The organism is Streptomyces sp. NPDC005402, assembly GCF_040606575.1.
Lineage (GTDB): Bacteria > Actinomycetota > Actinomycetes > Streptomycetales > Streptomycetaceae > Streptomyces.
The window spans coordinates 112,542-212,797 of the sequence record NZ_JBEXFB010000018.1 but is presented as its reverse complement, the minus strand read 5'-3'; the positions used below and the strand labels follow the sequence as shown (position 1 = coordinate 212,797).

The 100,256-nt window shown below is 70.6% G+C and carries 97 protein-coding genes, 1 rRNA gene and 6 pseudogenes; 53 read left to right on the top strand and 51 right to left on the bottom strand.

Annotated features, from left to right (window positions below; all coding sequences use genetic code 11):
- A 5S ribosomal RNA gene (gene rrf / locus ABZT02_RS31335) occupies positions 1-92 on the top strand; the annotation flags it as partial.
- 88 nt (positions 93-180) lie between these two features.
- On the opposite strand, the pseudogene ABZT02_RS31330 reads toward rrf, so the two are convergent.
- Positions 181-525, bottom strand: a pseudogene (locus tag ABZT02_RS31330) (response regulator transcription factor); the annotation flags it as partial.
- Between the two features lie 129 nt (positions 526-654).
- Between ABZT02_RS31330 and ABZT02_RS31325 the strand changes: the two are divergent.
- Positions 655-1,200 (top strand): GNAT family N-acetyltransferase, encoded by a 546-nt coding sequence (locus ABZT02_RS31325; RefSeq protein ID WP_356023400.1) that lies wholly within the window; start codon positions 655-657, stop codon positions 1,198-1,200.
- A 43-nt stretch (positions 1,201-1,243) separates the two neighbouring features.
- Positions 1,244-2,097, top strand: a pseudogene (locus ABZT02_RS31320) (GNAT family N-acetyltransferase).
- Between the two features lie 18 nt (positions 2,098-2,115).
- On the opposite strand, the gene ABZT02_RS31315 reads toward ABZT02_RS31320, so the two are convergent.
- The 8 genes from ABZT02_RS31315 to ABZT02_RS31280 form a co-directional block, all read right to left on the bottom strand.
- Complete coding sequence (locus ABZT02_RS31315; protein ID WP_356023422.1) at positions 2,116-3,717, bottom strand: type IV secretory system conjugative DNA transfer family protein; 1,602 nt, start codon at positions 3,715-3,717, stop codon at positions 2,116-2,118.
- Positions 3,718-3,732: 15 nt separating this feature from the next.
- Positions 3,733-5,142: an ATP-binding protein gene (locus tag ABZT02_RS31310; RefSeq protein ID WP_356023398.1), complete on the bottom strand. Its 1,410-nt coding sequence runs from the start codon at positions 5,140-5,142 to the stop codon at positions 3,733-3,735.
- Positions 5,143-5,152: 10 nt separating this feature from the next.
- On the bottom strand, positions 5,153-6,712 hold the full coding sequence (locus tag ABZT02_RS31305; RefSeq protein WP_356023396.1) for an SCO6880 family protein: 1,560 nt from the start codon (positions 6,710-6,712) through the stop codon (positions 5,153-5,155).
- Complete coding sequence (locus tag ABZT02_RS31300; protein WP_356023394.1) at positions 6,709-8,043, bottom strand: hypothetical protein; 1,335 nt, start codon at positions 8,041-8,043, stop codon at positions 6,709-6,711. Before ABZT02_RS31300 ends, ABZT02_RS31305 begins: the two co-directional genes overlap by 4 nt.
- Entirely contained in the window at positions 8,033-8,866 is an 834-nt protein-coding gene (locus ABZT02_RS31295; RefSeq protein ID WP_356023392.1) for a hypothetical protein, read from the bottom strand. The genes ABZT02_RS31300 and ABZT02_RS31295 overlap by 11 nt, the downstream gene beginning before the upstream one ends.
- Before the next feature lie 244 nt (positions 8,867-9,110).
- Positions 9,111-9,419: a hypothetical protein gene (locus ABZT02_RS31290; protein WP_007383036.1), complete on the bottom strand. Its 309-nt coding sequence runs from the start codon at positions 9,417-9,419 to the stop codon at positions 9,111-9,113.
- 496 nt (positions 9,420-9,915) lie between these two features.
- The gene (locus ABZT02_RS31285) at positions 9,916-11,259 is read right to left on the bottom strand and encodes a S53 family peptidase (RefSeq protein WP_356023390.1); all 1,344 of its coding nucleotides are present in this window, start codon (positions 11,257-11,259) and stop codon (positions 9,916-9,918) included.
- Between the two features lie 269 nt (positions 11,260-11,528).
- Positions 11,529-12,146, bottom strand: coding sequence for a TetR/AcrR family transcriptional regulator (locus ABZT02_RS31280; RefSeq protein ID WP_356023388.1), 618 nt, complete (start codon positions 12,144-12,146; stop codon positions 11,529-11,531).
- A gap of 71 nt (positions 12,147-12,217) precedes the next feature.
- Between ABZT02_RS31280 and ABZT02_RS31275 the strand changes: the two genes are divergently transcribed.
- Positions 12,218-13,132, top strand: coding sequence for an oxidoreductase (locus ABZT02_RS31275; protein ID WP_356023386.1), 915 nt, complete (start codon positions 12,218-12,220; stop codon positions 13,130-13,132).
- Between the two features lie 42 nt (positions 13,133-13,174).
- Here ABZT02_RS31275 and ABZT02_RS31270 read toward each other — a convergent pair whose 3' ends face one another.
- Entirely contained in the window at positions 13,175-14,053 is an 879-nt protein-coding gene (locus ABZT02_RS31270) for an alpha/beta hydrolase (RefSeq protein WP_356023384.1), read from the bottom strand.
- Positions 14,054-14,168: 115 nt separating this feature from the next.
- Between ABZT02_RS31270 and ABZT02_RS31265 the strand changes: the two genes are divergently transcribed.
- The 3 genes from ABZT02_RS31265 (at position 14,169) to ABZT02_RS31255 (ending at position 16,858) form a co-directional block, all read left to right on the top strand.
- Complete coding sequence (locus tag ABZT02_RS31265; protein WP_356023382.1) at positions 14,169-14,894, top strand: trypsin-like peptidase domain-containing protein; 726 nt, start codon at positions 14,169-14,171, stop codon at positions 14,892-14,894.
- A gap of 88 nt (positions 14,895-14,982) precedes the next feature.
- The gene (locus tag ABZT02_RS31260; protein ID WP_356023379.1) at positions 14,983-15,990 is read left to right on the top strand and encodes a bifunctional lytic transglycosylase/C40 family peptidase; all 1,008 of its coding nucleotides are present in this window, start codon (positions 14,983-14,985) and stop codon (positions 15,988-15,990) included.
- Positions 15,991-16,159: 169 nt separating this feature from the next.
- A complete protein-coding gene (locus ABZT02_RS31255; protein WP_356023377.1) occupies positions 16,160-16,858 on the top strand; it encodes a phosphatase PAP2 family protein in 699 nt (232 codons plus the stop codon).
- A 10-nt stretch (positions 16,859-16,868) separates the two neighbouring features.
- Here ABZT02_RS31255 and ABZT02_RS31250 read toward each other — a convergent pair whose 3' ends face one another.
- On the bottom strand, positions 16,869-18,410 hold the full coding sequence (locus ABZT02_RS31250; protein ID WP_356023374.1) for an FAD-binding oxidoreductase: 1,542 nt from the start codon (positions 18,408-18,410) through the stop codon (positions 16,869-16,871).
- A 297-nt stretch (positions 18,411-18,707) separates the two neighbouring features.
- On the opposite strand from ABZT02_RS31250, the gene pstS reads away from it, so the two are divergent.
- The 4 genes from pstS to pstB all read left to right on the top strand — a co-directional run bounded on the left by pstS (position 18,708) and on the right by pstB (position 22,851).
- Positions 18,708-19,832: a phosphate ABC transporter substrate-binding protein PstS gene (pstS, locus tag ABZT02_RS31245; RefSeq protein WP_356023371.1), complete on the top strand. Its 1,125-nt coding sequence runs from the start codon at positions 18,708-18,710 to the stop codon at positions 19,830-19,832.
- Between the two features lie 118 nt (positions 19,833-19,950).
- Entirely contained in the window at positions 19,951-20,955 is a 1,005-nt protein-coding gene (gene pstC / locus ABZT02_RS31240) for a phosphate ABC transporter permease subunit PstC (RefSeq protein ID WP_356023369.1), read from the top strand.
- Positions 20,952-22,010 carry a phosphate ABC transporter permease PstA gene (gene pstA, locus ABZT02_RS31235; protein WP_356023366.1) on the top strand — a complete coding sequence of 353 codons (1,059 nt, stop codon included), beginning with the start codon at positions 20,952-20,954 and terminating at the stop codon, positions 22,008-22,010. Before pstC ends, pstA begins: the two co-directional genes overlap by 4 nt.
- Positions 22,011-22,074: 64 nt before the next feature.
- Positions 22,075-22,851, top strand: coding sequence for a phosphate ABC transporter ATP-binding protein PstB (gene pstB / locus ABZT02_RS31230; RefSeq protein ID WP_007383025.1), 777 nt, complete (start codon positions 22,075-22,077; stop codon positions 22,849-22,851).
- Positions 22,852-22,958: 107 nt separating this feature from the next.
- Here the strand turns inward: pstB and ABZT02_RS31225 are convergent, their stop codons facing one another.
- Both ABZT02_RS31225 and ABZT02_RS31220 read right to left on the bottom strand, forming a co-directional pair.
- Positions 22,959-23,957, bottom strand: a complete 999-nt coding sequence (locus ABZT02_RS31225) for an inorganic phosphate transporter (RefSeq protein WP_356023363.1) — start codon at positions 23,955-23,957, stop codon at positions 22,959-22,961.
- Positions 23,958-23,965: 8 nt separating this feature from the next.
- Complete coding sequence (locus ABZT02_RS31220) at positions 23,966-24,586, bottom strand: DUF47 family protein (RefSeq protein WP_030043659.1); 621 nt, start codon at positions 24,584-24,586, stop codon at positions 23,966-23,968.
- Positions 24,587-24,796: 210 nt separating this feature from the next.
- Between ABZT02_RS31220 and ABZT02_RS31215 the strand changes: the two genes are divergently transcribed.
- Positions 24,797-25,159, top strand: a complete 363-nt coding sequence (locus ABZT02_RS31215; RefSeq protein WP_031050083.1) for a metal-sensitive transcriptional regulator — start codon at positions 24,797-24,799, stop codon at positions 25,157-25,159.
- Positions 25,160-25,195: 36 nt separating this feature from the next.
- On the opposite strand, the gene ABZT02_RS31210 is transcribed toward ABZT02_RS31215, so the two are convergent.
- From ABZT02_RS31210 to ABZT02_RS31190, 5 genes are all read right to left on the bottom strand, one after another.
- Positions 25,196-25,372, bottom strand: a complete 177-nt coding sequence (locus ABZT02_RS31210) for a hypothetical protein (RefSeq protein ID WP_174269170.1) — start codon at positions 25,370-25,372, stop codon at positions 25,196-25,198.
- Positions 25,373-25,470: 98 nt separating this feature from the next.
- Positions 25,471-26,307 carry a hypothetical protein gene (locus ABZT02_RS31205; RefSeq protein WP_356023359.1) on the bottom strand — a complete coding sequence of 279 codons (837 nt, stop codon included), beginning with the start codon at positions 26,305-26,307 and terminating at the stop codon, positions 25,471-25,473.
- Between the two features lie 293 nt (positions 26,308-26,600).
- On the bottom strand, positions 26,601-27,035 hold the full coding sequence (locus ABZT02_RS31200; protein ID WP_356023357.1) for an NUDIX hydrolase: 435 nt from the start codon (positions 27,033-27,035) through the stop codon (positions 26,601-26,603).
- A complete protein-coding gene (locus tag ABZT02_RS31195) occupies positions 27,032-28,111 on the bottom strand; it encodes a CHAD domain-containing protein (protein WP_356023354.1) in 1,080 nt (359 codons plus the stop codon). The genes ABZT02_RS31200 and ABZT02_RS31195 overlap by 4 nt, the downstream gene beginning before the upstream one ends.
- The gene (locus ABZT02_RS31190) at positions 28,092-30,326 is read right to left on the bottom strand and encodes an RNA degradosome polyphosphate kinase (protein WP_356023352.1); all 2,235 of its coding nucleotides are present in this window, start codon (positions 30,324-30,326) and stop codon (positions 28,092-28,094) included. The genes ABZT02_RS31195 and ABZT02_RS31190 overlap by 20 nt, the downstream gene beginning before the upstream one ends.
- A gap of 446 nt (positions 30,327-30,772) precedes the next feature.
- Here ABZT02_RS31190 and ABZT02_RS31185 point away from each other — a divergent pair, with 446 nt between their 5' ends.
- Entirely contained in the window at positions 30,773-31,111 is a 339-nt protein-coding gene (locus tag ABZT02_RS31185; RefSeq protein WP_356023349.1) for a hypothetical protein, read from the top strand.
- Positions 31,112-31,176: 65 nt separating this feature from the next.
- Here the strand turns inward: ABZT02_RS31185 and ABZT02_RS31180 are convergent, their stop codons facing one another.
- The 4 genes from ABZT02_RS31180 to ABZT02_RS31165 are packed head-to-tail and all read right to left on the bottom strand — an operon-like array spanning position 31,177 to position 34,206.
- The gene (locus ABZT02_RS31180; RefSeq protein ID WP_356023347.1) at positions 31,177-31,935 is read right to left on the bottom strand and encodes a hypothetical protein; all 759 of its coding nucleotides are present in this window, start codon (positions 31,933-31,935) and stop codon (positions 31,177-31,179) included.
- Positions 31,932-32,894, bottom strand: a complete 963-nt coding sequence (locus tag ABZT02_RS31175; RefSeq protein ID WP_356023345.1) for a hypothetical protein — start codon at positions 32,892-32,894, stop codon at positions 31,932-31,934. The genes ABZT02_RS31180 and ABZT02_RS31175 overlap by 4 nt, the downstream gene beginning before the upstream one ends.
- Entirely contained in the window at positions 32,891-33,817 is a 927-nt protein-coding gene (locus ABZT02_RS31170; protein ID WP_356023342.1) for an ABC transporter ATP-binding protein, read from the bottom strand. The genes ABZT02_RS31175 and ABZT02_RS31170 overlap by 4 nt, the downstream gene beginning before the upstream one ends.
- Positions 33,814-34,206: a GntR family transcriptional regulator gene (locus ABZT02_RS31165; protein WP_356023340.1), complete on the bottom strand. Its 393-nt coding sequence runs from the start codon at positions 34,204-34,206 to the stop codon at positions 33,814-33,816. The genes ABZT02_RS31170 and ABZT02_RS31165 overlap by 4 nt, the downstream gene beginning before the upstream one ends.
- A 122-nt stretch (positions 34,207-34,328) precedes the next feature.
- Between ABZT02_RS31165 and ABZT02_RS31160 the strand changes: the two genes are divergently transcribed.
- From ABZT02_RS31160 to ABZT02_RS31110, 11 genes and pseudogenes are all read left to right on the top strand, one after another.
- Complete coding sequence (locus ABZT02_RS31160) at positions 34,329-34,871, top strand: RNA polymerase sigma factor (protein WP_356023338.1); 543 nt, start codon at positions 34,329-34,331, stop codon at positions 34,869-34,871.
- A 151-nt stretch (positions 34,872-35,022) separates the two neighbouring features.
- On the top strand, positions 35,023-35,850 hold the full coding sequence (locus ABZT02_RS31155) for a zf-HC2 domain-containing protein (RefSeq protein WP_356023335.1): 828 nt from the start codon (positions 35,023-35,025) through the stop codon (positions 35,848-35,850).
- A gap of 124 nt (positions 35,851-35,974) precedes the next feature.
- Positions 35,975-36,838 (top strand): ABC transporter ATP-binding protein, encoded by an 864-nt coding sequence (locus tag ABZT02_RS31150; protein WP_356023333.1) that lies wholly within the window; start codon positions 35,975-35,977, stop codon positions 36,836-36,838.
- On the top strand, positions 36,835-38,379 hold the full coding sequence (locus ABZT02_RS31145) for an ABC transporter permease (protein ID WP_356023331.1): 1,545 nt from the start codon (positions 36,835-36,837) through the stop codon (positions 38,377-38,379). Before ABZT02_RS31150 ends, ABZT02_RS31145 begins: the two co-directional genes overlap by 4 nt.
- On the top strand, positions 38,366-39,076 hold the full coding sequence (locus ABZT02_RS31140; protein WP_356023329.1) for an ABC transporter: 711 nt from the start codon (positions 38,366-38,368) through the stop codon (positions 39,074-39,076). The genes ABZT02_RS31145 and ABZT02_RS31140 overlap by 14 nt, the downstream gene beginning before the upstream one ends.
- Positions 39,077-39,309: 233 nt before the next feature.
- Positions 39,310-39,792: a hypothetical protein gene (locus tag ABZT02_RS31135; RefSeq protein WP_356023326.1), complete on the top strand. Its 483-nt coding sequence runs from the start codon at positions 39,310-39,312 to the stop codon at positions 39,790-39,792.
- On the top strand, positions 39,789-40,397 hold the full coding sequence (locus ABZT02_RS31130; RefSeq protein WP_356023324.1) for a hypothetical protein: 609 nt from the start codon (positions 39,789-39,791) through the stop codon (positions 40,395-40,397). Before ABZT02_RS31135 ends, ABZT02_RS31130 begins: the two co-directional genes overlap by 4 nt.
- Complete coding sequence (locus tag ABZT02_RS31125) at positions 40,397-42,166, top strand: putative T7SS-secreted protein (protein ID WP_356023321.1); 1,770 nt, start codon at positions 40,397-40,399, stop codon at positions 42,164-42,166. Before ABZT02_RS31130 ends, ABZT02_RS31125 begins: the two co-directional genes overlap by 1 nt.
- Complete coding sequence (locus tag ABZT02_RS31120; RefSeq protein ID WP_356023319.1) at positions 42,163-42,576, top strand: hypothetical protein; 414 nt, start codon at positions 42,163-42,165, stop codon at positions 42,574-42,576. The genes ABZT02_RS31125 and ABZT02_RS31120 overlap by 4 nt, the downstream gene beginning before the upstream one ends.
- Positions 42,558-43,094: pseudogene (locus ABZT02_RS31115) on the top strand (type VII secretion system-associated protein); the annotation flags it as partial. The gene ABZT02_RS31120 and the pseudogene ABZT02_RS31115, both read left to right, overlap by 19 nt.
- A 111-nt stretch (positions 43,095-43,205) precedes the next feature.
- Positions 43,206-44,042 (top strand): annotated as a pseudogene (locus tag ABZT02_RS31110) (bacterial transcriptional activator domain-containing protein); the annotation flags it as partial.
- A 12-nt stretch (positions 44,043-44,054) separates the two neighbouring features.
- On the opposite strand, the gene mshD reads toward ABZT02_RS31110, so the two are convergent.
- The gene (mshD, locus tag ABZT02_RS31105) at positions 44,055-44,981 is read right to left on the bottom strand and encodes a mycothiol synthase (protein WP_356023317.1); all 927 of its coding nucleotides are present in this window, start codon (positions 44,979-44,981) and stop codon (positions 44,055-44,057) included.
- Positions 44,982-45,137: 156 nt separating this feature from the next.
- Between mshD and ABZT02_RS31100 the strand changes: the two genes are divergently transcribed.
- Together ABZT02_RS31100 and ABZT02_RS31095 are read left to right on the top strand one after the other, a co-directional pair.
- On the top strand, positions 45,138-46,952 hold the full coding sequence (locus tag ABZT02_RS31100; protein ID WP_356023314.1) for a bifunctional metallophosphatase/5'-nucleotidase: 1,815 nt from the start codon (positions 45,138-45,140) through the stop codon (positions 46,950-46,952).
- Positions 46,953-47,026: 74 nt separating this feature from the next.
- Positions 47,027-47,959, top strand: a pseudogene (locus tag ABZT02_RS31095) (DUF2993 domain-containing protein); the annotation flags it as partial.
- 145 nt (positions 47,960-48,104) lie between these two features.
- Here ABZT02_RS31095 and ABZT02_RS31090 read toward each other — a convergent pair.
- Together ABZT02_RS31090 and ABZT02_RS31085 are read right to left on the bottom strand one after the other, a co-directional pair.
- On the bottom strand, positions 48,105-49,868 hold the full coding sequence (locus ABZT02_RS31090; protein ID WP_356023312.1) for an immunity 49 family protein: 1,764 nt from the start codon (positions 49,866-49,868) through the stop codon (positions 48,105-48,107).
- 76 nt (positions 49,869-49,944) lie between these two features.
- Complete coding sequence (locus tag ABZT02_RS31085; protein WP_356023310.1) at positions 49,945-51,990, bottom strand: pectinesterase family protein; 2,046 nt, start codon at positions 51,988-51,990, stop codon at positions 49,945-49,947.
- A 214-nt stretch (positions 51,991-52,204) separates the two neighbouring features.
- On the opposite strand from ABZT02_RS31085, the pseudogene ABZT02_RS31080 reads away from it, so the two are divergent.
- Positions 52,205-53,836, top strand: a pseudogene (locus tag ABZT02_RS31080) (IS200/IS605 family accessory protein TnpB-related protein).
- Between the two features lie 61 nt (positions 53,837-53,897).
- On the opposite strand, the gene ABZT02_RS31075 reads toward ABZT02_RS31080, so the two are convergent.
- The 7 genes from ABZT02_RS31075 to ABZT02_RS31045 form a co-directional block, all read right to left on the bottom strand.
- On the bottom strand, positions 53,898-54,755 hold the full coding sequence (locus ABZT02_RS31075; RefSeq protein WP_356023307.1) for a hypothetical protein: 858 nt from the start codon (positions 54,753-54,755) through the stop codon (positions 53,898-53,900).
- Between the two features lie 133 nt (positions 54,756-54,888).
- The gene (locus ABZT02_RS31070; RefSeq protein WP_356023305.1) at positions 54,889-56,334 is read right to left on the bottom strand and encodes a HAMP domain-containing sensor histidine kinase; all 1,446 of its coding nucleotides are present in this window, start codon (positions 56,332-56,334) and stop codon (positions 54,889-54,891) included.
- The gene (locus ABZT02_RS31065) at positions 56,331-57,068 is read right to left on the bottom strand and encodes a response regulator transcription factor (RefSeq protein ID WP_280858552.1); all 738 of its coding nucleotides are present in this window, start codon (positions 57,066-57,068) and stop codon (positions 56,331-56,333) included. Before ABZT02_RS31065 ends, ABZT02_RS31070 begins: the two co-directional genes overlap by 4 nt.
- A gap of 108 nt (positions 57,069-57,176) precedes the next feature.
- Positions 57,177-57,362 carry a hypothetical protein gene (locus tag ABZT02_RS31060; RefSeq protein WP_356023301.1) on the bottom strand — a complete coding sequence of 62 codons (186 nt, stop codon included), beginning with the start codon at positions 57,360-57,362 and terminating at the stop codon, positions 57,177-57,179.
- Positions 57,363-57,391: 29 nt separating this feature from the next.
- On the bottom strand, positions 57,392-58,612 hold the full coding sequence (locus ABZT02_RS31055; protein WP_356023299.1) for a trypsin-like peptidase domain-containing protein: 1,221 nt from the start codon (positions 58,610-58,612) through the stop codon (positions 57,392-57,394).
- Between the two features lie 130 nt (positions 58,613-58,742).
- Positions 58,743-59,765 (bottom strand): LacI family DNA-binding transcriptional regulator, encoded by a 1,023-nt coding sequence (locus tag ABZT02_RS31050; protein WP_355744477.1) that lies wholly within the window; start codon positions 59,763-59,765, stop codon positions 58,743-58,745.
- Between the two features lie 119 nt (positions 59,766-59,884).
- Positions 59,885-60,652, bottom strand: coding sequence for a response regulator transcription factor (locus tag ABZT02_RS31045; RefSeq protein ID WP_356023296.1), 768 nt, complete (start codon positions 60,650-60,652; stop codon positions 59,885-59,887).
- Between the two features lie 118 nt (positions 60,653-60,770).
- On the opposite strand from ABZT02_RS31045, the gene ABZT02_RS31040 reads away from it, so the two are divergent.
- Genes ABZT02_RS31040 through ABZT02_RS31030 form a run of 3 tightly spaced genes read left to right on the top strand, consistent with a single transcriptional unit; the run spans position 60,771 to position 63,075 of the window.
- Entirely contained in the window at positions 60,771-61,631 is an 861-nt protein-coding gene (locus ABZT02_RS31040; RefSeq protein WP_356023294.1) for an alpha/beta fold hydrolase, read from the top strand.
- Between the two features lie 38 nt (positions 61,632-61,669).
- The gene (locus tag ABZT02_RS31035; protein ID WP_007382997.1) at positions 61,670-61,924 is read left to right on the top strand and encodes a MoaD/ThiS family protein; all 255 of its coding nucleotides are present in this window, start codon (positions 61,670-61,672) and stop codon (positions 61,922-61,924) included.
- Positions 61,925-61,926: 2 nt separating this feature from the next.
- Positions 61,927-63,075, top strand: coding sequence for a hypothetical protein (locus tag ABZT02_RS31030; protein WP_356023291.1), 1,149 nt, complete (start codon positions 61,927-61,929; stop codon positions 63,073-63,075).
- Here the strand turns inward: ABZT02_RS31030 and ABZT02_RS31025 are convergent.
- The 6 genes from ABZT02_RS31025 to ABZT02_RS31000 all read right to left on the bottom strand — a co-directional run bounded on the left by ABZT02_RS31025 (position 63,072) and on the right by ABZT02_RS31000 (position 66,626).
- Positions 63,072-63,476 (bottom strand): VOC family protein, encoded by a 405-nt coding sequence (locus tag ABZT02_RS31025; protein WP_356023289.1) that lies wholly within the window; start codon positions 63,474-63,476, stop codon positions 63,072-63,074. The genes ABZT02_RS31030 and ABZT02_RS31025 overlap by 4 nt on opposite strands.
- A gap of 10 nt (positions 63,477-63,486) precedes the next feature.
- Positions 63,487-63,747, bottom strand: coding sequence for a DUF3099 domain-containing protein (locus ABZT02_RS31020; RefSeq protein ID WP_356023286.1), 261 nt, complete (start codon positions 63,745-63,747; stop codon positions 63,487-63,489).
- Positions 63,748-63,824: 77 nt separating this feature from the next.
- Positions 63,825-64,112, bottom strand: coding sequence for a DUF1416 domain-containing protein (locus tag ABZT02_RS31015; protein ID WP_020122955.1), 288 nt, complete (start codon positions 64,110-64,112; stop codon positions 63,825-63,827).
- Between the two features lie 58 nt (positions 64,113-64,170).
- Complete coding sequence (locus tag ABZT02_RS31010) at positions 64,171-65,010, bottom strand: sulfurtransferase (protein ID WP_356023284.1); 840 nt, start codon at positions 65,008-65,010, stop codon at positions 64,171-64,173.
- Between the two features lie 391 nt (positions 65,011-65,401).
- Positions 65,402-66,130, bottom strand: a complete 729-nt coding sequence (locus tag ABZT02_RS31005; RefSeq protein WP_356023282.1) for a DUF2993 domain-containing protein — start codon at positions 66,128-66,130, stop codon at positions 65,402-65,404.
- A 133-nt stretch (positions 66,131-66,263) separates the two neighbouring features.
- Positions 66,264-66,626 (bottom strand): DsrE family protein, encoded by a 363-nt coding sequence (locus ABZT02_RS31000; RefSeq protein WP_355744455.1) that lies wholly within the window; start codon positions 66,624-66,626, stop codon positions 66,264-66,266.
- 202 nt (positions 66,627-66,828) lie between these two features.
- On the opposite strand from ABZT02_RS31000, the gene ABZT02_RS30995 reads away from it, so the two are divergent.
- From ABZT02_RS30995 to ABZT02_RS30970, 6 genes are all read left to right on the top strand, one after another.
- Positions 66,829-67,506 carry a hypothetical protein gene (locus tag ABZT02_RS30995; protein WP_356023281.1) on the top strand — a complete coding sequence of 226 codons (678 nt, stop codon included), beginning with the start codon at positions 66,829-66,831 and terminating at the stop codon, positions 67,504-67,506.
- A gap of 35 nt (positions 67,507-67,541) precedes the next feature.
- Positions 67,542-68,351, top strand: coding sequence for a hypothetical protein (locus tag ABZT02_RS30990; RefSeq protein WP_356023279.1), 810 nt, complete (start codon positions 67,542-67,544; stop codon positions 68,349-68,351).
- Entirely contained in the window at positions 68,348-69,187 is an 840-nt protein-coding gene (locus tag ABZT02_RS30985; RefSeq protein ID WP_356023277.1) for a hypothetical protein, read from the top strand. The genes ABZT02_RS30990 and ABZT02_RS30985 overlap by 4 nt, the downstream gene beginning before the upstream one ends.
- 224 nt (positions 69,188-69,411) lie before the next feature.
- On the top strand, positions 69,412-69,987 hold the full coding sequence (locus tag ABZT02_RS30980) for an FABP family protein (RefSeq protein WP_007382989.1): 576 nt from the start codon (positions 69,412-69,414) through the stop codon (positions 69,985-69,987).
- A gap of 50 nt (positions 69,988-70,037) precedes the next feature.
- Positions 70,038-70,475, top strand: a complete 438-nt coding sequence (locus tag ABZT02_RS30975) for a transcriptional repressor (RefSeq protein WP_355744436.1) — start codon at positions 70,038-70,040, stop codon at positions 70,473-70,475.
- A 10-nt stretch (positions 70,476-70,485) separates the two neighbouring features.
- Positions 70,486-71,451, top strand: a complete 966-nt coding sequence (locus ABZT02_RS30970; protein WP_356023275.1) for a folate-binding protein — start codon at positions 70,486-70,488, stop codon at positions 71,449-71,451.
- 2 nt (positions 71,452-71,453) lie between these two features.
- Here the strand turns inward: ABZT02_RS30970 and dtd are convergent, their stop codons facing one another.
- A complete protein-coding gene (gene dtd, locus ABZT02_RS30965) occupies positions 71,454-71,879 on the bottom strand; it encodes a D-aminoacyl-tRNA deacylase (protein ID WP_069765012.1) in 426 nt (141 codons plus the stop codon).
- 169 nt (positions 71,880-72,048) lie between these two features.
- Between dtd and ABZT02_RS30960 the strand changes: the two genes are divergently transcribed.
- Together ABZT02_RS30960 and ABZT02_RS30955 are read left to right on the top strand one after the other, a co-directional pair.
- Positions 72,049-72,672, top strand: coding sequence for an aerial mycelium formation protein (locus ABZT02_RS30960; RefSeq protein ID WP_356023272.1), 624 nt, complete (start codon positions 72,049-72,051; stop codon positions 72,670-72,672).
- A 71-nt stretch (positions 72,673-72,743) separates the two neighbouring features.
- On the top strand, positions 72,744-74,003 hold the full coding sequence (locus ABZT02_RS30955; RefSeq protein WP_356023270.1) for a GNAT family N-acetyltransferase: 1,260 nt from the start codon (positions 72,744-72,746) through the stop codon (positions 74,001-74,003).
- Between the two features lie 227 nt (positions 74,004-74,230).
- Here the strand turns inward: ABZT02_RS30955 and ABZT02_RS30950 are convergent, their stop codons facing one another.
- The gene (locus ABZT02_RS30950) at positions 74,231-74,416 is read right to left on the bottom strand and encodes a hypothetical protein (RefSeq protein ID WP_356023267.1); all 186 of its coding nucleotides are present in this window, start codon (positions 74,414-74,416) and stop codon (positions 74,231-74,233) included.
- A gap of 184 nt (positions 74,417-74,600) precedes the next feature.
- Here ABZT02_RS30950 and ABZT02_RS30945 point away from each other — a divergent pair, with 184 nt between their 5' ends.
- Entirely contained in the window at positions 74,601-75,518 is a 918-nt protein-coding gene (locus ABZT02_RS30945; RefSeq protein WP_356023265.1) for a GntR family transcriptional regulator, read from the top strand.
- A gap of 35 nt (positions 75,519-75,553) precedes the next feature.
- Here the strand turns inward: ABZT02_RS30945 and ABZT02_RS30940 are convergent, their stop codons facing one another.
- Positions 75,554-75,742, bottom strand: a complete 189-nt coding sequence (locus tag ABZT02_RS30940; protein ID WP_053851924.1) for a hypothetical protein — start codon at positions 75,740-75,742, stop codon at positions 75,554-75,556.
- A gap of 168 nt (positions 75,743-75,910) precedes the next feature.
- Between ABZT02_RS30940 and ABZT02_RS30935 the strand changes: the two genes are divergently transcribed.
- From ABZT02_RS30935 to ABZT02_RS30915, 5 genes are all read left to right on the top strand, one after another.
- Positions 75,911-76,789, top strand: a complete 879-nt coding sequence (locus tag ABZT02_RS30935) for a winged helix-turn-helix domain-containing protein (RefSeq protein WP_356023262.1) — start codon at positions 75,911-75,913, stop codon at positions 76,787-76,789.
- A gap of 29 nt (positions 76,790-76,818) precedes the next feature.
- A complete protein-coding gene (locus tag ABZT02_RS30930; RefSeq protein WP_356023260.1) occupies positions 76,819-77,526 on the top strand; it encodes an HAD family hydrolase in 708 nt (235 codons plus the stop codon).
- Between the two features lie 352 nt (positions 77,527-77,878).
- On the top strand, positions 77,879-79,735 hold the full coding sequence (locus ABZT02_RS30925) for an aminoglycoside phosphotransferase family protein (RefSeq protein ID WP_356023258.1): 1,857 nt from the start codon (positions 77,879-77,881) through the stop codon (positions 79,733-79,735).
- Between the two features lie 30 nt (positions 79,736-79,765).
- Positions 79,766-80,380: a TetR family transcriptional regulator gene (locus tag ABZT02_RS30920; RefSeq protein WP_356023256.1), complete on the top strand. Its 615-nt coding sequence runs from the start codon at positions 79,766-79,768 to the stop codon at positions 80,378-80,380.
- Positions 80,381-80,431: 51 nt separating this feature from the next.
- On the top strand, positions 80,432-82,474 hold the full coding sequence (locus ABZT02_RS30915) for an AAA family ATPase (RefSeq protein ID WP_356023254.1): 2,043 nt from the start codon (positions 80,432-80,434) through the stop codon (positions 82,472-82,474).
- 27 nt (positions 82,475-82,501) lie between these two features.
- On the opposite strand, the gene ABZT02_RS30910 is transcribed toward ABZT02_RS30915, so the two are convergent.
- On the bottom strand, positions 82,502-83,344 hold the full coding sequence (locus ABZT02_RS30910; protein WP_356023252.1) for a nitroreductase/quinone reductase family protein: 843 nt from the start codon (positions 83,342-83,344) through the stop codon (positions 82,502-82,504).
- 225 nt (positions 83,345-83,569) lie between these two features.
- Here ABZT02_RS30910 and ABZT02_RS30905 point away from each other — a divergent pair, with 225 nt between their 5' ends.
- Positions 83,570-84,061, top strand: coding sequence for an HAD domain-containing protein (locus ABZT02_RS30905; protein ID WP_356023420.1), 492 nt, complete (start codon positions 83,570-83,572; stop codon positions 84,059-84,061).
- A gap of 51 nt (positions 84,062-84,112) precedes the next feature.
- Positions 84,113-84,838 (top strand): class I SAM-dependent methyltransferase, encoded by a 726-nt coding sequence (locus tag ABZT02_RS30900; RefSeq protein WP_356023250.1) that lies wholly within the window; start codon positions 84,113-84,115, stop codon positions 84,836-84,838.
- A gap of 274 nt (positions 84,839-85,112) precedes the next feature.
- Here the strand turns inward: ABZT02_RS30900 and ABZT02_RS30895 are convergent, their stop codons facing one another.
- Positions 85,113-85,853 carry a VOC family protein gene (locus ABZT02_RS30895; protein ID WP_356023247.1) on the bottom strand — a complete coding sequence of 247 codons (741 nt, stop codon included), beginning with the start codon at positions 85,851-85,853 and terminating at the stop codon, positions 85,113-85,115.
- A 91-nt stretch (positions 85,854-85,944) separates the two neighbouring features.
- Positions 85,945-86,430, bottom strand: coding sequence for a hypothetical protein (locus ABZT02_RS30890; RefSeq protein ID WP_356023245.1), 486 nt, complete (start codon positions 86,428-86,430; stop codon positions 85,945-85,947).
- A gap of 294 nt (positions 86,431-86,724) precedes the next feature.
- On the opposite strand from ABZT02_RS30890, the gene ABZT02_RS30885 reads away from it, so the two are divergent.
- From ABZT02_RS30885 to ABZT02_RS30875, 3 genes are all read left to right on the top strand, one after another.
- A complete protein-coding gene (locus ABZT02_RS30885) occupies positions 86,725-87,327 on the top strand; it encodes a helix-turn-helix transcriptional regulator (RefSeq protein WP_356023242.1) in 603 nt (200 codons plus the stop codon).
- Positions 87,328-87,419: 92 nt separating this feature from the next.
- Complete coding sequence (locus tag ABZT02_RS30880) at positions 87,420-88,106, top strand: hypothetical protein (protein WP_356023240.1); 687 nt, start codon at positions 87,420-87,422, stop codon at positions 88,104-88,106.
- A 144-nt stretch (positions 88,107-88,250) separates the two neighbouring features.
- Positions 88,251-88,589 carry a DUF2516 family protein gene (locus ABZT02_RS30875; RefSeq protein WP_082319565.1) on the top strand — a complete coding sequence of 113 codons (339 nt, stop codon included), beginning with the start codon at positions 88,251-88,253 and terminating at the stop codon, positions 88,587-88,589.
- A gap of 240 nt (positions 88,590-88,829) precedes the next feature.
- Here ABZT02_RS30875 and ABZT02_RS30870 read toward each other — a convergent pair whose 3' ends face one another.
- From ABZT02_RS30870 to ABZT02_RS30860, 3 genes are all read right to left on the bottom strand, one after another.
- Positions 88,830-90,128, bottom strand: coding sequence for a SpoIIE family protein phosphatase (locus tag ABZT02_RS30870; protein WP_356023238.1), 1,299 nt, complete (start codon positions 90,126-90,128; stop codon positions 88,830-88,832).
- A gap of 275 nt (positions 90,129-90,403) precedes the next feature.
- Positions 90,404-91,477 carry an NlpC/P60 family protein gene (locus ABZT02_RS30865; protein WP_356023236.1) on the bottom strand — a complete coding sequence of 358 codons (1,074 nt, stop codon included), beginning with the start codon at positions 91,475-91,477 and terminating at the stop codon, positions 90,404-90,406.
- Between the two features lie 915 nt (positions 91,478-92,392).
- Entirely contained in the window at positions 92,393-93,223 is an 831-nt protein-coding gene (locus ABZT02_RS30860) for a class I SAM-dependent methyltransferase (protein ID WP_356023232.1), read from the bottom strand.
- Positions 93,224-93,527: 304 nt separating this feature from the next.
- On the opposite strand from ABZT02_RS30860, the gene mshA reads away from it, so the two are divergent.
- Positions 93,528-94,865, top strand: coding sequence for a D-inositol-3-phosphate glycosyltransferase (gene mshA / locus ABZT02_RS30855; protein ID WP_356023229.1), 1,338 nt, complete (start codon positions 93,528-93,530; stop codon positions 94,863-94,865).
- The gene (locus ABZT02_RS30850; protein ID WP_356023227.1) at positions 94,858-95,358 is read left to right on the top strand and encodes a YbjN domain-containing protein; all 501 of its coding nucleotides are present in this window, start codon (positions 94,858-94,860) and stop codon (positions 95,356-95,358) included. Before mshA ends, ABZT02_RS30850 begins: the two co-directional genes overlap by 8 nt.
- Before the next feature lie 15 nt (positions 95,359-95,373).
- On the opposite strand, the gene ABZT02_RS30845 is transcribed toward ABZT02_RS30850, so the two are convergent.
- On the bottom strand, positions 95,374-95,886 hold the full coding sequence (locus ABZT02_RS30845) for a hypothetical protein (protein WP_356023225.1): 513 nt from the start codon (positions 95,884-95,886) through the stop codon (positions 95,374-95,376).
- Between the two features lie 10 nt (positions 95,887-95,896).
- Positions 95,897-96,733: an AraC family transcriptional regulator gene (locus ABZT02_RS30840; RefSeq protein ID WP_356023223.1), complete on the bottom strand. Its 837-nt coding sequence runs from the start codon at positions 96,731-96,733 to the stop codon at positions 95,897-95,899.
- A gap of 49 nt (positions 96,734-96,782) precedes the next feature.
- On the opposite strand from ABZT02_RS30840, the gene ABZT02_RS30835 reads away from it, so the two are divergent.
- Entirely contained in the window at positions 96,783-97,208 is a 426-nt protein-coding gene (locus ABZT02_RS30835; protein WP_356023220.1) for a DUF2000 domain-containing protein, read from the top strand.
- A 179-nt stretch (positions 97,209-97,387) separates the two neighbouring features.
- On the opposite strand, the gene ABZT02_RS30830 is transcribed toward ABZT02_RS30835, so the two are convergent.
- On the bottom strand, positions 97,388-98,674 hold the full coding sequence (locus ABZT02_RS30830) for an MFS transporter (RefSeq protein WP_356023217.1): 1,287 nt from the start codon (positions 98,672-98,674) through the stop codon (positions 97,388-97,390).
- Between the two features lie 152 nt (positions 98,675-98,826).
- Here ABZT02_RS30830 and ABZT02_RS30825 point away from each other — a divergent pair, with 152 nt between their 5' ends.
- Positions 98,827-99,588, top strand: a complete 762-nt coding sequence (locus ABZT02_RS30825) for a phosphoglyceromutase (RefSeq protein WP_356023215.1) — start codon at positions 98,827-98,829, stop codon at positions 99,586-99,588.
- Positions 99,589-99,674: 86 nt separating this feature from the next.
- Here the strand turns inward: ABZT02_RS30825 and ABZT02_RS30820 are convergent, their stop codons facing one another.
- Complete coding sequence (locus tag ABZT02_RS30820; RefSeq protein ID WP_356023213.1) at positions 99,675-99,842, bottom strand: hypothetical protein; 168 nt, start codon at positions 99,840-99,842, stop codon at positions 99,675-99,677.
- Positions 99,843-100,256: the final 414 nt, after the last annotated feature.

Genomic DNA, 100,256 nt, shown 5'->3' with positions numbered 1-100,256 from the left:
CGCCCGGTTACATTCCGAACCCGGAAGCTAAGCCTTACAGCGCCGATGGTACTGCAGGGGGGACCCTGTGGGAGAGTAGGACACCGCCGAACAATTTTTGAGAAAACCCCGTGCCTTTCGGCACGGGGTTTTCTGCGTTCTACGCTATTTCACCAGCTTTGTTTCGTACGCCAGGATCACCAGGCGGCGGGTCAGGCCGGGGGCCACCACCGCGTCGCCGGTCGCCACCGCGCGGATGCCGGACAGGAGGTCCTCCGGCTGGGCGTCCTTGACCAGGAAGCCGGAGGCTCCGGCACGGAGGCCGGCGTAGGCGTACTCGTAGAGGTCGAAGGTGGTGAGGATGAGCACGCGGGTGCGGTCGCCGGTGGCGACGATGCGGCGGGTGGCCTCGATGCCGTCCAGCCCGGGCATGCGGACGTCCATCAACACCACGTCGGGGTGCAGCTCGGCCGTCATGCGGACCGCCTCGGCGCCGTTCGTGGCTTCGCCGAGGACCGTCAGGTCGTCCTGGCTCTCCAGCAGCATGCGGAAGCCGAGGCGCTGGAGGGGCTGGTCGTCGGCGATCGATGCTCGTGCGGGCGGGGGTGGCGGGCGTCGGACCGCGGGCAGTATTCCAGGTGAGGCGGGTAGTACTCGGGTACTACTGTGGCCCGCATGAGCTACGTGATCCGGTCCGTACGCGCCCACGAGTGGCCCGCCGCGAAGGAGTTGCGGCTTGCGGCCCTGCAGGATCCGGTCGCGCCTCTCGCCTTCCTGGAGACCTACGAGGAGGCCGTCGAACGTCCCGACTCGTACTGGCGGGAGCGGACGGCCAAGGGTGCCGAGGGAGCCGACGGGGCTCAGACGATCATCGCCGAGGCGCCGGACGGGCGGTGGGTCGGGACGGTGACCGTGCTGCTGGAAGAGCCCGGGACCACGGACTGGGCCGGATTTTCGGTCGAGCGGAAGCAGGGGCATCTCGTCGGGGTGTTCGTACGGCCCGAGGAGCGCGGGAGCGGGCTCACCGATGTGCTGTTCGACGCCGCTGTGGAGTGGGCGTGGGCGCACGGCGCCGAGCGGGTGCGGCTGATCGTGCACGAGGACAACGGGCGGGCGCAGCGGTTCTATCGCAAGGTGGGCTTCGAGCCCACGGGTGTGCTCGTGCCGCTGGCGGCGACTCCTGGGGAGACCGAGCTGGAGTTCGCGTTGGAGCGCGCCTGACTCGCGTGATGTTTTCCTGTGCCGCCGTCAGGGATCATGAGGCATGCGTCCGGACGACTGGCACCTCACCGAAGACATCGACGACTTTCTCGCCCGCGCCGGGGAGTTCCTGCGCTCGCGTCCCGTCCCGCACATCATGCAGCTGACCTGGACGGCGAGGCTTCGCGCTCGCGGGGCGGCCGCGTACGACGCCGAAGGCGCTGTCTTCGGTCTGCTGGAGCGGGCGGGCGAGGTCCACGCGGCCTTCTACCGGCTGTCGCCCCACCGCGGGCTGGGCCTGACTCCGCTGACCGCCGAGCAGGCCGACGCCCTCGCCGCCCGTCTGGTCGCGCTGGGTCACTCCGTTCCGTCCGTCAGCGCGGACGACACGACCGCGGCCGTTTTCGCCGAGGCGTGGCAGCGGCACACAGGGGCGACGCCGCGCGGGTCCGGCTCTGTCTGCACCGCCTCGGCACGCTCGTGCCGCCGGAGCCATTCCCGGCGGGCCGGGGGCGGTCTGTGGGGGAGCGGGACCATGAGCAACTCATGGAGTTCTGCCGTGGGTTCGCCGCGGACGTGGGGGAAGCGGTCACCATCGACGCCGACTCCTGGGCCGGCACCCGTTTCTCCGGCAAGAGCTACCTGTTCTGGGAGTCCCCGGACGGCACGCCGGTCTCCATGGCGGGGGCGAACCCGATGGTCGCCGGCCTGGTCCAGGTGGACCCGGTGTACACACCGGCCCACCTGCGTGGTCGTGGCTACGCGGGCGCCGTGACGGTCGAGGTGAGCCGGGCCGCGCTGGCGGCGAGCGCCGGGGATGTCGTGCTGTTCACGGACGCGGCCAACCCCACCAGCAACGCGCTCTATCGGCGGCTCGGGTATGTGCCGGTCGTCGACTGGGTCGTGTACGACTTCTGAGCTCTTGGTTTCTGATCTCTACGCCGGGAGGTCTGCGTCCGGCCAGCGGGTGCGGGCCTGTTCGCGGGAACGGAGCAGGGCCAGGGTCGGTAGCCCACGGTCCGCTCCGGCGGCCAGCAGCTCGGGGAGCTGGGGAAGCGGGGCCACGGCGGCGACGTCGTCCAGGACGAGCGTGAGTGGTGGGTCGAGGCGACCGGAGGATGACCGTTCGGCCATGCGCCGGCCACGCTCGACCACGCTTGAGGTGAGGGCCGTCAGGAGGGGCATCGCGCCCGGATCGGTCCTGGGGTCCTCGATGGATTCACCCACCACATAAAGCGTGCCCCCTTCGTCGACGAAGGAATCCAAGGCGAGGGCATCATTTCGGTTGGGAGTGCATGCCTCGCGGATGTTGACCGTGAAGAGGGCGGAGAGGGCTCGACTGGTCAATTCCTGGGCGATGTCGCGGCGTTCGGGGTGCGCGGTGAGGGCCGCTTCGAGTTCGCCCGCGGAGCCGGGAGCTGCCTTCGGGTTGGTGCGGAGGGTTTTCACGGCGTCCTGGACCTGTGTGCCCTGGCACCAGCGGTGGACGTGGCGGATGGTGCGGGCGTCTATGGCCGCCGCGTGGAGGTAGCTGCGCAGGAGCGTTTCGGCCACGTCGGCCACGGCCCGGTCGATCTTCGCGGTGGGGCGGATCGGGGCGAGGAGGGCCTGCGCTCTCGCCTTGGCCGTTTCCTTGGTCGCGCAGCCTGTGATCGGGGACCAGTGGAGGCGGGCCGGGGTGTCGCAGAGATGGGTGGGGTCGTAGACGTGGACCGGGCCCAGTTTGGCTCTGGAGTCCTTGGTGTCCTGCCAGACGGCCGGGTTCGAGGTGACGACGAGGGCGGGGCCTTCCGCGTCCCTGATGGCCTGGGTGGCGGTGGGGTGGCGGGCTTCTCGCGGGGCGTAGAGGACCGCGCCTTCGGCGGGAGGTGTTTCCCACCCGCCCATCCGTACACCGGTCGTTGTCGGGTGCGGGTGGCCCTCGCGGGGCGGACTCGCCGTCGGCGTCGGCGTCGGCGGCTGCGGCTGGGTGGGGGTGGCGGCCGGTGGCTGCGCCGGGTACTGCTGTTCCATCGTGGGCTGTGCCGGGCTCGGGACGGGCGCTGTGGCCGGTTCCGGCGCCGGTCTCGGTGCCGGAACCTCGTGGGCTGGTACCTCGTGGACCGGTACCTCCTGGGCCGGTCCTGGTTGCGGACGTCGTGCCCGGGCCGCCAGTTTCTCCGCTCTCGTCCTCGCGCGGACCGCCCTCCAGCGGGCCAGGGTCCCCATCACGAAGATCGTCAGGACGATCAGGATCAGCAGCTGGCCGATGAACAGGCCCCAGACCAGGCCGTAGCCGGAGAGCTGGCCGGCGGGGGTGTCGGGCCAGGCGCCGGGGAGGTCCTGGGGGTGGCCGATGAGGTGGCGCATGGCCATCGGAGTGCGGGTGAAGGTGACGCCCCTGGGCCAGTCGCCGTGGGCGAACAGGCCGGCGAGACCCGTTGCCGCCCAGACCAGCAGGGTCATGCCGAGGAGGAAGGCGAGTATGCCGACCAACAGCCCGTCCGGGACGCCTCCCTGGCCTCCCTGACCGCCCTGGTGGCGGTCGTCCGGTCTCACCACTGCCCGCTCCTCCTACGCCACCGTCGACTCGGAGTCGCCCATGTGCTGTTCCACGAAGGCCGCGGCCCGCTCCTCAGCCTCCAGTTCGGCGGCGCGCAGGGCGTCGTCGGTGAGGTCGGTGGAGGACTCCGTCATCGCGCGGTCGGTGAAGACCAGGGGGCGTTCGGTCTCGGTGATCAGGTGTTTGACCACCTGGACGTTGCCGTTGACGTCCCAGACGGCGATGCCGGGGGTGAGGGACGGGATGATCTCGACCGCCCAGCGGGGCAGGCCCAGGACGCGGCCCGTCGCTCGTGCCTCGTCGGCCTTCTGGGCGTAGATCGTCCGGGTCGAGGCCATCTTCAGGATCGCCGAGGCCTCCTTCGCCGCCGCTCCGTCCACCACGTCGGACAGGTGGTGAACCACCGCCACGAAGGACAGGCCGAGCCGGCGGCCGAACTTCAGCAGGCGCTGGAAGAGCTGGGCCACGAACGGGCTGGCGATGATGTGCCAGGCCTCCTCGACCAGGAAGATGCGCTTCTTGCGGTCGGGGCGGATCCAGGTGTGTTCCAGCCATACACCGACGATCGCCATGAGGATGGGCATGGCGATGGAGTTGCGGTCGATGTGGGACAAATCGAAGACGATCAGCGGCGCGTCCAGGTCGATGCCGACCGTGGTCGGGCCGTCGAACATGCCCCGCAGGTCACCGTCGACCAGTCGGTCCAGGACCAGGGCGACATCGAGGCCCCACGCGCGGACGTCCTCTATGTCGACGTTCATCGCCTCGGCCGACTCTGGCTCGGGGTGCCGTAGCTGCTCGACGATGTCCGTGAGGATCGGCTGGCGTTCGACGATCGTCTCGTTGACGTAGGCGTGCGCGACCTTCAGCGCGAAGCCGGAGCGCTCGTCGAGGCCGTGGCCCATCGCGACCTCGATGATGGTCCGGAGCAGGGCGAGCTGGCCGGTCGTCGTGATCGCCGGGTCGAGCGGGTTGAGACGGATCCCCATGTCCAGGGCGGCCATCGGGTCCAGGCGGATGGGAGTTATGCCCAACTCCTGCGCGATGAGGTTCCATTCACCGACGCCGTCCTCGCCCTGGGCGTCGAGGACGACGACCTGGCGGTCGCGGAAGCGCAACTGCCGCAGGACGTACGTCTTCTCGAGCGCCGACTTGCCGTTGCCGGACTCGCCCAGGACCAGCCAGTGCGGGGCCGGGAGCTGCTGGCCGTAGAGCTGGAAGGGGTCGTAGATGTAGCCCTTGCCGGAGTACACCTCGCGGCCGATGATCACGCCCGAGTCGCCGAGGCCGGGCGCGGCGGTGGGGAGGTAGACCGCCTGCGCCTGGCCGGTGGAGGTGCGGACCGGCAGTCGGGTCGTCTCGACCTTTCCGAAGAGGAAGGCCGTGAAGGCGTCGGTGAGGACGGACAGCGGATCGCGCATGCTTTTGCCCCTACCTTCGAATGCCGGTGGCGAACGGAAGCGTGTTCACGAAGGCGCGATGGTGTTCTCGGTCGCACCACTCCAGTTTCAGATACGACTTGCCGGCCGAGGCCCGGATGGTCCGCTTGTCGCGGGCCAGGGCCTCGGGGGAGCGGGAGGAGACGGTGATGTAGCCGACCAGGTTGACCCCGGCCGCGCCGCTCGCGAGGTCCTCGCCGCGCTGGTCGAGCCGGGTGTGGGCGGCGATGTCGCGCGGGTCCACGGTCCGGTTCATCTTGGCGGCGCGGGAGGCCTCCGCCTCGTCGTTGGTCTTCTCGGTCAGCATGCGTTCGATGGCGATCTCGGTGGGTTCGAGGTCCATGGTGACGGCGACCGTGCGGATGACATCCGGGGTGTGGACGAGCAGGGGCGCCAGGAAGTTGACGCCGACGGGGGTCATCGGCCACTCCTTGACCCAGGCGGTGGCGTGGCACCAGGGCGCGCGCGTGCTGGACTCCCGCGTCTTGGCCTGGAGGAACGTCGGCTCCATGGCGTCGAGTTCGGCCGGCCAGGCGTTGCGCTTGGTCATCGCCTGGATGTGGTCGATGGGGTGGTCGGGGTCGTACATGGAGTGGATCAGCGACGCCAGCCGGCCCTGCCCGAGCGGCTGGCGTACCCGGATGTCGGCCTCCTGGAGGCGCGAGCAGATGTCGGTCAGCTCGCGGGCCATGACGACCGCGAGGCCCGCGTCCTTGTCCAGCTTGCGGCCGGACTGGGGACGGGCGGCGCGTGCCATCGCGTGGGCCTCTCCCGCCAGTTCACGCGTGTAGTGCATGCAGGCGACGAGGTACGCGCGGTGCTGCTCGCTGCTGGTCGACACCATCGACTGGAGTTGGTCGTACGACGTCTGCAGCCACGGCAGTGCCTTGTCGTCCCCGCGCATGGCGACGTCCTTGGCGTGGGCGTCGGGGTCGGCGGGGAGGGTGCGGGCGAGCATCTGGATGCGGGTGACGAAGCCGTCGCCGTTGGCCACGTGCTTGAGGAGGGTGCCGAAGCGGTCGACGAGGGCTTCCTGGTCCTCGGAGTCGCGCAGGCCGACGCCGGGGCCCTCGATCTCGATGGCGGCGGTGACGGTACGGCGGTCCGCGTGCAGCAGTACGGCGATCTCGTCGGGCCCGAACGGGGCGGCGAGCCAGTTGATCCGGCCGATGCCGGGCGGCGGGCCGACCTCGACCTCGCGGCCGTCGACGTGGGTGCCGGCCTCCATCACGGAGGAGCGGTAGGTGGTGCCCTGGCGCAGGGTCCGCTTGTAACTGCGGTTGATCTCGAACCACTTGTAGAACGTGCGGCGCTTGTACGGCACGTAGACCGCGGCCAGCGCGACGAGGGGGAAGCCCATCAGCAGGACGATGCGCAGGGAGAGGACCGGGACGAGGAGCCCGCACATCATGCCGAGGAACGCGCCCACGATGATGAGCGCGATCTCGCCCGTCTCACGGTTGCGGCCGACGATCGCGTTCGGCCGGGCGCGGCCGATCAGATATGTACGGCGGGGCGTGACCGTATGCGACACGTGGGACTCGGTCGTCAACGCCCGTCACCTCCTGTGCTGTTGCTGCTGCCGTTGCGGGTGTTGCCGGCGTGTGGGCTGTTCACCGGGTTGCTCGAGCGGGGAGCGGGAGCGGCGGAGGGGACAGATCCGCCGCCTCCGTTCGGGGTGCGCGAGCTGTGGGCGGCGACTCCGCCGGACACCGGGTTGCTCGGGCGGGCGCCCGAACCTCCGGAGGACTGACCGTTGTTGTCGGCCCGGGAGCTGTGGGTCTTGATGCCCTGGGCGACCAGGGTGGCCGGGGAGCTGATCACCGCGGCGGCCTTGCCCTCGGCGCCCTGCATGATGCGGTTGCTGCGGGAGCCGGCGATCTCGTCGCCGAAGCCGGGGACGAAACGGTAGATCATCGCGCTGGCGAAGATGGCGAGCAGGATGATGGCGAGGCCGGAGACGACGGCGGAGAAGGCGTCGGGGCCGTCGTCGGAGGAGAGCGCGCCGGCGAGGCCCAGCACGATGACGATGACCGGTTTGACCAGGATGACGGCGATCATGATGCCGGCCCAGCGGCGGACGTGGCCCCAAAGGTTCTTGTCGACGAGGCCGGCGTAGACGACGGTGCCGAGGAGGGCGCCGACGTAGAGGAGGGCGGCACGGATGACGAGCTCCAGCCAGAGCACTCCGGCGGCGAGGATGCTGACCAGGGAGACGACGATCAGCATGATGGGGCCGCCGCCGATGTCGTTGCCCTTCTCCAGGGCGCCGGAGAAGGTGCCGAAGAACGTGTCGGTCTGGTCGCCGGTGGCCTTCGCGAGGACCTCTGAGACGCCGTCCGTGGCGGAGACGACGGTGTAGAGGATGAGGGGGGTGAAGGCGGACGCGAGCACGGTCAGCCACAGGAACCCGATCGCCTCGCTGATGGCGGTGGTGAGGGGGACGCCTCGCACCGCGCGCTTGGCGACGGCCAGCAGCCACAGGAGAAGGGTGAGGATGGTCGACGCGGCGAAGACGACGGCGTACTGCTGGAGGAACTTCTGGTTGGTGAAGTCGACGTTCGCGGTCTCCTTCACGGCCTCGCTGAGCTTGCTGATCGTCCAGGCGGCGGCCTTCGCGCAGCTGTTGGCGAGGGAGGACATGGGGTCGAGGGGGGAGGTGGGGGTGTCGTTGATCGACCCGCCGCCCTGCTTGCTGCTGCGGTCGCTTTCGCACAGGGCCTTGGCGGTGCCGCTGAGCAGGCGGCAGGCGGCGTCGTCGGTCGGCGTGGGAGACGGGGAGGGCGTCGGGGCGGCGAAGGCCCGGGCCGCCAGCAGGACGGTCGCGGTCTGTACGGCCGTGACCGCCGCGGCGGTCTTGAGTACGTAGCGATTACCGCGCATAGGTGAACCCTCCGTACTCGTCGACTGCCTTCGCCATCTCGTCGGCGCTGGAGGCCGTGTCGTCGCCTGGGACGGGCGTCGGGCCTTCCTTCTGGGACTGTGTGACGATCTTCCAGTCGCCGGCCGTCCACTCGAGCTTCATGGTGACGGTGAACCAGCTGCTGGTGACGGGGTTCGTGGAGTTCTCGCCCGCCATGCCGAGCAGGCCGCTGCACCAGACCTCGACGGTCATGTCGTTCTGGGAGGACTCGGTGACCTTGGTGCCGATGGGGTTCGTACGGGACACGAAGGTGTAGCCGGCGGGCGTGGAGCCGTCGTCGTTGAGGCCGATGCTCTTGCTGAAGGCCGGGGTGTAGGCAGTGTCCAGGCTCGACTGGAACTCGGCCAGGCGTGAAGGGGCGATGATGGCCTGGAGCGTGGCATCGCGTTGGGTCTTGTCGAACATGCCGGCCGCGCCCAGCGCCACCGAGTAGTTCGCCGCCGCGCTCTGGGCGCCCTGGGCGTCGTGCGCGTATCCGGCGGGGATGACACCCGGGGTGGACCGCACCGGCTTGGTGCCGCTGGCCGCCGTGGAGGTTGCTCTGGGCTGGCCCCCCGCCCCCACCTCCGAGGATGCGGAATCGTCTCCTCCGCGGTTCGCGAAGGCGATTGCGGCGATCAGGAGGACGATGACGCCCACCACCGTGACCAGGCTTCGGGAGGACGAGCGGCCGGAGCGGCGGGCGCCGCCGTACACGTCGGTGGTGCCGCCCGGCAGGTGGGTGCGGGTCTGGCCGGTGCCGCCGTAACCGCCGGAGCCGTCCTGGTCGTCTCCGAGACTCATGCCGCTTACGCCCCCTCGACGTGGTGCGGAGAAGTGCGGGAAAACGCGTACGGGTACGACGGTAGCCGTGCTGGTTCCCGCGCGGGCGCGGTGTGGTGACTCGGCATCAGAGTCATCGGAGTCATCGGGGAGATGGGAGACATCGGGGGAACGCAACCTCAGCCGGTGGGCACTGCGGACGGGTGGGGTAGGTGGTACCGGGCGCGCCCGGCCGGACCGGAGGTGCGTCGACCGGACGCGGCGGCTATACGGCCATGCCGTACACGATGGTGAAGAGTGTGCCCAGCGATCCGATGATGAAGACGCCGGTCAGGCCCGCGATGATGAGGCCCTTGCCCTGTTCCGCGCTGAAGGTGTCCCGCAGGGCGGTGGCGCCGATGCGCTGTTTGGCGGCACCCCAGATGGCGATGCCGAGGCAGAGCAGGATGGCGACCGCCATGACGACCTGGATCATCGTCTTCGCCTCGGTGCCCAGCGCCCCGAAGGGGCCCCAGTCCGGAGCGATCCCGCCGATGATGGTGTTGATGTCTCCCTTGTCGGCCGCAAAGAGCATGTAAGTCACCGCCCCTGGTGGGTAGTTCCGTCCCCCCTGCGAGTGCGCAGGGGTCAGGCCTCATTGTCGCCGACAATTCCGCCGTCGTATGTCGACTTGGCGCCATTGGTCGGCGGGTTTCGTACGAATGACTGTCTGGTCACTCTGTGTATCACGCAAGGTCACGCCGGGCAATGAGGCCTGAGCGGAACCTGTTGTGTGGTTCCGTCGTTGACCCCTCTTACGACCTGCGGCGCTTCTGGCACCGATGTTCTGCGGGTGAAGGCTAACCCGCAGGGCCATAGGTATGACGAACGGGCCGCGGCAGGGGTGCCCGCGGCCCGCTTGTTGACGGAGAGTCAGCCGGTGAGAACGGTCACTTGACCGCGTATGCACGGCGAACGGGCCGCGACCGGATGTCGTGGCCCGTTGCCGTTGTGCCGCCGAGGGGACCCCACGTCCCCCTCTCAAGGGCGGCGCCCCCGTGACCCGACGGGGACACTCAGGAGCTGTCGGTTCAGCCGGTGAAGGCGGCCAGGCCCTGCGGCGTGCCCAGGCCGGTCGGGCCGTCGTAGCCGGACGTGGCGGTGCAGAAGTAGCTCGTCGAGCAGGTGCCGTTGTTGCCGGACGTCACGTCGTTGAGGGCGGAGGTGTCCGCGTAGGGGTACTTGGCCGGGTAGTCGCTGCTGCCCGGGGTGCCCGCGAGGGCGTACACCGACGCGATGATCGGGGCGGAGGCGCTGGTGCCGCCGTAGGTGTTCCAGCCGGTGCCGTCGGAGCCGTAGGAGTCGTAGACGGAGACGCCGGTGGCCGGGTCGGCGACGGCGGAGACGTCGGCGATCATGCGCTTGGTGCAGCCGGTGTCGGTCTGCCAGGTCGGCTTGGCGTCGTAGGCGGAGCAGCCCGAGCCCGTGCCCTCGGTGGAGCTGGTCTTCCAGACGCTCTCGGTCCAGCCGCGGGAGGTGGAGGAGGTCTTGAGGGCGGTGCCGCCCACCGCCGTCACGTACTTGGAGGCGGCGGGGTACTCGGCGCCGTAGCCCTCGTCGCCGGCGGAGACGGTGATGGCGACGCCGGGGTGGTTGAAGTACGAGGAGTCGTAGGAGGTGTCCGAGGAGGACTCGGAGCCGCCGTAGGAGTTGGAGACGAACTTGGCGCCCAGGGTGACGGCCTCGTTCACCGCCTTGCCCAGGTTGGCCATGCTCGACGAACTCGCCTCGACCAGCAGGATCTTGGCGTGGGGGGCGATGGCGGAGACCATGTCGAGGTCGAGGGAGATCTCACCGGCCCAGCCGCTGTCGGCGGTGGGGAGGGAGGTCGTGGAGCCGGTCTGGGAGACCTTCTTGAAGCAGCCGTTGGCGGTCGTGCACGCCGGCAGGCCGTAGTAGCTGCGGTAGGTGGCCAGGTCAGCGGCGGCGTTGGGGTCGTCGTAGGCGTCGACGATGGCGATGGTCTCGCCGGAGCCGTTGTTCGCGGACGCGGAGGTCAGGCCGTAGGCGGACTGGAGGTCGCTCGGGCCGTAGCCGGTCGGGGTGGCGGAGGAGGCGTTCGGCTTGAGCGTCTTGGCGGTCACGCCCTTCAGCGCGGCCTGCTTCTCCATGTACGCGGTGGTGCCGCCGGTGACGCGCAGGGCGTTGCAGGCGGCGTAGCCCTTCTTGGGGGTGGCGTCACACGCGCTCTCGTACTGGACATGGGCCTTGGCGACGGCGGTGGCGACGGCCTTGGCGCTCACGTGGTCGGGCGTGGCCGCGGTCGCGTGGACGGCGGTGCCCAGTCCGGCGAACACGAGGGCGGAGGTGGCCACGGCGGTCGAGCCGATCCGACGCCATCTGCCGGATATGTGGGGGGAGTTGGGAGTACGCAACGTACAGCCTCCTGAGAGTGGTTGCAGAGGCCTGCAGTGGGGGACCACCGGTGAGGTTCCCGGTGGGGGCGGCGACCCGCGACGACCATCCCCTTGTTGAGTACGTGACAACAAGACAGGTGGTGGAATCCTGACTTCCGCCTTACCGAAGGGCGTTGGGGGATTGCTGATCAATGGCGGTCGGATGGGCGGAGGATGGTCACGGCTTGACCATCTACACGCGTCGCACACAACTCCCGGGAGCGTGAAGGCGGTTCAGGACTGCCGGTTCAGCGGGGCCTGAGGCCGTACAGCAGGTGGTGGACCAGTCCCGGTACGGAGGCCATGGCGGCCTCGGTGGTGAACTTGCCGGTGACGGCGAAGGACGCGAGGCCGTGGAGGGCGGTGCCCACGACGAGGGTGAGGTGCTCCGGGTCGCCGTCGACGATCTCGCCGCGCTGCTGGGCGGCGGCGACGGCCCGCTCCAGGGCGCCCACCGTGCGGTCGATCGCGGCGGTGATCTGCTCGGCGGCGTCGGGCTCGTGCTTGCGGGCGTACATCAGTTCCAGGAGCTCGGCGTTGTCGATGGCGAAGCCCAGGTAGGCCCGGGCCAGGACGGTGAGGCGGTCCTGGAGGGGGAGCCCCGGTTCGTCGGCGGCCTCGAGCGCCTCGGCCATGCGGTCGTACCCGACCAGGGCGAGGGCGTTGAGCAGGGCCTGCTTGTCCTTGAAGTGCCGGCCGGGGGCGGCGTGGCTGACGCCGATGTCGCGGGCGAGCTCGCGCAGGGAGAGGGAGGCGGCGGTGCCCTTGTCGCGGAGGGTGCGCTCGGCGGCGGCGAGGAGGGCGGAGCGCAGGTCTCCGTGGTGGTAGGGGCGCGTCTCGGGCTTCTCGGCTGGCATGGAGGCCATCGTATCCGGATGTTGGCGGCGCCATCATTGTTGTCATTGACAGCATTGTTGGCGGCGTCTACATTCGACGTATGGCTACGGACAAGCAGCAGAAGTGGAACGCGACCCGCCTCCCCGACCAGACCGGCCGCACGGCCGTGGTCACCGGGGCGAACAGCGGTATCGGACTCCGGGCCGCGCAGGCCCTGGCCGGGGCGGGCGCGCACGTCGTGTTCGCCGTACGGGACCCGGAGCGCGGCGAGGCGGCGGCCAGGACCGTGAACGGCAGCACGGAGGTCCGGCGGCTGGATCTGGCGGACCTGTCGTCGGTGCGGGAGTTCGCCGCGGCGTGGGACCGTCCGCTGGATCTGCTGATCAACAACGCGGGCGTGATGATGGTCCCGCAGCAGCGGACGGCGGACGGCTTCGAGATGCAGTTCGGCACGAACCACCTGGGCCACTTCGCGCTGACGAACCTGCTGCTGCCGTATGTCACCGACCGGGTGGTGACGGTGTCCTCGGGCGCGCACCGCTGGGGCGACCAGCGGATCGACTTCGACGACCTGAACCGGACCTCGGACTACGACCCGAGGGGCGTCTACGCCCAGTCCAAGCTGGCGAACCTGCTGTTCGTGCTGGAGCTCCAGCGTCGGCTGACGGAGTCGGGCTCCCGGGTCCGCGCCCTGGCCGCCCACCCCGGCTACTCGGCCACCAACCTCCAGAGCCATGCGGCCAGTGCGGCGGCACGGATGTTCATGCAGCTCGGCAACAGGTTCCTGGCGCAGGACGACACGGCGGGCGCGCTGCCCACGCTGTACGCGGCGACGCAGGATCTGCCGGGGGCGAGCTATGTGGGGCCGGACGGGCTCGGCGAGATGCGCGGCGCGCCGACGCTGGTGGGCCGGAGCGCGGCCGCGAGCGACCCTGTCGTGGCCCGGCGCCTGTGGACGGCGTCGGAGGAGCTGACGGGGACGCGTTTTCCCCAGGGTGTGGGGACGCGGGGCTGAGTCGCGAGGACGGGCCCGTGACGCCGGCCCGCCGCGTGGACCTCAGAGCCCGGCCTTCTCCCAGAACGCGCGCAGCGCGCCGACCAGGGCCTCCGGCGCCTCCTCGGCCATGTGGTGCCCGGAGTCGATGGGACCGCCCTCCAGCAGGCCGCCCGCCCAGTCGCGCCAGACGGCCAGGACGTCGCCGTAGAGGTCGGGCAGGTCGTCCCGCGTGGCCCACAGGATCTGGAGCGGGCGGTCGATGCGCCGGCCGGCCCGCTGGTCGGCGTCGTCGTGCTCGCGGTCGACACCGAGGCCGGCCCGGTAGTCCTCGCACATGGCGTGCACGGTGGCCGGGTCGTGGATGGCGTGCCGGTAGTCCTCGTACGCCTCGGCACCCATCTGCTCGGGCGTGGCCGTGTACCAGGCGTCGGGGTCGGCGTTGATGACACGTTCGGCGGGCTTGGCCGTCTGGCCGAGGAAGAACCAGTGCCACCAGCTCGCGGCGAAACCGGCGTCGCAGCGGCGCAGGGCCTCCCCGATCGGGATCGCGTCCAGCACGCTGACGGCGGTCACGGCCTCGGGGTGGTCCAGGGCGAGGCGGGTCGCCACATACGCGCCCCGGTCGTGCCCGACGACCGCGAACCGTTCGTGCCCGAGCCGGCGCATGACCGCGAGGCAGTCGCCGGCCATGGCGCGTTTGGAGTACGGGCGGTGGTCCGGGTCGGTCGCGGGCTTGTCGGAGCGGCCGTAGCCGCGCAGATCGGGGCAGACGACGGTGTGGCCCGCCGCGGCCAGCAGCGGGGCGACGCGGTGCCAGGTGGCGTGCGTACGGGGATGTCCGTGCAGGAGCAGCACGGCGGGGCCTCGGCCGCCGTGCCGCACGCGCAGCCGGACGCCGTCGTCGCCCTCGCACCGTGTCAGCTCGAAACCGTCGAACACACCAGCCTCCCGGGCTCGCCGTAGGGGCTCGGCTGCCCCGGGGGGGGGCGGGATCCACACCGTCTCACAGGGTGCGCGAAACCGCCGCTTGATGCGTTTCTCACCTTCGTGCGGAATGCTTTCTTCCGTGAAGCGCACGCCACGTCTCGCTCTCCACGTCGCCGCCGTCCTGCTCACCGTCACCTCGGCCTCCGAAGCGGCCGCCGACGACGGGGCCGGGCCCTTCGGGGTGACGGCGGTCGCCGCGGCGAACTCGCCGAACGCCCGGGTGGGGGCCCTGTTCGACGGAGCACAGCACCACTGCACCGCCTCCGTCGTCCGCAGCCCGCACCGGGACCTCATAGTCACCGCCGCCCACTGTCTCGACGGCAGCGACCGCGACCTCGTGTTCGTGCCCGGATACCGGGACGGCGAGGCGCCGTACGGCAAATGGAAGGTGACGAAGCGTTACCTCCCCGAGGGATGGGCCGAGGGGCAGGACGAGGACAGTGATGTCGCCTTCGCCGAGGTCGACGGGCACGTCCAGGACGTCGTCGGCGGGAACCGGTTCGTGACCGGCACCGCCACCGGGGCTACCGCCGTCACCGTCACCGGGTACCCCTCCAACCGTGAGGCGCCGATCAGCTGCACCAACAGGCCGACCGCGCACAGCCGCACCCAGCAGCGGATCGAGTGCCCCGGGTACATCGGCGGGACCAGCGGCAGTCCCTGGGTGAACGGGGACGGGCAGGTCGTGGGCGTGCTGGGCGGGCACGAGCAGGGCGGGGCGACGCCCGACGTGTCGTACAGCGTGGTGCTCGGGGCGGAGGCCGCCGCGCTCTACCGCGACGCGGTCCGCTGATCTTCGCGCCGACCCCGCCGAGTACCCCGGTTTCCTTCGGGGAAGCTCCTAGACTGGCGCGGGCGGACTCCCAGTGGGCGAGGGGCGGTTGACGGTGCGTAAGGCGTGGCTGGTTGCGGGCGCCGTGTTCGGGGCGGGGCTCAGCTTCGTGATGCTGCTCGTCGTGGGCGTCTACGTCGTCGCCGGCAACCTGGCGAACGGAGTGGGCGGGGCCACCAAGACCCTGGCCAAGGGGGCTGTTCCGGCCGCGTACCAGCCCCTCGTGCAGAAGTGGGGCAACCTCTGCCCCGCCATCAACCCGGCCCTGCTCGCCGCCCAGCTCTACCAGGAGAGCGGATTCAATCCGAAAGCCCAGAGCGCCGCGGCGGCGCAGGGAATAGCGCAGTTCATCCCGGGGACCTGGGCCACCCACGGTGTCGACGGGGACGGCGACGGCGACAAGGACGTCTGGGACCCCAACGACGCGATTCCCTCGGCGGCTTCCTACGACTGCTCGCTCGCGTCCTATGTGAAGAACGTCCGGGGAAACCTCACCGAGAACATGCTCGCCTCCTACAACGCGGGCGCCTACGCGGTCATCAAGTACGGGGGCGTGCCGCCGTACAAGGAAACCCAGAACTACGTGAAGACCATCACGACCCTGGCGGAGAGTTTCGCGGCGCCCACGACCCGCGTCGACCCCTCCCAGCAGGCCGCCGGCGCCATCTACTACGCGCAGAAGAAACTCGGGACGCCTTATCTGTGGGGCGGGACCGGTACCGCCGAGCAGGGCGGGCGCTTCGACTGTTCGGGGCTGACGCAGGCCGCGTACGAAAGTGTGGGCGTGACGCTGCCGCGCGTCGCCAACGACCAGTACAACGCCGGCCCGCATCCGGCCAGAAGTGAACTGCTGCCGGGGGACCTGGTGTTCTTCTCCAAGGACCTCACCAATTCGCGCGCCATCCACCATGTGGGGATTTATGTGGGCGGCGGATACATGATCGACGCACCGAGAACAGGTGCTGTGATCCGGTTCGACCCGATCGACACATCTGAGTATTTCGGCGCCACCCGGGTCACCGAAGATGGCGCGAAAGCGTTGCCCACGACGGTGTGACGGAACGTGAAACCCACCCCCTGAGCTGCGGCGATGTGTCTCTCTTCGATAACGTCTGCGTGATCATTCAGTGGAGTGTGGAACGTATTAACGGAAGCCGTGCGTTCCTGGGGACGTAGCCGAGCGCACATGGGTACGCCGGGAAAGACGACGAAGGGGCCGCAGCACCATGGCTGTTCTCGCCGAATCCGGGTCGAACCCCGACGTCGACCTGCTCTACGACATCAACGGCCTGGCCAAGGACGCCCCGCACTGGTTCGACCGGGCCATGGAGTACGTCGGGGAGTACGGCATCCTGCTCGGGATGGTGCTGCTCATCCTGTGGTGCTGGTGGGCGGGCCGCCGGCGCGGGGGTGAGGACGCGGCTTCCTCCGTGGCCGCGCTGGTGTGGGCGCCCCTCGCCGCCGCACTCGCCGTGCTGGTGAACGTGCCCATAAGGGGGTTCGTCGAGCGGCCCCGGCCGTTCCGGACCCATGAGGGGCTCGAGGTTCTCGTCTCCGGGAAGACCGACTACTCCTTCGTCAGCGACCACGCGACGATCACCATGGCGATGGCGGTCGCGTTGTTCGTGACCAACCGGAAGTTCGGTCTCGTCGGGATCGGGCTGGCCCTGCTCGAAGGGTTCTGCCGGGTGTACATGGGTGTGCACTACCCGACGGACGTCGTCGGTGGGTTCGCGCTCGGGACGGCCGTGGCGCTGTTGCTGTCGCCGCTCGCGATGGCTCTCCTCACGCCTTTGGCGAAGGCCGTCGAGAGGTCCTCGAAAGGTGCGTGGATCGTGCGCGCGCGAGACGGTGGACGGGAGGCCTCGGTGATTCCCGGGGCCCGGCAGGAGGCCGCGGCCTCCGAGAGAGACCTCGCCGCGTAGCGAAGAACCGCTACAGCGCCTGGGGGAACGAGAAGAACCCCTGCGGGTCGTACTGTTTCTTCACCTTGGCGAGCTTTGTCGCCGCGTCGCCGTAGTACGCCTTCCGCCAGTCCTTCAGCGTCGGGTCCGTGTAGTTCTGGTAGGCCGCTCCCGAGGCGTACGGCTTCATCGCGTCGTGGGCGCCCGTCAGCCAGGTCTGGGCCGTCGTGCCCGTCCCTCCCGCCTTCCAGGACGCGATGTACTGGGCCAGCATGCGGGAGCGGCGGTGGACGAAGGCCGTGGCCGTGGGGGAGACGCGGTTGACCGCTCCGCCGAGGGCCGTCAGGGCGATGCTGCCCGAGCCGCCCCGGACCGCGGCGATCTGCCTCAGCAGGGTCTGGATGCCGGCCGCCGAGAGGGAGCGGTCGAAGAAGTCCGAGTGGGCCGCGTAGGTCTCGCGGCCGAGGGCGCCGTGCGGGTTGCGGTTCGGGGTGGAGCCGGGCAGGTGGCACTTGGCGTCCGTGGAGAAGGACGAGCAGCCCGCGTACGCCTCCATCGCGCTCTCGTAGGAGTGCCGCCGGAGGGTGACGTTGCGGGCCGGTGAGCCGACCTTGTCGGCCAGGCGGTCGAGCGCGTTCTGGAGCTCGCCGTAGGTGCCCATGGAGAACGCCGCGACCGCCACGGAGGGCGAGCCGCCGTTCTCCAGGTGGCAGGAGGACCAGATCTCGTCGGGCTGGCCGGGACCCCACCCCTGCCATGCCTTCACCACGGCGGCGGCCTTCGACCAGGGCCAGGTCGCGTACGCGGTCACGCCCTGCGGGGCCGGGTGGGTCTTGAAGTGCAGTTCGGTCACCACGCCGAAGTTGCCGTTGCCCGCGCCGCGCAGCGCCCAGAAGAGGTCCGCGTTGGTGGACGCGTCGGCGCTCAGCTCCTTGCCGTCGGCCGTGATGAGCGTCGCCCGGGTGAGGCTGTCGCAGGTCAGGCCGTACGCCCGGGAGGCCACGCCGTGACCGCCGCCGAGGGTCAGGCCGGAGACGCCGACGGTCGGGCAGGAGCCGGCCGGGATCGTCACGCCCTTCGCGGTGAGGGCCCGGTAGACGTCGATCAGCTTGGCGCCGGCGCCGACCACGGCGGTGCCGCCCGAGGCGCGCACGCGGTTCAGCTCGGAGACATCGACGATCAGCCGGTTGTTTCCCGAGGACCAGCCGGCGTAGGAGTGGCCGCCGTTGCGGATCGCCACCCGGACACCGTGGGCGCGGGCGTAGGCGAGCGTGGTGCGGATGTCGTCGGCGTGCGCGGCGTACGCCACCGCCGCGGGCTTCAGCGCGTCGAAGCGGGCGTTGTAGAGCTGCCGGGCCGTCGCCCAGTTCGCGTCGCCGGGGCGGATCAGGGTGCCGTCCAGGTCGCGGGCGAGGGCCGACCAGTTCGCGGCGGCCGCGGCGGGCGTACGGGAGGAGAGGGACCGGCCGACGGTGCTCTGGGTGGCGCCGGCGCTTCCGCTGCCGTCGCAGGCGGCCGTCGCCACCGCCGCGATCGCGGCCGCGCCGCCCCCGATGAACGTACGCCGTTCCATGTGTCCGTGCCTTTCGTCGGCCTCGTCGGCTTCCGTGGAACGAGACGGGACTGTGGGGGTGAGGGTTCCCTGGTGGGTTCCGGAATCACACTGTGCCCTCGATGTAAGCGTTCCGTGACCTCACCGCACCTTCTGCAGGGGTTCACCCTGCGTTCACTTCCGGCCATAAGCGCCTTCACCTGATCTGCCTAATTTCGGCCTTACGCGATGCGAGGTGCGTCTCGAATGCGCATCCGTGTCACCCAGACTTCGCGCACGCCGCCGGATTCAGGACGGCGGCTCCCGGAAGGAACTCAAGTGAAGCTTCAGCGCAAGAACCGGCGGGCCCTCGCCTTCGGTGCTCTCGCCGTCTCCGGCGCCCTGGCCCTCACGGCGTGCGGCTCGGACGACACCAGCGACGCCGGTAGCGGCAGCGCGTCCGCCACCGCGGCCGCCGGCAACATCAAGTGCGACGACGCCAAGGGTCAGCTGCTCGCCGACGGCTCCTCCGCGCAGAAGAACGCGATCGACGCCTGGGTCAAGCAGTTCACGCAGGCCTGTGGTGTGCAGATCAACTACAAGGGCGGCGGCTCCGGCGCCGGTGTGACGGCGTTCAACAACGGCCAGGTGGCCTTCGCCGGTTCCGACTCCGCGCTGAAGCCCGAAGAGGTCACGGCCTCCAAGAAGGTCTGCTCCGGCGGCCAGGGCATCGACCTCCCGATGGTCGGCGGCCCGATCGCCCTCGGCATCAACATCTCCGGTGTCGACAAGCTCACGCTGGACGCACCCACCATCGCGAAGATCTTCAATGCCAAGATCACGAACTGGAACGACCCGGCGATCGCCAAGCTGAACCCGGGCGTGAAGCTCCCCAGCCTGAAGATCCAGGCGTTCCACCGCTCGGACGACTCCGGCACCACGGACAACTTCACCAAGTACCTGATCGCCACCGCCAAGAGCGACTGGCCCTACGACGGCGGCAAGACCTGGCAGGCCAAGGGCGGCCAGTCCGCCGCGCAGTCCTCCGGTGTCGCCCAGCAGGTGAAGCAGACCAACGGCGCCATCGGCTACTTCGAGCTCTCCTACGCCAAGGACGGCATCACGCCGGTCAGCATCGACACCGGCGCCTCCGCCGCGGTCGCGCCCACCGTCGAGAACGCCACCAAGGCCATCGCGGACGCCAAGGTCGTCGGCACCGGCAGTGACCTCGCGCTCAAGCTGAACTACGCGACCAAGGCCGACGGTGCCTACCCGATGGTCCTCGTCACGTACGAGATCGTCTGCGACAAGGGCAACAAGGCCGACACCCTGGCCGCCACCAAGGCGTTCCTGCGCTACACCGCCTCCGAGGACGGCCAGAAGGTCCTCGCGGACAACGACTACGCGCCGATCCCCGAGGACATCATCGCCAAGGTCCGCACCACCATCGAGGGCCTGAGCTGACCTGAGTGTGCGGTCCGGCCCGAGGCCCGTTCCAAGGGTTTCGGGCCGGACCGCACCGTCCGGTGCACCGCCGCCAGGAGCCGCACTTCGCGTGCGGCTCAGCAGACCGGAGAACCCGATGGACACCACACAGATAACAGACACACCCCCGCCCACCTCCCAGCCGAGCCTGGCCGAGCAGAAGCGCGCGGCCCGTGGCGCCACCCGTCCCGGTGACCGGATCTTCCTCGGTCTCTCCCGGGGGTCGGGCATCCTGCTGCTGGTGATCATGGCCGCCATCGCCGGCTTCCTCACCTACCGCGCCTCGATCGCGATCAGCAAGGACGACGCCAACTTCTTCACCGCCTTCGAGTGGAACACCCAGCTCGACCCGCCGAAGTTCGGCATCGCGGTCCTCGTCTTCGGCACGATCGTCTCCTCGATCATCGCCATGGCCATCGCGGTCCCGATCGCGGTCGCCATCGCGCTGTTCCTCACGCACTACGCCCCGCGCCGACTGCGCGGCCCGATCGCCTACGTGATCGACCTGCTCGCCGCCGTGCCGTCCATCGTCTACGGCCTCTGGGGCGCCCTGATCCTCGTCCCGCACATGAACGGCCTCTACGGCTGGCTCGACGACTACCTCGGCTGGACCGGCATCTTCTCCTGGCAGCAGGGCGCGCCCCGCTCGATGCTCACCGTCGGCATCCTGCTCGCGATCATGATCCTGCCGATCATCACCAACGTGAGCCGCGAGGTCTTCCGCCAGGTCCCGCAGATGCACGAGGAGGCGGCCCTCGCCCTCGGTGCCACCCGCTGGGAGGTCATCCGCATGGCGGTGATCCCCTTCGGCCGCTCCGGCGTGATCTCCGCCTCGATGCTCGGCCTCGGCCGCGCGCTCGGCGAGACGATGGCCGTGGCCACCGTGCTCTCGCCGACCTTCGACATCCAGGCCAGCCTGCTCGACCCGGGCGGCGGCACCTTCGCCCAGAACATCGCCAGCAAGTTCGGTGAGGCCAGCGAGACCGGCCGGGACGCGCTGATCGCCTCCGGTCTGGTCCTGTTCGTCATCACCCTGCTGGTCAACGGCGCGGCCCGCATGATCATCGCCCGCCGCAAGGAGTACTCGGGGGCCAACGCATGAGCACCGCAATCGCCGACAAGCGCCCCAGCACCCTGCGCGGCGCCAGCCTCCCCAAGTGGACCCCGTACGCCACAGCCGCCGGCTCCGTCGCCCTCGGCCTCGGCATCAGCGCGGCCGCCGGCCTGGACAGCAGCATCCAGTGGGCCCTGATGGCCGCGGTCCTGTTCGTCCTCGGGACGTACGTCATCGCCGCCCGCGTGGAGGGCCGCCGCCAGGCCAAGGACCGGGTCGCGACCTCGCTGGTCTGGGTCGCCTTCCTGCTCGCCGTCATCCCGCTGGTCTCCCTGGTGTGGTCGACGGTCTCGCGGGGCGTGAAGGTCCTCGACTTCTACTTCCTGTCCCACTCGATGGGGCTGGTCGCCGACTCCGAGCCGGGCGGCGGTATCTACCACGCCATCCTCGGCAGCCTGGAGCAGGTCGCCCTCGCCACCGTGATCGCGGCGCCGATCGGTGTGCTCACCGCGATCTACCTGGTCGAGTACGGGCGCGGGAAGCTCGCCAAGGCCGTCACGTTCTTCGTCGACGTCATGACGGGCATCCCGTCGATCGTCGCGGGTCTGTTCATCCTCTCGATCATGCTGATGTTCGACATGCAGCCCTTCGGCTTCGCCGGCTCGCTCGCCCTGGCGATCCTGATGATGCCGGTAGTCGTCCGCTCCACGGAGGAGATGCTCAAGCTCGTCCCGAACGAGCTGCGCGAGGCGTCCCTGGCGCTCGGCATCCCGAAGTGGCGCACCATCCTGAAGGTGGTCCTGCCGACCTCGATCGGCGGCATCACCACCGGCATCATGCTGGCGATCGCCCGTATCGCCGGTGAGACCGCGCCGGTGCTGCTCCTGGTCTGGGGCAACTCGCTCATCAACGCCAACCCCTTCGAGGGGGCACAGCAGTCGCTGCCGCTGTACATCTACCAGCAGTACGCGAACAGCGCGGGCGCCGGTGCGGCGTACGACCGTGCGTGGGCGGCGTCCCTGACGCTGATCGCCTTCGTGATGATCCTGAACCTGGTGGCCCGCGGCATCGCCCGCTGGAAGGCCCCGAAGACCGGTCGCTAAGGCGACAATTTCCGGCTCCGCCGGGCGTGACCCCCTCAGCGACTGATCTGGAAGTGAAGTAGTCATGGCCAAGCGAATCGACGTGAGTGGGCTCACCGCCTACTACGGCTCCCACAAGGCGATCGAAGACATCTCGATGACGGTCGAGCCGCGCTCGGTGACGGCCTTCATCGGCCCCTCCGGCTGCGGCAAGTCGACGTTCCTGCGCACGCTCAACCGGATGCACGAGGTCACCTCGGGCGGCCGGGTCGAGGGCAAGGTGCTCCTCGACGACGAGGACCTGTACGGCCAGGGCATCGACCCCGTGTCGGTGCGCCGCGAGGTCGGCATGGTCTTCCAGCGCCCGAACCCGTTCCCCACGATGTCGATCTTCGACAACGTGGCGGCCGGCCTGCGCCTGAACGGCTCGTACAAGAAGAGCGAACTGTCGGACGTCGTCGAGAAGTCCCTCAAGGGCGCCAACCTCTGGAACGAGGTCAAGGACCGTCTGAACAAGCCGGGTTCGGGCCTGTCCGGTGGTCAGCAGCAGCGTCTGTGCATCGCTCGGGCGATCGCGGTGGAGCCCAAGGTCCTGCTCATGGACGAGCCCTGCTCGGCCCTGGACCCGATCTCCACGCTCGCCATCGAGGACCTGATCGGTGAGCTGAAGGAGCGCTTCACGATCGTCATCGTGACGCACAACATGCAGCAGGCGGCGCGTGTCTCCGACCGTACGGCCTTCTTCAACCTGGCGGCCGTCGGGCAGCCCGGCAAGCTGATCGAGATCGACGAGACGGAGCGGATCTTCTCCAACCCGTCGGTCCAGGCCACGGAGGACTACATCTCCGGCCGCTTCGGCTGAGCCGACCCGGACCCCTCGCGGTGCTGCATGGCGGTGCCACCGCGAGGACGCAGAGGGCCCGCCCCCGGATTCCGGGGGCGGGCCCCTTGTCGTACCGTGCTCGGTTCCTACAGGAACAGCAGGTTCACGATCCCGTAGGCGCAGGCGGCCACGATCGCCGCGGCCGGCATGGTGATGAACCAGCCGAGGACGATGTTCTTGGCGACGCCCCAACGGACCGCGTTGACCCGCTTGGTGGCGCCGACGCCCATGATCGCCGAGGTGATGACGTGGGTCGTCGACACCGGCGCCTTGAACAGGTACGCGGTGGTGAACATGATCGCCGCACCGGTCGTCTCCGCGGCGAAGCCCTGCGGCGGATCGAGCTCGATGATCTTCCGGCCCAGGGTGCGCATGATGCGCCAGCCGCCCGCGTACGTGCCCAGCGACAGCATCAGCGCGCAGGCGATCTTCACCCAGACCGGGATCGCGTCGCCGTACGTCTGGTGGCCGGAGATCACCAGGGCCATCACCACGACACCCATGGTCTTCTGGGCGTCCTGGAGGCCGTGCCCGAGGGCCATGCCGGCCGCGGACACGGTCTGCGCGATCCGGAAACCCCGCTTCGCCTTGTGGGGATTGGACCGCCGGAAGATCCACATGATCGCGGTCATCACCAGGTAACCGGCGACCAGACCGACGACCGGCGAGATGAACATCGGGATGACGACCTTGTCGACCACGCCGTGCCAGAGCACCTCGGTGCCGCCCGCGAGCGCGGCGCCCACCATGCCCCCGAACAGCGCGTGCGAGGACGAGGAGGGCAGTCCGAAGTACCAGGTGACGAGGTTCCACACGATCGCGCCGACCAGCGCCGCGAAGAGGATCCCCATCCCCTGGGAGCCCTCCGGCGTCTCGATCAGGCCCTCACTGACCGTCTTCGCGACTCCGGACCCGAGAAACGCGCCGGCGAGGTTCATGACCGCCGCCATGGCCAGCGCGGCCCGGGGGGTCAGGGCCCGCGTCGACACCGAGGTCGCGATCGCGTTCGCCGAGTCGTGGAAGCCGTTCGTGTACGTGAAGAAGAGCGCGACCAGGATGGTCACGACCAGAGCGAAGGTGTCCATGGAAGGGTTCAGGACTCCTTGACGGCGATGGTCTCCACCGTGTTCGCCACATGCTCGAACGCGTCCGCGGCCTCTTCCAGGACGTCCACGATCTGCTTGAGCTTGAGGACCTCGATGGCCTCGTACTTGCCGTTGAACAGCATGGCGAGCAGCTTGCGGTGGATCTGGTCGGCCTGGTTCTCCAGGCGGTTGACCTCGATCCAGTACTCGGTGAGGTTGTCCATGGTCCGCAGGTTCGGCATGGCCTCGGCCGTGAGCTCGGCGGCCCGCGCGAGCACCTCGATCTGCTGCTCGACGCCCTTGGGGAGTTCCTCGACGTTGTAGAGGACGACCAGGTCGACGGCCTCCTCCATGAAGTCCATGATGTCGTCGAGGGAGGACGCCAGGTTGTAGATGTCCTCGCGGTCGAACGGCGTGATGAACGAGGAGTTCAACTGGTGGAAGATCGCGTGGGTGGCGTCGTCACCGGCGTGTTCCGCGGCCCGCATACGCTCTGCGATCTCGGCCCGGCCGGCGGTGTCCGCCCCGAGCAGTTCCATGAGGAGCTTCGAGCCCGTGACGATGTTGTCCGCGGAGGCGGCGAACATGTCGTAGAAACTCGTCTCCCTGGGGGTCAGACGAAAGCGCACAAGGGGTCCTCGGGGTGCATCGGTTTCGGTCAGGGTGATGCTAAGTGCATCATCCGGCCACGGCTAATGGGCCGTCCCCCAGTGTCGCCCATCGGGCACAGTGGTTGGCACGGGGGCCGTCCGCAGGCCCTATACCCGGGAAACTTCGGTACGATATACCCAGGAGGGGTATGTGATTCCTCAGGGTGTAGCCGTGATGTGGAGGACGCGATGACGACGACCGAGGCCGGCGCCACGGCGCCCTCCGAGACAGTGGCGGAAAACAGTCCCCACGAGACCCATGAGCCCACCACGCACGGCTACCACAAGCAGAAGGACGAGCACCTCAAGCGCCTGCGCCGGATCGAGGGTCAGATCCGGGGCCTGCAGCGGATGGTCGACGAGGACGTCTACTGCATCGACATACTCACGCAGGTGTCCGCCTCCACCAAGGCCCTGCAGTCCTTCGCGCTGCAGCTCCTGGAGGAACACCTGCGGCACTGCGTCGCGGACGCGGCCGTCAAGGGCGGCGCCGAGATCGACGCGAAGGTCGAGGAGGCGACGAAGGCGATCGGCCGTCTGCTGCGGACCTGATCGGGCCTTTCCCACGACGGGACGGACGCCCCCGGCTCACTCGCCGGGGGCGCTCGCGCGTTCTTCGGCCACTTTCAGCACCTCGTCGATGCTCTCCAGGCTGAGCCGGTCGTCCGCGGCCGACGCCGCGATGATCAGCTCCCCGCACAGTTCGATCTCGGCGAGGGCCACGTGGTCCTGAACCGCCGTACCGCCGACCGGAGCCACGCGCATCACCTCTTCTCTGCCGTTACCGACTTCCTAGAGTAGGGAGCGGCCTACACGCCGCGCATGGCACGGACGGGCTAGTTCTTGACGCCCGTCACGGCTGCTCACCCCTCGGCGATCTTGCCGGCGAAGATGTCCCGGGCGGCCGGCAGCCGTACGTCGGTGGCGATCCCGAAGTCGTACAGCAGCGTCGTCGAGGCGACCGCGACGGTGCCCTGCCGCTGCCCGTTGACGAAGCTGAAGCGGTGGCGCACCTTGCGGATCCGGCCCTGGTCGTCGAGGTAGACGTCGAACGGCACCGCGGCCGTGGCGAACCCTTTCGCCGCCGCTGCCAGGACACCCTTATTGGCGCCGGAGGCGCCCTTCGCCGCGGCGACGAGGTCCGCCGTGCCGCGGTAGTGCCGCACCTCGGTCCCCGCGAGCTCGGTCGCGCCGACGTACGTCGCCGTCCTGGTCCCGCGCAGCACCTCGGCGGCGGCGAGCGGATCGGTGGCCCCGCCGGTGACCAGGTTGCCGTCGGAGAGGCTCGCGGTGTCGACGCGCACCCACTTGTCGGCGGGGACGCCCGCGCCCCGGTTCTTCATGAACAGGGCGCCGGGGGCCAGGAGTTCGGTGATCGGCCGGTGCTCGCTGGTGCCGGCCGGGTCCTGCGGCAGCATCACCTTCAGCCGGCCGAGGCGCCCGCGGTAGTCGTACACGCCCTCGCCGCGGATGGTGACCCGGGTGCCGCCGGTGGCCATCTCCATCGAGGTGCTGGCCTTCGAACTGCCCGCGTCCACCAGGGCGTCGGCGGCCCGGCGCAGGGTTCCCACCGGGTCCGCCGCGCGCGCCTCGTCCAGGGTCGCGCCGCTGTCCGAGCAACCGGTGGCGCAGACGCAGGCCATGAGCACCGCCATGACGACGACCGACCCGCCGGCCTGCCTCTGCTGCCGCTCCGCCATAGCCGCCTACCCCCAGCCGATACGTCCGTCAAGGACCGTCGCTTCGGATAACGACCGGTAGGAGGGGTTGTCACGCGCACACCGGCCGTTTACCCGGCATGGGTAACGTTGTCAGCGTGGCGCAGCAGGACAGGACCCCCCCACCCTCATCCGACGGACCGGCCCACCCCACGCAGATGGTCGAACAGGGCCGTTTCTGCCTGGCCCGGTGCACCTGTGGCTGGCGCGGACCGGCGCGCAGAGCCCGCAGCCAGGCGCGGGCGGACGCGGCGGGGCATGCCGACGGCTGAGGCCTACGTCTGCTCCAGCACGCGCACCAGGAGCTCGTCGACCAGGGTCCGGTCCTTTGGCTGGGTCAGCCGGTTCCTGGCGGCCGCCGGGGAGAGCCAAAGGACGCGGTCGACCTCGTCGTTCGGGGTGAAGGCGCCGGTGGTGGCCTCGGCCGCCCAGTAACGGACCTGCTTGGGGCGGCCGTTGGCGTAGTACTTCGTGGTGGAGAGCGGGGCGCCGGGCACGGCCCGGTAGCCCGTCTCCTCCTCGACCTCGCGCAGCGCTCCGGCGAGGGCGTCCTCGCCGCGCTTGAGCTTGCCCTTGGGGTGCGACCAGTCGTCGTATTTCGGCCTGTGGACCAGGCAGATCTCGGGCTCGCCGTCGGTCGGGGAGCGGCGCCACAGGACGCAGCCGGCTGCCTGGATGACGGAGTCGTTGTAGTCGCCGGGATCGGTCATGTGCTCACCGCCTGCTTCTGCCAGCACTGCTGGAAGGCGAACCGGGCCGCCTCCACCTCGTGGCGCTGGTCGGCGTGCAGGACGCCGAGGGCGTAGGCGGTGGCCGGGGCGATGCGGGGGGTGCGGGCCGCCGAGGCCGCCGCCGCTGCCGCCTCCGAGGCGTCCCGGTGGCGGTCCAGGCACTGGCCCGCCGTCAGGAGCCGTACGTCCACCGCGGGGGTCAGGACCTCGCGCGCGTAGCGGTGCAGGCGCAGCAGCAGGCGGACCTGGTGCCAGGGGGCGTCCTGGGGGTGGGGGGAGGGGTCCGGGGAGAGGCCGTGGACGAGGGCCTCGGCGTTGTAGGGGTGGCCCGCGGTGACCAGGGGGAGGGCGGTCACCGCGTCTTCGAGGCGTTCCTGCGCGGCGGTGGCCATGGGGTGGAGGTCGGTGGCGACGGCTTTCTGCACCAGGGGGACTTCGCTGGCCAGTACGGCGATGTTGTCGGCGACCGCGTGGAAGCGGCTGGAGCCCAGGGCCTGGAGGGCGGTGCTGTGGGCCCGGGTGCGGGCGAGGGTGAGCTGGCGGTCCAGCAGGGCGCCTGCTTTGGCGGCGCCCACGGTCAGGCTGCCGCGGTCCTGGGCGGGCGCCGGGGCCGTGCCGACGGGCGCCGTTCCGACGGCACGACTGCCCGCGCTCACGTCGGCGGCCCGTGGCTGTGCCGGGAACACCGCGCCCGACAGCCGGTGCAGGGCCAGCAGCAGCCGTTCCAGCCGGGACTCGTACGCGTGCTCCATGCCCAGGGTTCCGGACAGCCAGGCCAGTTCGGGGCGCAGGGCCTCCGACCAGTCGGCGTCGAGCAGGGGGCGGAAGGTGTGGAGGCTGGCGCTGATACGGCGGACCGAGCGGCGCAGGGCCCGGGCCGCGTCGGCCGGTTCCTCCGCGCCCGCCGCCGTACCGCCGGACTCGCGGTGCTGGCGCAGGGCGCGGAGGAACTCCGTGGCCTGGGACCGGAGGTAGCCGGCCAGGGCGTCCCCGGTGGGGGACGGGCCGAGGTGCCCGGACAGGGGATCCGTCGGATCAAGGTGTTGCTGTGCCACGCCGGCGCCTCCGGGCGTCTATGAGCATCTCCTGGACGTTGCGCAGGGGTTGGCCGTCCGCATCCATGGCGTGCCGGGTCCACTCGCCGTCCGGGCCGAGGTGCCAGGACGCGGTGGTGTCGGACATGCCGGTCTCCAGCAGCCGGTTGATGGCCGCCCGGTGGGCCGGGTCGGTGATCCTCACCAGTGCCTCGATCCGGCGGTCGAGGTTGCGGTGCATCATGTCGGCGCTGCCGATCCACACCTCGGGTTCGCCGCCGTTGCCGAAGCCGAAGACCCGGGAGTGTTCGAGGAACCGGCCGAGGATCGAGCGGACCCGGATGTTCTCGGACAGGCCCGTGACGCCGGGGCGGATCGCGCAGATGCCGCGCACCCAGACGTCGACCGGCACGCCCGCCTGGGACGCGCGGTAGAGCGAGTCGATGAGCGCCTCGTCCACCATGGAGTTGACCTTGATGCGGATGAAGGCCGGGCGTCCTGCGCGGTGGTGCTGGACTTCCTTGTTCACGCGGGAAATGAGGCCGTCGCGAAGGGACTTGGGGGCCACCAGCAGTCGGCGGTAGGTCTCCCGGCGCGAGTAGCCGGAGAGCCGGTTGAAGAGGTCCGAGAGGTCCGCGCCCACCTGCGGGTCGGCGGTGAGCAGACCCAGGTCCTCGTACAGCCGTGCGGTCTTCGGGTGGTAGTTGCCGGTGCCGACGTGGCTGTACCGCCGTAGCATGTCGCCTTCCTGACGGACCACCAGGGACAGCTTGCAGTGGGTCTTCAGGCCGACGAGGCCGTAGACGACGTGGCAGCCCGCCTCCTCCAGCTTGCGCGCCCACTTGATGTTGGCGTGCTCGTCGAAGCGGGCCTTGATCTCGACCAGGACGAGGACCTGCTTGCCGGCCTCGGCGGCGTCGATGAGGGCGTCGACGATGGGGGAGTCGCCCGAGGTGCGGTACAGGGTCTGCTTGATGGCGAGGACGTCCGGGTCGTCGGCCGCCTGCTGGAGGAAGGCCTGGACGGACGTCGAGAAGCTGTCGTAGGGGTGGTGCAGCAGGACGTCACGGGTGCGCAGCGCGGCGAAGATGTCCGGCGCGGACGCCGACTCGACCTCGGCCAGGTCGCGGTGGACGCCCGCGATGAACTTGCGGTACTTCAGCTCGGGGCGGTCGAGGCCGGCGATGCGGAAGAGGCCGGTGAGGTCGAGGGGGCCGGGGAGCGGGTAGACCTCCGCCTCGGAGATCTTCAGCTCGCGCACCAGCAGGTCGAGCACCTCGCGGTCGATGGACTCCTCGACCTCCAGGCGCACCGGCGGCCCGAAGCGGCGCCGCATGAGCTCCTTCTCCAGGGCCTGGAGGAGGTTCTCGGCGTCGTCCTCCTCGACCTCCAGGTCCTCGTTGCGGGTGACCCGGAAGGTGTGGTGCTCCAGGACCTCCATGCCCGGGAACAGCTCCTCCAGGTGGGCCGCGATGACGTCCTCGATGGGGACGTACCGGCCGGGGGAGGACTCCAGGAAGCGGGACAGCAGCGGCGGGACCTTGACCCGGGCGAAGTGGCGGTTGCCGTTGACCGGGTTGCGCACGATGACGGCCAGGTTCAGCGACAGGCCCGAGATGTACGGGAAGGGGTGCGCCGGGTCGACCGCGAGGGGGGTCAGGACCGGGAAGATCTGGTGCCGGAACAGGGTGAAGAGGCGGGCCTGCTCCTTCTCCTGGAGTTCGTTCCAGCGGACCAGGTGGATGCCCTCCTCCGCGAGCGCGGGGGCGACGTCCTCGTGGTAGCAGGCGGCGTGCCGGGCCATCAGCTCGCGGGAGCGGGCCCAGATCATCTCCAGGACCTCGCGGGGCTGGAGGCCGGAGGCGGAGCGGGTGGCGACTCCGGTGGCGATACGGCGCTTCAGTCCGGCCACCCGGACCATGAAGAACTCGTCCAGGTTGCTGGCGAAGATCGCGAGGAAGTTCGCGCGTTCCAGGAGGGGGGTGTTCGGGTCCTCGGCGAGTTCGAGGACGCGTTCGTTGAACGCGAGCCAGCTGCGCTCCCGGTCGAGGAAACGGCCCTGCGGGAGCTGGGCGGCACCGTCGACCGGGATCTCCTCGTACGCGTCGAGATCGGCGTCGAGGTCGGGTTCGAGATCGGAGACGGTGGCCGACACGGTGTGCGGGCGGTGCGCGGCTATGGAGCCCACGGAGGGCTGCACGTGCTGGACCTCTGCCTGGGTGTTCGACTGGCTCATGGACCCATTCTTCCGCGCCAGGAGCGAAACGGGCGCGTCGGAGGCAGCGAGCGGGAGCACGGCGGCGACCGGGGCGGCCCCGTTCCCCGCGCTTCCCTCGGGCGGCGGCGAAGGCTCTGGCACGGCGGGCTTCATTCGGTGAGCCTCGCAAGCCTGTCTGAACCGACGGTTACGGCGACATGGCGTTCGGGATATCGGGGGACGGCTCCCGGGCGTCTGGGCAGGGGCGGCGAGTGTCCCTCGCCGGGGCGGGGCGGGGCGGGGCGGGTGGTTCGAGGGGTTGGGCGGGTGCGGTGCGGTGGGGGCGGCGCCGGTCTTGGCGTGGGGTAGGGGGCGGAGGGCGTGGTGTGGGTGCACGGGGACGAGCGTCCGGTGCTCCGGGCCGGGGGCGTGAGGTCCGGGAGCCGGCCGGTGTAATGGCGTAGGGCCCAGGAGTGGCGGGGGTGGTGCCTGTCTTGGTGAGGGGTACGGACGGGGCCGGGGGAGCGCAGGTCGCGGACTTCTGCCGTGCGGTTCGGGGTGGCGGGCGGTGTGGTGGCCTGGAGCTGGAGCTGGAGCTGGAGCTGGAGCTGGAGCTGGAGCTGGAGCTGGAGCTGGAGGCGGCGCCGGTCTCGGCGTGGGGGTGCGGGCGGGGCGTGGGGTGTGGGTGCGCCGGGGTGTGCGTCCCGTGCTTCTGGTCGCCGGGCGGAGGTCCTCCTGCGGCGACGGTCGGGTTGCGCTTCGCCAGGAGGGTGGACGCGGTGACGCGGGCGAGCCCCGGGGTGGCGGGTGGTGTGGTGGTGTAGGGCCCAGGGGGTGGGCCGGGGACGAGGGGCTGTTCGTCGTGCGCTTCTGTGGTGCGGCTTCGGTGTCAGGCGGTGCGGTGGCGCAGTATCCGGAAGGCCGCGATGGTCGTGAGGGCGGCGGTCGTGAGGACGAGGCCGGTTTCGGTGAGGTGGGCGGCCCAGAAGGCGGAGGTGGGGAGCGGGTCGGGGCGCCGGCCTTCCAGGGAGCGGTTGAGGAGCGCCATCACGGCGACCGAGACCGCCAGGGCGGGCAGCGCACGGCCCAGCAGCAGGCCGGTGAGCGTGCCGACGGCGAGGGCGCACAGGCCGTAGGCCACCACCAGGGGGCCGTGGTCGGCGAACACGTCGTTGAAGAGCGGGTTGTCTCCCATCAGATCCCGGTGCGCGGACCACGCCCAGCGGTAGACGGGGACGAACACGGCACCGCCGAGGACGAGGGCGAACGCGGGCAGGGCCAGCTTGGCGGCGAGCCAGCGTGCCGGGGAGACGCCCTGCGACCACGCGAGCCGCGCGGTGCCGCTCTCCAGCTCGCGGCCGATGAGCGCGCCGCCCGCCCACGCGGCGACGATCCAGAAGCTGTAGTACATGAACGTGCTGATCCAGCCCATGGCCGTGCTGTAGGTGTACGCGGTCCCGAGCCCGCAGGCCTCGCCTCTGGGACAGGCGTCCAGGGTCGCGTACGCCGAGTCGGCGGTGACCTCGGTCAGCCACACCAGGTAGCCGGCGCAGCCGAGGACGAAGACCGCCCACACGATCAGCGCCGTGCGATGCAGCCGCAGCACGGTCCGGGTGAGCCCCTTCGGCAGGACGGTCGGTGTGCTCATCCCGCGGCCGCCCGTCGGCGCAGGAGAGCGAACGCGAGGGTGACCGCCACGGCGGTGAGGGCGAGCAGGACGCCGGTCTCCAGGAGCTGGCGGGGCCAGTAGTCGGGGGAGGGCAGGTACGCGCGGGTGAAGCGGACGATGTCGTGTTGTGCGAGGCAGGCCTTGTCCGTGTAGCACCCCGGGTCGCTGATCTCGGCGCCGGTGGAGGTGAACGCCGAGCTGCGGGAGCTGAGCTCCGGCTGCTGGTAGCGGCCCTGGAAGGGCCAGTGGTTGCCGCGGAAGGCGTAGACCAGGAAGTACGCGAACCCGCTGAACGCGAGCGCGGGCAGGGTGCGGCGGACGGCGAGGCCGATCAGGGTGCCGAGGGCGAGACCCAGCAGGGGTGCGGCGACGGTGGCCGGGCCGAGGGAGAAGTAGAGGGAACGGGGGCCGATGCCGGCGACCAGGAGGTTGCTGTGGGCGGACCACAGCTGCCGGTACAGCAGGGTGAGCAGACCGGTGCCGACGAGGACGAAGGCGGCCGGCACGGCGAGCTTGGCGGCGAGCCAGCGCACCGGGGAGACCGACTGGGTCCAGGCGAACTGCGCGGTACCGCTCTCCAGTTCACGCGCGGTCAGCGGGCCGCCGGCGAACAGGGCGACGGCGAAGGAACCCAGCGTGATCAGGGTGTCCGGGTCGTAGAAGAGGTTGTTGTAGGCGCCCGAGGTGAAGTAGAGGAGCGTGTCGCCGGAGTACGCGGCCTCCATGACTCCGCCGCCGTAGCCGAACCTCTCCAGCTGCCGGGCGGTGGCGTCGGCGCCGGGGCCGGTCAGCCACAGCAGCAGGCCCGCGGTGAACGCCACGAAGGCGAGCCAGATCCACAGGGCCGTCCGGTGCAGGCGCAGGACCGTGCGGACCAGGCCGTGCGGTGCCGGCCGCACCACGGGAGCGAAAGCCTTTTCGAGGGTGGTGGTGCTCATGCCGTCACCGCCTCAGTGATCGAGGTGGTCGCCGTGGTGCCCGGGGTGAGCAGCGCGGGTGCCTGCGGGGCGCGGAGGTGGGCGAGCACCAGCTCCTCCAGCGAGGGTTCCTCGGTCGCCCAGCCCTCGCCGACGGGGCCGTCGCGGCGGATCAGGGCGGTCAGGCCGCGGCCCGCGGTACGGGACTCGATCACCGTGTGCGGGGCCAGGTCGTCGGGGGTGCCGCGGCCGGTGACCAGGGTGTGCGCGGTGAGCAGGTCGTCGATGCCGCCGCCGAGCCGGACCCGGCCGCCGCCCAGGAGCAGCAGGTGGTCGCAGGCGTCGGCGAGCTCGGCGACGATGTGTGAGGACATCAGCACGGTCGTACCGTGCTCGGCGGCGTCCGCCATCAGGGTGCCCATGAGGTCGTGCCGGGCGAGCGGGTCGAGGTCGGCCATCGGCTCGTCGAGGAGCATCAGGTCGGGCCGCTTGCCGAGCGCGAGGGCGAGCGCGACCCGGGTGCGCTGGCCGCCGGAGAGTCCGCGGATGCGGGACTTCGGGTCGAGGTCGCCCTGTTCGACGATCCGGGCGGCGCGGGCGGCGTCCCAGCGGGCCGGGTTGAGCTCGGCGCCCATGCGCAGGGTCTCGGCGACGGTCAGCTGGGGGTACAGCGGCTTGTTCTGGGCGAGGTAGGCGATCCGTTCGCGGGTCTCGCCGGGCGCCCGGCCCAGGACGGTGAGCGTGCCGGAGCTGGGCCGCAGCAGACCGGCGGCCATGGCGAGGAGGGTGGACTTCCCGGCGCCGTTGGGGCCGACCAGTGCGCTGATGCGGCCCGCGGGCAGCCGGAAGGAGCAGCCGTCGAGGGCCGGGGCCCGTCGGCCGTACCGCTTGCCCAGGCCGGACGCCTCCAGGGCGACGGCCGGGGTGGTGCTGGTGGAACTCACTGGTCCCCCTTCGGGAAGTGCTCGTCGAGTACGGCGGTGAAGAGCGCGTCGACGTCCTCGCGGCCCAGGCCCGACGACCGGGCGCGCTTGGCCCACTCGTCGAGCTCGGCGCGCAGGGGGGTGTCGGCGGCCTGGACACCGGCGCCGAGTGTCCTGCGGACGAAGGTGCCGAGACCGCGGCGGGCCTCGACCAGGCCCTCGCGTTCCAGCTCGCGGTACGCCTTGAGCACGGTGTTCGGGTTGATGGCGGTGGCCTCCACGACCTCGCGGGCCGTGGGGAGCCTGTCCCCGGGTTCCAGGAGGCCCAGCCGCAGGGCCTGCTTGGTCTGCTGGACGATCTGCACGTAGGTGGCGACGCCGGAGCGCCGGTCGATGCGGTACTCGACCACGCGGACAACCACCCTTTCACTAATTGAGTAGTGAAAGGGTGGTGGAAGGGGGCCGCGAAAGTCAAGCGTGATTTCTTTGTCGCCGGATGAACCGGTCGGCGGCCCTCGTCCGATGAAGGGGCGTGAGGGAAACGAGAAGCGACGGGGATCTGCTGCGGGCCATCGCGGCGGACGGCGACCGGCGTGCCTTCGAGGAGCTGTACCGGCGGTACGCGCCCTGGCTGCTCGCCCGGCTGCGGGGGCGCTGCGCGGACGCGGGCCTGGTCGACGACGTCGTACAGGAGACGTTCCTCGCGGTGTGGCGGGGGACCGCGAAGTACCGCGAGGAAGGCGATGTGGCCGGGTGGCTGTGGCGGATCGGCTCACGGCGGCTGATCGACGCGCTGCGCGGCGACGGGGCGCGGGGCCGGCTCAGGCAGGCCCTGTCGCGGCTGCGGCACCGGGACGAGGTGTCCGCGGAGGAACGCGTGCTCGCGGGGGTGGAGCACGGGGACCTCGCGGGCGCCCTCGTCCGGCTGTCACCGGAGCTGCGGGCGGTGCTCCAGGCGACGGTCATCGACGGCCTGACCACCCGCGAGGCCGCCGTCCTGCTGGGCATCCCGCCCGGCACGGTCAAGACCCGGGCGATGCGGGCCCGCAAGCAGCTGAGGGAGGCGCTCGCGTGAGTGCAGACGGACGACCGCGGAGGCGGACGGGGTCCGGGGCGCACGGCGTTCCGGTGCCGCCGCGGGCCGCAGTGCCCGCAGTGCCCGCAGCGTCGGCAGCTTCGGACCGACCGCAGGGTTCGGTACAGGGACGAGTCGAGGAGGTGGCGGCATGACGTGGCATGTGGCCGAAGACGATCTACGGGCTTACGCCCGGGGCGAGTTGGCCGCCCCCCTGCTCTGGTCCGCCGACACCCATCTCGCCGTCTGCGCCGAGTGCCGGGGGCTGCTCGCCGATGGCACCGACCCGGTCGCGCTGGACGCCGGATGGGAACGGCTGGACGCCGAGCTGGACGCGCCCCGGCCGGGGTGGTTCGAGTCGCTGCTCACACGGGTCGGGATCGCCGACCACACGGCGCGGCTGCTCGCGGCCACGCCGGTGCTCAGGCGCTCCTGGCTGGCGTCCGTGGTGTTCCTGCTGCTGGTGACCGTCGGCGCGGTGCGTACGACCGAGTCGCCGACCCTGTTCCTCGCCCTCGCCCCGCTGCTGCCGCTGGTCGGCGTGGCGCTGTCGTACGGCCCGGCGCTGGACCCGACCTACGAGATGACGGTCGTCGCGCCCACGCACGGCTTCCGGCTGCTGATGATCCGCACGCTCGCCGTGCTGGTCGCGGGTCTCGGCCTCAACGGGCTCGCCAGCCTCGCCCTGCCCGGCTACGGCCTGCGCGCCCTGGCCTGGCTGCTGCCCGCGCTCGCCCTCACCGCCACCGGCCTCGCCCTCACCCCGAGGCTCGGCCCGGTCCTCGCCCCGTCCCTGGTCGGCGGCGCCTGGATCGCCGTACTGCTGGCCGCGCAGGCCGCGCAGCACACGAACGCCGACGCGCTCGCGCCGTTCACGGCGGCCGGGCAGGGCGTGGCCGGGGCGGTCGCCGCGCTCGGCGCCGGGCTGCTCTTCCTTGTCCGTGACCGCTTCGATCTCTTCAACGGGAGCGCCGAATGACCGCCACCGTCTCCGGCCGCGGGCTGCCGCCCGTGCCGGTCGGGCGGGGCGTGGCGGCAGTGGTCGCCGTTGGGCTGCTCCTTCTCCTCCGTGACCGCTTCGATTCCTTCAACGGGAGCGCCCAATGACCGCCACCGTCTCCGCCTCCGGGCTCCATCTCCGCTACGGCGGCACCCGCGCACTCGACGACGTGTCGCTGCGGCTGACGCCGGGGGTGACCGGACTGCTCGGGCCCAACGGGGCCGGAAAGACCACCCTGTTGCGGGTGCTGGCCACCGCCGTGCCCGCCGACCGGGGCTCCTTCACCGTCCTCGGTCACGACCCGGGCAGCTCGCGGGGCCGTCAGGAGGTGCGCCGTTCGCTCGGCTATCTGCCGCAGACCCCGGGGTTCCACCCGGACTTCAGCGCCTTCGAGTTCGTCGACTACGTGGCGATCCTCAAGGAGCTCACCGACCGCACCGCACGCCACCGCGAGGTGCGGCGCGTGCTGGAGGAGGTCGACCTCGGGGACGTACGCGCGCGGCGCATCAAGAAGCTGTCCGGCGGGATGCGGCAGCGGGTCGCGCTGGCCGCCGCCCTCGTCGGCGACCCCGGTTTCCTCGTCCTGGACGAGCCGACCGTCGGCCTCGACCCGGAACAGCGCATGCGCTTCCGGGAGTTGATCGCCCAGGCGGGGGAGGGGCGGACCGTGCTCCTGTCCACCCACCAGACCGAGGACGTGGCGATGCTCTGCCACCGCGTCCTCGTCATGGCCCGTGGCCGCATCCTCTTCGAGGGCACCCCCGCCGAACTGACCGCACGCGCGGCCGGCCGGGTGTGGAGCAGCACGGAACGCGCCCCGGGTGCCAAGGCCGGCTGGCGCACCGGCACCGGCTCCTTCCGCAACGTCGGCGCCCCGCCCACCGGCGCCGATCTCCTCGAACCCACCCTGGAGGACGGCTACTTGCTCACCCTGGACGACGAGGCCGCGGAGGTGGCGGCGGCATGAGCCTGGCGACGCAGACGGTGGCCGAGTCCGCCGCCGTACCCGAGGACGTTCCGCGACGGACCTGGGCCGCCGTGTTCGCCCTCGCCCGTTTCGAGGCACGCGACCTGCTGCGGTACATCCCGGTGCTGGTGACGCTCGTGCTGTACGTCGGCTACACCGCCTGGACGCTGTTCCACCAGCAGGACGGCATGGAGGCCTTCCCGGCCCTCCAGAACACCGACCGCGGCACCCAGAGCGGGCCCCTGCTGCTGGGGATCGCCCTGTTCGTGTGCGTCAACCGGTGCACGCTGCGCTCCCGCAGGCGCGGTACCGACCGGCAGTTCGACGTGCTGCTCATGGAGCCGTGGCGGCGGACGGTCGCGCATGTGCTGTCGGTGGTGCCCTTCGCCGCCGTCACCGCGCTGGTCGTGCTCGCCGAGTTCACCCGGCAGGCCCTCAGGGCGGGCGCGGTGGGCCACGGCTCACTGGCCGAACTGGCCGTCGGCCCCCTGTACGTGCTGCTGTGCGGCGCGTTCGGGGTACTGCTCGCCCGGCTGGTCCCGTCCACGTTCGCGGCGCCGGTCGGCGTGGTCGGACTCTTCGTCCTCAGCGTGTTCCTCACCGCGGGCACCAGCGACGCGGAGTGGACCCGGTGGCTGCCCCCGATCGTGGGCGAGGAGGGCGGCAACACGGTCCTCCCTTCCGACCTCGTCGGGCGCCCGGCGGCCTGGCACGCGCTGTATCTGACGGGACTGATCCTGCTGCTCGCCCTCGTCGCGGTCCTCATGAGCGGCGGCCGGACCCTGCTGCTGAAGGCCGGTGCGGCAGGCGCGCTCGCGCTGACGGTGGCCGGCGCGGTGGCCCAGTCCGCTGGCGTCCCACCGGAGTTGGCCGCGGCCCGCGAACAGGCCTCGGTCTCCCCGCAGCGGGACGAGTCGTGCGTGCGCCGCGGCGGATCGACGTACTGCGCCTTCCCCGAGTGGACCGGCCGGGCGGACGCCTGGGCGGGGGTCGTGGACCGCGTCCAGTCCCTGGCCGGCGGCCCGGCCGCCCGGCAGCCCCTTCTCGTACGGCAGCGGTTCGAGGCCCGTTACGGCCTGAGCGGCGACGCGGCGATCGAACCGCTCACCACACCGCACCAGGTCACCGTCGGCACGCGATGGGGCGGCAACCGGGTTCCCGAGTTCGCGGTCGCCGTCGCCTATGTGCTGGTCGCCGGTGACGAGTCGAAGGGCAGCGAGCTGTGCGACGGGCGGGTGGTCACCGCGATGTGGCTGGCCCTGGGCGGCGACGCGCACCCGATGGCCGGCCTCGCGAACGCCCGTATCGACGACAGCGTCACCGGGGCGGCGAGTGTCCTCGCCCCGACCAGCGGTCTGTCCATGACGGCCGGACAGACCGATGTCGTACGGGAGTTGCTGCGTCGGCCGCGCGGTGAGGTGACCGCCTCCGTGAAGCGGCACTGGGCCGAGCTGACCAGGTCCGGGGTCTCGACGGACCGGGTGGCGCGGGTGCTGGGGACCGAGGTGCCGAAGGGGGAGCGGGACTGTGCGCAGGGGTGACGGGGGCGCCCGCGGAGCGTTGGTGCTGGCCGTGGCGCGGACCGTGCCGTGGCGGGCCGTCGGTGCCGGGGCGGGCGTGGGCCTGCTGGTCGCCGGTCTGCCGCGGCTGCTGTCCGGCTCGCCCGACGCGTGGCTCGGTCTGAACCTTCTCCGGGCCGCCGCCCTCGTCTTCGCCCTGGGTCTGGCCTTCCTGCTCGACGACCCGGCCCGCCGGCTCACCACCCCTGTGCCCACCCGGCGTTGGGTGCGCAGTGGGCTGCGGGTCGCGCTGGTCGCCCCGGTCGCCGCGCTGTGGTGGACGGCCGTGCTGGCCCTGCTGCCGGAGGAGGCACGGCCGCCCCTCGGAGCGGTCACCCTGGAGGCGGCGGCGACGGCCCTCCTCGCGCTGGCCGCCGCGGCGGTGGCCGTCCGCTTCACCGACGAACCCGAACCCGGCCCCTCGGTGGCGGCCGGCGTCCTGACCGTGGCCCTCCTCACTCCTCTCCTGCTCCCCACCCGCTGGGACCTGTTCGTCCCGGTGGGAGCCCCGGACTGGGAGGCGGCGCATCTGCGGTGGGCCGTGGTGCTGGGGTGCGCGGTGGTGGTGTGGGCGGGGTGTGGGCCGGAGCCGTTGCGGAGAAGGGCGTTGAGGAACGGACCGGGGCCGCGGCTCGCCCTTGGGCGTCGGGCGTCATCCTCCGGTCGGTCCGGTACGTGAGGGCGTGCCGGGCAGCGCCCTCGGCGGCGGGTCCCGGGACGGTTGCCCGGGTGATGTCCGGCTCGGTTCCAAGAGGCCGGGGTGGAGGTGCGGGTGAGGTCCTCCCGATTCGCAGGGGCCGCGGGCGTCGATCTAGAATCGCCCTGCCCATGCCACGTAGCCGCTGACGTGCCGAAATGGCTGGCATGCGCCGAAGTCGTGGCAGGTCGAGGCGAACGGGGGGCCGGACCCGGATGGGTGAGGGCGGGGAGTCGTCGACAGGGGTGGCGGAACTGCGGGCGCAGATGGGCGCGTTCCTGCGTGGTGCAGGGGATCCGCCGGCGCTGGTAGAGGCCGCGCAGGACGCGGAGCTTCTGCTCCCCCTGCTCGGTGAGGGCGCCGTGTGGAGTGGGGAGCTGGATGGCATCCGCTGGCTGTTCGCGTTCACCAGCGCCCATGAGATGCACGTTTTCCTGCAGCAGAAGTGGCAGGCCGCCAAGCCCGGCGAACTGCCCGCCGAACTGGCCAGGTACGCACGCTACGTCCGTGTGAACGGCGGGGAGTTGCTGCACGAGTTGCTTCCGGCGCTGGTGGGGCGGGACCGGGTGCCCATGGGGGTCGTGGTGGATGTGTCCTCCGAACTGCGTGCCTTCCTGCCACCGGTGTCCGGGATCGTGCCGGACGGGATCGCGCTCGACAGGCAACCCGTCGCCGACAGCGAGGTGGCGGTGTGGTGAGCGGTGGTGGTTACGGGGTCGACCCGCAGATCCTGAAGCAGGTGTCCAAAGGCATCAACGATGCGCTGGACGAGCTGAAGAAGATCACGGATGCGACCGGAGCGACCACGGGCCAGGGCTTCTCCGATCTGTCCGTGTCCCCGAACGCGATGGGCCACTCCGCCGCCTCCCAGAGGCTGGACGACTTCGCCGAGCGCTGGGGCTGGGAGGTCCAGGCGCTCCTGGACGAGGGCAACGAAGTGGCCGGGACGCTGGATCTGAACGCCGGCTACTACCACGAGGCGGAGGAGTACGGCATGGGCGTCCTCAAGGACGTTGCGCTGTCCGCGACCGCCGACCCGACACTGACCTCGCAGGACGCGGAGAAGATGTCCTGGAGCCAGGTGGGGGACAAGGCCGCGGACACCTACCGTCCCGACTACTCCATGGCCGGTTTTGAGGACGCTTCCGAGGAGAGCCGGAAGAACCTCTCCGCCACCTGGACCGACGTCACTCAGACCGGCTATGCCGGCGGTGAGATCGGGGTGGTGAAGGCCGCCGGTTCCATGGCCTTCGGCGGTGACGACGACGGACCGGGCTCCGGCGTCTCGGCGAAGGGGAAGTGATGGGCTTCCTCAACGATCTGGACGGCGCCACCCAGGGCCTGCGCGACACCTTCGCCGACGGGGTGCAGACCGTCACCCACGGCACGTCGGAGTTGCTCGACGCGGCCGGCGCACACGGCTGGGCGGACAAGGCCGACGGAGCCGGCTCCTGGGTGGCCGACCAACTGGGCGCCCGCACCCGCGAGCTGGAGCTGGACGAGACCGACGACCCGGCGTTGCTGGTGCACGGGGACGCGAGCGCGATCCGGAAGTCTGCGGGGCAGTTGAGGAAGCTGGGCGCGGCCTTCGAACGGACCGGCCTGGCGCTGCGGAAGATGGACCCCGCGGACTGGCACGGACAGGCCGCCGACCGCTTTCGCGAGAAGGTGCAGACCCATCCCAGGCGCTGGCTGAAGGCCGCCGACTCGTTCGAGGACGCGGCCGCCGCGATGGACCAGTACGCCCACGCCGTCGAGTGGGCGCGCAAGCAGGCCCGCGAGGCGGTCGAGCAGTGGAAGCAGGCCCGGCAGCGGACCGAGGCCGCCTCGGAGCAGTACCAACGCGAGGTCGACGACTACACCCGGCAGGCCCTCGCGTTCCAGGTGGCGGGCCTGTCCGGCACCGAGGACGGGCAGCGACCTCCGCAGGAGCCGGGCCCGTTCCAGGACCCCGGGGCCGAGGGACGCAAGTCGGCGGAGCACCTGCTCAAGACGGCCCGCGGCGAGCGCGACAGCGCGGGCGCCCAACTGGCCGAGAAGCTCGCCCGTGGCACCGACCAGGCCCCCGCCGAGCCCGAGGGCCTGGACCGCCTCAAGCGCGAACTCGGCAACACGCTGAAGAACCAGCTGGTCGGGGCCGAGCACAAGCTGGGCGGCGTCCTCAAGACCGGCACCTCGATGCTGCGCCTGGCCCGCACGGTCAACCCCATGGACCCCTACAACCTGACCCACCCGGCCGACTACACCACCAACCTCACCGGCGTCGCCCGCGGCCTTGTGCACACCGCCAACCACCCCACCGAGCTGGTCAAAGGCCTCGTCGGCGAGGGCTGGAGCACCGACCGCAACCAGGCCATGGGCGCCTTCGCGACCAACTTCATCGGCGGCGGGGGCGCCGCGGGCAAGATCGGCGCCAGGTCGGTCGCCCACAGCGTGGAGGGCGCGGTCGCCAAGGACACGGCCAAGACCGTCGGCCAGAGCCTCGCCGAGGACGCCGCCGGAGCCGTCAAGCACGTCGACGACGCCTCCGAGGCGGCCGGGAAACTGGACCCGGACGATCCGCGCAGCCTTCCCGCGGCCGTCGACAAGAACATCGACATCGACGGCATGAGGCACCAGCCGGTGTGGCGCGAGAGCCACGAACCGCTGTACCGCAACGACAACCGTCATCCCCGGGAGATCTTCGAGCAGGGCTTCCACCCATGGGACTCGTCCAACAACGACCTGTTCGGCTATGTGGAGGGCAACCACAAGTCGGCCTTCGTGGGCACCACCACGGATCCGAACGCGAACTGGGTGAAGGACTACCGGTACGAGATCGACGCTCCCGGCGGGATCGACGTCAACCAGACGCTGCCGAACAACAAGTACGCCGAAACCGACAAGGAAATCGCCTTCGCCGGCGGCATCGACCGCAAGCACATCAAGGGAGCCTGGGAGATCGCTCGTGACGGGACCAAGGGGGAATGGATACCCAACCCCCACTACGAGCCGCACGTCCCCCGGACTCCCACCGCTCCCAGCCCTGAATCACCGCCCGCAAGCCAACTGCCCCAAGGATGGACCCGATGAGTCGTCTCATTCCTGACCGCTTCGAGGTCCTCGCCTTCAACGGTGACCGGCAAGCCGACGCAGTTCTGCGCTGGGACGGCGACGACCGCGACCACGACTACACCGTGACCGCCGAGGGCCCTTGGGGAGAGGTCTCCGGCAGAGCGGGTGACTGCTTCGAGGCGCTCTTCCGTGTCCGCGAGCAGCTCGAACCCCAGGGATGGCTGCTGGGCGTCAACGGCTCCCGACGCGACACCTGGGCTTCCGGGATGTGCCGTGGCATGGGCGGTTTCCAGGTGTACCACCTCACCCCGTTCACCCGCCTCACCAATGCCGATCGCATCCTGACCTTCGATCCCGCCCCCCGCGAGACGCTGGCCACCATCGCCGAGCAGGTCGCCTTCGAGAACGAGTGGAGCCCGTACCCGTGACCGCTTCGACCGGCGCCCCCGCCGTCCCCCCGGTCACCCCGGCCCTGCGCGCCCAGGCCGCCCGGCAGCGCGGCGGCTACGTGTACGCGATCGACCCGTACTTCGACCCCGCCGGCGCGGTTCCCCCGTACGGCATCGTCGGCGGCTGGTCCGTCGACCACTCCGGGCAGCTCGTCTCCTTCACGCACAACCCGAAGTACCGCCCGTCGCCGGTCGCGCTGGAGTTCCCCGCTCCGCTCACCGCCCTGGACGCCGCCGTGCAGCGAGCGGTCACCGGCTACGGCAGCGAGGCGGAACTGCTCGCGGCCTTCGGCGACGCCATGCTCATCCTGTTCGCCCAGGAGGGTCAGGACGGCCTCTACACGGTCACCGACGACGACGGCAGCCGCTACATCCCGGCCTTCACCCACCCCGACCACACCCCCGACGGCTGGCACCAGTGGCGGCAGGCCACCGGCCACTTCCTCGCGGCCGCCGGTCTCCCGGTCAAACTCAACCCCGGGCACCGCATCAGCCTGACCATCCCTGCCGGTGCCGGGGGCCGGACCGGTGCCGTCAACCGAGCCGGTGCCGGTGCCGGGGACGCCGGTCCCAGCTCGTCGCCCTCCACCTCGTCCTCCGGCGGTGACCCGGACCCCGGCACCCCGCCCTTCCGTGTCGACCTCACCCCCAGCGGACGACCCGCGGTGTACGCACGGCTGATCGGCACGTACGTGATCACCGGCCTCGACACGTCCGACACCGAGCACGGCCCGCTTCTCCACGAGGCCCTGGCCATGCTTCTGCTCCACCGCGAAGGAGTGCACCCGCGCGTCCTGGCTTCCGGTCTGTGGCCCCGCGGTGTCACCGAGGATGTCCGTGACGCCTTCATCGAACGCCTGCGAACCTGGCTGGGATCCGACCCCGACGGAACCCCGCGGCTCGGCACCGGCACGGACGGCCGGCTGACCCTCGCGCCCTCCGTCGTCTCCGACCTCGACGTGCTCCGCACCCTCCACCACGAGGCCACCGCAGGCACCGGCTCGGGCAACGTACGCGTACGGGAACGCCTGCTCAACGACGCCCTGGCACTGGTCCGCGGCCCCCTGCTCACCGACCGCCCGGAGGGCCGCTACACCTGGCTCGCCCACGAGCTCATCGAGACCCAGCTGCCCCTACTGGTGGCAGACGTCGCACTGGCTCTGTCCGCCCACCACCGGGAAGCCGACAACCCGGCGCCGGCGCTCGACGCCCTCCACACGGCCTTGACCACCGCACCCACGGACGAGCGGCTCTGGAACGAACTCCTACGCGCCGCACACGCCACGGGCGATACGGCCAAGCTCGAAGCAGCGGCAGCGCTCACCGCCCGCCATCACGAGCTCGGCGGCGGCGCCCGCAGCCTCCCTCCCCGCACCGAGGCGCTCCTCGACGAGCTCCTGCCGTCCTGGCGTCACACCCGGGCTGTTGCCGACGGCTCCCTGTGAAACCCGCCGAGTTCACGTCTCCGAGCGGTACATCAGGTCCGTCTCGTACGTCGTGAACCCGAGCCGTTCGTAGACCGACACCGCCGCCTTGTTGTCGGCGTCGACGTAGAGCATCGCGGTCGGCAGGCCCTGGGCGGCGAGGTGGCGCAGGCCGATCGTGGTGAGCGCCTTGCCGAGGCCGCCGCCCTGGGTGCCGGGGCGGACGCCGAGGACGTAGACCTCGCCGAGCTGTTCGGCAGCGTGCACCTTGGTCCAGTGGAAGCCGACCAGTTCGCCGTCCCGGAAGGCCAGGAAGAAGCCCTCGGGGTCGAACCAGGCCTCGGACTTGCGGTCGTCGAGGTCGCGCTGGGTCAGGGAGCCCTGCTCGGGGTGGTGGGCGAACGCGGCCGCGTTCACCGCGAGCCAGGCGGTGTCGTCCTCGCCGGGGACGAAGGCGCGGACCGTCACGTCCGCCGGGAGCACGGGGTCGGGCAGCTCCAGGCCGGTCAGGGGGCGCCGCATCTGCCGTAGCTCACGGAAGAGGGTGAGGCCCAGGACCTGGGCGAGATGGCGGGCGGCGCTGTGGCCGCCGTGGGCCCATACCCGCAGCCGCTTGCCGGAGGCGGCGAGGAGCGCCGAGCCCAGGGCGCGGCCGTGACCGTGGCCGCGGTGGGCGGGGTGGACGACCAGCTCCGCCGCCGGGGCCTCCACCGGGTCGGTGTCCTCCAGCTGGGCGTAGCCGGCCAGTTCGTCACCGACGAACAGCAGCAGATGGGACACGCCCTCGCGGGTGCCGCCGCGCAGTTGCAACCTGCCCTGTTCGGACACCGCTTGCTGGCCGTCGTGGTGCGCGGCCTCGGCGAGGAGTCCAAGGACCGCCTCGGTCTGTTCCGGCGAGAGCGCCGAAAGGGTCTCGATGGAGCGGGAGATGCCGGGGCGTGCGATGTCGTCGCTGGTCATGGCTACGAGGGTAAGGGGAGGTCCGGGCAAAGCGGCGGCAAAGAAGCAATCAGGATGTAACCACGAAACCTCTGTCGCGCTACGCGCGTTGACCCTAGGCTGCGCCGGAACGGGGCCACTTCCCGCACCGGAATCAGCAGAAGCTCAGGGGGGCCTATGCCAGCCACATCCCAGCCGCGCCAGTCGGACGCCGCTCGCCGCAGACGTCGTACGTACCGTCTGGTCGCCGCGGCCGCCGGTCTCGCCACCGTCGGCGCCCTCGCCGCCGCGCTGCCCGCGGGCGCGCACGACAGCAAGCACGGCAAGCCGCTGCCGAGCCGCTACCAGGACGTCCAGCTGCTGTCCTTCAACGACCTGCACGGCAACCTGGAGCCGCCGTCCGGCTCCTCCGGCCGGGTCACCGAGCTCCAGGCCGACGGCACGACGAAGACGATCGACGCGGGCGGTGTCGAGTACCTCGCCACGCACCTGCGCGAGGCCCGCAAGGGCAACGCCTACTCCGTCACCGCCGCCGGTGGTGACATGGTCGGCGCGTCCCCGCTCATCTCCGGCCTCTTCCACGACGAGCCCACCATCGAGGCGCTGAACAAGCTCGACCTCGATGTCACGAGCGTCGGCAACCACGAGTTCGACGAGGGCGCGAAGGAACTCGCCCGCCTCCAGAACGGCGGCTGCCACCCCACCGCCGGCTGCTACACCGACAAGAGGTTCAAGGGCGCCGACTTCCCCTACCTCGCGGCCAACGTCCTGGACGAGAAGACCGGCAGGCCGATCCTCAAGCCCTACTGGGTGTGGAAGAAGAAGGACGTCAAGGTCGGCTTCATCGGCGTCACCCTGGAGGACACCCCGGGTGTCGTGTCCGCCGAGGGCGTCAAGGGCCTGAAGTTCAAGGACGAGGTCGAGACGATCAACAAGTACGCCCGCGTGCTCCAGAAGCAGGGCGTGAAGTCGATCGTGGCCCTCATCCACGAGGGCGGCCAGCCCGCCTCGGGCTCGTACAACTACAACTGTGACTCCCCGGGCGCCGGCGACGGCATCTCCGGCCCGATCGTCGACATCGCCAAGAACATCTCGCCGTCCGTGGACGCCCTGGTCACCGGCCACACGCACGCCGCGTACGTCTGCACGATCCCCGACCCGTCGGGCAAGCCCCGCATGGTCACCTCGGCCGCCTCCTTCGGCCGCCTCTACACCGACACGACGCTGACGTACGACCGCTTCACCGGCGACATCGCCCGTACGGCCGTGAAGTCCGCGAACCACGTGGTCACCCGGACCGTCGCCAAGGCGCCCGACATGACCGAGCTGATCAGCAGGTGGAACACCCTCGCGGCGCCCATCGGCAACCGCGCGATCGGCTACATCTCCGCCGACGTCCCGAGCACCGGCACCGAGTCCCCGATGGGTGACCTGATCGCCGACGCCCAGCTCGCGTACGGCAGGGAGCTCGACCCCGGGACCGACCTCGCGCTGATGAACCCGGGCGGGGTCCGGGCGGGCCTGACCTACACGGCCAAGGGGACCGAGGGCGACGGGGTGGTGACGTACGCCGAGGGCTTCACCGTGCAGCCGTTCTCCAACACCGTGAACCTCCAGGACTTCACCGGCGCCCAGTTGCTCAAGGTGCTCCAGGAGCAGGTGAGCGGCGGCAACGCGGCCTCGCCGAAGGTGCTGCAGCCGTCGGCGAACCTCACGTACACGCTGGACCTGACGAAGACCGGCGCGGACCGGATCGTCCTCGACTCCGTGCAGCTGAACGGCACGGCCGTCGACCCGGCGGCCACCTACCGCGTCGCGACCAACAGCTTCCTCGCGGGCGGCGGCGACGGCTTCACCACGCTGGGCCAGGGCACGAACGACCTCGTCGGCGGCGACGACCTCGCCGCTCTCGTTGAGTACCTGACGGCCAACTCGTCGGCGAGCAGCCCGATCGCGCCGCCGGCGGCGAACCGGATCACGATCGTGCAGTAGGAATTCCGTGAGCTGAGTCGCACAGCCCGGGCAGGAGTCGCGGGTGGGGGGCGTTCGCATGATCGGATGGATCGATACGTGCCCTTCATCAGATACCGACGCATCCCTACCCGTACCACGACGAAGAGCCTGAACAACCGGCCCCGCCGAAGCACCGCCGCAGTCGCCGGCGCCCTCGGCGGGGCCGTTTCGCGCTGAAGACGGTCGCCTCGCTGCTGGTGGCGGCGGCCTTCCTCACGCTCGCCGACCGCTGGGCCGTCCTCTACGCCGAGCACCGGGCCGCCGACACCCTCAAGGACCGGCTGCGGCTGACCGCGGCGCCCGAGGTGGAGATCGGCGGCTTCCCCTTCCTGACCCAAGTCGTGGGCGGACGCCTGGACTCGGTGAAGGTGACCGTCCCGGACGTGGCCGCCGACCGGGTCACGCTGGCCGCGGTGTCGGCGACCGCGCACGACATCCGGCTCGACGGTGACGGTCCGACCTCCGTGCGCGGGGCGCGCATTCCCGAGCTGCACGGTGACGCCCTGCTCTCCTTCGCCGACATGAACCGTGAACTCGGCGCGTCCCAGGTGACGTTCAGGGGCGCCGGCCGTGACCGGGTCGCCGTGCGCGGCACGCTCCCGGTCGCCGGGCACGACCTGCGGCTGCGGGCCGACGTACGCGTGGCACGCGACGGGGAGCGGGGCGTCGCCACCCGGATCGGCGGGATGCGCCTGGACATCGGGGACCTGGCGACCTACCGGCCGGGCACCCGCGCCTCGGAGGGGCTGCACCTGACCCGTGCGTCCGCCGCGGCCCTGACCCGCGAGACACGCAGGGCCCGTGCCGTGCCGGCGGTCCCGTCCGTGGTGCGGGCGCTGGGCGTGCCCGACTCCGCCGTGCGCGAGGCACAGCGCTCCGACACGGCGCTGTCCCGGCTGACCGGCCGCCCGGAGTTCGTACGGCAGGCCATGCGCCTGAACCTCCTCGACCTCGCCCTGGCCCACCCCGAACTCCTGGACCGCCTGGTACGCCCGTCTGCCGGGCCCGCTCCCGGAGGACACGATGATCCTGCGGAAGCCGCCGGACGACACGGTGACCCTCAGACGCTGACGCGCAGGCGGTACCCCCATTCCTCGCACGGTCCGGACGATCCACGGTTCATCGCGGCTCTCAGAACGGCTCAGCCGCCTCCACGATCCGCGCCGGGAGATACGGCGACCTCACCCTGATCTCCCAGCCCCTCCGGCGCGCATGGCAGGTGAGGGCCAGGATGTCGAGGCTGAGGGCGGCGTCGGGGTCGGAGGGGCGGTCGGCGACGGCGTAATGGTCGCGGTGGGCCGTGAGGGCGTCCAGGAGGGCCAGGTTGAAGCTCTCCTCGTCGCCCTCGACGAGCTGGGAGAAGAGCACGGTGGGCGGCGGCGGGAAGCCCTGGTCGCGGGCCCTGCCCACGTCCCGCAGTGCCAGGTCGGTGGCGGGCTCGGGGTCCTCGCCGCGCAGGTAGTCGTGCAGGGCCCGCCGGTAGGAGGCCGACACGGAACGGTCCGGACCGACGCGCTCGGGCCCCGCCAGGACCAGCGGCGCCAGATGCTCCCGCCGCCCCGTGATCAGTGCGAGGTGCACCGCCCGGTGCCAGGCCCCCGGCCCGGCGTCCTCGTCCCGGCAGGCGGGGTACGTCACGGTCCTGCCGTCGATCGTCACCGGCACGTCGGCGCCGGGTTCCGCCAGCGTCGTACGGAACAGCGCGGCCCCCAGCTCCGCGGCCAGCCGCAGGTTCTCCAGCTGGGCGTCGCTCGCGTCAGGCGTGTGCGAGGCACGGGTCCGGAAGAGCAGCTCCTGGTACGTGACGGCGTAGGCCAGCTCGAAGGTGGTGAGCGACTTGCCCGGGACCGGTGTGACGGCGTCCCGGGTGTACCGCTCGAACTGCTCCTCGCTGTCCGGGTCCAGGGGACGCGGCTCCAGGGTTCGCCCGAACTCCACCACGCCCGCGGCGAGTTCGGCCACCGCGTCCGGGCGGCGGTCCCGGCCGTAGGGCCCCACCCGCGGCGGTGTGGCCTTGAACCCGGTGACCAGCGCGTCCGGCAGGTAGTCGCTGTCGACGGCCGGCGGCCAGCCCTCGTCCCGGTACGCCAGCGCCGTCAGGGCGATCGGCAGGAGCGGGAGAAGACTGCCCGGTCGCGCTCCGGGCCCGGTGGTGCCGGTCAGCGGCCTCAACAGCCGTACGACCGCGGCACCGAACCCCTTCCGGTCGCCCGCGGTCAGCGCGCGCAGCGCCTGCAGCCCGATGCCGTACGGCTGGTCGGCGAGCTGGCGGCCGGTCTCCGTCTCCAGCGCCCGGACCCGGTCGAGTGCCGCGTCGAGCGCGGTGAGCTTCTGTTCGCGGGAGGGTGCGTAGGTGAGGTCGTCGTCGGCGGTGTCGCCGATGACGTACGCCATGAAGCCGTTGATCAGTTCGGCGTCGGGGTGTCCGGAACGGCCCTGCTGCGGGGCCTCGCGCGCGAAGTGGAAGGCCTCGCCGTGCCATTGGGTCTTCTCGACGAGGATCGCCAGGCAGAAGGCGTCCAGCCACTTGGCGGCCGTGACCGGCTCCGGGCTGCCGCCGGGCTCGCGGTCGTAGACCAGGCCCCAGTTCGGGTAGGTGAGGAAGACCTCGAAGTGGTCGCGCGGGAAGTACGCCGCGTACGCCACCGCGCCGGCCGCCGCCTCGGCCGCGTCCTCCAGGACCGCCTTCGCCTCGGGGGAGTGCAGATCCGGCGTCTCCACCGAGAGCGCGCCGAGGTACTCGACGAACTCCTGGGCGATCAGCCACCACTCCCACGCCGTCACCGGGCCGGCCTTGGACATGGAGTGGACCTGCGAACCGATCCTGTTCGCGAAGTCCTTCCGCACCGCCGAAACGGCCGCCTCGCCGACCCGATGCCTTTCGATACGCACCATTGTTCCGCTCCCCCGTCCGACTTCCCGATCTGCGTGACCAGCCTAGATCGAGGGTCTGACAGAGGAGCGGACCAGATCAGGCCGCGCTCGGCGTCCAGTCGCCCAGCCAGTCCGCGACCTCCTGGCCGGCGGCCTGCGCGTCGGTCAGCTGCGGCCGGTTGGAGGAGGCCGCACCCGAGCCCGCGCCGGTGTTCTTGTACTCCGCGAACCGGTCGTCCTTCCAGGAGAACCCGCTCATGTCCGTCCACGGCGTGGACTTGACTGCGGCGCTCAACGAGGTGTTGCGGACCGTGGCCTGCGGGTCGAGGCTCGCGTCACCGCCGGCGTGCCAGGGGCGGCCCAGGTAGAAGCTCGCGGCCGAGACGTCGCCGTTCACCGTCGAGTTGGCGATGAGGATGCCCTTGCGGTTGGCGGCGGTGCTGGGCGCGGTGACGTAACCTGCCGAGCTGCCGTCCCAGCGCTTCTTCAGGGTGATGACGGACTTGTCGATCACCGCGGTGGCCCGGCCGAAGATGAAGTCGACGTTGCCGACGACGTAGGAGTTCTTCATGTAGACGCGGCCCAGCTTGTCCTTGGACGCGGTGTCCACGAGCAGGGTGTCCTGGTCGCCGCTGACGATGACCCCGTCGAGGAACACCTTGTCGGCGGCGGTGCGCAGGGCGACGGCCTGCTGGGCGATGTTCTGGTTCGCCTTCTCGTCGAAGTCGTTGGAGACCGTCAGGTTGCGGGCCTGGAAGTCGTCGGCCTCCACGGCGACGGTGGCGCTGCCGCCGGTGCCGTAGGTGCCGGAGCCGTCCGGCTTGGGCGTGCCGGATGCGTTGTTGTAGACGATCACCGTGTCGTTACGGCTGGATCCCGTGCCCTGGATGGTCACGTGCGGCTTGTTGGACGGCACCTTGACCAGCTCGCGGTACGTCCCCGGCTTCACGGAGATCACCACGCGGGAGGTGTTGCCCGCCGGTACGGCGTTCACCGCGGCCTGCACGGTCGAGTACTGCCCGCTGCCGTCCTTGGCGACGGTGAGCGTCGTGGCCGCGGCCGCCTTGGTGGTGGCGGCCGCGGCCGTCGTACCGATCGAACCGCGCGGCCCCGCCCCCGACTTCAGCAGCGCGGGCACGTCGGCCGCCTTGTCGAGCGTGTAGGCGTAGAACGTCTTCGGATCGAAGGCGGTGCCCCCGCTCTCGTTCCTGCCGCTCGTGCCCACGAAGGTGTTGCCCTTCTGGACGATGCTCGCGGTGCTGTCCTTGATGACGGGGTTCTTGAAGCCCTGGAAGTACGAGTTCTCCAGGACCATCTTCGTCGCGCCGCGCGAGTAGTTGCCGTAGGAGGAGTTGATGTCCGTCCCGGCCACGTCCTCCAGGAAGTTGTTGTAGAGGTGGGCGTGGGCCGCGTTGTCGGTCGAGGGATTGCGCTGCTCGGTCTCGCGGATCCAGTTGTGGTGGATGGTGATGTCGGTGACGACGTTCTCCGTCCAGCCGATGCCGAACGCCTTGTTGTCCTGGCTGAGCTTGTTCCAGGAGACCGTCACATAGGTGCTGTCCTTGCGGACGTCGATGAGTCCGTCGGCCATGTGCCGCAGGTCGTTGTGGTCGATCCACACGTGGTGGGCGCCGTCCATCTGGATGGCGTCGAAGTCGTGTTCCTTGTCGTTCCACACGCCCTGGTAGGCGTCCCGGATGGTCAGGTTCCGGATGATGACGTTGTGCACCCCCGCGCCCAGGAAGAAGCCGCCGCCGACGATCTGTCCGGAGGTCCCGGACCCGACGATGGTCTTGTTCGACTGGACCTTGATCTCCTTGCCGACGGGGTCCATGGTGATGGTGGCCGCGACGACGATGACGTACGGCTCGCTCGCGGTCGCGTACTTCTCCAGGTCGGCGAGCGTCTTCACGGTGACGATCTGACCGTCCCGGCCGCCGTAGGTCCCGTTCTGGCCCAGCGCGTTGACGGAGGCGAAGCCGTCGGCGGTGGCGGTGGCCCAGGCGGGGGCCGCGGTGGTGGCGGCGGATGCCTTGGGCTGGGCGCCGGGGAGGAAGCCGTAGGCGAGCCCTCCCGCGGCTGTCAGGGCGAGCGGAACACCGAGGGCGAGAGCGGTGGTTCGGCGTCGGCGATGCTGGGCCATGGGGTCATCCGTTCCGTGCGGGGGGTTGGGAACTGCTGGGGTTTGACGGAGTACGAGCGTGTTGTGGCGTGTGGGTGAGCGCGGAGGGTCCTGGCGGTCGTTTGGGCACCCCAGGAAGGGAATTGGAGTTCGCGCATCGAATGTGTGACCTTTCCGGGTGGGGCTCGTTGGGTGTGATGAGCGGGTTTTCGAGGGGCCGCATGGGGGGTGTGGAGTGGGCGGGTTGCGGGAGCTGGCGGCGTCATTTGTCGTACCCGGTCCCTCGGGGGTGGCGGTCCGTACCCGGCTCAAGGAGCTGACGCCCGCCGATGAGAAGGTGCTCGCGCTGGTCGGGACGTACCTCGGATCCCTCGCCTCCCGGGATCTGAAGGTGCGGTGCGGGCAGGGCCTGGAGCACTCCGCGCACACGTGGGCGGCCCGTAAGCGGGCATTGACGGCGGTGTCGTCGTCCCGGTGGGCGGGTTCGCTCACCAAGGCCACGCATGACCAGTGGGCGCTGGCCCGGCGCGGCCAGCTCGCGCACATCCAGTGTCTTGAGGCGGGGATCCGTACGATCACGCACCGGTTGTCGCTGCCGGTCGGCGCGAAGGGCTCGAAGAACACGCCGGGCGGCTACCGCAGCACGCGGGAGTGGCACGCAAAGTCCCGCCGCCTGCGGGTACTGGAGGACCGGCTGGAACGTGCGCGGACCGACTGGAAGGCCGGCAACGTGCACGTCGTACGCGGCGGGAAGCGCCTGGCCCGCACCCGCCATCACCTGTCTGACGCGCGGCTGACCGAGGACCAGTGGCGGCGGCGCTGGGAGGCGGAGCGCTGGTTTTTGCAGGCGGACGGCGAGTCCGGCAAGCGGTACGGCAACGAGACGATCCGCATCAGCCCGGACGGCGAGGTCAGCATCAAGCTCCCGGCGCCGCTCGCGCAGCTGGCCAATGCCCCGCACGGCCGGTACGTCCTCGCGTGCCGGGTCGGTTTCCCACACCGCGGCACCGAGTGGGCGGACCGGGTGGCGGCCAACCGGGCCGTCGCCTACCGCATCCACCTGGATGCGGCACGGGGCCGCTGGTATGTGACCGCGTCCTGGCAGATCCCTGTCTCCCGGACTGTCCCGATCACCACAGCCCTCACTGACGGGGTGATCGGCGTCGACATGAACGCCGATCATCTCGCCGCCTGGCGCCTCGATGCCCACGGCAACCCGACCGGCAACCCCCGCCGGTTCTTCTACGACCTCACGGGCACCGCCGATCACCGCGACGCCCAGGTCCGGCACGCCCTCACCCGGCTCCTGCACTGGGCCAGAACCTGCGGCGTGAAAGCCATCGCCGTCGAAGACCTGGACTTCGCAACAGAGAAGACGCGCGAGAAACACGGCAGGCGCAAACGGTTCAGGCAGCTCCTCTCCGGCCTGCCCACCGGCAGACTCCGCACCCGGCTTACCTCGATGGCCGACCAGACCGGCATCGCCATCATCGCCGTGGACCCGGCCTACACCAGCCGCTGGGGCGCCCAGCACTGGCAGAAACCCCTCACCGGCACCACGCGTAAGACGACCCGCCACGACGCTGCCGCCGTGGCGATCGGACGGCGCGCCCAGGGACACCCGATCCGGCGACGGACGACACCGCCCCGCGCACACCAGAGCGATGTGCACGGGCATCGGACCGTCCAGGCCGACCGGCGTACTCCCGGGCGTGAGGGACCCCGCCCTCCCGTTCCCGGACCACGCACCAGATGCGTGCCGCCGGACCGCGGAGCGAACGCGGGCAACCAGAACGCCCAACACCGCTCGGGGCGTTCGGCTGAGCATGAACCCTGGCAACAGGAATCACTCCCGCTCAGTCAGTAGGAACGGTAGGGACCGCAGTGCAGTCGCCGCCCCCGCGCGGAAGGTTGCCGCCCAAATTCGCCTACTTGGCGCAGGACTTCGGGTCGAGGTTCTCCTGCCACTTGTCCTCACGGCCGTCGGGCTGGCCGTTGGGGAGGAGCTTGTCGGAGATGCCGTCGATGTAGTAGCCGTACGAGTAGATCGTCTTCCAGCTCGCGTCCCGGCCACGCCAGGTGTGCGTGGTGACGTCGCCGTCGCCCTTGTTCCACTGGTAGTCCTCGACGTAGAACACCGGGTTCACGCGGACCACCCGCTGGTACGGCGTCCAGGTGGTCGCCACCTGGGTGCACGGCGGGATCGACTTCTCGCTGCGCCGCTCGAAGGACGAGGACTTCTCCCAGCCCCACTCGTAGCCGGCGCTGCCGCCCACGGTGCCGGAGAAGATGCTCTTGGCCAGCGAGAGGCTGATGCTGGCGCCGACGCTCTTCTTGGCGAAGGTCTTGGTGCTGTAGCCGCTGACGAAGGTCACCTTGTCCTCGGTCGTACCGTGGTTGCCGGTCCACTCGGAGGTGCGGACGGGCTCGCCCTTCACGGACCAGGTCGAGGCCTGCGCGTACCCGCACCAGCCGCGGAACAGCTCCCACGGCCCGGCGGGCGCCCACAGCCCGAACACGTCCCGCAGGTACTCGTCCCGGGTCTTGAACTCGCCGGTGTCGACGTTGAGCGCGCCGTAGACGCCGGTCAGGCTGCCCTCCTGGCCGCACAGCCGGTCCAGCATGACGTCGGTGTCGCCGGGGTCCACGCCCCGGACGTTCTGGGCCCCGCCGGGACCGGCGGCCTGCGCGGTGCCGGAGCCGGCCAGCAGAGCGGTGACGGCCAGGGCCGCGGACGCGGCGGCGAGGGCGCTCTTCTTCAGAGTCGATGTACGAGACAAACGCATGGGGGGTTCTTCACTCCTGAGTGCTGAGGACAGATGCGTGGGGCACCTGTTCGACACCTCAGGAAGCTGGCAGAGAACCCGTGAGTAGGGTCGAGAACGCGTGAGGGTTGACAGGACATCGACAGCTTGGCGTTCACTGCGCGGAGGCGGGCGCCTCCGGTGGCGGAGTCGGCGCCCCGGGCAGCCGTACGGTCGCGATGGTGCCGCCGCCTTCGGCGTGGCCGAGGGTGACCTCGCCGCCGGCCTGCTGCACCGTGCGGGCCACGATGGACAGGCCGAGTCCGGAGCCGGGCAGGGCGCGGGCGCTGGGGGAACGCCAGAAGCGGTCGAAGACGTGCGGGAGTTCCTCGGCGGGGATGCCAGGGCCGTGGTCCCGGACGGTCAGCACGCCCTGGGCGAGCCGGACGTCGATGATCCCGCCCTCGGGGCTGAACTTCACCGCGTTGTCGAGGATGTTGACCACCGCGCGCTCCAGAGCGGCCGGTTCCCCGCGGGTGTACCAGGGCTCCAGCGAGGCGTTGATGGTCAGCTCCGGGCCCCGCAGCCGTGCCCGGCGCAGGGCAGCCTCGACGGTGTCCTCCAGCGAGACGACCTGCACGCGTTCGCCGCGCTGCCCCTCGGAGCGGGACAGCTCCTGCAAGTCGCCTATGAGGGCGGCCAGTTCGGTCATCTGCGCCTTCACCGAGGCGAGCAGAGCCTTGCGGTCGGCCTCGGGGAGGGGGCGGCCGGTCTCCTCGCTGCGGGTGAGGAGTTCGATGTTGGTGCGCAGGGAGGTGAGCGGGGTGCGCAGCTCGTGCCCCGCGTCGGCGATGAGCTGCTGCTGGAGCTCGCGGGAGTTGGCGAGGGAACTCGTCATCGAGTTGAAGGAGCGGGACAGCCGGGCGACCTCGTCCTCGGCGTCCTCCTCGACGGGGATGCGGATGCCCAGGTCCTCGGTCCTGGCCACGTGTTCCACGGCCTCGGTGAGCTTGTCGACGGGGCGGAGGCCGGCGCGGGCGACGAAGAGGCCGGCGGCGCCTGCGCCGAGGACTCCCACACCGGAGACGAGGAGGAGGATGAGGGCGAGTTCGTTGAGGGTGGACTGGGTGCCTTTGAGGGGGGACGCGAGAAGCAGAGCGACGCCCTGGGAGTCGTTCGTGTCGACGCCCAGGTACCGGGTCAGCACACGTACGGAGTTGCCGTCCTCGTCGGTGCCGTTGCGGAAGTAGATCGTGTTGCCGCTCGCGTTTTCGATGACGGTCCTGTCGGCGCCGGTCACCTTGACCGTGCCGGGGGAGTTCGGGTCGACACAGGGGTCGCCCTTCGCCTTGATCGCCTGGACGTAGTCGTTGCGACCGGGGAACACCTGCGTGTTCTTCTCCGGGGCCCGTGTACACCTCTGGAGCAGCGACTCGACCGTGCCGGGCCTGCTCACCATCTCCTTCAGGTCACCGTCGACCTGGTCGTACAGCTTCCCCTGCACGATGAACCAGCACGTCACCGACACCGCCGCCACCGCGAACGCCACCGCCGCCGCCACCAGCAGTGCCAGCCGTGACCGGATCGGAAGCGACCGGTACCGCCGTACGACCCGGTTCACTCCGCGCCGCCCTGCCGCAGCACATACCCCACGCCCCGCACGGTGTGCACGAGCCGCGGCTCACCGCCCGCCTCGGTCTTGCGGCGCAGGTACATGACGTAGACGTCCAGCGAATTGGACGACGGCTCGAAGTCGAAGCCCCACACCGCCTTCAGGATCTGCTCGCGGGTCAGCACCTGGCGCGGGTGCGCCATGAACATCTCCAGCAGGGTGAACTCCGTACGGGTCAGCTCCACGGGCCGTCCCGCCCGGGTGACCTCACGCGTCGCGAGGTCCATCCGCAGGTCGGCGAAGGTGAGGGCCTCGTCGTCCTCGACGGACCCCGCTCCGGCCGCCGCGGCGTAGGAGCTGCGCCGCAGCAGCGCACGGACCCGGGCGAACAGCTCGTCCAGCTCGAACGGCTTGACCAGGTAGTCGTCGGCGCCCGCGTCGAGCCCGGTGACGCGGTCGCCGACCGTGTCGCGGGCCGTCAGCATCAGGATGGGGGTCGTGTCGCCCGCGCCGCGGATGCGCCGGGCGGCCGTGAGCCCGTCCATGCGGGGCATCTGGATGTCGAGGACGACCAGGTCGGGCTGGTACGCCGTCGCCTTGTCGAGCGCGTCGGCGCCGTCCACGGCGACCTCGGTGTCGTAGCCCTCGAAGGCGAGGCTGCGCTGGAGTGCTTCGCGCACCGCCGGCTCGTCGTCGACGATCAGGATGCGCTGGGGGTCACGGTCGCCTTCGGCGGGGCTCATGGCTGGGGATTCCTCGGGTGCGGTGGGAAGGACACGGGACTGAAGGTGATGAACGCTTTCAGCCTCGCACGGTTCCCTGCTGGCGCTGCAGGAGTTGCTCTCTCGGGCTCAGCCGCGTGCGCCGCTGCGGCGACGGCTGCGGGCGGCGCTCACCCCGCGGCGGGCCACCGCCACGGACGACGCCACCTCGGGCGCCCGCGTCACCGGCGGGTGGAGTGCGTACGCCACGTCGAGGGCCAGGGCGAACCCGGCCGGGTCGGTACCGGCCACCGTGTGCGAAACCTGCTTGATCATGGCGTACTCCTTGCGAAGGTCAGGGGGTGTCAGCTGTCGGAGCCGCCGGCCCGCAGCGTGGCCAGGTCGGACTTGACGGTGTTGATCGGGATGGAGAAGCCGAGACCCGCGCTGCCTGCCGAGGACGAGTCCGAAGTGGCCGAGTACATCGCCGAGTTGATGCCGATGATGTTGCCGTTCATGTCGATCAGCGCGCCGCCGGAGTTGCCCGGGTTCAAGGAGGCGTCGGTCTGGATCGCCTTGTACGTCGTCGTGGACGAGCCGGTGTCGCCGTTGAACTGCCGGCCGCCGAACTCGAACGGCCACTGGCCGCTGCCGCCGCCCTGGCCCTGGCCCTGGCCCTGGCTCTGGCCCTCGTCGGTCGCGACGGTCACGTCCCGGTTCAGGGCGGAGACGATGCCGCTGGTCACGGTGCCGGTCAGGCCCTCGGGGGAGCCGATCGCGACGACTTGGTCGCCGACCTGGACGCCGTCGGAGTTGCCGAGGGTGGCCACGGTCAGCCCGGAGGCGTTCTCCAGCTTGATGAGGGCGAGGTCCTTCTTGCTGTCGGTGCCGACGACCTTCGCGGTGTACGTCTTGCCGTCGCTGGTGCTCACCTTGATGGCGGAGGCGCCGGAGATGACGTGGTTGTTGGTGATGATCTCGCCGTCACTGGTGATGATCACGCCGGAACCGGTGGATTCCCCCGCGTTCGAGGTGGCGTTGATCTCGACGATGCTCGGGCTGACCGCCTTGGCGACCCCGGCGACCGTGCCCTTGGCGGAGGACGGCACCACGCTGGTGCTGGTGCTGCTGGAGGCGACCGTGTCGTTGCCGGTCAGCTCCTGGATGCCGTAGGCGGTGCCGCCGCCTATCGCCGCGGCGACGATCGCCACGGCGGCGAGGAGGGCGAGGGGGCCGCGGGTGCGCCTCTTCGGGGCGTGAGCGGGTGCCCCGGGCTCCGCGGGGGCCGCGGTGAGGAGAGCGGTTCCGCCGCCGTCGCCGTCACCGCCGTACGAGCCGGCGCCCCCGGAGGCGAAGGCGGCGGGCTGGGCCGGGGCGGGGGCCTGCGGCTGGCCCGGCCACACGGTCGTCGGCTCGACGACCGGCTGCTGGAGCGGCGCCGGGGCCTGCGGGGGAGTGGCGGGCGGCTGGGCCGGCGGGGGCGGCCACTCGGGGTTCACGGGCGACGAAGCGTGCTGCTGCTGGGCGCCCTGGTGGGGGTTCTCGTACTGCTCGTACTCGCCGTCGCGGCGGAAGCTCTCGGTCATGACAAAAAGCTTGTCCCGCGACCATGAGAGCTCCCTGAGTGCTCCCTGAGAAGCCCGGCAGAACCTCGTATGCCCGATATAAAGCCGCCGCTGGCCTCCGGCCGGGTCTTCTCAGACGGTCCTCAGAAACTCACTCGCAGCCGCAGGACCGGCGCACGACCAGCTTCGACGGGAACACCTTCAGCCGCTCCCGGCGGGAGCCCGCGACCCGGAGCCCGTCGTCCAGCACCAGATCCACCGCGGCCCGGGCCATCGCCGACCGGTCCGACGCCATGGTCGTCATCGGCGGGTCCGCGAGCGCGGCTTCCTTGATGTCGTCGAACCCGATGACCCCGAGCTCGCCCGGCACGTCGATGCGCAGCTCGCGCGCGGCCCGCAGCAGGCCGATCGCCTGGTCGTCGGTGGAGCAGAAGATGGCGGGCGGCCGATCGGGCCCGGAGAGCAGCCCGAGCGCCACCTGATACGCGTCGTAGCGGTTGTACGGCGCCTCGAAGAGCCGTCCCTCGGTGGGGAGCCCCGCCTCCTCCATGGCCCGCCGCCAGCCCTCGACGTGGTCGGAGACGGGGTCGCCGACGGAGGGGGTGTCGGCGGTGCCGCCCATACAGGCGACGTAGGGGTAGCCGTGGCCCAGCAGATGCTCGACGGCGGTCTTCGCGCCGGAGAGGTCGTCGAGGACGACGGCGACGTCGTCGATCGCCTCCGGCCGCTCGTGCAGCAGGACGACCCGGGCGTCCCAGGCGTCGATCTCGGCGGCCGCGTTGTCGTTCAGCGCGTGCGAGACCAGGATCAGCCCGGAGACCCGCATCCCGAGGAACGCCCGCAGATAGTGGACCTCGCGCTCGCCGATGTAGTCGGAGTTGCCGACCAGCACCATCTTCCCGCGCTCGGACGCGGCCTGTTCGACCGCGTGCGCCATCTCCGCGAAGAACGGCTGGCGCGCGTCCGGCACGATCAGGCCTATGAGATCCGTTCGCCGCGATGCCATCGCCTGGGCGACCCGGTCGGGCCGGTACCCCAGCTCCTTGATCGCGGCGAGGACACGCTCGCGCGTGGCCGGGGCAACCGGCCGGGGTCCGTTGTTGATGACATAGCTGACTACGGCGGTGGACGTTCCCGCCAGCCGCGCCACGTCATCCCTGGTTACCTTGGCCACGCGCGGAGTCTACGCGGATGGACCCGCTCTGGGCAGGGCGTGAAGGACGTGCCCGTACTCCCGCTGTGAGCCATGCGGGGGTACGCCGGTGCCGGAGCCATGCCCATGCGCGGGACCCGCTATGCCTCTACGTCTTCGAGGGCGGCACTGTCGTCCGCATCCTCCGCCTTTGCCCGGTCCGCCTTGGCCTTCGCCTCGTCGGTGACCCGCTCGCCCTTCTCGGGCGTAACGAATCGATAACCGACGTTCCGGACGGTGCCGATCAGCGACTCGTGCTCGGGTCCGAGCTTCGCGCGCAGCCGTCGTACGTGCACGTCGACCGTCCGGGTGCCGCCGAAGTAGTCGTAGCCCCAGACCTCCTGCAGCAGCTGCGCGCGCGTGAAGACGCGGCCCGGGTGCTGGGCGAGGTACTTGAGGAGCTCGAACTCCTTGAAGGTGAGGTCGAGGACCCGGCCCTTGAGCTTCGCGGAGTAGGTCGCCTCGTCGACCGAGAGGTCGCCGTTGCGGATCTCCATGGGGGAGTCGTCGTTGACGATCTGCTGCCGGCCCATGGCCAGGCGCAGCCGCGCCTCGACCTCGGCCGGGCCGGCGGTGTCGAGGAGCACGTCGTCGATGCCCCAGTCGGCGGTGACGGCGGCGAGGCCGCCCTCGGTCACGACGAGGATGAGCGGACAGCCGGGCCCGGTCGAGCGCAGCAGCTGGCACAGGCTGCGGACCTGGGGCAGGTCACGGCGTCCGTCGATGAGGATGACGTCGGCACCGGGGGTGTCGACGAGTGCGGGGCCCTCCGCCGGAGCCACGCGCACGTTGTGCAGAAGCAGGCCGAGGGCCGGCAGCACCTCCGTCGACGGCTGGAGGGCATTGGTCAGGAGCAGCAGAGAACTCATATGTCTGGTTCCTCCTCGGTCCCGCGAGGTCACGGCTTTCGTATACAGGGGTATCCGAAAGCACAAAAGGACCCGGGGGCTGCATTGCCCGAGTCCTCTTCCGACGAGAATAGCCCACATGAGCATGGATCAGGCAGGTCGTGTGGTGCGTTCCACGGGGAGTCCGCACTCTGAGACACCCAGACACGCACCTATACGGACGTTTCTGCACACCGACGACGGCGTGACGATCGATTCCGTATACGATCCGCCCTCCTCCGTATACGACGCCTCCCGGCCACCCGCGCGTGACCTGGTGTTCGTGATCGCGCACGGTTTCACCGGTGACGTGGATCGCCCTCACGTTCGCCGGGTGGTGGAGGCGCTCACGCGGTACGGCGGTGTGGTCACGTTCTCCTTCCGGGGCCACGGGGCCTCCGGCGGGCGCTCGACGGTCGGCGACCGCGAGGTGCTGGACCTGGCCGCCGCGGTGGCGTGGGCACGCGAACTCGGCCACGCGCGGGTGGCGACCGTCGGCTTCTCCATGGGCGGCTCGGTGGTGCTGCGGCACGCGGCGCTGTACCGGCAGGAGACCGGCGGTGGCACGGACGCGCACGCGGACGCGGTCGTCTCGGTCAGCGCACCGGCCCGCTGGTACTACCGCGGCACGGCCCCCATGCGCAGGCTCCACTGGCTGGTGACCCGCCCCGCGGGCCGTCTGGTGAGCCGTTACGGATTCCGCACCCGCATCCACCACCGGGACTGGAACCCCGTCCCCCTGTCCCCGGTCGAGGCGGTCCCGAGGATCGCCCCCACCCCCTTGCTCATCGTTCACGGCGACCGCGACGGCTACTTCCCCCTCGACCACCCGCGGATGCTCGCGCAGGCCGCCGACGGCCACGGCGAGCTGTGGATCGAGCCCATGGGCCACGCCGAACACGCGGTCGGCGACGAGCTGCTGGGCCGTATCGGGGACTGGGCTGTCACAGCGGGCGGCTAGCCTGGGCCCCGTACACCACCGATCGATTGAGGAAGCGGATGCCAAAGGTCACGGTGCGCTACTGGGCCGCCGCGAAGGCCGCGGCCGGGATCGCCGAGGAGCCGTTCGACGCGGCCACGCTCGCCGAGGCGCTGGACGCGGCACGCGAGCGCCACCCCGGTGAACTCGTGCGGGTCCTGCGGCGATGCTCGTTCCTCGTCGACGGTGACCCCGTGGGCACCCGCGGACATGAGACGGTACGGCTGGCCGACGGCGGCACGGTCGAGGTGCTCCCGCCGTTCGCAGGAGGGTGACGATGACGAACCAGCCGTACGAGGGCTACGACCAGTACCCGCAGCAGGGCTGGCCGGCCCAGCAGGGGTACGACGACTCGCAGGCCGCCCAGCAGTACACCCAGCAGTGGCAGGGCCAGACCTGGGAGACCCAGGTCGGGACACCGGCCGCGGAGACCGCGTATCCGCCCCAGCAGGCGTACGACGCGGAGTCCCAGGCGTACGGCGCGGGGCAGCAGGGGGCCGCCGCTCCCGGGCAGGGACCCGTCGCCTACGGGTCCACGTCGCCGTCCCCCGGTGCCTATGGCGCCGCTCCCTACGGGCCCGCGTCGCCCCCTCCCGGGCCCGGCGATCACGGCACCCCGGGTTCCGCCTCCTCCGACTACGGCCCGGCCACCCTCGCCGGCAACGCCCGCGTCACCGACGCCCAGCGCGCCCGTCTCGAAGGCCGGTCCCCGATCATCGAGCCCGGCATCCAGCCCGCCGCGCTCACCGCCCTGCTCGGCCTGCTGCTCTCCGGTGCGGCGACCGTCGGGTCGTACGCCCTTCTCGTGCCCCTCGTCGTCCTCCAGGCCGTCACCGCGGCCGGCTGGTTCCGGCTGAACGGAATGTGGCCCGCCCGGCAGGGCATCGCGCTGGCGTTCCTCGGCGCGCTGGTCGCGGACGCGGCACTGCTGACGGCCGGCCGGGAGAACGCGCCCGCGGCGATCCTCGGCACCCTCGGCGTCTGGGTCCTGCTCAGCCTGGTGATGCAGCTCCGCTCGCACGCCGACCCCGACGAGCGGATGTACGGCCTGATGGCGACGGTCGCCTCGGCGGCCCTGGCGATCGTCGCGACCGGCCACCTCGCGGCGGACCCGGACGCGGTGACGGTCGGCGCGGCCGCGGTGGCCGTGGCGGTCCTGGCCCGCGCGCTGCCCCTGCCGACCCCGGCCTCCGTGGTCGTCTCGCTGCTCGCCGCGGCGGGCGCGGGCATCGCCGTCGGCGGGATGACGGGCCTCGGCGCGAAAGGCGCCCTGCTCGGCGCGGGCGCCGCGGTGTGCGCGCTGATCGGCCACCGGGTCGCGAGCTACGACTACCCGTCCCGCTTCGTGCACTTCACGGCCGGCGTGGCCCTGCCCCTGGCCGCGGCGGCCCCGGCGGTGTACGTCCTGGGCCGCGCGATCGGCTAGGTCGCCGGGACAGCCTCGGTCCACAAGCAGAAAGGGTGCCCGGACGGGTCGTACAGCACGCGCACGTCGTCCTGCGGCTGGTACTCGGCGAGCCGCGCCCCCTCCGCCACCGCCCGTTCGGTCTCGGCCTCCAGGGCAGTCGGCCCGCCGTCGACCTCGATGTCCAGATGCAGCATCATCTGCTGGTCACCGGGGTCGCGGGTGGGCCACACGGGCGGGACGTACTCAGGTTCGCCCTGCAAGGCGAGGGACGTGCCCTCGGCGCCCGCCGGCGGCCCGATCAGCACCCAGTCCGGCTCTTCGGCGCGCACCACATATCCCAGCAGCCGACGGTAGAACCCGGCGAGCTCATGCGCGTCCCGTGCGTCGAGGACCACGGTGGACAGTTTCAGGGGCGACATGCCCGCCTTCCTACTGCCGCCGTCTCTTCCCGTCCAGCTCGTCCCACCACTCGTCGGACTTGGGGTCGCCGGAGGGATCGTCCCACCAGCGGTCGTCCGGGCCGCGTCGGTTGGCGACCATCGCGGCGAGGGGCGGGATCACCATGGCGACCACGCACATCCCCACGGCCACCGGCATCGACCAGAGCCGTACGACTCCCCAGGCCAGGACGAACAGCCCGATGCAGGTGCCCATCATGGCGAAGTAGACATGCCGTCGTCGCGCCAACATACGTTCAGGGTAGGCCCGGGCAAGGCCGGAGGGCCGTACCCCAGGGGTACGGCCCTCCGGTCGGTCAGGCAGGTGCCTCAGACCGCGATCGCGACCTCTGCCAGGCCACCCTGCTGGGCGACGACCGTGCGGTCGGCGGTGGCGCCCGGAACCAGGGCGCGGACGGTCCAGGTGCCCTCGGCCGCGTAGAAGCGGAACTGGCCCGTCGCGGAGGTCGGGACCTCCGCCGTGAACTCGCCGGTCGAGTCCAGGAGGCGGACGTAGCCCACCACAGGCTCGCCGTCACGCGTCACCTGGCCCTGGATCGTGGTCTCACCGGGCTTGATCGTCGAGGCGTCCGGGCCGCCGGCCTTCGCTCCGCACATGTCTTCTCCAAAGAGGGGTCTGACCGGAAGGAAGGCCGGTCGGGTTGGACGGGTTTTCTTACTTGTTGGCGCCGAGCTCGATCGGAACGCCGACCAGGGAGCCGTACTCGGTCCAGGAGCCGTCGTAGTTCTTGACGTTCTCGACACCGAGCAGCTCGTGCAGCACGAACCAGGTCAGGGCCGAGCGCTCACCGATGCGGCAGTACGCGATGGTGTCCTTGGCGAGGTCGACCTGCTCCTCGGCGTAGAGCTCCTTGAGCTCCTCGTCCGACTTGAAGGTGCCGTCGTCGTTGGCGTTCTTCGACCACGGGATGTTGCGCGCGGACGGGACGTGGCCCGGACGCTGCGACTGCTCCTGCGGCAGGTGGGCCGGGGCGAGCAGCTTGCCGGAGAACTCGTCGGGGGACCGCACGTCGACGAGGTTCTGCGAACCGATGGCCGCCACCACGTCGTCGCGGAAGGCGCGGATGGACTTGTTCTGCGGCTTGGCCTTGTAGTCGGTCGTGGCGCGCTCGGGCACGTCCTCCACCAGCTCGCGGGCGTCCAGCTCCCACTTCTTGCGGCCGCCGTCGAGAAGCTTGACGTTCTCGTGGCCGTACAGCTTGAAGTACCAGTAGGCGTAGGACGCGAACCAGTTGTTGTTGCCGCCGTAGAGGATCACCAGGGTGTCGTTGGCGATGCCCTTCGCCGAGAGGAGCTTCTCGAAGCCCTCCTGGTCGACGAAGTCCCGGCGGACCGGGTCCTGCAGGTCCTTGGTCCAGTCGATGCGGATCGCGTTGCGGATGTGGTTCTTCTCGTAGGCGGACGTGTCCTCGTCCACCTCCACGATCGCGATGTTCGGGTCGTCGAGGTTGGCCTCGACCCAGTCGGCGTCGACCAGGACGTCGCTGCGGCTCATGCTCTTTCTCCTCCGGGGCAGTTGCGGCGGGGCGTGCGGAAGGGTGCGCGGGGCGCACGGATGCCTGAGAGTCCAGGGCAAGGGGGATGCGGAGGGCGGTGCCGTCCGCTCAGAAGGGGCGACAGAGCATGGCGGCGACGCGGCACAGGTCTACTGCCCGCCGCTTCGTGAGATCCGCCTGTCGCTTCATAGTGGTCGATCGTAGGGAGGGACATACCGGCATGTCACCGGTGTGTCGCATGTTGAGATGCGATCGTCCGGGATGTGGGACGAAAAAGCCGCCCGGGTCGTGCTCCCACGGTTCCCGGGCGGCTGTAGTCGTCATAACATCTACGGTACGGACGTCACCGTCTCGCCTGTCGGACGAGCCGGGTCCGGCCCGAGGCTCGTCCTACCCGGCGAGCTTGACGTCCGAACCCTTCACCGCGATCTCCACACCGTTCGCACCCGCTTCGACCTTGTCGAGCTTGATGCCGCCCGGCAGGCCCTCGATCTTCTGGTCGAAGTCGGCGATCGAACGGACGTCGGAGTCGGCGAGCGTGATGTTGCCGAAGCTGGGGATCGAGTCGGCGTGCACCCGCACGGTGTTCCCGTCCACGACGCTGACCGTGCTGAGCACGGAGACGGGCTGCTCCAGGGCGCTGATCTTGATGTCGACCTTGATCTTGCCGCTGCCGCCGTCGGAGAGGCCGACGACCTTGGCGGTGACGCCCAGCGGGAGCTGGGTCTCCTGCGACTTGGCCGCCTTCAGCAGCTGGTCGTAGGCGATCGTCGCGGTCCCGGCGGCGGTGGAGGCGGTGGCGGAGCTGTAGTCGCCGGAGAACGCGACGCCCTTCATGGCGGCGTTCAGGTCGTCGATGCGGATCGTGCCCCCGCTGGTGCCGGTGTCCGCGTCGTAGTCCTTCATCCCGACCTCGACGTCGTCGAGCTCACCGCCGGCCACCTGGGTCAGGAACGGGAACCCCTTGATGTCCACGCTCGGCGTCGTGGTCAGCCCCTCCTGCGTCTTCAGCCGGTCCGCGACCTCGCCCTCCGCGAAGTGGACCGCCAGACGGTCGGCGGCGACGAACAGCCCGCCGAGAATCACGGCGATGATCAGAAGTATTCGCAGGGCGCGCATGCGGTGGATCCCCCAGAGCGGCGGTGTTGTCGACGGACGGGTGGCCGTCGAGCGTGAGACTAACCGTGCCGGGTAAGGCGCCCGCCCGATTGTCGATCAGCTGTGACAGTCCGCGGGGCCGCCCGGTCTCCGCTCAGTAGACGAGCGCCTGCGTCTCGTCCCCCAGCGCCTCCTGCACGAACACCTGCGCCCCCGCGATCCGTACGCCCTCGATGACGTCCTTCTCGGTGATGTCCCGGCGGGCCGCGCACTGGGTGCACAGTGTGATGCGGCCGCCCGCGAGGAGCGACTCGAGCAGGTCGGGCAGCGGGGCCGCGTGCGGCAGCTCGAACTCCGCGGCCCGCCCCGGCAGCGCGAACCACGCCGACTCCCCGGTCAGCCACAGCGAGACGTCCACCCCACTGGCCACGGCCACCGCCGCGACGGTGAACGCCTGCGAACAGCGCTCGGGGGCGTCGGCCCCGGCGGTCACCTTGATCACGAGCTTCTTCGCCATGTCCGAATCGTAACCAGCGCGGCTACAACTCCGGCTGTTGACCATGAGTCACCTGTGCGCGTGTATATGGCATGCGCGCTTCAGGTTGGGTGTGAGGGATGTCTTGCAAGTACCCGAAGTAGCAGAAGAAACAGGGGAGTCGGCCCTGTCGGCGGACCCGCCGGTCGAGGGCCGGGCGCCGCGCCGTCGCGGACGGACCACGATGCTGATCGCCGGTGCCGCCGTGCTCGGTGTCGTCGCCGGTGCCTGTGCCGGTTACCTGATCCAGGCCGACCGCGACCCGACTCCGCTGCCGCCGCTGTCCCAGCCGGTGCTGGCGCAGGCCAAGGGGGAGGGACCCGAGCCGCTGTCGGCCGCGCAGGACCGCCGGGTGAAGACCGAGGGCGATCTGCGGAAGCTGCTGCTGAGGAAGCCGGCGGGGGCGCGGGACGCCGACTGGACGGGGGACGGCTGGCTGGACATCGCCGAGTACGCGGACGACTTCACCGACCCGGCAGAGAAGTTCAGCGACCTCGTCGGCGACGAGTTCCGCCGGGCCGCCGTGGCCGGCTGGAAGGTCGGCAGCTCGTACAGCGTGGAGATCCGGCTCGTCCAGTTCCGGCAGGAGGACTCCCTCGCGGCCCTCGACTCCAGCTCCAACCACCAGGACTGGGCGGAGGGGGAGACCGGCACCGACAGCTGGGCCATCCCCGGCACCGGGGACGGTATGGCCTACGTGCACACCCGGCCGGACACCGAGCCGGGTTATCTGCCGCAGTACGCGGCCGAGGCGCACGCGTGGCGTGGAGACGTCTCGATGGAGATCTGGATCTACGGGACCAAGCAGATCTCCAAGAAGACGATCATGGACCTCGCCGAGCGGCAGATGGAGCGGCTGTGACGACGGAACACGAGACACAGGAGCCGGGACCGGCAATGACACCGGCGCCGGAAACGGCGATCGAGCCGTCAACCGCCCCGGTCGCCCCGGTCCGACAGCCCCGGCGACGCGGCCGCATCGCCGCCGTCGCCGGTTCGGTGCTGCTCGCCGCGGCGCTGGTGGCCGGGGTGGGCGGCACGGTGGTGACCGTGGGCGACGCCGATCGTGACCCGGGGGCCCCGATCTGGAAGTTCCCCGCGTCCACGGTCGAGGAGAAGAAGGCGGTGACCCAGCGCGGGCTCGCCGGCATGCTCGTGCCCTACGGCACCGACGGCTGGGTCCGGGGGCCCGACCTGGCGGAATTCGGATCCGACGTGCAACTCGGCGGCGCCCAGGCCACGGCTCTGCGGAAGGAGGCGCTCCGAGGCCTGCCCCGGAGCCAGCGCAAGCAGCTGGAGCGGCAGATCGACCGGCAGCGACTCTCGGGCATGGCGATGCGCAGCTACTTCAGCGGTGAGTCGTACGCCTTCTCCCATAACCAGGACATCTACTCGGTGCGCGTCGTGCTCGCCCAGATGGCGAACAAGACAGCGGTCCGCAACAGTTCCAGGGCCCAGAACGAGTTCCTCGCGACCCTGGACCTCTTCAAGGAGGGCCCGAAGATCAAGGGCCACGACGACGCCCGGTGCTTTCGGCTGTCGGGGAGCGCCGAGGACGACCTCGACATGATGCTCTGCTCCGCCTATGTGGGGGACGTCCTGGTCTCCATCACGGCCTATGGGCCCCACCCACTCGACACCAAGGGGGTCGCGATGCTCCTGCGTACCCAGCTCGACCGCATCGCCGAGCGGGGGGAGGCGGTATGACCGAGTCACAGCAGGTGGCCGCGCCCCCGCTGCCCGACACACCGCCCGAGCCCGCGCCGGCCGAGGTGAGGAAGGACCGCCGGGTCCTGCGGGCCGTGCTGCGCTGGACCGCGGCCGCCGTCGTCCTCGCCGCGGCCGGGACGGCGACGGCGTACGGGATCTCGGGGATGGAGCGCACGGACGTACCGGGACTGTCGACCCGTTCCGACGGGCGCTGGGACTTCCCCCGGCTCACCAAGCCGCCGTTGCCGTCGGGCAGTCCCGGCCCCTTCGCCGCGGGCAACGCGGCCGAGGCGCACTACGCCGATCTGCGCGCCCTCCTCCTTCCCGTGCCCCAGGGAGCGAAGGAGGACAAGGCGCTGCGCGGCTCGGACGGCTGGCTGGCGATGAAGGACTTCCTGGCGGAGTACGAGGTGAAGGAGGAGCGACAGGAGCTCGGACAGAAACTCGTCGACACCGGCCTGCGCCACATCGCGGCCCGGGGCTGGACCGCGTCGGACGGCACCCGGACCCGTATCTATCTGCTCCAGTTCGGTACGGCGAACATCGTGGAGTCCAAGCTGGCCAGCGACGTCCAGGCCTACACCAGCCCGACCTATCAGGTGCGTGGCGCGGCCGAGGCCGTCTACGACGAGGCCTTCCCGGACCCGGCCGCCGTCTCGGGGATCACCCGCACCGCCTTCACCGAGCCGAAGCCGTACGGCGCCGAGCAGGTCCGGCAGGGCTACCTCTCGGCCGGAGACGTCTTCGCGGTGATCCTCCAGTCCCGCAAGGGCTCGGCCTCGGCCGTCCCCTTCCAGCAGACGGTGACCCTCCAGGCCCAGCTCCTGGGCTGAACCCCGTAGGGGAACCTCGCACCGCCCCCCGGGCCCCGGCCGCGTAAGCTGGGGCCCGGCCCGTGTACATGCACCGCACCACGCTCATCCGAGGAGCACCCCGTGGAGATCTTCTTCGAAGCCCTGCTGGTCCTGGTCTGCGTCGGCGTTCTCGCCTTCGCCGGACTGACCGTGAAGAAGCTGTACCAGGGCCAGCGCTGACCCCCCTCTAGGAACCGCCACTCATGATCGAGATCCCGTCCGACCTCCACAAGGACCTCGTCCCGCTCGCCTTCCTGCTCGGTAACTGGGCGGGCGCGGGCGTGCACGACTTCCCGGGTTCGGAGAAGTGCAACTTCGGCCAGGAAGTGACCTTCGGCCACGACGGCCGGGACTTCCTGGAGTACGAGTCCCACACCTGGGTGCTGGACAACGACGGCAACAAGGTCCGCCCGCTGGAGTCCGAGCACGGCTTCTGGCGCATCGACGCCGACCGCAAGGTCGAGGTGACGATGGTCCGCGACGACGGTGTCGTCGAGATCTGGTACGGCGAGATGGCCGACCAGAAGCCGCAGATCGACCTGGTCACGGACGCCGTGGCACGGACGGCCGCCTCCGGCCCGTACAGCGGCGGCAAGCGGCTGTACGGCTACGTCAAGAGCGACCTCATGTGGGTCGGCGAGAAGCAGACCCCCGAGGTCGAGCTGCGCCCCTACATGTCGGCCCACCTGAAGAAGGTCGTCACCCCGGAGGAGGTCGAGCGCTGGGCCAAGGCCCTGCCCGACGACATGCCGGACGACGGGATCGCCTTCTTCAAGTAGGTCCCCCGCTTCAAGCAGGTCCCGCGCCGGGAGGTCCTAGACTTTCCGGTGTGGTGAGCACCGACTGGAAGAGCGACCTCAGGCAGCGCGGCTACCGGCTGACGCCGCAGCGCCAGCTTGTCCTCGAAGCTGTGGACACCCTGGAGCACGCGACCCCCGACGACATCCTCACGGAAGTGAAGAAGACGGCGTCGGGGGTCAACATTTCCACGGTGTACCGGACCCTGGAGCTTCTGGAGGAGCTCGGTCTGGTCAGCCACGCCCACCTCGGGCACGGGGCGCCGACGTACCACCTCGCCGACCGGCACCACCACATCCACCTGGTCTGCCGCGACTGCCAGAACGTCATCGAGGCGGACGTCAAGGTGGCCGCCGACTTCACCGCGAAGCTCCGCCAGGAGTTCGGCTTCGAGACCGACATGAAGCACTTCGCGATCTTCGGCCGCTGCAAGGACTGCTCTCTCAAGGCTTCAACTACCGAGTCGTAGGCTTAGTCATATGAAGAGCCCTCTGCTGTCCCTGCCCGGAGCCGTCCCCGCCGAGGGCGTGGACGAAGACGTCGCCGCGCACTACGGCGACCTGTTCCGCGAGCAGCGCGCCCTCGCCGAAGGCACCGGATTCGTCGACCTCTCGCACCGCGGGGTCGTGTCCGTCACCGGCGAGGACCGCCTCAGCTGGCTGCACCTGCTGCTCACCCAGCACGTCAGCGACCTGCCCACGGGCCAGGCTACCGAGGCGCTCATCCTCTCCGCGCACGGCCACATCGAGCACGCGCTGTATCTCGTCGACGACGGGACGACCGTCTGGGCGCACGTCGAACCCGGCACCCAGGGCGCGCTGATCGCGTACCTGGAGTCGATGAAGTTCTTCAACCGGGTGGAGGTCGCCGACCGCACGGACGAGTTCGCGATCGTCCACCTTCCCGCCGGTTCCATCGCCGAGGTGCCGCAGGGCGTCGTCGTACGCGAGACGCCGTACGGCCGTGATCTGTTCCTGCCCCGCGCGGACCTGGAGTCGTACGCCGAGAAGTCCGGTCCCGCGGTGGGTCTGCTGGCCTACGAGGCGCTGCGCGTCGAGCACCACCGTCCCCGCCTCGGCTTCGAGACCGACCACCGCACCATCCCGCACGAGCTGGGCTGGATCGGCACCGCGGTGCATCTCCAGAAGGGCTGCTACCGCGGCCAGGAGACCGTCGCCCGCGTGCAGAACCTGGGCAAGCCCCCGCGCCGCCTGGTCTTCCTGCACCTGGACGGCAGCGAGGTGCACCTGCCGCCCGCGGGCGCCGACCTCCGGCTCGCGGACGAGGGGCCCGACGGCCGCAAGATCGGTTTCGTGACGACGTCCGTACGGCACCACGAGCTCGGTCCGGTCGCGCTCGCCCTGGTCAAGCGGAACGTCCCCCTGGACGCGCGGTTGCTGGCCGACAGTACGGCGGCCGCCCAGGAGGCGATCGTCGAGCCGTAGGCTCACATCTCCAGCAGGACCGTGAACGGGCCGTCGTTCGTCAGGGACACCCGCATCCGCGCGCCGAAGCGGCCGGTGGCCACCGTCGCGCCCAGGGCGCGGAGCTGGGCGACGACCTCGTCGACGAGAGGCTCGGCGATGTCGCCGGGGGCGGCCGCGTTCCAGGTGGGACGGCGGCCCTTGCGGGCGTCGCCGTACAGGGTGAACTGGCTGATCACCAGCAGCGGGGCGTCGATGTCGCTGCACGACTTCTCGTCGTGCAGCATCCGCACCGACCAGAGTTTGCGGGCGAGTTGGGCCGCCTTCTCCTTGGTGTCCTCATGGGTGACCCCGACCAGGACGCACAGCCCCTCGCCGCTGATCTCCCCGACCGTCTCACCGTCGACGACGACGCTCGCACCGTCCACCCTCTGCACCACTGCACGCATGTGCCCCATCATGCCGGTCCTGGGGGACGGGGCAGTGTTCGGGTTTGCAGGCGATCCTTAACCCCCCATCTGGGGCCGTTCGGGGCCGTTAGGGGGCACTCGGTCACATAGTGGCCACTTGGGGTGGCACGATGCTTCCACACGCCGGTCGAGGGGACGGTAGAGGCGCATGAGCACACCGAGTACCGGGCAGCACTTCGGGCCCGTCCGCGTTGCCCACAGGGCGGAGCCGGAACCACCCCGGCCGCCCACGCAGCGTACGGACAGCCCCCTGCTGCCCTCCGATCCACCCGAACAGGACCTCGCCACGCTGAGCCTGCCCGAACTGCGCACCCTGCGCCGGGACGCCCAGCGGGACGAGGCCGACCTCAGCTACCTCCGACGGCTGCTGCAGGGCCGCATCGACATCCTCCGCGCGGAGCTGCTCCATCGGTCCCCGACGGGCTCGGTGCTCGAGCGGCTCCCGGAGGCCTCGGTGTTCGAGCGGCTCCCGGAGATCCTCACCGACGCCCCGGCCCGCCACCGCTCCTCGGCCCGCCACGTCAGGCTGGGCACCCCGCACAGCGAGGAGTACCGGCTGCTGGCCGCCGAGATGCTGGCCGAGGTCGAGCTCTCGGACCTCTCCGCGCGGACCGACCTGGAACTGAGCACCGCGATGGGCCGGCTCGTGCGGTACGAGCAGCGGGTGTCGGGGCGCCGGCAGCGGTTGCAGCGGACGGCGGACGAGTGCAGCGGGGAGATCGCCCGGCGGTACCGGGAGGGGGAGGCGCAGGTGGAGGACCTGCTGACCTAGGGACCGGGCGGCCGTTCGGGGTGTGCGGAAAACGGCGCGACACCCCCACTCCGCCCGCCTACCGTGGCCCCATGAGCGCCCCAGCCGACATAGCCGACATAGACGTCCGTCCGATCACCGAGGCCGAGTACCCGGAGTGGCTGCGGGCGGTGCGGGCCGGGTTTCTGCGGGAGCCCGTCGTGCCGGAGACGGAACTGGAGGCCCGCAGGCAGCAGTTCGAGCCCGGCCGGTTCGTCGGGGCTTTCGACGGGGACCGTTGTGTGGCGACCTTCCGTTCCTTCGCGCAGGAGGTGACGGCTGTCGGGGGCCGACTCGTGGCCGCCGACGCGATCTCCGCCGTCACCGTGACCGCCACTCACCGCCGACGCGGTCTCCTGACCCGCATGATGAGCCAGGACCTCGCCGCCGCGAAGGAACGCGGAGACGTCCTGGCCACGCTGATCGCCGCCGAGTACCGGATCTACGGCCGCTACGGCTTCGGCCCCGCGACCTCGGGCACCGAGTGGGCGATCGACGTCCCGCGCTCCGGCCTCGACCCCCGCGGCCCGGATCTGGGCGGCGGCCGTATCGACCTGGTGGACCCGGACGACGTACGCAGGCTCGGTCCCGAGCTGCACGACCGGATGCGCCGGGCCACACCGGGGGCGATCAGCCGGGGCGACTGGTGGTGGCAGCTGAACACGGGTGCCGTGCGCACCGAACCGGGCTGGACCGAGCCGTTCTTCGCGGTGTACCGGGCGGCGGACGGCACGGTCGAGGGGCTGATGGCGTACGACGTCGACGACAAGTGGGCCGACACCATGCAGCCGTCGAACACGGCGAGCGTGCGGAACCTGATCGCCTCGACCCCGGCCGCCGAGCGTGCCCTGTGGCACTACCTGTGCTCGATCGACTGGGTCATGCAGGTCAAGAGCGGCTGGCGGGCCCCCGACGACCTGCTCCCGCACCTTCTGCCCAACCCCCCGGCAGCCAGGATCACCATGCAGGCGGACTGGCTGTGGGTGCGGATCCTGGATGTCGTACGGGCCCTGGAAGCGCGGACCTACGAGGCCGAGGGGGCGCTGGTGCTGGAGGTCGTGGACGGGTCCGGGATGGCCGGCGGGCGGTTCCGGCTGGAGGCCTCGCCCGACGGGGCTTCCTGCACGGCGACGACCAGGAGCGCGGATCTCACGCTGGACGTACGGGAGTTGGCGACGCTGTGGCTCGGGGACGAGTCGGCGGTGCGGCTCGCGGCGCTGGGGCGGGTGCGGGAAGAACAAGCGGGCGCCGGCCGGGGGGCCGACGCCCTGCTGCGTACATCCAGGCGGCCTTGGTGCCCGGACATGTTCTGACGCTCCTTTCCGGCGGGGGCGGGTGGACGGTGTTCCTGGTGGAGCTTTCGCATCCGTAGCGAGCTGTTCAGTTGTGGCTGTTCAGTTGTGGCTGTGCGGGTGGATGCAGCTGACGCTGCTGTTCAGTTGTCGGTGTTCAGTTGTGGCTGTGCAGACCGACCGGGCTCCCGGCTCCCCTCCAGGGAGGAGCCCGGTCAGCCGGATCCTGGGCCCGATAGGAGCGGGCGTCATCCGGACTGGGCGAGCAGCATCACGAGGATGACCGCTCCGATGCCGCCGATCGCGACGTTCTTCGACTTGACGCCGATGGTCAGGGCGAGGAACGCGATGATGCCCATCGCGCCCCACTTCCACTGGACGAGCGCTTCGAAGCCGACAGCGAGGGAGGCGATGGCGACAGCGATGAACGGCATGACGGTCCCCCTTCGGGACGGTGGCTCCTGTCGACCACCGAGGTGGCCAACCCTGTGAAGTTTTGACCATGTTTCTCAAGGTTGACCAAGTTGGCGACCAACTTCACTGTACTTATCTCCGCTTGGAAGCGGCTCATAACCACCTTCCGGTGAACTGCCCAAACTTGGCGGGAAGTTGTAGTGTTTGGTCGTGGACCCGAAACACGCCTCCGTCAATGGACGGAAGAGGTCGCAGCGGCCACAGAAGACACATCGCGAGGTGGCCGACGAACTCCGCGCCCGGATCAGGTCCGGCAGGCTGCGGGCGGGTCAGCGCATGCCCACACAGGCGCGGCTGGCCGACGAGTTCGGCGTCGAGCGGGGGGTCGTACGGCAGGCGCTGTACCTGCTGCAGACGGAACACCTGCTCACCAACGTCTCCAAGGGAAGCCCGGCGACCGTAGCCCCCGACCTGGGTCTCAGCAGGACGATCAGCGGCCCCGGAGCCGTGCCACAGCCCACGATGGTCACCCTGGGCCCCCGCATCGCCGCCGCCTTCGCCGCCCCGCACGTCGAGATAGATGCCCTGTGCCTGACGTCGGTGTCCCTCAACCTCGCCATCGGTGAGGGCTTGCGTCAGATCCACGCCGGACGACTGAATCCGGCCAAGGTCGACGTCCGCGTCCTGCTGCCGGGCCGGGACGTCGACCTCGCCTTCCCGGTGCGGGTCGACGGTCGCGGCGACGACGACCCGGTCCACGAGCGCTGGCTGGCCCAGCGCAACGCGCAGGGGCAGGTCCTCCAGCACAACCTCCTGGCCCTGCGCGCCACGCACGGCATCGACGTACACGTCACCTTCCGCGCCCTGCCTTTCACGCCACCGGTGAAGCTGTACCTGCTCAACGGCACGGAGGCGCTGTTCGCCTACTACACACTGACCCGCCGCAAGGAGGAGATCGACGACGAGCACCTGGAGTTGTACGACTCCGAGGGCACCCAGTCGACGCTGTTCGCCTTCGAGCAGGGCGCCGGCCTGCGGGACACGACGTTCGTGGAGCAGTCCCACCTGTGGTTCAACGCACTGTGGGAGACGATCAGTTCGGAGCTCGCGCTCACGAACTGAGGTCTCCCACAGTGGTGGATCCCGGTGCGCTCGGGTCATAGGGCAGGCCCCGCGACCAGCAGAGCGAGCACCACGGCCCCGGTCGAGCTGATCGCCGGGTTCTTGGCCTTGATACCGATGGTGAGCAGGAGCATCCCGATGATGCCGCTGGCACCGTACTTCCATTGCAGGGTCTGCTCGACGCCGACGACGAAGACGGCGGAGAGGAGAGCGAGGGCCGGCATGGTGGTTCCCCCTTCGGGCTTCGTGCGGGCGATACGGGCAGTGCGGAGGCAAAACTTCCACCAACTTAACCAAGTTGGCAACCAACTCTAACTATGTTGTCCCCACTTGGTGGTAGTTGATAAACAACTTCGAGACAACTCCCCATAGATGGATTGGAGTTGTAACGTTTGGTCGTGACCCAGGAGAACGTGGCAGTGAACGGCAGCAGAAGGCTCTCGTCCCAGGAAATCGCCGACACCCTGCGGGAACGCATCCGCACGGGCGACCTCAAGGCCGGCGACCGCCTTCCCACACAGGCCGAACTCGCGGAGCAGTTCGGGGTGGAACGGGGCGCGGTCCGCCAGGCGCTGCGCGCGCTGCAGGAGGACGGGCTGCTCAGCAATGTGAGCAAGGGGAGCCCGCCGCGGATCGCGGAGGTGCCGGTCACCCAGGGGGGCCCGCAGCCGACGATGGTGGCCCTGGCGCCCCGCCTGGCCGACGCGTTCGCCGGTCCGCGGGTCCGGATCGACGCGGCCTGCCTCACGGCGGAGACCCTGATGGTGGCCCTGAGCGAGCCGGTCCGCCTCATCCACGAGGGCCGGATCCACCCCGAGTCCATCGACGTCCGAATCCTGCTGCCCTCCCGCGACATCAACCTGGCCTTCCCGGTCCCGGTCGAGACCCCCGACGACGACAACCCGGTCCACCAGCGCTGGCTGGAGATGCGCAATGCCCAGGGTCACGTCCTGCGCCACAATCTCCGTTCCCTGCGCTCCTCCCACGGGATCGACGTCAAGGTCACGTTCCGCGCGCTGCCGTTCACTCCGCCGGTGAAGCTGTACCTGCTCAACGGCGTGGAGGCGTTGATCGCGTACTACATGGTCGCGCGCCGGGAGGAGGCCACCGACGCGGGAATGCTCGACATGTACGACGTCCTCGGCACGGAGTCCCTGCTGTTCTCCTTCGACAAGAACGCCGGCCAACGCGACGCCGCGTTCGTGGAGCAATCGCAGAAGTGGTTCGACGCCCTCTGGGCAACCATCACGACGGACCTGACACTCTCCTAGTGACTCCTGAGACGCCGCACACTGAACCGGTGACAGCAGAGACAGCACGACTCGCATCACTGGTCGCATCCGCTCGGTATGTGCTCTGGGACCTGGATGGGCCGATCTGCCAGTTGTTCGCGGGGTATCCGGCGCACCTGATAGCCAGTGAACTGGTCGCCAAAGTGGACCAGTTGGGCATGGGCGGACTGCTGACCGAGCAGGAACGATCCAGCCATGACCCGCAGGACGCCCTGCGAGGTGTCCACGAACGGCGCCCGGGCAGCGATCTGGTCCTCGAACTGGAGGAGTGGCTCACCCGGCGCGAACTGAAGGCCGTCCCGAAAGCGTTGCCCACCCCGCACACCGATCCGCTGATCAGGACGTGGTGGTCGTACGGCGTGAGGTTCGCCATCACCACCAACAACTCCGCCACGGCAGCGGCCGCGTATGTGGAGAGCCGCGGGCTGTCGAACTGCTTCCCGCACGTCTACGGCCGCACGCCGAACCTCGATCTGATGAAGCCGAACCCGCATTGCCTGGAAGAGGCGATCAAGGCAATGGGAGCCGAGCCCTCGGGCACGCTGATGATCGGCGACGCTGCGACCGACCTCGTCGCCGCCCGTCAGGCGGGGGTCGCCTTCCTGGGCTACGCGCGTAACGGGGAGGACAAGGAGCGGATCCTGACGGAGGCCGGGGCCGAGGTGGTCGTGCGCTCCATGAAGCAAGTACTGGACGTCCTGCCCAGCCGACCCTGAGGCCATTACCGTCGCTGTGCTGTGGTGCGTCGACGTCATGGGGTGCGACTCGACGGGCGATAACAGGCCACGTGACGAATCGGGCACGGGGGCGTTAAGAACTCCGACACGTCCCAGACATGTCCGACAGGTCTCGCTGCAAAGGACGCATTCGGCCATCTGAAGGGGCGCGAGCCGCTATCGTGTGCATCAATTTTCTCAGATGTGCACTGCTTTCAATTCTAGAACTAGCGTCTCAGGAGCACGGGTGCCGATCGGGGCTTGGCCTGACCGCGGGGGCGAAGTCCGGAATGCCGTTCTGTCGGCGTTCCGCCGGAATGGGTATATCCGTGAGATTTTCACGGGAGTGCTGGTGCGATCCGTCGGCGCAGGGGGCGTCGGCCTGGCCGAAACCTGTCCCGCCGACAAGCCCGTCGACTCCGTGGCCGTCGGGGCACTGACCCGGTTTCTCGCACAGTTGACGCTGGTCCGCAAAGAGGCCCTGCCCCCGCTGCCCGCCGAGTGGTCGCGCAACGAGAGGGACAGCAGGGCCTATCTGGACACCCTCGTGCGGCAGGCCAAGCGGCGGATGCTCGACCCCGGCTGGACCGCGATCGGTGGGCTGTTCGCGGTACTCGGTGTTCCGGGCGACCGGCTGGTCCGGTTCGCCGAGCAGGTCCCCGCCATGTCCCGCCGGCCGTACGGTCTCCTGCTCACCAACCTCGCCCGGGACAACGTCACCGTCCTGCAGGGCCCCAAGCTCTCGGTGGCCCTTCTCGACTGGACCTCGGCGTCGTACGGTGACCCGCTGCACGGTCTCGCCGCCCACCTGGTGCGGATGCGGTACCCCGAGGACCAGGTGGGCGAGGTCGTGCAGGCCTGGATGGACGAGATGCGGCGCACCAGGCCACTGGCCGTCAGCGGCCTCGGCCGCGACCTGCCGTACTACGTCGACTTCGAGCGCATCCACGCCGCCTACGACGACGTGATCCGCGCGGCGAAGTCTCTCGGCGCCTCGGTCGAGGACCGCCGACTGCGGGCGGCGGCCGCTGATATCGGTACGGCTCTGCAGCGCGCCGCCGGGCTGCTCGACATGTCCGAGGTTCCGCCCGAGAAGGAGATCGCGGACGCCCTGTTCCGGTGGCAGGCCGCGCGCCTCGCGCAGGAGGCCGAGAGGGTGCCGGACTCGCTGTTCCAGTGGCGGCGCGACGAGCGGGTCGACGAGCGGGACGACTTTCCGTCGGCTCTGGTGCGCCGTGCCTTGGCGGTGGAGGGCCTCGCACCCGCCGACCGGGTCTTCCGCGGGACGGCTCACCTCAACACCGTCGTCCGTCTCGAGGGCTACCCCGACCCCGTGGTGGTCCGTCGCGAAACCGCGGCGGCTCCGCGCCGTGAGCAGGGGCTCCTTCCCGAACACGCCGTACTGCAAGTGCTTGAGAAGCGTGGCGTACAGGTCCGGGCACCGCGCATCCTGGCGCTCGGGTACGACGACCGCGGGCGCCACGTCGCGATCCACACGTACGAGGGCCCCGGCGGCCGGGCGCCCCAGCATCCCGTGGACGGTCTGCTGCCCGCCGAGGCCGACGAACTCGTCGACGAACTCGCCGCGCTCGCCAGGGTGGATCACTCGTCCCTGCCGTCGGACGAGCCGGAGGGGGGGTTCTACCGCTGGCTGGCCGAACGGCTTGCCGACTTCGTCGCCGCTCTTCCCGCCGAAACCCTGCAAGCCGCCACGGAGCGGGGCCTGCCGGACGCCGACCTGCTTCGGCGCATCCTCGGCCGCTACGAGGTGACCGAGCGCACCCCCGTTCTGCTGCACGGTGATCTCAACCCCTGGAATCTCGTGCGTGCCGGGCGCCGGGGCGGGCTGACGATCATCGACTGGGAGATGGGAATGATCGGCGATCCCCTGTACGACCTCGTGCGTCATCTGCACCTGACGCCGGCGCGGACGGAGATGCGGATGCGCATGTTCGACCGCTGGAGCAGGAAGCTTCCTGCCGAGTGTGTCGTGGGGTGGGAGCGGGACTGGCGCGTCTACCGCTGGATCGAGCAGATCCGCTCGGCCTACGTCGACCTGGACCGGATGACGACGGGGGCCGCACTGAGCACGCCGAACGTACGGCGGGCCGTGGACGCGTACGAGATGACCCTGTCCGCCGCCACCGGCTCTCTGGGACTGCGCAGGCGTGCAGTGCCGAAGAAGGCCGCCTCGCTCCAGGCGTCCTGACTCCCGAGCCCGGTGCGTAGGCTCACCCCCATGACCGCCCCCGGCCTGCGCCAGCGCAAGAAGCAGCGGATGTACGAGACCGTGTCGGAGATCGCCATCCGGCTGTTTCTCGAGAAGGGCTTCGACGCCGTCTCCGTCGCCGAGATCGCCGCTGCCGCCGAGATCTCCAAGCCGACCCTCTTCCGGTATTTCCCGGCCAAGGAGGACCTGGTCCTGCACCGGATCGCCGATCATGAGGACGAGGCCGCGCGGGTCGTGGCCGACTCCCAGGAGCCGCCCCTGGTCGCCCTGCGCCGGCATTTCCTTGCAGGGCTGGAGCGGAACGACCCGGTCACCGGTCTCAATGATCACCCGGGTGTGCTCTCCTTTCACTCGCTGCTCTACGGCACCCCCGCCCTCGTCGCCCGGGCCCACGGCCACCTGGAACGGCAGGAGGCCGCGCTGGCCGAGGTGCTCGGGGGTGATCTCGACGCGCGGCTGGCCGCCGGGCAGATCATCGCCGTGCGGCGGATTCTCGCGATGGAGAACTGGCGGCGGATCTCGGCGGGGGAGCGTATCGACGATCTGCGGGCGGACGCGGTGGCCGCGGCTGAGCGGGCGTTCGGAGTGCTCGCGGACGGGTTGCCGTGGCTCATGAAGAAGTGAGAGGAGGTAATAAATTTAACCCGGTTACGTTTCTCGCGTACGATCATCCCCATGACCTCAGCCGGCCCCGCTCCTGATCCCCTGAAAGAGTCCCTCCGCCGCGAGCGCGACCACCACGACCGTTGCCGTACCGCCCTCGCCGCCATGGTCGACGGGGCCCAGGAGCAGGTCGTCGTCGGTGAGGACGTCTCCGCCTCCGGGGCCGATGCCGAAGTCCTCGGCTATCAGCTGCGCAGTCAGGCCAAGGAGATGCGGGAGCTGCCCGAAGGGCCCCTGTTCTTCGGGAAGTTGGAGTTCGACCGCGGCGACCACGCCGGGCAGGCGTATCACCTGGGCCGGCTTCGGATCACCGAGCATCCCGCCGCCCCGCCCCTCGTCGTCGACTGGCGGGCGCCCGTCTCCCGCGCCTTCTATCAGGCGAGCGCCGGCGATCCCCAGGGGGTTGCGGTGCGGCGGCGGTTCGGGTGGGCGCCGGGGAGCAAGGGGGAGTCCGCCGATCTCACCGGGCTGGAGGACGAACATCTCCAGGACGGCGGGCCGCCGCAGGTCAGCGACATCGTCACCCGGGAGATCGAACGGCCCCGCGTCGGCCCCATGCGGGACATCGCCGCGACCATCCAGCCCGAGCAGGACGAACTCGTACGAAGTGACCTCGCCGTCTCCGTGTGCGTGCAAGGCGCTCCCGGGACCGGCAAGACCGCCGTCGGGCTGCACCGGGCCGCCTATCTCCTGTACACCCACCCGCAGCGCATGCGGCGCGGCGGGCTCCTCGTCCTCGGGCCCAACCGGACCTTTCTCTCCTACATCTCCCAGGTGCTGCCCGCGCTCGGCGAGAGCGGGGTGCGGCAGTCCACACTTCAGGACGAAATCGCCCGCCACCCGGTCACCGCCACCGACGCCCACCCCACCGCCGTCCTCAAGCACGACCCCCGGACGGCGCAGGTGCTGCGCCGGGCGCTCTACGCCCGTGTGTCGACCGAAGAGGTCAACTCCCTGGAGATCAAGGACGGTTCCTACAGCTGGCGGGTCGGTGCCGGAGAACTCAGGCGGATCGTGGCGGACGTACGCCAGGAGGAACCGCCGTACGGGATCGGGCGGGAGCGGGTGCGCAGCCGGGTGGTGCGGAGCGTGCAGTTGCAGGCCGAGCGGCGGGCCGGGCCGCAGAACGGTGCCTGGGTGCAGCGGGTTTCGCGGTCCCGGGTGATCGGGGCGTTCCTCGACGCCGTGTGGCCCAAGGCGCGGCCCGAGGAGGTGGTGGCAGAGCTGCTCGGTGACGGCGCGGAGTTGGCGGCCGCCGCCGAGGGGGTTCTCGACGCCGAGGAGCAGAAGAACCTGCTGTGGGCCAAGCCGCCGAGGTCGTGGAAGTCGGCGCGGTGGTCGGCGGCCGATCTGGTGCTGCTCGACGAGGTCGCCGGGCTGGTGGAGCACCCTGAGGGGTACGGCCATCTCGTCGTCGACGAGGCGCAGGACCTGTCGCCGATGGAGTGCCGGGCGATCGCCCGCCGGGCCCGTTTCGGGTCCCTCACCGTGCTCGGTGACCTGGCGCAGGGGACCACGCCCTGGGCGGCCCGCTCGTGGGACACCGTTCTGCGCCATCTCGGCAAGCCGGACGCGGCCGTCGTACCGCTGACCATCGGGTTCCGGGTGCCGCAGGCCGTCGTAGGGCTCGCCAACCGGCTGCTCGCGCAGCTGGATGTGGAGGTGCCGGAAGGGCGATCCCTGCGCGGAGACGGGGAGTTGAGGACCAGGCCCACCTCTCCGGATGCCTTGCCTGGCGCGGTCGTGGACGCCGTACGCGCATCGCTCGCGCACGAAGGGTCCGTGGGGGTCGTCGCCGCCGATGCCGATGTGGACCGACTACGGCAGGCCCTCGCCGCGGCCGGGATCGCCGCCGCGGGGCCGGACGAGCTGGGGGCGCGGGTGAGTGTCGTACCGGCCGGTGTGGTCAAGGGGCTTGAGTACGACCATGTCGTGGCCGTGGAGCCGGCGGCGATCGCGGAGGCGGAGGAACGGGGGCTGCACCGGCTGTATGTCGTGCTGACCCGGGCGGTGTCGCGACTGGTGGTGGTGCACGGGCGGCCGCTGCCGTTCTAGCGCGGTGGCGGCCGCCCCGGAGGTGGGTCAGATGCCGTCGAGCAGAGGCATCAACTGCTCCTCCTCGTACGTCAGATGGGACTCCAGGTCGGCGGTGAGGCGGTCGGCCTCCTTGCGGACGGTGTCGAGGTTCGTGCCCGAGAGCGCCTCCCGCAACTCCTCGACCAGCGCCGCGATGCGCTCGTGCTCGGCACGCAGACGGTCGAGGGCCGGGGCGGCCTCCGGATGGCGGTCGGCCAGGAGCGGGAACATCGCCACGTCCTCACCGGTGTGGTGGTTGTGCAGGCCCTGGCAGAACGTCAGGCAGTTGACACGGAGTTGGGCGCCGAGGGTGCTGTTATCGGAGGACAACTCCTTTCGGAGCAGAGCGAGTTCGCGGCGGAAGGCGTCGTGGACCAGTTTGATGGCCTCACCGGGGGACGAGGCGTTGATGTTCGGTGGGCCCGGGCGGGCGATCTCCTGCAGGGCGACCACGGGGAGGACGCGGTCGGTCTTCTCCTGGTACACGGCCCAGCCGCGGTCCGACTCCACGGCCCGCGCGAAGGCCCGGTCCCGCTCCTCGCCCTCCAGGACGACCGCCTGCGCCTCGTACGTGAACACCCCGCTCTCCACCGTGACGTGCGGGTGTGCAACGAGGTTGCGGTACCAGTCGGGGTGGCGCGGTGAGCCGCCCGCCGAGGCGATCACGAGGATGCGGTCGCCGCCGTCGGGGAGGTATGCGACGGGGGTGGTGTGCGGGGTGCCGGTGCGGGCGCCGGTGGTGGTGAGGAGGATCAGGCGGCCGCCCTCGAAGGGGCCGCCGACCCGGCCGTTGTTCGCGCGGAACTCGTCGATGATTCGCTGGTTGAAGTCCTGGATGGGGTTGGTCACTCTCTCTGCTCTCTCTGGTCTCCGGTCATTTCCTGGACGACTCAGAGAAAGCGGCGGGCTTCTCGCCCTCCCCCACTCTCGACTGCGCTCGAGCGGGGGGACCCCCATCGGCCTCACTCAGAGGCCGGGCACCCAACTCGCTCACGGCACAAGGCCGACCCGGCAGTCATGCACGCAGGGTAGCGTCCGGGGCGCGACCGAGACCACCGAGTTTGCGGGGTGAGCGTGCTTCTCTTCCTGGATGTCGACGGGACGCTGCTGCCGTTCGGGGCGGCGGGGCCGTATCCGCTGTACGAGCCGGCCTTCGCGGTGCCGGATGCCGTCACCGGCCATCCGCTGCTGGCCCGTGTGGACCCCACGCTCGGCGCCCGTCTGACATCGCTGGGCTGTGCGCTGGTGTGGGCCACGACCTGGGGCGAGGACGCCAATGCCGTTCTGGCGCCCTGGCTCGGTCTGCCCGCGCTGCCGCTCGTGGACTGGCCGGACGTGGACGACGACGAGACGGGCGGCCTGCACTGGAAGACGCGCCCTCTGGTCGCCTGGGCGGCCGGACGACCGTTCGTCTGGGTCGACGACGAGATCACCGACGCCGACCGGTCCTGGGTGGCGGCCCACCATCCCGAACGGGCTGCCCTGCACCGAGTCGATCACCAAGTGGGGCTCACCGAGGGGGACTTCGCGATGCTGGAGGAGTGGCTGACGAGCGGGGGACGGTGACCGGACGATGTCGAGTGGCCGGCCGAGCCCCGCTCCCCTACGGTCGCCCGCATGGCTGACGAAGGCTTCACTCATCCGCGGCTGGCCGCGATCTACGACGCGCTCGATCCCGATCGCAGCGACCTCGACGCGTATGTCCGCATGGTGGAGGAGTTCGGGGCACGGCAGGTGCTGGACCTCGGTTGCGGGACAGGGGTGTTCGCGCTGCTGCTGGCCGGGAGGGGCGTCGAGGTCGTCGGGGTCGATCCCGCGCTGGCCTCGCTCGACGTGGCCCGGGGGAAGCCGGGGAGTGAGCGGGTGCGCTGGATCCACGGCGACGCCTCCCAACTGCCGCACCTCAGCGTCGACTTGGTGACCATGACGGCCAACGTCGCCCAGCAGATCGTAGAACCGGATGCCTGGCGGGACACCCTGCGCGGAGCGTACGCGGCGCTACGGCCCGGCGGACGGCTGGTGTTCGAGACGCGGGATCCGGCGCGGCGGGCCTGGGAGCAGTGGAACCGGGAGGCGTCGTACGCCGTGACGGATGTGCCCGGGGCCGGAGCGGTGGAGAGCTGGGTCGAAGTGAGCTGTGTGGACGGACAGTTGGTGACGTTCCGGTGGACCTATGTGTTCGCCTCGGACGGGCGGACGCTCACCTCGGACTCGACGTTGCGTTTCCGGGAGCGGGAGGAGATCGAGGCGGAACTGGGCGTTCGGGGGTTCATGGTGGAGGACGTACGGGACGCGCCGGACCGGCCGGGCAAGGAGCTGGTCTTCGTGGCGCGGCGGCCCTAGGGATGTCACCTGCGCGAGCCCGCCGGCGTCGTCACACCGCAACAGGCGATCCTCCGAGGAGGACACCAAGGCGCTACGCGTTCCGAGGGCGGAACTCGTGCCTGACCGCCGACGGCAAGAGACTGGTGACTGCCGCGTGGCGAAGCTGCTCGCGCGGACCAGCGCGGACTGTTCGACGGCTGGTTCCTCAGCACGTACGAGATCGTCAAAGAACCCCGGGCGCCGAGCGTCGCGTGCCACGGGATCAGCCGGGGCGCGGCGTCGAGGTTCCGCGTCAGGACAGGGCGAGGACGCAGAACTCGTGGCCCTCCGGGTCGGACAGACACGTCCACGGGACGTCGCCCTGGCCGAGGTCGAGGTCGGTGGCGCCGAGGGCACGCAGCCGGGCCACCTCCGCGGCCTTGTCGTCACCGGCGTACGGCAGCAGGTCGAGATGGACGCGGTCCGGCACGGTCTTCACGTCGGACGTGCGGAGGAACTCGAGATAGGGGCCCACACCCTCGGCGGAACGCAACGCCGCCTGGTCGTCGGTCACTTCGTGCACGGTCCAGTCCATCGCCGCGCCCCAGAACCGGGCCATGGCCCGCGGATCCACGCAGTCCACCACCACGGCGGCGATCGGCCCGGTGCCCCGGTAGACCTCCCGGGGCTCCAGTACGCACAACTCGTTGCCCTCGGGGTCGGCGAGGACCGTCCACGGCACGTCGCCCTGACCGATGTCGGCGGGCGTCGCGCCCAGAGCCCTCAGACGCGCGACCAACTCGGCCTGATGGGCGGCGGAGGTGGTGGCGAGATCGAGGTGCAGGCGGTTCTTCGTCGCCGTCTTGGGTTCCGGGACGGGAACGACGTCGATACCGAGGGAGACCGGGTCCGGCCACACGAGGCCGCCCGCGGGGCCGACGTAGGTGGTCACCCCGGGACTGTAAGCACTCCACCCGAGCGCCTCCGCCCAGAACCGGCCGACCGCCGAGCCGTCAACGGCCTTCACGTTCACCTGAACCGGTCGCAGCGCCATGCCGACGATCTTAGGCACCGCCCCGTGGCCACATCCGTGGTGCAACGCTTCCCGCGGTCCTCAGGCCCCCAGGTCCTCAGTCCTCAGGGCCTCAGTCCTCGCCGACTTGCAGGAGTGCGACGACGAGTCCGTTTCCCCGGCCGGCGACCACGCCGTCGAAGGTGTGCCTGGTGACCGGTTTCCATGCGCGTCCGTTCTCCCAAGAACCGTCGATGTTGGAGAACCACTGCGACCCCGGGCCCAGAATCGAGATCGCCTTCGCCGCGGTCCGTCTCGCCCGCGTGTGGTCGCGCGCCGGGTGTCCGGGGAAGACCAGGCTGCCGATCGAGAGGTTGACCATCAAGTCGGTCGCTGTGTCACGCGTGACCGGGCGAAGGGCCGACTCGATCTCCATGAGCGTGGTCGGTCCGGTGGCGCCCCGCACCGCCTCGTGAGCCCAGTCGGCCTCGGCGGCCTTCGCGAGGTCATGGACGTGGTGCGCGAGATCGGCTCCCGAACTCCAGCACCAGCGCGCGTACACGCTCTCCTCGCGGGCCAGGGAGGAGATGAGCGCTTCGAGGAGATCTGAGGCGTCCACGGCTGCATCCTCGCAGGGCCCGCTTGAGCAGGAGTCGCGCGGATGCCTGTTGTGCTGACGTGTTGTGAGGGGACTACAACTGCCCTGCTCCACGCGGCCGACCAGTGGGATCTTGCTCTGGACGCGTTCCCCACCCGCTGATCAAGGGTTCGCGGCTCCTCGGTCGAAGGCAACGGGTCGCGCAAGGAAGCCGAAACGCCGGGGTCGGCTGTCCGCTCCGCCGTCCGAGTGGCGTGGCGCACTATTGCAAGCGGATGCTTGCAATAGTTAGCGCGGGTGGTGCACAGTGGACGCATGGCATCGCTCAACGTCGGCAATCTCGGTGACTATCTGCGTGAGCAGCGGCGCACTGCGCAGCTGTCGCTCAGGCAGCTCGCCGATGCCGCCGGGGTGTCCAATCCGTATCTGAGTCAGATCGAGCGCGGGCTGCGCAAGCCGAGCGCGGAGGTGTTGCAGCAGGTCGCCAAGGCCCTGCGGATCTCCGCCGAGACGCTGTACGTGCGGGCCGGCATCCTCGACGCCGAGCGGGACCGGGACGACGTGGAGACACGTGCGGTCATCCTCGCCGATCCCACGCTCAACGAGCGGCAGAAGCAGGTGCTGCTCCAGATCTACGAGTCCTTCCGCAAGGAGAACGGCTTCGAGGTCGCCCCGCCGGACGCGGCCCCCGCGCCGGGCGACGGGCAGAGCGACCGCCCGGGCGACCGTACGGGCGACGGTACGGCGGACGCCCAGGAGGGCCTTCGGGACGGCGACGTCCCGGACGACGGCGGCCCGGACGGTGACACCGCGATACCGGAGGCCCGCCGGCCCCGCACCACCCGCAAACCCCGCACCACCCGCAAGCCCCCCAAGACCGACGGCAGCGACGCCGACCCGCAGCAGACGGCCAGTTGAGCCCGACACGGCTCGCCACGGCCCGGCACACGCCGACAGGCGCCGCGGGACCCAAAACCCTCATCAGAAAGCAACCCGGGAGGACCATCACCATGGCCATCACCGACGACATCCGCAAGGCCGTCAAGGACCCGACCCCGCTCTACTTCCTCGCCGGCGCCGGTGACCTGGCCCTCCAGGAGGCCAAGAAGGTGCCCGGTCTGGTGGAGCAGCTCCGCGCCGAGGCGCCGGCCCGTATCGAGGCCGTGCGCGGCACCGACCCGAAGGCGGTCCAGGAGAAGGCCCAGGCCCGTGCCAAGGAGGCCGGCGCCAAGGTCAAGGAGACGCAGGAGACCCTGCAGTCCAAGGTCGGCGAGTTCATCAGCAGCCTCGACGGCGACCTGAAGAAGCTCGGGACCACGATCGACTCGGACCTGAAGAAGCTCGGCGAGTCCGCCCAGGACCTCGCTCTGCGCAGCGTCGGCGTCGCCGCCGAGTACGCCGTCAAGGCCCGCGAGACCTACGAGAAGGTCGCCGAGCACGGCGAGCAGGCCGTCAGGACCTGGCGTGGCGAGGCCGCCGAGGAGATCGAGGAACTGGCCATCGCCGTCGAGCCGAACGCCGAGCCGGTCAAGGACCAGGCGCCCGCGACCCCGGTGGCGAAGCCGGTCGCGAAGCCGGTCACGCCCGCCGCCGCGGCTCCGGCGAAGAAGACCGCGACCGCCACCACCGCCACCACCGCCAAGAAGCCCACGCCGCGCAAGACCACCACGGCGAAGAAGACCCCGCCCGCCAAGTAAGGCACCGCGGGACACTTCAGGACTCAGGGCCGGGCACTTACCGAGTGCCCGGCCCGTTGTGCGGGTAGCGAGCTTGCGGGAACGGGTACGGTGACCGCGTAATCGCGAATTGACGAGCCGAGTCGGGTGGTGGACGTTGTGCTGATGCAGGGGTTCGCAGGCTTCATGTGGCTGCTGAGCATGGCCCTGATCGTTTTCAGCGGCTTCGCGCTGTTCGACGCCGCCATTCGCCGTGAGGACGCCTATCGCGCGGCCGACAAGAAGACCAAGCCCTTCTGGCTGATCATCCTCGGGCTCGCCTTCGTGGTGAACCTGATCTTCAACATCCTGTCGTTCCTGCCGATCATCGGTCTCGTCGCGACGATCGTCTACATGGTCGACGTACGTCCGGCGATCCGAGCCCTCCCGGGTGGCGGCCGCAGCGGCCGGGGCAGGGGTTCGAGCAGTGACGGCCCTTACGGCCCGTACAACGGGGGCCGCTAGAAGCGCGCCCGTCAGGGGCGGGCAGGGGTGTGGGGCCGTGTCGATGTGCGGCTCCGCCGCGTGGGCGCGACGCCGTCGCCCAATGACATGCAACGACCCGCGGCGGACGTGCGATGACCCGTGGCGGATGCGCCATGGACCGCGGCGGACGTGCGATGACCCGCGACGGACCCGCCACGAGCCGCGATGGACCCGTGACGAGCCGCGATGGACCCGTGACGACGAGCCCCCGCTCCGCCGTCACGTCTCCCGGTCGAGCAGCAGCACCGCCACGTCGTCCGCCAACTCGCCGCCGTTGAGCGACCGCACCTCGTTCACCGCGGCCCGCAGCAACGCCTCTCCCCGCAGCCCCTCGGACAGCTGGCGGCGGATCATGGACACCATCCCGTCCTGCCCCAGCCGCTCCCTGCCCTCTCCGACACGCCCCTCGATCAGCCCGTCGGTGTAGAGCATCAGACTCCACTCGGCCCCGAGCTCCACCTGCATCCGAGGCCAGCGGGCGCCCGGCAGCAGCCCCAGCGCGGGGCCGTTGTTGTCGTACGGCAGCAGTCGCGCGGGCCGCCCCGGCCGGGCCACCAGCGGTGACGGATGCCCGGCGAGGCACAGCCCGGCCCGTCGTCCGTCCGGTGCGATGTCGACCGTGCACAGCGTCGCGAAGATCTCGTCGTCGGAGCGCTCGTGCTCCAGCACCTCCTGCAACGTGCCGAGCAGCTCGTCGCCGCACAGCCCCGCCAGGGTCAGCGCACGCCAGGCGATCCGCAGCTCCACGCCGAGCGCCGCCTCGTCGGGGCCGTGCCCGCAGACGTCACCGATCATCGCGTGCACGGTCCCGTCGGGGGTCCGTACGACGTCGTAGAAGTCACCGCCGAGCAGCGCCCGTGAGCGGCCCGGCCGGTATCGCGCGGCGAACCGCAGCGACGATCCCTCCAGCAGCGGTGTGGGCAGCAGCCCGCGCTCCAGGCGCCGGTTCTCCTGCGCCCGTACCCGTCCCTCGGCGAGCCTGCGCTCCGCCGTGTCGGAACGCTTGCGTTCGACCGCGTAACGAATCGCCCGGCTCAACAGCCGTCCGTCCAGCTCGTCGCGGAAGAGGTAGTCCTGGGCGCCCACCCGCACCGCCTCCGCACCGCGCTCGGCGTCGCCGGACGCGGTGAGCGCGAGGACGGCGTGCCGGGGTGCGAGCTCCAGGACATGACGGAGTACGGCGAGCTCGTCGCCGTCAGCGGAACGGCCGGGCGCGGGCAGCGCGAGGTCGAGCAGGATGCAGTGCACGTCGTCCGTGAGCAGTCGCTCCGCCTCGGTGAGGTTGCGGGCGGTGCGGACGCGGATCGGCCTGCCGGTCGAGTCCAGGAGTTCGGGGACGACCGTGGACCCGCCGGGATCGTCCTCGATCACCAGCAGGCTCAGTTGGGTGGCGGCGTTGTGGTCGACCGTGACTTCCTTGCGCGGGGCTTCTTTGGAGGGGTCGTCCTGGGGTGCGGCCGGCGCCTGACCACTCTCCACGGCCGGGATCGCTCGCTGCCGCGGTATGGGTACGGGCATGGTCTCGGATTCCTTCCCTCCCCCCGAGGGCATGGTGGAGCGAGGGGTCTCGATCCACCGACGGGGACCATAGCGGGTGCCGGGCCGGGAAAGGAATGGCGTGAGACACGCTGCTTGGCCGGTGGCCACTGTCATATGCCGCGTTATCCACCGCAGTTGGACAGGTGACGGGTGTCGTGGGGATGACGAACGTCACGTTCGCGGCAGGTTTGCGAAGCCGTCAGGCGTGCCCCGCATCACATGACCCAGGTCTCACGCGGGTCGCCCGGCGACGCTCACGCGTCCGGCCGCACGACTCCGAGTATCGGCATCGAGCCCGCCCCGGCGATCGTCACCGTCCGCCCGGGCCGCGGCGCGTGCACGATCGCGCCGTCGCCGAGGTACATCGCCACATGGCTGGCGTCGTCGAAGTAGATGATCAGGTCGCCGGGCCGCATGTCCTTGACGTCGACGTGCTTGAGCTGTTTCCACTGCTCCTGCGAGGTGCGCGGAATGGGCTTGCCGGCGCTCGCCCAGGCCTGTGAGGTCAGTCCGGAGCAGTCGTACGAGTCCGGGCCCTCGGCGCCCCATTCGTACGGTTTGTCGATCTGACTCGTCGCGTAGGCGACGGCGGTCTTCCCGGCCGCGCTCGCCTTGCCGCCGATCTCGTCGAGGATGCCGGAGTCCAGCCAGGCGGTCTGCGCCTGGTGGGCGGCCTGTTCCTGCAGTTCGGCGAGGCGCTTCTTCTCCTTCTCCTCCAGCTGGGACTCGAGCTTCTCGGCCGCCGCGATCTGCTGCTCGACCTTCTTCTTGGCCGCCGCTTTCGCCTTGCGGCCCGCCTCCAGCTTGGTCCACTGGGCGGAGGCGTCCTCGGCGTACTGCTTCAAGTCCTGCTGGGTCCGGGTCAGTTCCGCGATGAGGGCCTTGGTGGCGCGCTGGCCCTGGAGGACGCGGCCGGTGCCGTCCAGGAACTCCTGCGGATCGTCGCTCAGCACCAGCTGGGCCCCGTCCGGCAGGCCGTTGGTGCGGTACTGGGCGGCGGCCGCGGCGCCCGCGCGGGCCTTCAGCTTCTTGAGCTTCTCCTGGCCCTTGACGATCTTCTGGGCCAGCGCGACGATCTGCGCCGACTGCTGCTCGGCCTTCTCCTCGGCGGCGTTGTAGGCGTCGGTGGCGACGGCCGCGTCGTGGTAGAGCGCGTCGAGCTGTTTGCGTACGGCCTCGATGTCCTTGTTGGTCACGGCGGTCGGCGAGGCGGTGGGGCTGGGTGTCGGACTCGGGGCGGCGAAGGCGGTACCCGGCGCCGCCAGCACGGCCACCGCGCCGATCACGGTCACGGCCGTCGCGATCAGACCGCGCTTGCCCGTCCCCATACCCTTGCCCCCAAAGCTGATTTACCGTCAGTAACTTACGGCGCTCGGGGGATCGTGCCACGTCATGGCCGAAAGCGACAGAGGTGTGTCTCCCCGACGCACCCCTTCGCGACCCGGCGCTTCCCGGTGCATCCCCCTCTCGCCGCCCCGCGAAGACGATCTCCCCGCCTGTGTGACGAACGACTCACACAGATCGTTCCCGGCGGGTCGGTACCCCGGAGCGGGTTCACCAGTGCGGCGCGGGGTGTTGGTGGGGGCGGTGCCGCTCAGGGTGTACCGGCGTTCGTGCGCGGCGCTCCGTGCGGCCGGCTGGGTGTTGATGCGGCGGCACCCCTGCGCGGCGCGCGGCTGTTGATATGAGCGGCTCTCTTCGCGACTGGCCGGTGTTGGTGCGAGTGGCGCCCTTCGAGGTGTACCGGCGTTGGTGCGCGCGGCACTCCGAGCGGCGTCCGGGTGTTGATGTGAGCGGCGCTGTGTGCGGTCGGCGGGTGTTGGTGGGGGCAGCGCCGTGCGGGGTGCACCGGCGCTCGTGCGCGCGGCACACTGCGCGGCGGGCCTCGGGCGACGTGGGCGGCATCCTGGGCGGCGCGGCGCGGGGCGTTCGCATGAGCAGCACCCTGCGAGGTGCACCGCCTCGCGCGACCCTTCGAGTGGCGCGAGGCTGGTGATGTGAGCGGCACTCTGGGCGGCGGGCCGGTGTTGATGGGTCGGCACCCCTACCTGCCTGGTGCACCGGCGCTCGTGCGCGCGGCACTCCGCGGGGCGCCCCGGTGTTCACGCCACCGCCACCCCCCGCGCGGAGCCCCGGTGTTCACTCGACCACGACCCCCGGCGGAGCCCCCGGTGTTCGCGCGACCGCCCCTCGGAACCCCGGCCTCACGCAACCACCGCAACCACCCCCCGTAACCCCGGCCTTCACCCCACCGCCACCCCCCGCGGCGCCAACGCCCCCCAAGCCACCGTCACTTCCCCCTGCCGCCACCGTGCAGGTCCGTCCACCACCGGCCAGGCGGTCGTCAGGTTCCGTACCGTGCGGATCCATCGCTGTCGGGCGCCGTACGACGCGTAGGGCGCGGCGGCTGACCACGCGCGGTCGAAGTCGCGCAGGAAGGAGTGCACCGGCTCGCCCGGTACGTTGCGGTGGATCAGCGCCTTCGGCAGGCGCTCGGCGAGGTCGGAGGGCCGCTCCAGGGAGCCCAGCCGGGTCGCGAAGGTGACCGTCCGCGGCCCCTCCGGACCGAGTGCGACCCACACGTGCCGGCGTCCGATCTCGTCGCAGGTCCCTTCGACGAGCAGCCCGCCGCGCGAGCCTCGCGCGGGGTCGGCCGGAGCGAGCCGGGCACACAGTCGCTCCCACACGGCGGCCACCTCGGCCTCGTCGTACTGGCGCAGCACATTGGCCGCCCGGATGAGCAGCGGCCGCTGGGGGAGGGGGATCTCGAACCCGCCGTGCCGGAAGACGAGCCCCTCCCTCTCGTAAGGCTTCGCCGCCGCCACCCGGGCCGGTTCGATCTCGACGCCGACCACGCGCGTGCGTGGAGCGTTCTCGCGGAGCCGGGCGAGCAGCTCGACGGCGGTCCAGGGCGCGGCCCCGTACCCGAGGTCGACGGCGACCGGATCGGCGGCCCGGCGCAGTTCGGCGCCGTGGGCGGCCGCGATCCAGCGGTCCATGCGGCGCAGCCGGTTGGGGTTGGTCGTCCCGCGCGTGACCGTGCCCACAGGGCGGGAGGCGGCGCGGGATGTCATGCCTACGAGGGTATGCGGCGGCCACGGGGCCAAGGGCCGGCGAAGGGCCGGCGCCGGCAGTGTGCCGCGTCCGTACAGGGTCTACTGGTCGGTCGGCCGCCCGGTATCGACCCACGCCCCCCGCACCCCACCGCCCCCATCCATCCCGCGACGCGCCCCACCATCGAACGGTTGAGCGACACCTGGTAATGCCTCGGCAAAAACCGCCCCGCCCGGAATGGGAATGCGCTCCTCCGGTGTTGCCTCCCCTGGAGGGTGCCCCACGCCCTCCGTCCGGCATGCCCGCTGCAAGGAGGAACGCCACGTGAGCCAGTACGTCAGCAGGCTCCAGCGTCGCTCCCAGGCCGCACCCCACCGGTTGCGCCTGCACCGCCGCCCCCGCCGCGTCGCCATGCTCTCCGTGCACACCTCACCGCTCCACCAGCCGGGCACCGGCGACGCGGGCGGCATGAACGTCTACATCGTGGAACTCGCGCAGCGCCTCGCCGCGATCAACATCGAGGTCGAGATCTTCACGCGCGCGACGACGGGCGGTCTCCCGCCCACCGTCGAGATGGCCCCGGGTGTCCTGGTCCGCCACATCGACGCGGGCCCCTACGAGGGCCTCAACAAGGAGGACCTCCCCGCCCAGCTGTGCGCCTTCACGCACGGCGTGATGCAGGCCTGGGCCGGCCACCGCCCCGGCTACTACGACCTGGTCCACTCGCACTACTGGCTCTCCGGCCACGTCGGCTGGCTCGCCGCCCAGCGCTGGGGCACCCCGCTCGTGCACGCCATGCACACCATGGCCAAGGTCAAGAACGCCAACCTCGCCGACGGCGACACCCCCGAGCCCGCCGCCCGCGTCATCGGCGAGACCCAGATCGTCGCCGCCGCCGACCGCCTCATCGCGAACACCGCCGAGGAGCGCGAGGAACTCGTGCACCACTACGCGGCCGACCCCGCCAAGGTCGCCGTCGTCCACCCCGGCGTGAACCTCGAGCGGTTCCGCCCGGCGGACGGCCGTACGGCGGCCCGCGCCCGTCTCGGTCTGCCCCAGGACGCCCTGATCCCCCTCTTCGCGGGCCGCATCCAGCCCCTGAAGGCCCCGGACATCCTCCTGCGAGCCGTGGCGGTACTGCTCGACCAGCGCCCCGACCTGCGCTCCCGCATCCTCGTCCCGGTCGTCGGCGGCCTGAGCGGCAGCGGCCTCGCCAAACCCGAGGGCCTGCAGAAACTGGCCTCCCGCCTCGGCATCGCCGATGTCGTACGGTTCCACCCGCCCGTCGGCCAGGAGCAGCTCGCCGACTGGTTCCGGGCCGCGTCCGTGCTGGTCATGCCCTCCTACAGCGAGTCCTTCGGCCTGGTCGCCATAGAGGCCCAGGCGGCCGGCACCCCGGTGCTCGCGGCGGCGGTCGGCGGGCTGCCGGTCGCGGTGGCCGACGAACGGACCGGTTTCCTCGTACGCGGACACGATCCGGCCGCCTACGCGCGCGTGCTGCGCGACTTCGCCGACAACCCGGCGCTCACGCCCCGCATGGGCGAGGCGGCGGCCCGGCACGCCCAGTCCTTCGGCTGGGACACCGCGGCCGCCGCGACGGCGGACGTGTACGTGGCCGCGGCGCAGTCGTACCGGCGTCACGTACGCTCCCACCATGGCTGAGGCAGAGAAGGCAGCGCAGGTCATCGAGGGTGTTCTCAAGGACGCCGAGGTCGAGTGGGAGAGCCCCGCACCCGGCAACTACGTCGTCCAGCTCCCCGGCACCCGCAAGCTGAAGACGACCGTCTCGCTCCTCGTCGGCCGCCATTCCCTCTCCCTGAACGCCTTCGTCATCCGCCACCCCGACGAGAACGAACCCGGCGTCCACCGCTGGCTCCTGGAGCGCAACCTCAAGCTGTACGGCGTGAGTTACGCCGTCGACCGGCTCGGTGACATCTACGTCGCCGGCAAGCTCCCGCTCGCCGCGGTCACCCCCGACGAGGTCGACCGCCTCCTCGGCCAGGTCCTGGAGGCGGCCGACGGCAGCTTCAACACCCTGCTGGAGCTGGGTTTCGCCACCGCGATCCGCAAGGAGTACGAGTGGCGGGTGGCCCGGGGCGAGTCGACGCGCAACCTGGACGCGTTCGCGCATCTGACCCAGCGCTCGCAGGACTGAAACAGCGCTCGCGGCCTACGACTCGTTGGGCGGCAGGGAGTCGGTCGGCTGCGGGTCGTCGGTCGGCTCGTGGCTCTCGCCGGGATCCCCGGGCGAACCCGGCTTGTCCAGCTGGTCCGCCATGGCCCGTAGCGCGTCGGCCAGTTCCTTCTTGGTGGGCAGCTCGTCGATCTTCCTGTCGAGCTCGGTGATCCGGCGGTTGAGCTCCTCCAGCTCGCTGGGCGTGGAGGGTTCTTCGGTGGGCCCGTCCGTGATCGGGGGCTCGTCCGGGGAGGTGGGGCTCGGGCTGGGGTCGGAGCCGCCGGTGGTGCCCTCGTCCCCGCCGCCGCTGCCGCCGACCGTGCCGCCGTCGGTGCCGCCCGAATCCCCGTCCGGCGGGAGGGTGGTCGACACGCTCGGCTCGGCGCTGGGCTCGTCGGCCGAGCTCGCGGCGATGGCGCCACCGACGCTGAGGGCGACCAGGGCGGCCGCGCCCGCGACGGCCACGGAGAGACGTCTGAACGGTAAGGAGTTCTGTCTGTCATCCATGCCGGCGACGCTAACCCGCGCCGATCACCGGACGGACGCCTTCCGTCGATCTCCCGACGCTGTTGCGATAGCGCCCGGGCGTCACCCCCACCAGTCGCTTGAAGTGCCGGGTGAGATGGGCCTGGTCGTGGAAACCGGTGAGCACGGCGACCTCCGCGGGGGCCTGCCCCGAGAGCAGCAGCCGCCGGGCCCGGTCGACACGGCGGGAGTTGAGGTACTGGTGCGGCGCGATGCCGTAGGCGGCACTGAACGCCCGTACGAGATGCGCCGGATGCGCCTGTACGACCCCTGCCGCCTCCTCCAGCGACAGCCCCTCCACGACCCGCTCGTCGAGGAGCTCGCGCAGTCGGCGGGCGAGGGCGGGGTCGCGGCGCGCGGGCCCGGCGTGCGGCGGCGGCCGTAGGAGGGTCCTGAGCCGGTCGCCGATGAGCGTCAGCCTGCTCTCCGCCTCGAACTCCTCACCGGGCGCGGTCAGCGCCGTGTGCAACTGCCCCACCCGCTGCCGCAGTACGGGATCGCGCAGATCGGGGCCGTCGACGGCGGGCCCGATGAGGTCGTCGCCGAGGTGGGTGTGGTCGAGGTAGAGAACCCGCTTGCGGAAGCCGTCAGGAGTGGCGGGCGAGCCGTTGTGCGGGACGTGCGGCGGCAACAGCGACACGGTGTCGTCCGGCGTCCCGTGCTCATGCCGGTCGAGGTCGTACCGTACGGCCCCGTCGTCCACGATGAGCAGCGTCCACGCCTCGTGCACATGCATCGGATACGCGTACTCGGTGAAGTGGGCGTGGAAGACCTCGGTGACGCCCGGGACCGTGGGACGCCACGCGGTGACGTTCTCCCGGGTGGCCATGCAAAGAACGTACAAGACGAGGTCGTACGACGCCCGCGAGTCTCGTTCCATGAGTACTGAACCCATCCGCTTCGACACCAAGATCGCCGTCCTGCTGCGCGAGGACCTGGAGACCTGGCAGCGCCTGAACGTCACCGCGTTCCTCGTCAGCGGCCTGAGCACCCAGGCCCCCGAGGTGCTCGGAGAGCCCTACGAGGACGCCGACGGTGTGCCCTACCTGCCGATGTTCCGGCAGCCCGTGCTGGTCTTCGAGGGCACGAAGGAGACGCTGACGGCGGCCCACACGCGCGTGCTGTCCCGTTCGCTCCCGCGCGCGCTCTTCACGAGCGACCTCTTCGCGACGGGCAACGACCGGGACAACCGCGCGGCGGTACGGGCGGTGTCGACGGGGGAGCTGGACCTGGTGGGACTCGCGGTCTACGGGCCGCGCAATGCCGTGGACAAGGTGCTCAAGGGGGCGCGGATGCATCCGTGAGGGGTCGGGTGGGCTGGTCATCGCCCCGGGCCGTCATCGCGCCGGGCCAGCCGTGAGGTCACGGTGCCAAGCCGGCCGTCAGGCCCAGCCGGCCGTCGGGCCGAACCGGTCGTCGGGCCCGGCATGCCCTCAGCCTCAGCCGGCCGTCATACCGAACCGGTGTCATACCGAACCGGCCGTCAGGCCGGGCTGGCCTTCGTGGCGGCGGACTTCTCGATCACTGCGGTCACTGCGGTCACTGCGGTCACGGCGGTCTCGGCGGCCGTCCCCTCGGAGAGGTGCCGCATCAGTGCCGCGTACCCCACCGCCGCCACCGTCCCGACGACCGCGCACAGCCCCCACAGCCACTCCGCCCCGAACCGGTCGATGACGAAACCGGACATCAGGGGTGCCACGAGGGCGGCGACCGACCAGGACAGGGTGTACATGCCCTGGTAGCGGCCGCGGCCGTGGGTGGGGGAGAGACGGACGACGAGCCCCGTCTGGGTGGGCGCGTTGATCATCTCGCCCAGGGTCCACACGCACACGGTGAGGGCGAAGAGGCCGACGGACCCGGCGAAGGCGGTGAGTCCGAAGCCGTATCCCGCCAGCAGGGACGAGACGACCAGGAGCCGCTGGGGATCCCGGTCCTGGATGAAACGGGTCACCGGGATCTGCAGCGCGACGATCAGGACGCCGTTGAGGGCGATGGCCAGTCCGTAGTCGGCGGGCGTGAACCCGGCCTCGCCCATCGCGACGGGCAGCCCGATCGAACCCTGCTGGAAGATCACGGCGACCAGGAAGGACAGCCCCACGACGCTCATGAACCGCCCGTCGCGCAGCACGGTGACCAGGCGGACGTCGTCGGGCGTGGCGGTGGCCTTCTCCGTCCCGGGCCGGGACTCGGGCAGCTTGAGGAAGACGACGACCGCGCAGACGGCGGTCATCCCGGCCTCGATCAGGAAGCCGGCGAGATAGCTGTACTCGGCGATGAACCCGGCGCCCATGGAGGAGACGGCGAAACCGAGGTTGATGGCCCAGTAGTTGAGGGAGAAGGCCCGGACCCGGTCCTCGGGCCGCACGATGTCGGCCATCATCGCCTGCACGGCAGGCCGGGAGGCGTTGGAGGCCATGCCGACCAGGAAGGCGACGGCGGCGATGGCGACGGGGTGGTGCATGAACCCGAGCAGCGCCACGGAGGCGGCGGTGGCGGACTGCGCGACGAGGAGGGTGGGCCGCCGCCCGAGCCGGTCGGTCATGACCCCGGCCCCGATCGACGAGACGACTCCGCCCAGCCCGTGCAGCGAGGCGACGAGACCGGCGTAGGAGGCGGAGTAGCCGCGGTCGAGGGTGAGATAGATGGCCATGAAGGTGGCGACGAAGGCGCCCAGGCGGTTGACGAGGGTGCTGGTCCACAGCCACCAGAACGTGCGGGGGAGCCCGGAGACGGTCTCGCGGGTGGCGCGTCTCAGGGTGGCGAGTGGCATGGACGGTCCCCCGTGCGTGTAAGTGGCTCAGCTGGTGAGCACAACTTACGAAACCGAGGTGACCGGGAGCCACCCAATTAACAGATCCCGTCAACCGTCCGTCTGTCGAGCGGGCACCGCCCGGATCGAAGGCGTGGATTACGCTCATACGCATGGCCGACGCACCGTACAAGCTGATCCTCCTCCGCCACGGCGAGAGCGAATGGAACGCGAAGAACCTGTTCACCGGCTGGGTGGACGTCAACCTCAACGAGAAGGGCGAGAAGGAGGCAGTCCGCGGCGGCGAACTCCTGAAGGACGCCGACCTCCTGCCCGACGTGGTCCACACGTCCCTCCAGAAGCGCGCCATCCGCACCGCCCAGCTCGCACTGGAGTCCGCGGACCGCCACTGGATCCCGGTCCACCGCTCCTGGCGCCTGAACGAGCGCCACTACGGCGCCCTCCAGGGCAAGGACAAGGCCCAGACCCTCGCGGAGTTCGGCGAGGAGCAGTTCATGCTGTGGCGCCGCTCCTACGACACCCCGCCGCCCCCGCTCGAGGACGGCACGGAGTTCTCCCAGTCGGACGACCCCCGCTACGCCACGATCCCCCCGGAGCTGCGCCCCCGCACGGAGTGCCTGAAGGACGTCGTCGTCCGCATGCTCCCGTACTGGTACGACGGCATCGTCCCGGACCTCCTCGCCGGCCGCACGGTCCTGGTCGCGGCCCACGGCAACAGCCTCCGCGCCCTCGTCAAGCACCTGGACGGCGTCTCCGACGCCGACATCGCGGGCCTCAACATCCCGACGGGCATCCCCCTGTACTACGAACTCGACGCGTCCTTCAAGCCGGTGACACCGGGCGGCAAGTACCTGGACCCGGAGGCGGCCGCGGCGGCGATCGAGGCCGTCAAGAACCAGGGCAAGAAGAAGTAACTCGACGCCAGTAAGCCCCCGACCTGCGGTTTCTTGCAAGGTCGGGGGCTTTTTGGTGGGGGTGGGCCGTCTCCGGGCCGTCGCGCCTAGATGCGGCGGATCCTCACGCGGACCGACACCAGGAAGGCCAGCGGGACGACCCCGACGGTCTCGGCGCCGACCCAGATGGCAAGGGTCGCGCCGCCGAAGCCGATGAGGATGAGCGGCAGCTCGCGAGGGATGAGGTCGATACGCAGTCCGGGGCGTGGGACCATAACCTTCTCCGTTGGACGCATGGGTTCTCCTGTAGCAGTGGTGAATAGCGTGTGCCGACGGGTGAGGGGCCGCTCATGCCAGTGAGTGGCCCCTCTTCTTCTCTCGACGGCATGGTGGACTTTAGCGACTTAATAGCGGACGTAACAAATCCCCAGCTAAAGCCGCCGGAGTAGTCGTATGCTTCCAGTTTCAGAACGCCGTGATCTTGGCGTGACGAGTGGCCCTTCAGGTGCCGTGACGCCACCACCTACGAAAATTCGTAGGTGCCCCAGCAAGGCGGGAGCGGCCTCGTTCGGCCATAGGCCCACCGTGCCACCCACCTGGGCCAGGAGGCCAGGTGGGTGGCCTAGCAATCTTGCATCCGGCTCGAACATTCATGTGTGGTGATTCCAAATGCTAGCTTCGGCAATGTT

Bases quoted from the DNA above. Each gene is read 5' to 3' on its own strand.
- ABZT02_RS31325 (WP_356023400.1), top strand. From the start codon at position 655: ATGAGCTACGTGATCCGGTCCGTACGCGCCCACGAGTGGCCCGCCGCG.
- ABZT02_RS31310 (WP_356023398.1), bottom strand. From the start codon at position 5,142: ATGCGCGATCCGCTGTCCGTCCTCACCGACGCCTTCACGGCCTTCCTC.
- ABZT02_RS31300 (WP_356023394.1), bottom strand. From the start codon at position 8,043: ATGCGCGGTAATCGCTACGTACTCAAGACCGCCGCGGCGGTCACGGCC.
- ABZT02_RS31295 (WP_356023392.1), bottom strand. From the start codon at position 8,866: ATGAGTCTCGGAGACGACCAGGACGGCTCCGGCGGTTACGGCGGCACC.
- ABZT02_RS31290 (WP_007383036.1), bottom strand. From the start codon at position 9,419: ATGCTCTTTGCGGCCGACAAGGGAGACATCAACACCATCATCGGCGGG.
- ABZT02_RS31280 (WP_356023388.1), bottom strand. From the start codon at position 12,146: ATGGCCTCCATGCCAGCCGAGAAGCCCGAGACGCGCCCCTACCACCAC.
- ABZT02_RS31275 (WP_356023386.1), top strand. From the start codon at position 12,218: ATGGCTACGGACAAGCAGCAGAAGTGGAACGCGACCCGCCTCCCCGAC.
- ABZT02_RS31265 (WP_356023382.1), top strand. From the start codon at position 14,169: ATGCTTTCTTCCGTGAAGCGCACGCCACGTCTCGCTCTCCACGTCGCC.
- ABZT02_RS31255 (WP_356023377.1), top strand. From the start codon at position 16,160: ATGGCTGTTCTCGCCGAATCCGGGTCGAACCCCGACGTCGACCTGCTC.
- ABZT02_RS31250 (WP_356023374.1), bottom strand. From the start codon at position 18,410: ATGGAACGGCGTACGTTCATCGGGGGCGGCGCGGCCGCGATCGCGGCG.
- pstC (WP_356023369.1), top strand. From the start codon at position 19,951: ATGGACACCACACAGATAACAGACACACCCCCGCCCACCTCCCAGCCG.
- pstA (WP_356023366.1), top strand. From the start codon at position 20,952: ATGAGCACCGCAATCGCCGACAAGCGCCCCAGCACCCTGCGCGGCGCC.
- pstB (WP_007383025.1), top strand. From the start codon at position 22,075: ATGGCCAAGCGAATCGACGTGAGTGGGCTCACCGCCTACTACGGCTCC.
- ABZT02_RS31225 (WP_356023363.1), bottom strand. From the start codon at position 23,957: ATGGACACCTTCGCTCTGGTCGTGACCATCCTGGTCGCGCTCTTCTTC.
- ABZT02_RS31215 (WP_031050083.1), top strand. From the start codon at position 24,797: ATGACGACGACCGAGGCCGGCGCCACGGCGCCCTCCGAGACAGTGGCG.
- ABZT02_RS31210 (WP_174269170.1), bottom strand. From the start codon at position 25,372: ATGCGCGTGGCTCCGGTCGGCGGTACGGCGGTTCAGGACCACGTGGCC.
- ABZT02_RS31205 (WP_356023359.1), bottom strand. From the start codon at position 26,307: ATGGCGGAGCGGCAGCAGAGGCAGGCCGGCGGGTCGGTCGTCGTCATG.
- ABZT02_RS31200 (WP_356023357.1), bottom strand. From the start codon at position 27,035: ATGACCGATCCCGGCGACTACAACGACTCCGTCATCCAGGCAGCCGGC.
- ABZT02_RS31190 (WP_356023352.1), bottom strand. From the start codon at position 30,326: ATGAGCCAGTCGAACACCCAGGCAGAGGTCCAGCACGTGCAGCCCTCC.
- ABZT02_RS31180 (WP_356023347.1), bottom strand. From the start codon at position 31,935: ATGAGCACACCGACCGTCCTGCCGAAGGGGCTCACCCGGACCGTGCTG.
- ABZT02_RS31175 (WP_356023345.1), bottom strand. From the start codon at position 32,894: ATGAGCACCACCACCCTCGAAAAGGCTTTCGCTCCCGTGGTGCGGCCG.
- ABZT02_RS31155 (WP_356023335.1), top strand. From the start codon at position 35,023: ATGACGTGGCATGTGGCCGAAGACGATCTACGGGCTTACGCCCGGGGC.
- ABZT02_RS31150 (WP_356023333.1), top strand. From the start codon at position 35,975: ATGACCGCCACCGTCTCCGCCTCCGGGCTCCATCTCCGCTACGGCGGC.
- ABZT02_RS31145 (WP_356023331.1), top strand. From the start codon at position 36,835: ATGAGCCTGGCGACGCAGACGGTGGCCGAGTCCGCCGCCGTACCCGAG.
- ABZT02_RS31135 (WP_356023326.1), top strand. From the start codon at position 39,310: ATGGGTGAGGGCGGGGAGTCGTCGACAGGGGTGGCGGAACTGCGGGCG.
- ABZT02_RS31125 (WP_356023321.1), top strand. From the start codon at position 40,397: ATGGGCTTCCTCAACGATCTGGACGGCGCCACCCAGGGCCTGCGCGAC.
- ABZT02_RS31120 (WP_356023319.1), top strand. From the start codon at position 42,163: ATGAGTCGTCTCATTCCTGACCGCTTCGAGGTCCTCGCCTTCAACGGT.
- mshD (WP_356023317.1), bottom strand. From the start codon at position 44,981: ATGACCAGCGACGACATCGCACGCCCCGGCATCTCCCGCTCCATCGAG.
- ABZT02_RS31100 (WP_356023314.1), top strand. From the start codon at position 45,138: ATGCCAGCCACATCCCAGCCGCGCCAGTCGGACGCCGCTCGCCGCAGA.
- ABZT02_RS31090 (WP_356023312.1), bottom strand. From the start codon at position 49,868: ATGGTGCGTATCGAAAGGCATCGGGTCGGCGAGGCGGCCGTTTCGGCG.
- ABZT02_RS31085 (WP_356023310.1), bottom strand. From the start codon at position 51,990: ATGGCCCAGCATCGCCGACGCCGAACCACCGCTCTCGCCCTCGGTGTT.
- ABZT02_RS31075 (WP_356023307.1), bottom strand. From the start codon at position 54,755: ATGCGTTTGTCTCGTACATCGACTCTGAAGAAGAGCGCCCTCGCCGCC.
- ABZT02_RS31065 (WP_280858552.1), bottom strand. From the start codon at position 57,068: ATGAGCCCCGCCGAAGGCGACCGTGACCCCCAGCGCATCCTGATCGTC.
- ABZT02_RS31060 (WP_356023301.1), bottom strand. From the start codon at position 57,362: ATGATCAAGCAGGTTTCGCACACGGTGGCCGGTACCGACCCGGCCGGG.
- ABZT02_RS31055 (WP_356023299.1), bottom strand. From the start codon at position 58,612: ATGACCGAGAGCTTCCGCCGCGACGGCGAGTACGAGCAGTACGAGAAC.
- ABZT02_RS31045 (WP_356023296.1), bottom strand. From the start codon at position 60,652: ATGAGTTCTCTGCTGCTCCTGACCAATGCCCTCCAGCCGTCGACGGAG.
- ABZT02_RS31040 (WP_356023294.1), top strand. From the start codon at position 60,771: ATGAGCATGGATCAGGCAGGTCGTGTGGTGCGTTCCACGGGGAGTCCG.
- ABZT02_RS31035 (WP_007382997.1), top strand. From the start codon at position 61,670: ATGCCAAAGGTCACGGTGCGCTACTGGGCCGCCGCGAAGGCCGCGGCC.
- ABZT02_RS31030 (WP_356023291.1), top strand. From the start codon at position 61,927: ATGACGAACCAGCCGTACGAGGGCTACGACCAGTACCCGCAGCAGGGC.
- ABZT02_RS31025 (WP_356023289.1), bottom strand. From the start codon at position 63,476: ATGTCGCCCCTGAAACTGTCCACCGTGGTCCTCGACGCACGGGACGCG.
- ABZT02_RS31020 (WP_356023286.1), bottom strand. From the start codon at position 63,747: ATGTTGGCGCGACGACGGCATGTCTACTTCGCCATGATGGGCACCTGC.
- ABZT02_RS31015 (WP_020122955.1), bottom strand. From the start codon at position 64,112: ATGTGCGGAGCGAAGGCCGGCGGCCCGGACGCCTCGACGATCAAGCCC.
- ABZT02_RS31010 (WP_356023284.1), bottom strand. From the start codon at position 65,010: ATGAGCCGCAGCGACGTCCTGGTCGACGCCGACTGGGTCGAGGCCAAC.
- ABZT02_RS31005 (WP_356023282.1), bottom strand. From the start codon at position 66,130: ATGCGCGCCCTGCGAATACTTCTGATCATCGCCGTGATTCTCGGCGGG.
- ABZT02_RS31000 (WP_355744455.1), bottom strand. From the start codon at position 66,626: ATGGCGAAGAAGCTCGTGATCAAGGTGACCGCCGGGGCCGACGCCCCC.
- ABZT02_RS30995 (WP_356023281.1), top strand. From the start codon at position 66,829: ATGCTGATCGCCGGTGCCGCCGTGCTCGGTGTCGTCGCCGGTGCCTGT.
- ABZT02_RS30990 (WP_356023279.1), top strand. From the start codon at position 67,542: ATGACACCGGCGCCGGAAACGGCGATCGAGCCGTCAACCGCCCCGGTC.
- ABZT02_RS30985 (WP_356023277.1), top strand. From the start codon at position 68,348: ATGACCGAGTCACAGCAGGTGGCCGCGCCCCCGCTGCCCGACACACCG.
- ABZT02_RS30980 (WP_007382989.1), top strand. From the start codon at position 69,412: ATGATCGAGATCCCGTCCGACCTCCACAAGGACCTCGTCCCGCTCGCC.
- ABZT02_RS30970 (WP_356023275.1), top strand. From the start codon at position 70,486: ATGAAGAGCCCTCTGCTGTCCCTGCCCGGAGCCGTCCCCGCCGAGGGC.
- dtd (WP_069765012.1), bottom strand. From the start codon at position 71,879: ATGCGTGCAGTGGTGCAGAGGGTGGACGGTGCGAGCGTCGTCGTCGAC.
- ABZT02_RS30960 (WP_356023272.1), top strand. From the start codon at position 72,049: ATGAGCACACCGAGTACCGGGCAGCACTTCGGGCCCGTCCGCGTTGCC.
- ABZT02_RS30955 (WP_356023270.1), top strand. From the start codon at position 72,744: ATGAGCGCCCCAGCCGACATAGCCGACATAGACGTCCGTCCGATCACC.
- ABZT02_RS30950 (WP_356023267.1), bottom strand. From the start codon at position 74,416: ATGCCGTTCATCGCTGTCGCCATCGCCTCCCTCGCTGTCGGCTTCGAA.
- ABZT02_RS30940 (WP_053851924.1), bottom strand. From the start codon at position 75,742: ATGCCGGCCCTCGCTCTCCTCTCCGCCGTCTTCGTCGTCGGCGTCGAG.
- ABZT02_RS30920 (WP_356023256.1), top strand. From the start codon at position 79,766: ATGACCGCCCCCGGCCTGCGCCAGCGCAAGAAGCAGCGGATGTACGAG.
- ABZT02_RS30915 (WP_356023254.1), top strand. From the start codon at position 80,432: ATGACCTCAGCCGGCCCCGCTCCTGATCCCCTGAAAGAGTCCCTCCGC.
- ABZT02_RS30900 (WP_356023250.1), top strand. From the start codon at position 84,113: ATGGCTGACGAAGGCTTCACTCATCCGCGGCTGGCCGCGATCTACGAC.
- ABZT02_RS30895 (WP_356023247.1), bottom strand. From the start codon at position 85,853: ATGGCGCTGCGACCGGTTCAGGTGAACGTGAAGGCCGTTGACGGCTCG.
- ABZT02_RS30885 (WP_356023242.1), top strand. From the start codon at position 86,725: ATGGCATCGCTCAACGTCGGCAATCTCGGTGACTATCTGCGTGAGCAG.
- ABZT02_RS30880 (WP_356023240.1), top strand. From the start codon at position 87,420: ATGGCCATCACCGACGACATCCGCAAGGCCGTCAAGGACCCGACCCCG.
- ABZT02_RS30875 (WP_082319565.1), top strand. From the start codon at position 88,251: ATGCAGGGGTTCGCAGGCTTCATGTGGCTGCTGAGCATGGCCCTGATC.
- ABZT02_RS30870 (WP_356023238.1), bottom strand. From the start codon at position 90,128: ATGCCCGTACCCATACCGCGGCAGCGAGCGATCCCGGCCGTGGAGAGT.
- ABZT02_RS30865 (WP_356023236.1), bottom strand. From the start codon at position 91,477: ATGGGGACGGGCAAGCGCGGTCTGATCGCGACGGCCGTGACCGTGATC.
- ABZT02_RS30860 (WP_356023232.1), bottom strand. From the start codon at position 93,223: ATGACATCCCGCGCCGCCTCCCGCCCTGTGGGCACGGTCACGCGCGGG.
- ABZT02_RS30850 (WP_356023227.1), top strand. From the start codon at position 94,858: ATGGCTGAGGCAGAGAAGGCAGCGCAGGTCATCGAGGGTGTTCTCAAG.
- ABZT02_RS30845 (WP_356023225.1), bottom strand. From the start codon at position 95,886: ATGGATGACAGACAGAACTCCTTACCGTTCAGACGTCTCTCCGTGGCC.
- ABZT02_RS30840 (WP_356023223.1), bottom strand. From the start codon at position 96,733: ATGGCCACCCGGGAGAACGTCACCGCGTGGCGTCCCACGGTCCCGGGC.
- ABZT02_RS30835 (WP_356023220.1), top strand. From the start codon at position 96,783: ATGAGTACTGAACCCATCCGCTTCGACACCAAGATCGCCGTCCTGCTG.
- ABZT02_RS30830 (WP_356023217.1), bottom strand. From the start codon at position 98,674: ATGCCACTCGCCACCCTGAGACGCGCCACCCGCGAGACCGTCTCCGGG.
- ABZT02_RS30825 (WP_356023215.1), top strand. From the start codon at position 98,827: ATGGCCGACGCACCGTACAAGCTGATCCTCCTCCGCCACGGCGAGAGC.
- ABZT02_RS30820 (WP_356023213.1), bottom strand. From the start codon at position 99,842: ATGGTCCCACGCCCCGGACTGCGTATCGACCTCATCCCTCGCGAGCTG.